At 51.9% G+C, this 115,343-nt stretch carries 95 protein-coding genes and 1 tRNA gene; 48 read left to right on the top strand and 48 right to left on the bottom strand.

Annotated features, from left to right (window positions below; genetic code table 11):
• Positions 1 to 6: 6 nt before the first annotated feature.
• Positions 7 to 1,134 (bottom strand): citrate synthase/methylcitrate synthase, encoded by a 1,128-nt coding sequence (locus tag JOD20_RS13625; protein ID WP_204755792.1) that lies wholly within the window; start codon positions 1,132 to 1,134, stop codon positions 7 to 9.
• A gap of 139 nt (positions 1,135 to 1,273) precedes the next feature.
• Between JOD20_RS13625 and JOD20_RS13620 the strand changes: the two genes are divergently transcribed.
• From JOD20_RS13620 to argF, 8 genes are all read left to right on the top strand, one after another.
• Positions 1,274 to 2,461, top strand: coding sequence for a citrate synthase family protein (locus tag JOD20_RS13620; protein ID WP_204755791.1), 1,188 nt, complete (start codon positions 1,274 to 1,276; stop codon positions 2,459 to 2,461).
• A gap of 393 nt (positions 2,462 to 2,854) precedes the next feature.
• Positions 2,855 to 3,865, top strand: coding sequence for an N-acetyl-gamma-glutamyl-phosphate reductase (argC, locus tag JOD20_RS13615; protein ID WP_204755790.1), 1,011 nt, complete (start codon positions 2,855 to 2,857; stop codon positions 3,863 to 3,865).
• A 9-nt stretch (positions 3,866 to 3,874) separates the two neighbouring features.
• Positions 3,875 to 4,621 carry an acetylglutamate kinase gene (argB, locus tag JOD20_RS13610; RefSeq protein WP_204755789.1) on the top strand — a complete coding sequence of 249 codons (747 nt, stop codon included), beginning with the start codon at positions 3,875 to 3,877 and terminating at the stop codon, positions 4,619 to 4,621.
• Positions 4,622 to 5,115: 494 nt separating this feature from the next.
• Positions 5,116 to 5,619: a GNAT family N-acetyltransferase gene (locus tag JOD20_RS13605; RefSeq protein ID WP_204755788.1), complete on the top strand. Its 504-nt coding sequence runs from the start codon at positions 5,116 to 5,118 to the stop codon at positions 5,617 to 5,619.
• Positions 5,620 to 5,837: 218 nt separating this feature from the next.
• Positions 5,838 to 7,049 (top strand): argininosuccinate synthase, encoded by a 1,212-nt coding sequence (locus tag JOD20_RS13600; RefSeq protein WP_204755787.1) that lies wholly within the window; start codon positions 5,838 to 5,840, stop codon positions 7,047 to 7,049.
• Positions 7,050 to 7,051: 2 nt separating this feature from the next.
• A complete protein-coding gene (gene argJ, locus JOD20_RS13595) occupies positions 7,052 to 8,239 on the top strand; it encodes a bifunctional glutamate N-acetyltransferase/amino-acid acetyltransferase ArgJ (RefSeq protein WP_204755786.1) in 1,188 nt (395 codons plus the stop codon).
• Positions 8,240 to 8,431: 192 nt separating this feature from the next.
• Positions 8,432 to 9,796 carry an argininosuccinate lyase gene (argH, locus tag JOD20_RS13590; RefSeq protein WP_204755785.1) on the top strand — a complete coding sequence of 455 codons (1,365 nt, stop codon included), beginning with the start codon at positions 8,432 to 8,434 and terminating at the stop codon, positions 9,794 to 9,796.
• Between the two features lie 51 nt (positions 9,797 to 9,847).
• On the top strand, positions 9,848 to 10,816 hold the full coding sequence (gene argF / locus JOD20_RS13585) for an ornithine carbamoyltransferase (protein ID WP_204755784.1): 969 nt from the start codon (positions 9,848 to 9,850) through the stop codon (positions 10,814 to 10,816).
• A gap of 69 nt (positions 10,817 to 10,885) precedes the next feature.
• Here the strand turns inward: argF and JOD20_RS13580 are convergent, their stop codons facing one another.
• The 4 genes from JOD20_RS13580 to JOD20_RS13565 form a co-directional block, all read right to left on the bottom strand.
• Positions 10,886 to 11,584 carry a response regulator transcription factor gene (locus tag JOD20_RS13580; protein WP_054534762.1) on the bottom strand — a complete coding sequence of 233 codons (699 nt, stop codon included), beginning with the start codon at positions 11,582 to 11,584 and terminating at the stop codon, positions 10,886 to 10,888.
• The gene (gene cutA / locus JOD20_RS13575; RefSeq protein WP_204755783.1) at positions 11,584 to 11,919 is read right to left on the bottom strand and encodes a divalent-cation tolerance protein CutA; all 336 of its coding nucleotides are present in this window, start codon (positions 11,917 to 11,919) and stop codon (positions 11,584 to 11,586) included. Before cutA ends, JOD20_RS13580 begins: the two co-directional genes overlap by 1 nt.
• 99 nt (positions 11,920 to 12,018) lie before the next feature.
• Entirely contained in the window at positions 12,019 to 12,669 is a 651-nt protein-coding gene (locus JOD20_RS13570; protein ID WP_204755782.1) for an HAD family hydrolase, read from the bottom strand.
• The gene (locus JOD20_RS13565) at positions 12,656 to 13,555 is read right to left on the bottom strand and encodes a DMT family transporter (protein ID WP_204755781.1); all 900 of its coding nucleotides are present in this window, start codon (positions 13,553 to 13,555) and stop codon (positions 12,656 to 12,658) included. Before JOD20_RS13565 ends, JOD20_RS13570 begins: the two co-directional genes overlap by 14 nt.
• 105 nt (positions 13,556 to 13,660) lie before the next feature.
• Here JOD20_RS13565 and JOD20_RS13560 point away from each other — a divergent pair, with 105 nt between their 5' ends.
• Positions 13,661 to 14,452: a GNAT family N-acetyltransferase gene (locus JOD20_RS13560; RefSeq protein WP_204755780.1), complete on the top strand. Its 792-nt coding sequence runs from the start codon at positions 13,661 to 13,663 to the stop codon at positions 14,450 to 14,452.
• 323 nt (positions 14,453 to 14,775) lie between these two features.
• Here JOD20_RS13560 and JOD20_RS13555 read toward each other — a convergent pair whose 3' ends face one another.
• From JOD20_RS13555 to JOD20_RS13535, 5 genes are all read right to left on the bottom strand, one after another.
• Positions 14,776 to 16,278, bottom strand: coding sequence for a SpoVR family protein (locus tag JOD20_RS13555; protein ID WP_204755779.1), 1,503 nt, complete (start codon positions 16,276 to 16,278; stop codon positions 14,776 to 14,778).
• 129 nt (positions 16,279 to 16,407) lie between these two features.
• Positions 16,408 to 16,767, bottom strand: coding sequence for a four helix bundle protein (locus tag JOD20_RS13550; protein WP_204755778.1), 360 nt, complete (start codon positions 16,765 to 16,767; stop codon positions 16,408 to 16,410).
• Between the two features lie 104 nt (positions 16,768 to 16,871).
• Positions 16,872 to 17,975 carry a DUF444 family protein gene (locus JOD20_RS13545; RefSeq protein ID WP_204755777.1) on the bottom strand — a complete coding sequence of 368 codons (1,104 nt, stop codon included), beginning with the start codon at positions 17,973 to 17,975 and terminating at the stop codon, positions 16,872 to 16,874.
• A gap of 80 nt (positions 17,976 to 18,055) precedes the next feature.
• Positions 18,056 to 20,134: a PrkA family serine protein kinase gene (locus tag JOD20_RS13540; protein WP_204755776.1), complete on the bottom strand. Its 2,079-nt coding sequence runs from the start codon at positions 20,132 to 20,134 to the stop codon at positions 18,056 to 18,058.
• 292 nt (positions 20,135 to 20,426) lie between these two features.
• Positions 20,427 to 21,005 (bottom strand): hypothetical protein, encoded by a 579-nt coding sequence (locus JOD20_RS13535; RefSeq protein WP_204755775.1) that lies wholly within the window; start codon positions 21,003 to 21,005, stop codon positions 20,427 to 20,429.
• 227 nt (positions 21,006 to 21,232) lie between these two features.
• On the opposite strand from JOD20_RS13535, the gene JOD20_RS13530 reads away from it, so the two are divergent.
• The 10 genes from JOD20_RS13530 to JOD20_RS13485 all read left to right on the top strand — a co-directional run bounded on the left by JOD20_RS13530 (position 21,233) and on the right by JOD20_RS13485 (position 32,920).
• Positions 21,233 to 22,612 carry a cytochrome P450 gene (locus tag JOD20_RS13530; protein WP_204755774.1) on the top strand — a complete coding sequence of 460 codons (1,380 nt, stop codon included), beginning with the start codon at positions 21,233 to 21,235 and terminating at the stop codon, positions 22,610 to 22,612.
• Positions 22,613 to 22,639: 27 nt separating this feature from the next.
• Positions 22,640 to 22,716: transfer RNA gene (locus JOD20_RS13525), tRNA-Val, on the top strand.
• A 97-nt stretch (positions 22,717 to 22,813) separates the two neighbouring features.
• Positions 22,814 to 24,499: a M3 family oligoendopeptidase gene (locus tag JOD20_RS13520; RefSeq protein WP_204755773.1), complete on the top strand. Its 1,686-nt coding sequence runs from the start codon at positions 22,814 to 22,816 to the stop codon at positions 24,497 to 24,499.
• A gap of 430 nt (positions 24,500 to 24,929) precedes the next feature.
• The gene (locus tag JOD20_RS13515) at positions 24,930 to 25,379 is read left to right on the top strand and encodes a hypothetical protein (protein ID WP_204755772.1); all 450 of its coding nucleotides are present in this window, start codon (positions 24,930 to 24,932) and stop codon (positions 25,377 to 25,379) included.
• 231 nt (positions 25,380 to 25,610) lie between these two features.
• Positions 25,611 to 26,330, top strand: a complete 720-nt coding sequence (locus JOD20_RS13510) for a Rieske (2Fe-2S) protein (RefSeq protein ID WP_204755771.1) — start codon at positions 25,611 to 25,613, stop codon at positions 26,328 to 26,330.
• Positions 26,331 to 26,357: 27 nt separating this feature from the next.
• Positions 26,358 to 28,046, top strand: a complete 1,689-nt coding sequence (locus JOD20_RS13505) for a cytochrome b (RefSeq protein ID WP_204755770.1) — start codon at positions 26,358 to 26,360, stop codon at positions 28,044 to 28,046.
• Positions 28,047 to 28,105: 59 nt separating this feature from the next.
• Entirely contained in the window at positions 28,106 to 28,966 is an 861-nt protein-coding gene (locus JOD20_RS13500; RefSeq protein ID WP_204755769.1) for a cytochrome c, read from the top strand.
• Between the two features lie 60 nt (positions 28,967 to 29,026).
• Positions 29,027 to 29,707, top strand: coding sequence for a hypothetical protein (locus tag JOD20_RS13495; RefSeq protein ID WP_204755768.1), 681 nt, complete (start codon positions 29,027 to 29,029; stop codon positions 29,705 to 29,707).
• A gap of 138 nt (positions 29,708 to 29,845) precedes the next feature.
• Positions 29,846 to 31,519 carry a M14 family metallopeptidase gene (locus JOD20_RS13490; protein WP_204755766.1) on the top strand — a complete coding sequence of 558 codons (1,674 nt, stop codon included), beginning with the start codon at positions 29,846 to 29,848 and terminating at the stop codon, positions 31,517 to 31,519.
• Between the two features lie 153 nt (positions 31,520 to 31,672).
• Positions 31,673 to 32,920, top strand: a complete 1,248-nt coding sequence (locus tag JOD20_RS13485) for an MFS transporter (protein WP_204755765.1) — start codon at positions 31,673 to 31,675, stop codon at positions 32,918 to 32,920.
• Between the two features lie 139 nt (positions 32,921 to 33,059).
• Here the strand turns inward: JOD20_RS13485 and typA are convergent, their stop codons facing one another.
• The 5 genes from typA to lpdA all read right to left on the bottom strand — a co-directional run bounded on the left by typA (position 33,060) and on the right by lpdA (position 39,477).
• Entirely contained in the window at positions 33,060 to 34,883 is a 1,824-nt protein-coding gene (typA, locus tag JOD20_RS13480) for a translational GTPase TypA (RefSeq protein ID WP_204755764.1), read from the bottom strand.
• A gap of 295 nt (positions 34,884 to 35,178) precedes the next feature.
• Positions 35,179 to 35,685, bottom strand: coding sequence for a restriction endonuclease (locus JOD20_RS13475; RefSeq protein WP_204755763.1), 507 nt, complete (start codon positions 35,683 to 35,685; stop codon positions 35,179 to 35,181).
• A gap of 423 nt (positions 35,686 to 36,108) precedes the next feature.
• A complete protein-coding gene (locus tag JOD20_RS13470; protein ID WP_204755761.1) occupies positions 36,109 to 36,615 on the bottom strand; it encodes a GNAT family N-acetyltransferase in 507 nt (168 codons plus the stop codon).
• 270 nt (positions 36,616 to 36,885) lie between these two features.
• Positions 36,886 to 38,013 carry a glycosyltransferase gene (locus tag JOD20_RS13465; RefSeq protein ID WP_204755760.1) on the bottom strand — a complete coding sequence of 376 codons (1,128 nt, stop codon included), beginning with the start codon at positions 38,011 to 38,013 and terminating at the stop codon, positions 36,886 to 36,888.
• Between the two features lie 66 nt (positions 38,014 to 38,079).
• Positions 38,080 to 39,477: a dihydrolipoyl dehydrogenase gene (gene lpdA / locus JOD20_RS13460; RefSeq protein WP_204755758.1), complete on the bottom strand. Its 1,398-nt coding sequence runs from the start codon at positions 39,475 to 39,477 to the stop codon at positions 38,080 to 38,082.
• 577 nt (positions 39,478 to 40,054) lie between these two features.
• Here lpdA and JOD20_RS13455 point away from each other — a divergent pair.
• From JOD20_RS13455 to JOD20_RS13425, 7 genes are all read left to right on the top strand, one after another.
• The gene (locus JOD20_RS13455) at positions 40,055 to 41,758 is read left to right on the top strand and encodes an NAD(P)H-hydrate epimerase (protein WP_204755757.1); all 1,704 of its coding nucleotides are present in this window, start codon (positions 40,055 to 40,057) and stop codon (positions 41,756 to 41,758) included.
• Positions 41,758 to 43,062 carry a pyrimidine-nucleoside phosphorylase gene (locus JOD20_RS13450; RefSeq protein WP_204755756.1) on the top strand — a complete coding sequence of 435 codons (1,305 nt, stop codon included), beginning with the start codon at positions 41,758 to 41,760 and terminating at the stop codon, positions 43,060 to 43,062. Before JOD20_RS13455 ends, JOD20_RS13450 begins: the two co-directional genes overlap by 1 nt.
• A gap of 362 nt (positions 43,063 to 43,424) precedes the next feature.
• The gene (locus JOD20_RS13445; protein ID WP_204755755.1) at positions 43,425 to 44,105 is read left to right on the top strand and encodes an MBL fold metallo-hydrolase; all 681 of its coding nucleotides are present in this window, start codon (positions 43,425 to 43,427) and stop codon (positions 44,103 to 44,105) included.
• A 202-nt stretch (positions 44,106 to 44,307) separates the two neighbouring features.
• Positions 44,308 to 44,790 (top strand): hypothetical protein, encoded by a 483-nt coding sequence (locus JOD20_RS13440; RefSeq protein WP_204755753.1) that lies wholly within the window; start codon positions 44,308 to 44,310, stop codon positions 44,788 to 44,790.
• A gap of 57 nt (positions 44,791 to 44,847) precedes the next feature.
• Complete coding sequence (locus JOD20_RS13435) at positions 44,848 to 45,552, top strand: hypothetical protein (protein WP_204755752.1); 705 nt, start codon at positions 44,848 to 44,850, stop codon at positions 45,550 to 45,552.
• Positions 45,553 to 45,559: 7 nt separating this feature from the next.
• Positions 45,560 to 46,066 (top strand): hypothetical protein, encoded by a 507-nt coding sequence (locus tag JOD20_RS13430; RefSeq protein ID WP_204755751.1) that lies wholly within the window; start codon positions 45,560 to 45,562, stop codon positions 46,064 to 46,066.
• A gap of 178 nt (positions 46,067 to 46,244) precedes the next feature.
• On the top strand, positions 46,245 to 48,839 hold the full coding sequence (locus JOD20_RS13425; RefSeq protein ID WP_204755750.1) for a RecQ family ATP-dependent DNA helicase: 2,595 nt from the start codon (positions 46,245 to 46,247) through the stop codon (positions 48,837 to 48,839).
• On the opposite strand, the gene JOD20_RS13420 is transcribed toward JOD20_RS13425, so the two are convergent.
• Genes JOD20_RS13420 through JOD20_RS13410 form a run of 3 tightly spaced genes read right to left on the bottom strand, consistent with a single transcriptional unit; the run spans position 48,836 to position 51,162 of the window.
• Complete coding sequence (locus JOD20_RS13420; RefSeq protein WP_204755748.1) at positions 48,836 to 49,009, bottom strand: hypothetical protein; 174 nt, start codon at positions 49,007 to 49,009, stop codon at positions 48,836 to 48,838. The two genes, JOD20_RS13425 and JOD20_RS13420, sit on opposite strands and share 4 nt — an antisense overlap.
• Complete coding sequence (locus JOD20_RS13415) at positions 48,996 to 50,561, bottom strand: acyl-CoA mutase large subunit family protein (protein WP_204755746.1); 1,566 nt, start codon at positions 50,559 to 50,561, stop codon at positions 48,996 to 48,998. The genes JOD20_RS13420 and JOD20_RS13415 overlap by 14 nt, the downstream gene beginning before the upstream one ends.
• 43 nt (positions 50,562 to 50,604) lie before the next feature.
• Positions 50,605 to 51,162, bottom strand: coding sequence for a hypothetical protein (locus tag JOD20_RS13410; RefSeq protein WP_204755745.1), 558 nt, complete (start codon positions 51,160 to 51,162; stop codon positions 50,605 to 50,607).
• A gap of 347 nt (positions 51,163 to 51,509) precedes the next feature.
• On the opposite strand from JOD20_RS13410, the gene JOD20_RS13405 reads away from it, so the two are divergent.
• The 5 genes from JOD20_RS13405 (at position 51,510) to meaB (ending at position 56,823) form a co-directional block, all read left to right on the top strand.
• Positions 51,510 to 52,040, top strand: a complete 531-nt coding sequence (locus JOD20_RS13405; RefSeq protein ID WP_204755744.1) for a GNAT family N-acetyltransferase — start codon at positions 51,510 to 51,512, stop codon at positions 52,038 to 52,040.
• A 163-nt stretch (positions 52,041 to 52,203) separates the two neighbouring features.
• Positions 52,204 to 53,658: an Asp-tRNA(Asn)/Glu-tRNA(Gln) amidotransferase subunit GatA gene (gatA, locus tag JOD20_RS13400; protein WP_420828952.1), complete on the top strand. Its 1,455-nt coding sequence runs from the start codon at positions 52,204 to 52,206 to the stop codon at positions 53,656 to 53,658.
• Positions 53,659 to 54,047: 389 nt separating this feature from the next.
• The gene (locus JOD20_RS13395) at positions 54,048 to 55,367 is read left to right on the top strand and encodes an NlpC/P60 family protein (protein ID WP_204755742.1); all 1,320 of its coding nucleotides are present in this window, start codon (positions 54,048 to 54,050) and stop codon (positions 55,365 to 55,367) included.
• 87 nt (positions 55,368 to 55,454) lie between these two features.
• Positions 55,455 to 55,868 (top strand): cobalamin B12-binding domain-containing protein, encoded by a 414-nt coding sequence (locus tag JOD20_RS13390; protein ID WP_204755741.1) that lies wholly within the window; start codon positions 55,455 to 55,457, stop codon positions 55,866 to 55,868.
• A 7-nt stretch (positions 55,869 to 55,875) separates the two neighbouring features.
• The gene (gene meaB / locus JOD20_RS13385) at positions 55,876 to 56,823 is read left to right on the top strand and encodes a methylmalonyl Co-A mutase-associated GTPase MeaB (protein ID WP_204755740.1); all 948 of its coding nucleotides are present in this window, start codon (positions 55,876 to 55,878) and stop codon (positions 56,821 to 56,823) included.
• A 141-nt stretch (positions 56,824 to 56,964) separates the two neighbouring features.
• On the opposite strand, the gene JOD20_RS13380 is transcribed toward meaB, so the two are convergent.
• The 3 genes from JOD20_RS13380 to JOD20_RS13370 all read right to left on the bottom strand — a co-directional run bounded on the left by JOD20_RS13380 (position 56,965) and on the right by JOD20_RS13370 (position 59,154).
• Positions 56,965 to 57,753 (bottom strand): phosphodiester glycosidase family protein, encoded by a 789-nt coding sequence (locus JOD20_RS13380; RefSeq protein ID WP_204755739.1) that lies wholly within the window; start codon positions 57,751 to 57,753, stop codon positions 56,965 to 56,967.
• Between the two features lie 436 nt (positions 57,754 to 58,189).
• Positions 58,190 to 58,567, bottom strand: coding sequence for an Asp23/Gls24 family envelope stress response protein (locus tag JOD20_RS13375; protein ID WP_204755738.1), 378 nt, complete (start codon positions 58,565 to 58,567; stop codon positions 58,190 to 58,192).
• A 14-nt stretch (positions 58,568 to 58,581) separates the two neighbouring features.
• On the bottom strand, positions 58,582 to 59,154 hold the full coding sequence (locus JOD20_RS13370; protein ID WP_204755737.1) for a hypothetical protein: 573 nt from the start codon (positions 59,152 to 59,154) through the stop codon (positions 58,582 to 58,584).
• Between the two features lie 282 nt (positions 59,155 to 59,436).
• Here JOD20_RS13370 and JOD20_RS13365 point away from each other — a divergent pair, with 282 nt between their 5' ends.
• On the top strand, positions 59,437 to 60,903 hold the full coding sequence (locus JOD20_RS13365; protein ID WP_204755736.1) for a HAMP domain-containing sensor histidine kinase: 1,467 nt from the start codon (positions 59,437 to 59,439) through the stop codon (positions 60,901 to 60,903).
• Between the two features lie 415 nt (positions 60,904 to 61,318).
• Here the strand turns inward: JOD20_RS13365 and JOD20_RS13360 are convergent, their stop codons facing one another.
• The 17 genes from JOD20_RS13360 to dprA all read right to left on the bottom strand — a co-directional run bounded on the left by JOD20_RS13360 (position 61,319) and on the right by dprA (position 82,465).
• Positions 61,319 to 63,259 carry a protein kinase domain-containing protein gene (locus JOD20_RS13360; RefSeq protein ID WP_204755735.1) on the bottom strand — a complete coding sequence of 647 codons (1,941 nt, stop codon included), beginning with the start codon at positions 63,257 to 63,259 and terminating at the stop codon, positions 61,319 to 61,321.
• A 226-nt stretch (positions 63,260 to 63,485) separates the two neighbouring features.
• Positions 63,486 to 65,435 carry a protein kinase domain-containing protein gene (locus JOD20_RS13355; RefSeq protein ID WP_204755734.1) on the bottom strand — a complete coding sequence of 650 codons (1,950 nt, stop codon included), beginning with the start codon at positions 65,433 to 65,435 and terminating at the stop codon, positions 63,486 to 63,488.
• A 177-nt stretch (positions 65,436 to 65,612) separates the two neighbouring features.
• Positions 65,613 to 67,745 (bottom strand): serine/threonine protein kinase, encoded by a 2,133-nt coding sequence (locus tag JOD20_RS13350; RefSeq protein ID WP_204755733.1) that lies wholly within the window; start codon positions 67,743 to 67,745, stop codon positions 65,613 to 65,615.
• Positions 67,746 to 67,760: 15 nt separating this feature from the next.
• The gene (locus tag JOD20_RS26730) at positions 67,761 to 68,648 is read right to left on the bottom strand and encodes a double zinc ribbon domain-containing protein (protein WP_204755732.1); all 888 of its coding nucleotides are present in this window, start codon (positions 68,646 to 68,648) and stop codon (positions 67,761 to 67,763) included.
• 72 nt (positions 68,649 to 68,720) lie between these two features.
• Positions 68,721 to 69,815 carry a histidinol-phosphate transaminase gene (gene hisC / locus JOD20_RS13340; protein ID WP_204755731.1) on the bottom strand — a complete coding sequence of 365 codons (1,095 nt, stop codon included), beginning with the start codon at positions 69,813 to 69,815 and terminating at the stop codon, positions 68,721 to 68,723.
• 74 nt (positions 69,816 to 69,889) lie between these two features.
• Positions 69,890 to 70,681 (bottom strand): inositol monophosphatase family protein, encoded by a 792-nt coding sequence (locus JOD20_RS13335; RefSeq protein ID WP_204755730.1) that lies wholly within the window; start codon positions 70,679 to 70,681, stop codon positions 69,890 to 69,892.
• Positions 70,682 to 70,767: 86 nt separating this feature from the next.
• Positions 70,768 to 73,968 carry a hypothetical protein gene (locus JOD20_RS13330; protein ID WP_204755729.1) on the bottom strand — a complete coding sequence of 1,067 codons (3,201 nt, stop codon included), beginning with the start codon at positions 73,966 to 73,968 and terminating at the stop codon, positions 70,768 to 70,770.
• Between the two features lie 332 nt (positions 73,969 to 74,300).
• Positions 74,301 to 74,768: a nucleoside 2-deoxyribosyltransferase domain-containing protein gene (locus tag JOD20_RS13325; protein ID WP_204755728.1), complete on the bottom strand. Its 468-nt coding sequence runs from the start codon at positions 74,766 to 74,768 to the stop codon at positions 74,301 to 74,303.
• A 10-nt stretch (positions 74,769 to 74,778) separates the two neighbouring features.
• On the bottom strand, positions 74,779 to 75,210 hold the full coding sequence (locus JOD20_RS13320) for a PD-(D/E)XK nuclease superfamily protein (RefSeq protein ID WP_204755727.1): 432 nt from the start codon (positions 75,208 to 75,210) through the stop codon (positions 74,779 to 74,781).
• Between the two features lie 2 nt (positions 75,211 to 75,212).
• On the bottom strand, positions 75,213 to 76,010 hold the full coding sequence (locus tag JOD20_RS13315) for a DNA adenine methylase (RefSeq protein ID WP_204755726.1): 798 nt from the start codon (positions 76,008 to 76,010) through the stop codon (positions 75,213 to 75,215).
• Positions 76,011 to 76,075: 65 nt separating this feature from the next.
• A complete protein-coding gene (locus JOD20_RS13310; protein ID WP_204755725.1) occupies positions 76,076 to 76,624 on the bottom strand; it encodes a DUF1349 domain-containing protein in 549 nt (182 codons plus the stop codon).
• Between the two features lie 56 nt (positions 76,625 to 76,680).
• Complete coding sequence (locus JOD20_RS13305; protein ID WP_204755724.1) at positions 76,681 to 77,580, bottom strand: alkaline phosphatase family protein; 900 nt, start codon at positions 77,578 to 77,580, stop codon at positions 76,681 to 76,683.
• Positions 77,577 to 78,416 (bottom strand): PHP domain-containing protein, encoded by an 840-nt coding sequence (locus tag JOD20_RS13300; RefSeq protein ID WP_204755723.1) that lies wholly within the window; start codon positions 78,414 to 78,416, stop codon positions 77,577 to 77,579. The genes JOD20_RS13305 and JOD20_RS13300 overlap by 4 nt, the downstream gene beginning before the upstream one ends.
• Before the next feature lie 76 nt (positions 78,417 to 78,492).
• Positions 78,493 to 79,587 (bottom strand): DUF4349 domain-containing protein, encoded by a 1,095-nt coding sequence (locus JOD20_RS13295; RefSeq protein ID WP_204755722.1) that lies wholly within the window; start codon positions 79,585 to 79,587, stop codon positions 78,493 to 78,495.
• A gap of 128 nt (positions 79,588 to 79,715) precedes the next feature.
• Positions 79,716 to 80,861 carry an AI-2E family transporter gene (locus JOD20_RS13290; protein ID WP_204755721.1) on the bottom strand — a complete coding sequence of 382 codons (1,146 nt, stop codon included), beginning with the start codon at positions 80,859 to 80,861 and terminating at the stop codon, positions 79,716 to 79,718.
• Positions 80,862 to 80,891: 30 nt separating this feature from the next.
• Positions 80,892 to 81,335 carry a Fur family transcriptional regulator gene (locus JOD20_RS13285; RefSeq protein ID WP_054534714.1) on the bottom strand — a complete coding sequence of 148 codons (444 nt, stop codon included), beginning with the start codon at positions 81,333 to 81,335 and terminating at the stop codon, positions 80,892 to 80,894.
• 20 nt (positions 81,336 to 81,355) lie between these two features.
• Positions 81,356 to 82,465: a DNA-processing protein DprA gene (dprA, locus tag JOD20_RS13280; RefSeq protein WP_204755720.1), complete on the bottom strand. Its 1,110-nt coding sequence runs from the start codon at positions 82,463 to 82,465 to the stop codon at positions 81,356 to 81,358.
• Positions 82,466 to 82,612: 147 nt separating this feature from the next.
• On the opposite strand from dprA, the gene JOD20_RS13275 reads away from it, so the two are divergent.
• Both JOD20_RS13275 and JOD20_RS13270 read left to right on the top strand, forming a co-directional pair.
• A complete protein-coding gene (locus JOD20_RS13275) occupies positions 82,613 to 85,498 on the top strand; it encodes a PAS domain S-box protein (RefSeq protein ID WP_204755719.1) in 2,886 nt (961 codons plus the stop codon).
• A 36-nt stretch (positions 85,499 to 85,534) separates the two neighbouring features.
• Positions 85,535 to 85,741, top strand: a complete 207-nt coding sequence (locus tag JOD20_RS13270) for a hypothetical protein (RefSeq protein WP_204755718.1) — start codon at positions 85,535 to 85,537, stop codon at positions 85,739 to 85,741.
• A gap of 324 nt (positions 85,742 to 86,065) precedes the next feature.
• On the opposite strand, the gene ung is transcribed toward JOD20_RS13270, so the two are convergent.
• Entirely contained in the window at positions 86,066 to 86,743 is a 678-nt protein-coding gene (gene ung, locus JOD20_RS13265) for a uracil-DNA glycosylase (protein WP_204755717.1), read from the bottom strand.
• 144 nt (positions 86,744 to 86,887) lie between these two features.
• On the opposite strand from ung, the gene JOD20_RS13260 reads away from it, so the two are divergent.
• A complete protein-coding gene (locus JOD20_RS13260) occupies positions 86,888 to 89,122 on the top strand; it encodes a CHRD domain-containing protein (protein ID WP_204755716.1) in 2,235 nt (744 codons plus the stop codon).
• A 49-nt stretch (positions 89,123 to 89,171) separates the two neighbouring features.
• Here the strand turns inward: JOD20_RS13260 and JOD20_RS13255 are convergent, their stop codons facing one another.
• The gene (locus tag JOD20_RS13255; RefSeq protein ID WP_204755715.1) at positions 89,172 to 89,366 is read right to left on the bottom strand and encodes a hypothetical protein; all 195 of its coding nucleotides are present in this window, start codon (positions 89,364 to 89,366) and stop codon (positions 89,172 to 89,174) included.
• A gap of 401 nt (positions 89,367 to 89,767) precedes the next feature.
• Between JOD20_RS13255 and JOD20_RS13250 the strand changes: the two genes are divergently transcribed.
• From JOD20_RS13250 to JOD20_RS13235, 4 genes are all read left to right on the top strand, one after another.
• Positions 89,768 to 90,358, top strand: coding sequence for a hypothetical protein (locus JOD20_RS13250; RefSeq protein ID WP_204755714.1), 591 nt, complete (start codon positions 89,768 to 89,770; stop codon positions 90,356 to 90,358).
• Complete coding sequence (locus JOD20_RS13245) at positions 90,355 to 91,047, top strand: HAD family hydrolase (protein WP_204755713.1); 693 nt, start codon at positions 90,355 to 90,357, stop codon at positions 91,045 to 91,047. Before JOD20_RS13250 ends, JOD20_RS13245 begins: the two co-directional genes overlap by 4 nt.
• Positions 91,031 to 91,870, top strand: coding sequence for an SDR family NAD(P)-dependent oxidoreductase (locus JOD20_RS13240; protein WP_204755712.1), 840 nt, complete (start codon positions 91,031 to 91,033; stop codon positions 91,868 to 91,870). The genes JOD20_RS13245 and JOD20_RS13240 overlap by 17 nt, the downstream gene beginning before the upstream one ends.
• Before the next feature lie 602 nt (positions 91,871 to 92,472).
• The gene (locus tag JOD20_RS13235; protein WP_204755711.1) at positions 92,473 to 93,180 is read left to right on the top strand and encodes a class I SAM-dependent methyltransferase; all 708 of its coding nucleotides are present in this window, start codon (positions 92,473 to 92,475) and stop codon (positions 93,178 to 93,180) included.
• Between the two features lie 387 nt (positions 93,181 to 93,567).
• Here JOD20_RS13235 and JOD20_RS13230 read toward each other — a convergent pair whose 3' ends face one another.
• The gene (locus tag JOD20_RS13230) at positions 93,568 to 95,133 is read right to left on the bottom strand and encodes a CYTH and CHAD domain-containing protein (RefSeq protein ID WP_204755710.1); all 1,566 of its coding nucleotides are present in this window, start codon (positions 95,131 to 95,133) and stop codon (positions 93,568 to 93,570) included.
• Between the two features lie 191 nt (positions 95,134 to 95,324).
• On the opposite strand from JOD20_RS13230, the gene JOD20_RS13225 reads away from it, so the two are divergent.
• Together JOD20_RS13225 and JOD20_RS13220 are read left to right on the top strand one after the other, a co-directional pair.
• Positions 95,325 to 96,044, top strand: a complete 720-nt coding sequence (locus JOD20_RS13225) for a twin-arginine translocation signal domain-containing protein (RefSeq protein WP_204755709.1) — start codon at positions 95,325 to 95,327, stop codon at positions 96,042 to 96,044.
• A gap of 162 nt (positions 96,045 to 96,206) precedes the next feature.
• Positions 96,207 to 97,223 (top strand): hypothetical protein, encoded by a 1,017-nt coding sequence (locus JOD20_RS13220; RefSeq protein WP_204755708.1) that lies wholly within the window; start codon positions 96,207 to 96,209, stop codon positions 97,221 to 97,223.
• 44 nt (positions 97,224 to 97,267) lie between these two features.
• Here JOD20_RS13220 and JOD20_RS13215 read toward each other — a convergent pair whose 3' ends face one another.
• The 7 genes from JOD20_RS13215 to JOD20_RS13185 all read right to left on the bottom strand — a co-directional run bounded on the left by JOD20_RS13215 (position 97,268) and on the right by JOD20_RS13185 (position 104,728).
• Positions 97,268 to 97,732 (bottom strand): barstar family protein, encoded by a 465-nt coding sequence (locus JOD20_RS13215; RefSeq protein ID WP_204755707.1) that lies wholly within the window; start codon positions 97,730 to 97,732, stop codon positions 97,268 to 97,270.
• Positions 97,729 to 98,319, bottom strand: a complete 591-nt coding sequence (locus tag JOD20_RS13210; protein WP_204755706.1) for a ribonuclease domain-containing protein — start codon at positions 98,317 to 98,319, stop codon at positions 97,729 to 97,731. Before JOD20_RS13210 ends, JOD20_RS13215 begins: the two co-directional genes overlap by 4 nt.
• A 70-nt stretch (positions 98,320 to 98,389) precedes the next feature.
• A complete protein-coding gene (locus JOD20_RS13205) occupies positions 98,390 to 99,466 on the bottom strand; it encodes a sugar ABC transporter substrate-binding protein (RefSeq protein ID WP_204755705.1) in 1,077 nt (358 codons plus the stop codon).
• A gap of 37 nt (positions 99,467 to 99,503) precedes the next feature.
• A complete protein-coding gene (locus JOD20_RS13200) occupies positions 99,504 to 101,327 on the bottom strand; it encodes a M3 family oligoendopeptidase (protein ID WP_204755704.1) in 1,824 nt (607 codons plus the stop codon).
• Positions 101,328 to 101,381: 54 nt separating this feature from the next.
• Positions 101,382 to 103,076 (bottom strand): peptide ABC transporter substrate-binding protein, encoded by a 1,695-nt coding sequence (locus tag JOD20_RS13195; protein ID WP_204755703.1) that lies wholly within the window; start codon positions 103,074 to 103,076, stop codon positions 101,382 to 101,384.
• Positions 103,077 to 103,080: 4 nt separating this feature from the next.
• Positions 103,081 to 103,308 (bottom strand): preprotein translocase subunit SecG, encoded by a 228-nt coding sequence (secG, locus tag JOD20_RS13190; protein ID WP_054534693.1) that lies wholly within the window; start codon positions 103,306 to 103,308, stop codon positions 103,081 to 103,083.
• 352 nt (positions 103,309 to 103,660) lie between these two features.
• Complete coding sequence (locus JOD20_RS13185; RefSeq protein ID WP_204755702.1) at positions 103,661 to 104,728, bottom strand: deoxyguanosinetriphosphate triphosphohydrolase; 1,068 nt, start codon at positions 104,726 to 104,728, stop codon at positions 103,661 to 103,663.
• Between the two features lie 229 nt (positions 104,729 to 104,957).
• On the opposite strand from JOD20_RS13185, the gene JOD20_RS13180 reads away from it, so the two are divergent.
• The 7 genes from JOD20_RS13180 (at position 104,958) to ychF (ending at position 115,133) form a co-directional block, all read left to right on the top strand.
• A complete protein-coding gene (locus tag JOD20_RS13180) occupies positions 104,958 to 105,755 on the top strand; it encodes an NYN domain-containing protein (RefSeq protein WP_204755701.1) in 798 nt (265 codons plus the stop codon).
• 12 nt (positions 105,756 to 105,767) lie between these two features.
• Positions 105,768 to 106,802 (top strand): type 2 isopentenyl-diphosphate Delta-isomerase, encoded by a 1,035-nt coding sequence (fni, locus tag JOD20_RS13175; RefSeq protein ID WP_204755700.1) that lies wholly within the window; start codon positions 105,768 to 105,770, stop codon positions 106,800 to 106,802.
• Between the two features lie 21 nt (positions 106,803 to 106,823).
• Positions 106,824 to 107,333 carry a GNAT family N-acetyltransferase gene (locus tag JOD20_RS13170; RefSeq protein ID WP_204755699.1) on the top strand — a complete coding sequence of 170 codons (510 nt, stop codon included), beginning with the start codon at positions 106,824 to 106,826 and terminating at the stop codon, positions 107,331 to 107,333.
• A 140-nt stretch (positions 107,334 to 107,473) separates the two neighbouring features.
• Entirely contained in the window at positions 107,474 to 110,563 is a 3,090-nt protein-coding gene (locus JOD20_RS13165; protein ID WP_204755698.1) for a transglycosylase domain-containing protein, read from the top strand.
• A gap of 114 nt (positions 110,564 to 110,677) precedes the next feature.
• A complete protein-coding gene (gene surE / locus JOD20_RS13160; protein ID WP_204755697.1) occupies positions 110,678 to 111,445 on the top strand; it encodes a 5'/3'-nucleotidase SurE in 768 nt (255 codons plus the stop codon).
• Positions 111,446 to 114,037 (top strand): hypothetical protein, encoded by a 2,592-nt coding sequence (locus tag JOD20_RS13155; RefSeq protein ID WP_204755696.1) that lies wholly within the window; start codon positions 111,446 to 111,448, stop codon positions 114,035 to 114,037.
• A gap of 13 nt (positions 114,038 to 114,050) precedes the next feature.
• A complete protein-coding gene (gene ychF, locus JOD20_RS13150) occupies positions 114,051 to 115,133 on the top strand; it encodes a redox-regulated ATPase YchF (RefSeq protein ID WP_054534685.1) in 1,083 nt (360 codons plus the stop codon).
• The last annotated feature ends 210 nt before the right edge of the window (positions 115,134 to 115,343 follow it).

The raw sequence follows: 115,343 nt of genomic DNA, 5'->3' as shown, positions 1-115,343 counted from the left end.
AACTAATTAGCGCTCGGCGACATCAACCCACGTGCGGTTGCGTTCGCCAGTGTAGACCGATTGAGGCCGAATAATCCGGCCAACGGCGCGTTGCTCGAAGGCGTGGGCAATCCAGCCAACGGCGCGGCTGATGGTGAAGGTTGGCGTAAACAAATCGGTTTCAAAATCGATGCCATGCAACAGCAACGCGGTATAAAACTCGACGTTGGTTTGCAATTTGCGGCCTGGTTTGTGTTCTTCGAGCAAGCGAATTGCGGTTTGCTCAACGTGGCGCACCAATTCGTACAATTCGCGGTTGCCATCGTTGGCAAACAGTTGATCGGCAGCGCCTGCCAAAACCTCTGCCCGTGGATCGCGCACTTTATAGACGCGATGACCAAAGCCCATCAAGCGCTCGCCGCGAGCCAACTTGGCGCGTAGCACTTCCTCAGCGCGATCGGCAGTGCCAATTTCAAACACCATATCCAAGGCTGGGCCTGGTGCGCCGCCATGCAACGGCCCTTTGAGTGCGCCAATTGCGCCAGTTACCGCCGAAACCAAATCCGATTCGGTCGAGATGATCACGCGGGTGGTGAAGGTCGAGGCGTTCAAGCCGTGGTCAACCACCGTGTTGAGATAGGTTTCGAGGGCACGCACTTGCTCGGCGCTTGGCTCGTTGCCAGTCAACATCCACAAATAATTGGCGGCATGGCTTAAATCGCTGCGCGGCTCGATAAATTCGGCTTGGTTGCGGGCGCGCCAATAGGCCGCCACAATCGTTGGCAAAGCGGCGACAATCCGCTGCGCTGTAGCTTTTTCGTCGGCCAACGGGGTTAATGTGGCTGTGGCAGCGCGCAACGCATCCATCGGGTCGATCTGTTCGCGGCCAAGTTGCTGGGCCACTTGTAACGTTAAGGCTGGCAATTGGCGTTGGCTGGCAAGGCTTTGGCGCAATTCGGCTAGCTCGTTTTGGCTGGGTAAATGATCATTCCACAACAGAAAAATGGTTTCCTCGAAGGTAGCAAAGGGGGCCAAACGCTCCAATGGAAAACCAGCAATAATTAATTCGCCTGCTTGGCCATCGACACTACTGAGCCGCGTTGCTGCGGCAACGATGCCTTCTAAACCTACATGAACTTGGGTTTCAGTCGCCATTGACAATCGATCCTTTCCAGCGTGTTAGGCCTTGAGCGGCAATTTTGCCGCTTGAAATTCCTGCTGCTATCGACTATAAATAGATTTATCAATGTTGTCAATGTTGATTGATGAATCAATATTGGAATGGAGCAACGCAATGACGCGCTATTTGAGTGCTCGCGAAGTGGCCGAGCATTTGGGAATCAGTGTGCCAACCGTGTATGCCTATGTGAGCCGCGGGTTGCTGCACTCGGAGCCAGCCGGAGCGCATGCTCATCGCTATTTGTTCGATGAAGTTGAGCAATTGAAACTGCGTCGTGAAGGGCGACGCAATCCAGCCAGTGTGGCGGCTGGTGCACTGCACTGGGGCACGCCAGTGCTCGATTCAGCAATCACGTTGATCGATAATCAACTGGTGTATTATCGCGGGATTGATGTGCGCGATTTGGCCTTGAATGCGAGCATCGAAGAAGTTGCCAGCCTAATTTGGACTGGTGAGCGCCAACAGAGCAGCCAATTATGGGCCGATTTGCCAGCGATTAGTATCCCACAATTGCCTGATTTGGCGTTGATTGAGCAATGTGTTATTGCCTTGGCGATGGTTGGCAGCAACGATCATGCAGCCTTTGATCAACGGTTGCAAGGCTTGCAACGCACGGCAGTACGGGTTGTACAATTGCTGTTTAGTGTTGCCGCCAAACGCCCATTACAAGGCCCAATCGTCGCCCATTTGGCCGAAGCATGGCAGATCCCATCGCATTTGCAGCCGCTGCTCAACGCTGCGTTAATTGTGAGTGCTGATCATGAATTAAACGTCTCATCGTTTACTGCTCGCTGTGTTGCCTCGGCAGGCACAACCTTGTATGCAGTGGTGAGTGCTGGCTTGGCGGCGCTGGGCGGCGTGCATCATGGCAAGCAAAGCGAATTAAGCGAGTTGCTGTTGGATGAGCTGTTGCGTAGCCCCGATATGGCTGCTGTTTTGGCCCAAAAATTGCGCTTAGGCCAGCCGATACCTGGCTTTGGCCACCCGATGTATCCCAATGGCGATCCACGCGGCAAAGTGCTGCTCGATTTGATTCGTCAATTAGCGCCCCAATTTAGCAGCGATATTGATCGAATTATTCAAGCAGTTTATGAATTGTTGGGCGATCATCCGACGATTGATTTTGGCTTGGCGTGGGTTGGGCGAGTGCTGAATTTGCCGTTGGGCAGCGCGATGAGCCTGTTTGCTTTAGGCCGTAGCGTTGGCTGGATTGGCCATGCGTTGGAGCAATATAGCGATGCACGCTTGATTCGGCCACGAGCGCGCTACACTGGCGAACGGCCAACTATTAGCAAGCTTTAACCTGTGCTGCAATGCGTTATTTAGCCCATTAGAATCAGCTAAATACGCGTTGCAACCCCTACTTGACAAAATATCTAAATCGCACTATTATTCGCGACATTATGAAGAAACAAATGCTCACCAACCTTTTTTCGCCAGCATTGCGGCTGCGTCGTCCCCGTACCAACGAGGTTCGGTGGGCTTGCGCCGTTTGTGCTGGATAACAGGCAACGAGCAAGATCATAAACGCCCAAGCGTTTCCCCCCGAGCCTCAATTGATGGTTCGGGGGGAAACTTTTTTTAGCGCGAAATTATGAAGGATGAGGGATGAAGGATGAAACGGTTGAATGATGGAACACCCATGTGTTCATCCCTCATCCTTCATCTTTCATCCTTAACGATAGGGAGTTCGCAATGATTCGTGTTGGGATTTTTGGCGTAACGGGCTACGCCGGATACGAACTAGCTCGCTGGCTACAACGTCACCCAAAGGCCAGCCTCGTTTGGGCTGTCTCGGAATCGGCGGCGGGCAAGCGTTTGGCCGAGGTTGTGCCCGGCCCACTTGATCTGACCTTATTAGCTGCGAATCAGGTTGATTGGCAGACTGTTGATGTGATTTTCACGGGGTTGCCGCACGGTGTCGCTGCCAAAACGGTGGCAGAGGCCCGCCAGAATGGTGTCAAAGCCATTGACCTCTCCGCCGACCTTCGCTTGGACAGCCCCGCCGCTTACACCCGCTGGTACGACCACACGCATCCCCACCCCGAACTCTTGAACGCACCCTATGGCTTGCCTGAATTGAATCGCGCCGCGCTGGTTGATGTGCCAGCGATTGCCAACCCTGGTTGTTACCCCACCAGTGTGCTGCTTGGTTTAGCGCCATTATTGGAGCAAGGTTGGTGGCAAACTGGCCAAACTATCATCATCAATGCTGCTTCGGGCGTTTCGGGCGCAGGCCGCTCACCTAAGCAACACTTGCATTTCGTCGAGGCTCACGAAAACTATAGCCCCTACAACATTGGCCATACCCACCGCCATGTTGGCGAAATTGAGCAAGAACTGAGCAAGTTGGCAAACGCAGCAGTTAACACGATTTTTGCACCACACCTCTTGCCGACCCAACGCGGTATTTTAAGCACAATCTATGTGCCAATTCAGCCAGAGCTGGATTTGGCCCAGATTCATGCGCTCTATCGTGAGCGCTACGCCAACGAGCCATTTGTCAATGTGCTTGATCAAGGTCAATTGGCCAGTTTGGCGCATGTGGTGCATACCAACGATTGTGCAATTGGCCTGACGCTGGCCCAGCCTGGCATGCTGATCGTCACCTCGGCGATTGATAATTTGCTCAAAGGCGCTTCTGGGCAGGCAATTCAAAATATGAATATTATGTTTGGCTTGCCTGAAACCACGGGCTTGCGTTAGGAGTGGGTGATGCGAATCTTGAAGCTTGGCGGCAACGAAATTGATGACCCAACGTGGTTGGCGCGCTTGGTTGCGGTCATCCAAACCATGGTCAACGCCCACGATGTGCCAATTTTGGTCCATGGTGGCGGCAAAGAAATTGGCCAATTGCAAGTCGCGCTTGGTGGTGAGCCGCAATTTGTGGCGGGCTTGCGCGTAACCGACCAAACCGCGCTCAAAGCTGCCACGATGGTACTTTGTGGCAGTGTTAGCACCCGCTTGGTGGCAGCGCTGAATGCAGTTGGCGTGGAAGCCCTCGGCTTGTCGGGCATTGATCGCAACTTGGTCTATGCGACCCGCGTGGAGCACGAAGCTGGCGATTTGGGTGCAGTTGGCAAACCAGCGCGGATTCGGGCCACGATTTTATATGAGGCCTTGGCTGCTGATGTTGTGCCAGTGCTGGCCCCAATTTGTGCTGATGGCGCTGGCGGCACGTTGAATGTGAATGCTGATGTATTTGCAGGTGCGATTGCTGCCGCGGTTGGAGCCGACGAAGCCGTGTTTATCTCGAATGTGCCTGGAGTTTTGGTTGATGGCGTGGTTGCGCCACGGCTCAACACCAACGAAATTCAGGCATTAATCGCCAATGGCACAATCAGCGGCGGCATGATTCCCAAGGTTGAATCGGCCTTGAGCGGCTTGCAGGCTGGCGTGAAAGTCGTCCGCATCACTAACATCGATCAGCTTGAGGCTGGCACGATTATCGAGGCCGCCTAATGGCACGTGAGGATTCAGGATTCAGGTGCTAGGGGTCAGGAGATACTGAAACCGCGAAGAGCGCGAAGCACGCGAAGGCGGGAGTAACAGAAGCACAGCAACAATCCAACGCGTGAATATTAGGGGGTGCAGGGGGATGAAAACCCCCTGCGTCTCCCTCCGGCGGAGGGACGGAAGGGTGGCGAAACGAGGAATGAGTGGAACCGCGAAGCACGCGAAGGACCCGAAGGTGGGAGTAACAGAAGCACACTAACAATCCAACACGCAAATATGAGGGGGTGCAGGGGGATGAAAACCCCCTGTGTCTCCCTCCGGCGGAGGGACGGAAGGGTGGCGAAACGAGGAATGAGTGGAACCGCGAAGCACGCGAAGCACGCGAAGGCTGGCGCAATGCTAAGCAATGATCAACGAAATCAAGCCCAAAACTGGGCCTAAACATAGATAGCGACATTTAAACATTATCCGGCGCAAGCCGTTTTGGGAGTAACCAATCAATGGTTGCCATTCAACAAAGTACAGTTTTGGCTCCAATCGATCCTGCGGACATTGTGGTTCGGCCCGCCCATGAAGACGATGTGGCTGGCATGGCTGAGTTGGTAGCCGAAAATGTGCGGGCTGGGCATTTATTACCCCGTTCCGCTGACGAAATTCGTGCTTCTTTAGCAAATTGGGTAGTTGCCTGCCATGGCCAACGGGTGATTGGCATTGGCTCGTTGTTGCTGATGAATCCTGATCTGGTTGAGGTTCGCTCATTAGCCGTGGCAACCGAGTATCGCGCTGCTGGCGTTGGTGCCAAAATTGTGCTCGAACTGGTTGCTCAAGCCAAATTGCGCCAAATTCATACAGTTTTTGCCTTGACCCGCGCTGTCTCGTTTTTTGTGCGCTTGGGTTTTACGATCACCGACAAAGAACGCTTCCCCGAAAAGGTTTGGCGCGATTGTGTCAAGTGTCCACTCGTCACCTGCTGTGACGAAACCGCCGTCGTTTGGGAACATTAATCGTAAGGATGAATTATGAGGGATGAAGGATGAAGATCCGATTCCTTAGGTTTATCCTCAAATGTGTATGTTGTGAAATGAAGGATGGTTCAGGGGTTTCCTCCCTCATAATTCATCCTTCATCCTTTCAAATGTGTATGTTGTGAAATGAAGGATGGTTCAGGGGTTTCCTCCCTCATAATTCATCCTTCATCCTTTCAATAAGGAGTTCATTGGTCATGTCGAATGCGACTGCAAAGAAAGTTGTGCTGGCTTACTCTGGTGGCTTGGATACCAGCGTGATTGTGCCGTGGTTGAAGGAACATTATGGCTGTGAAGTCGTCTGCTATTGCGCCAATCTTGGTCAAGATGACGATCTGAGCGGCGTAGAGGCCAAAGCCATTGCTTCAGGCGCTAGTGCCTGCTATGTCGAAGATTTGCGCGAAGAATTTGTGCGCGATTTCTTGTTTCCAATGTTGCAATCGGGCGCAACTTACGAACGCACCTATTTGCTTGGTACCAGCATCGCTCGCCCATTGATCGCGCGCGGCCAAGTGCAAACCGCCTTGAAAGTTGGTGCTGATGCACTTTCCCACGGCTGTACGGGCAAAGGCAACGATCAAGTACGCTTTGAATTGACCTATATGGCTTTGGCTCCGCACATGAAAATTATCGCCCCATGGCGTGAATGGCACATTCGCTCACGCGAAGATGCGCTTGATTATGCTGCATTGCACAATGTGCCAGTTACCAGCACCCGCGCCTCAATCTACAGCCGCGACGGCAATATTTGGCACTTGAGCCACGAAGGCGGCTCGTTGGAAGATCCATGGCTGGAGCCAGAATTAAATATGTTCCAACGCACCGTTACCCCAGAACAAGCGCCTGATGTGCCAGAATATCTGGAAATTGGCTTCGAGCGCGGCATTCCAGTGAGCGTGAATGGCGAACAACTTGGCCCCGTGGCTTTGCTGCAAACCCTCAACGAGATTGGCGCACGCCATGGCGTTGGCCGTGTCGATTTGGTTGAAAATCGCTTAGTTGGCATGAAGAGCCATGGCGTATACGAAACGCCAGGCGGCACGTTGCTCTATCGCGCTCATCAAGGCCTCGAAGAATTGGCGCTCGATCGCGAAACCTTGCACTACAAAGATACCTTGGCAATTCGCTTCTCAGAGTTGATTTACAACGGCCAATGGTGGTCGCCGTTGCGCTATGCCTTGTCGGCGTTCTTCACCGAAACCCAAAAGAACGTCACTGGCTTGACCCGTTTGAAGGTCTTCAAAGGTGGCGTGCATTTGGTTGGACGCAAGGCCGAACGCAGCTTGTATGTGCCCGATTTGGCAACCTTCAGCGAAGATGCCGTTTATAACCAAGCAGATGCTGAAGGCTTTATCAAGCTCTTTGGCTTGCCCCAAAAAGTCGAAGCCTTAACCTCAGGAGCCGAATAAGCATGAGTATCTTTCGTTTTGCTCCTGGTTTCCGCAGTGCTGCGGGGCGATGTGGCTTGAAGGCCAGTGGTAATCCTGATTTAAGTTTACTTGTTGCTGATGATGTTTGTACGGCGGCTGGGGTTTTTACCACCAGCCTCGTCAAAGCCGCGCCAGTGCTCTACGATCAAGCAGTGTTAGCCGAGCATGCCAGCGAAATTCGGGCAATTATTGCCAACGCTGGTTGTGCCAACGCTTGTACTGGCGCACAAGGCGATGCTGCTGCTCGCGAAATGGCTCGTTTGGCGGCTGAGGCGGTTGGCTGCGAGCCGCATCAGGTTTTAGTGCTTTCAACTGGCGTAATTGGCCATCAACTGAATGTTGAAAAAGTGGCCAAGGGCGTTGCTGCAATCGCCCCAGAACTGGGTGTTGAGCATGCTCCAGCGCTTGCCGAAGCAATTATGACCACCGACACCCGCCCCAAAACCGCTAGCGCCAATGCGGTGATCGATGGGAGTTTGGTGACGGTTGCAGGCGTTGCCAAAGGCGCAGGCATGATCCATCCGATGATGGCAACCATGCTGTCGATTGTCACCACCGATGTGGCTATCGATGCTGATTTGGCCCAAAGCTTGTTACGTGAAGTTAGCGACGCATCGTTCAATTGCGTTACGGTCGATGGCGACCCAAGTACTAACGATACGTTGTTGCTGTTGGCCTCGGGCGCAAGTGGCGTGACGATCAACGCCAGCAATATTGCTAGTTTCCGCCAAGCGCTCGAAGCGGTCTGCATCGATTTGGCCAAACAAATTGCCGCCGATGGCGAAGGCGCAACCAAATTGGTCACCGTCACGGTTGCTCATGCGCCAAGTGTTGCCGCAGCGCGTACTGTTGCTCGCAAAATTGCCTGCTCACCGTTGGTCAAAACCGCGATTCACGGCGGTGATCCCAATTGGGGCCGAATTTTGGCAGCTGCTGGCGTAGCTGGTGTCCCATTCGATCCTAGCCAAGTTGAACTTTGGTTGGGCGAGGTGCAATTAGTTGCTGGTGGCACGCCCACCGACTATAGCGAACGCGAAGCTGCCAGCCAAATCAGCGGCCAGCATGTGGCAATTCGGCTTAATCTTGGGGCGGGCGCGGCCACTGGCTATGCTTGGACCTGCGATTTTAGCGCCGAATATGTACGAATCAACGCCGATTATCGGACGTAAACGAGGGTTCAGGGATCAGGGGTCTGGAACTAGATTAAACGTTTAACGCAGCGGCGCAGAGGTAATCTGGCTATGGGCTATGGGCTATAGGCTATCGGAGTTTCGTTGAAAAATCGAATATCAATAGCCAAAAGCCTATAGCCCAAACCTGATCCCTAGCCCCTGAACCCTAAATAACGAGGTAACCAAACCATGTGGGGTGGACGTTTTAGTGGCTCGTTGGCTGAGCATATGCGCTTATTCAACGATTCGTTTCCAGTCGATCGGCGCTTATGGGCCGAGGATATTCGTGGCTCGATTGCTTGGGCCAATGGCTTAGAGCGGGCTGGCATTTTGCAAGCTGATGAATGCCAAGCATTGATCGCAGGCTTGCGCCAAGTGGCACAGGAGTTTGAAGAAGGCCTGTTTTTGTCGTTAACCAGCGATGAAGATATTCACACGGCGGTCGAACGCCGTTTGGGTGATTTCATCGGAGCCTTGGCGGGCAAATTGCATACTGGCCGCTCGCGTAACGATCAAGTGGCAACCGATACCCGTTTGTGGACGTTAGGCGCACTCAAATTGGCCGATGATTTGATTCGCGATGTGCAAGCGGCATTGCTAGAGCAAGCCAAAGCAGTTGGCGAGGCAATGTTGCCTGGCTATACCCACCTACAACGGGCGCAGCCAGTCTTATTATCACACGCCCTGTTGGCTCATTTTTGGCGTTTAGATCGTGATCGCCAGCGTTTGCACGATGCTACCAAGCGAGTCAGCGTCTTGCCGCTTGGCTCTGGCGCGCTTGCAGGCACAGCGTTTGCGGTCGATCGGGCAGCACTGGCAGCCGAATTAGGCTTTGCCAGCATCAGCCAAAATAGCCTCGATGCCACCAGCGATCGCGATTATATTGTCGAAATTTTGGCGGCAACGGCCTTATTGGGTGTGCACATCAGCCAGCTTGCAGAAGATTGGATCATCTGGAGCAGCGCCGAATGGGGCTTTGTGGCGCTTGATGATGCCTATTCAACTGGCTCAAGTTTAATGCCCCAAAAGAAAAATCCCGATTCGCTCGAATTGGCACGCGGCAAATCTGGCCGTTTAATCGGCAATCTGGTTACGGTTTTGACCTTGCTCAAGGGCTTGCCATCGGCCTACGACAAAGATTTACAAGAAGATAAAGCACCCTTATTCGATGCGATCGATACATTAAACCTAACTTTGCCGGTGGTTGCTGGGGCAATTCGCACCGCCCGTTTCAACACCGAACGCATGGCGGCGGCCTTGGATGATGCGATGTTGGCGACTGATGTGGCTGATGAATTGGTACGCCGGGGAGTGCCATTTCGCGAAGCCCATCATATTGCTGGGCGCTTGGTGCGCGAAGCTGAACAACGCGGCGTTGGCATGCGCCAATTGCCTGCTGAAAGCTTCGTTGCAGCCCACCCAAGCTTGACCGATGTTGCTGGTTTATTCGATTTTGCTCGTTCTGTCGCCATGCGCGACGTACCTGGTGGAACAGCGCCCAACGCCGTGCGCGACCAACTGATTGCTGCTCAACACGTTTTAGCAGAAGGCTGAGGTTGCCCATAGCGCCCTCGCCCTGCCGTTACCCTTAACGGAGGCTTCCAAATGACACACTCACTTCTTGGTCGCGATTTACTGGCCTTGGCCGATTGGAACGACACTGAATTGCTCGACGTGCTCGAAACTGCTGCCGAACTCAAACTGCGCCAACAACGCCGCAAAGCGCATCCCCTGCTGGCAAACCGCACCTTGGCGATGATTTTCGAAAAGCCTTCAACCCGCACCCGCGTTGGCTTCGAATCGGCAATGGTGCAACTCGGCGGCCATGGCATTTACCTTAGCCCCCGCGATACGCAAATTGGCCGTGGCGAAACCATCGGCGATACCGCGCGCGTGCTCAGCCGCATGTGCGATGCGATTATGGCGCGGGTCAACGATCACGCTACCTTGGTCGAGTTGGCCGAAGCCGCCGATGTGCCAGTGATCAATGGCCTTTCCGATTGGCTGCATCCGGTGCAAGCCTTGGCCGATGCCTTAACGATTCGCGAGCATTTTGGCAGTTGCAAAGGTGTGAAATTGGTCTACCTTGGCGATCCGAATAATGTTTCCAATTCGTTGTTGGAGATTGCGCCACGCTTGGGCATGGATTTTGCGATCGGCACGCCATTTGTGGCGAATGTTGATCAGCAGTTGTTGGCTCAAGCCCGCTTGCAAGCTGCCGCCAATGGCACCAAAATCATCGTGACCAACGATCCGTTGGAAGCTGTCAAGAATGCTGATGTGTTGTATACCGATGTTTGGGTCAGTATGGGCCAAGTCGTGGCCGAAGGTCATTTGGAAGCGCTACAACCATTTCAAATTAATGCTGAACTGTTGGCCGCAGCTAATGCTGGAGCCAAAGTAATGCACTGTTTGCCAATGCATCGTGGCGAGGAAATTAGCGCCGATGTTGCTGATGGCGAGCGTTCGATTGTGTTTGATCAAGCTGAAAATCGCTTGCATACCCACAAAGCTGTGTTGGTTGCCACCGTTGCTGGCTTGGCTTTACGCCGCACCAAACGCCTCGCCGCCTAAAATTATTTAACCAAGCAACTGGCTTGAATTCAGCCCCGTGCCCATGCTGCGGGGCTGAATAGCCATCTTTTAGCCTTCGATAAACCGATAGCCAATGCCCCATTCGGTCTGAATCAAATTCGATTCGGGGTCGATTTCGCTGAGTTTTGAGCGCAAACGCCGAATATGCACATCAACTGTGCGCGCATCGACATATTCGTCGTAGCCCCAAACTTGGCCGAGCAAGACTTCGCGGGTAAACACTTGGCCTGGATGCGAAGCCAAATAGGCCAAAAGATCAAATTCTTTGGGCCGCAAGGTTAATTGCACATCGCGGAAGGTCGCACGACGGCGGGCATTATCCAGCTGCAAGCCATTTGAGGTTGGCACTGCATCGCCAATTTGTTGGCGCAACCGGCTGGCTTCGGCTGTGCGCCGCAACAAGGCCCGCACCCGCGCCACCAGTTCGCGTGGCGAAAATGGCTTGACTACATAATCATCAGCGCCAAGCTCCAAGCCAACCACCCGATCAACCTCATCGGCCCGCGCTGTGAGCATAATCACTGGTTGCTCAAAGCCCTCGGCCCGCATTTGGCGCAACACCCCAAAACCATCAATCCCGGGCAAGCCAATATCCAAAATCAAAAGATCATAGGTTTCGTTGCGCAAGCGCAGCAAGGCATCTTCGCCAGAGCCAGTTTCGCCAACCGCAAAGCCCTCACGTTCAAAGCGCGAACGCACCACATCGACCACGCTTGGTTCATCATCAACAATTAAAATACGTTGCATTAGGCATCCTCATTGGTCATTACTTCGCCCAAAATCCAATTGATAAAGCGTTGCGAGCCATCGACAATCGGCAAAGCAATAATTTCGGGTAGCGCATATGAGTGCAATTGTTCAACCCGCTCGATCAGGCTGCCCAGCGCATCAGCACGCGTGCGCACAATCAACAAAATCTCGGCCTCTTCTTTGAGTATGCCTTCCCAATGATAAATCGAGCTAATTTGCGGCAAAATATTAACGCTGGCTGCCAGCCGTTCAGTTACCAAGGCTAGGGCCAGCGTGCGAGCCTCATCAGCATTACTTGTGCTAATCAAAACAACCTGCGCTGCATCAGACATAACGCCTCCAGATCGATTAACCGCTTGCTGTGTTTACTCTACCTTAAAGCCGTCGATCTGCAAGGGGTTTGGCTGTTACCACTTATGAATAGCGCAGGTTTAGCTGTTGGCTTGCAGCTCGGCTAGCACCTCGGCCAAACTCGCATATTTGGCCACTGGCGGAAATTCCAAGTATTTGGTGACGCTGTTGGGCACTGCATAAACCGTTGCCTCTGCCGCCAAGCCTGCTTGCACGCCTTGCGGCGAATCTTCGAGCACAAGGCTGGCTTTGGCCGTCACACCCAACAATTTGGCGGCGCGCAGAAAAATATCCGGTGCTGGCTTGCCGTTGGCCACTTCCTCGCCAGTGACGGTTGCGCCAAAACAATCGTTCCAGCCAAATTTTTGCAGCACCATGGTCAAATATGGGCGCGGCGACGAGGTGGCAACCGCAATTGGGATGTGCTGTTGATTGAGCCAACGAATAATTTGATCGGCGTAGGGCATGGCTTCGGCTTCGTGCTCGACCAGTTCAAAAATCAATTGGCGATGCTCGGCAATCGTTTGCTCGATGCTCAAGGGCAAATCGAAGCTCTCAATCATCGTTTTGGCATTATCATGCGCGCGGCGACCAACCATGCGATGGCCCCAATCGGGTTCAGCTTGCTTGCCGTAGCGGGCCAAAAATACATCCAAGGCCCGCATGCTCACCGGCTCGCTATCGACCAACACGCCATCACAATCAAACAAAATTGCTTCAAACTGTTTCATTTGGTTCCTGCTTCTTGAACAATGCTAAGGGCGGCAATTCGGCAATCACAATGCCAATCATCATTAATAAGCCACCCCAAACGAAGGTTGATGAAATGCTTTCGTTGCCAAATGTTGCGGCAAATAGCGCCGCAAAAACTGGCTCTAGTACGAAGATCAAGGCGGTGCGGGTTGGCGAGGCATAGCGCTGCACGATAATCTGAATCGCCAGCAAGACCGCTGTGCAGATAATGCCCAAATATGCGCCCGCCCAAAAAACATCTGCTGGCAAGGCGGGCACTGTTTCAAACAGCAGGCTACCAAGACTGGCAACGACCGCTACAACCGCCACTTGAATCATGTTCATGGCAATTGGCGAGGCCTTTTTGGTCCAATGGCCAATCGCCAAAATATGCCCTGCAAAAGTTACTGCGCAGATAAACACCAAGAAGTCGCCCCAAAGCGAAACTGGCTGCGAGCCTGCATGCGGAGTGCTATCAATCGAGAGCACATACAAGCCAGCAACGGCTAAAATTACGCCAGCCCAGACTTTGGCGCTAATTTTGCTGCGCCACAACACTGCGCCCATTAACGGCACAAAAATGACGTTTAATCCAGTAACGAAGCCTGCTCGCGAGGCAGTGGTCATGCTGATGCCAATCGTTTGGGTAATGTAGCCAACACATAGCAAACTGCCTGTGATCAAGCCTGCCTGCCAATCGGTGCGCGTCCATTGGCGCAGCGATTTGAGCGCCCATGGCAAGAGCGCCAGCGTTGCTAAAACAAAACGCAAGGCCACAAAGGCCAACGGCGGCCAATGATCGGTCGCATCGCGCACGACAAAAAATGTGCTGCCCCAAAGCATCACAATCAACAACAAAACTCCATCGCTTTGCCAGCGCTTCATTGCCGTACCCTTTCTAGAAATCAGACCATAGACATATAGTATACGGAGATTTGGCGAGCATATAATTGGTCGGTTGCATTTTTGATGGAGTACGAGGTTGCTACAATGCGTTTAATTGCCCTGCACGAACGGGAAAAAATTGCAGCATGGCTAAGCCAAAATGCTGACCTGAATATCTATCAAATTGGCGATTTGGATGCGTTTTTTTGGCCTTCGACGCTCTGGTATGGGCTTGAGGAAGCTGGCGAGATTGTGCAAATTGGCTTGGTTTATCTTGGCCATAGTATGCCAATTTGGCTGATGTTTGATGATCAGCGTCAGCAATATTCTGCTCAATTAGCGGCTGCGATGCGGCCATTATTGCCAGCAAAAATTTATTGCCACTTCTCGCCTGGCATCGCTGAGGGTTTGGCCGACCGCTACCAGCTGCACGATCATGGCCTACACCATAAAATGATCTTGCGCGATTTTGGCAAGCTTGATCAGGTGCGGTTTGAGCGCGAGGTCGGGCAACTGAGCAGCGCCGATTTGCCAGCGATTAATCAACTTTATGCTGAGGCCTATCCCGATACCGCCTTCGATCCGCGGATGCTCGAAACTGGCTGTTGCTATGGCATTTGGCAGGATGATCAATTAATCAGCATCGCTGGGATTCATGTCTATTCGCCAAGCTATCGCGTGGCAGCATTGGGCAATATTACGACCCATCCAGCCTACCGCGGTCAAGGCTTGGCCAAGCAAGTAACCGCCAAACTTTGCCAAAGCCTGCGCCACGAGATCAAGCATATTGGCCTGAATGTGCACAGTGCTAATCACATCGCCATCAAAACCTACGAAAACTTGGGCTTTAGCTGGGTTGCCGATTATAGCGAGGTGCTGTTGGCGCAAAAATCTTAATCAAAAGCCATTAATTTAACGCAGAGATGATGAGGCGCAGAGTATCGAGGGATGAAGGATGAGAGATTTTGGCTATTGGCTATTGGCTATCGGAAACTTGTTGGGTAATGCATACATTCCGTGAGCCAAAAGCCCTCAATTTTCTGCGCCTCTGGGTTAAAAATGTGATCCATGAAGATCGCGAAGGTTGGGAGTAACAAAAGCACAGTAACAATCCAGCAGACAAATATTTGGGGGTGCAGGGGGCTGAAAACCCCCTGCGTTTCCCTCTGGCGGAGGGACGGAAGGGTAGCGAAACGTTAATAGCTTGAAGCTTGGCTTGATTAATCAAGTCGCCGTTCGCTATATTCCTTGCCATCAAAAGTTAATAGGCGTTTTTTATCCTCAAGCACCGTTTCGAGGTTGACCGGACGTGTCCAGATTGTATGAATATGTTTGAGCGTGTCGCGCGCATAATCCAAGCGCAAATCGTTGCCTTCATGGCGATGGCGCAGATACAATTCGCCGCGATTGTTGTAATTGGCATCTTCAACATAGATATAGGGCTGGCCAAAGTTGGTCAAGCCGCTAAGCAATTGCGATTTGATCGCGCCAAAATCACGATTAACAATCTCATACAAATCAGTATCGTTGTTGTGCTTGAAGGTAAATAGCTTATTTTCAACGCAAAATTCGGGCGTAAGAAATTCGTCGAGAAAGGTAATATCGTTGTGGAACCGCCGCACCTCAAAGACTTTTTCCAAGCCCTTGCCAAGCTTCAGATCCCATTCGCGCTTTTCACGCATATCGTCGCATTGCTCCCAATCTTTGCCAAAGCGCCCGCGATTCCAGCGATCTTCGATGTCGCGCAGCAACAGCAAACCCAAGCGATAGGGATTTAAGCGCCCAGGATGGGCCGCCACAATCCCCGCGTGATGATCAGCGAAATCGACGATTTCCGAGGTTTCGGCGGCATGTGTGGTCATAATTCGGCTATGCCAAAAGCTGGCCCAACCTTCGTTGATGATTTTGGTCATGCCTTGCGGCGCAAAATAATAGGCTTCGTCGCGCACAATTTCCAGAATATTATGCTGCCAACGCTCAAGCGGCGCGTAATTCATCAAGAACAACAGCACGTCTTTTTGCGGATTCTCGGGGAATTTACGCATTTTCTGCTGTTCTTCTACTAATTTTTCGCGTTGCTGGCGTAGAAATTCTGGTGGATTAATAAAATCCTTCATATACGCACGTTCGAACGGCAAACCTTCGGCTACTTCAATATCATCATCTTCGACGATTGGCTGGCTGGTTTGAGCTTCGGGTCGATTAATATACGGCGAGTGATAATCGATCAAATTTTCAATTGATAAACACGTATCAATAAATGATTCGACAGCTTCGTAGCCATAACGATCGATATAGCGTTGTACTCGCCCAGCATGATTCGCCATCACATCAAGCATTTTACGATTGGTTGGAGCAAACCACATGTTGTTTTTGAAGAAATCAGCATGGCCTGCAACGTGCGCCATGACCGTTTTCTGATCAACAATCATATTGCCTTCGAGCAAATAGGCATACACTGGATTAGTATTAATCACCATTTCATAAATGATGCTTAATCCATATACATGGCCCTTGATTAATTGATCATATTCCATTCCGAAGCGCCAATGTGGGTATCGTCGCGGAAAACCACCCATGGCAGCAACTTCATACAACGTATTATAATCAAGGATTTGATAGACAATTGGGTAGTAATCGAGGCCATAATGCTTGGCATGGCCATCAATTTGCTCCCACGCTTTTTGGAGATTAAGCGGTAAATCGTTGTTGCTGAGTGGCATAGAACCTCTCTTTGGAAGTATGAAATATGAGGGATGAAGGATGAAAATATTCAAGAAATGAGGATTGATAGTACTTCCCTATCAATCTGCTTGATTATCAAAATCATAGGTTATAGATGGTTCTTTAAGTTATAAGCGTTTTTTCTTAACGATGGTTGTAAAAATAGCAAGTAATTGTGATGTTTCATCACGTAAAGGATTAATAACGATCGCTGTTTGAAAGTCGGCCAAAAGTAATAATTCTAGCCAATAGTCAGTTTCCTCTAATTCTTGTAAGCAGATGCCAAGTTTTGCGATAAACTCATTATCTGATCGTGAACGATGGGCTTCACGATAATTAGCCCCAACTGATGTTCCTGAACGCAGGAGTTGTTTACCCAAAATTGTTGCTTCGACTCTGGTTGGCAAAGAACCGTACAGTTGAATAATTTGGAGTGCAAAACGAGTGGTACGTTGGCGTAAATCATCACGACCAACATCCTTTTGCATGTTAAATCCTCCGAAATTAAGCAGAATGCTAGCTAAATTAGAAATTTTGATTGATTTCAGATTTAGCTAGCATTTTCATCCTTCATCCCTCATCCTTCATCCTTCTATTTGCCTTTGCCTAAAAAGGCCTTGATTGCATTGTAAATATCGTCGCGGTCGGCAATTTCTGAAACGACCATGGTTTCGTTGGCCCGAAAATTTTCGTTCAGGTCATGGGCAAAACGCCCTGATCCATACAACGAACGCACTTGGCCGTAACAAAAAAGGTTAACTTTGGGCAAAATCTGGTTGCGCAGCAACTCAACACACTCGCGGGTGTCGCCGCCGCCCCAGTTATCGCCATCGGAAAAATGGAATGGGTAAATATTCCATTCAGCGGGCGAATAATGCTCCTCAATTAGTTTCAAGACCAAGCGATAGGCCGAGGAAATTTTGGTTCCACCGCCTTCGCGAATCCGATAGAAAACGTCTTGGGTCACTTCTTTGGCTGCTGCGTCGTGCACGATGTAGCGCATTTCAAGATGCTTGTATTGGGAGCGCAGCCAGGTTTCGATCCAAAATGCAGTTACCCGCACCAGCTCTTTTTGCTCCTGACCCATCGAGCCAGAAACATCCATGCTGTAGATAATGACGGCGTTGCTTTCTGGCATTTCGGTGGTTTTCCAGGTTCGAAAGCGCATATCATCGCGAATCGGCACCACCACCGGATCATCGGGATCGTACTGGCCAGAGGCGACTTGGCGTTTGAGGGCTTCGCGGAAGGATCGTTTGAAGTGGCGCAGCGAATTTGGCCCAACCTTGGTAATGCCCGAATATTTATCCTTTTGCGAGATAATATTCTTGCTACCTTTGGGCTGAATATTGGGCAGTTGCAGTTCTTCGCCCAACAATTGGGCCAGTTCGTCGATGGTCATTTCGACATCAAGCGAATGCTGGCCTGAATCTTCGCCGGCCTCGCCTGCGCCTGGCTGCGAGCCATCACCACGCCCGATTGGATCGCCGTTTTCGCCCTCGCCTTGGCCAACGCCGCCTTGATTTTTGCCAAAGCGAAAGCGTGGTAAATCGATTGATGGCACAGGAATGGAGACCAAGAGTTTGCCTTGGCGACCAATCATCTCGCCATGAGAAATATATTTGCGCAGATCTTTTTTAATTTTGCCCCGCACAATTTGGCGGAAGCGATTAAGATCACGTTCAACTCGTTGCATAGGCTCACCGTTGATTGTTAGTGGAAGGAACGCACGCAAGCGAGCAGATGCGCCATTGAATCCGCTCGCTTTGTCCGAGCCTACTTGCGCTGAGTCGCATCGCCACGAGCAAAAATGCTCGCAACATAATTCAGCACATCGGTAGCACTTTGATCGTTGTAGCCAAAATCGCGAATTAAGCGCGTTTTGACGACATCGATTTTTTCTTGGGTATCTTTATCGACAACACTCGAAACCAAACTGGTCAGTTTGATGCTGTCTTTTTGATCTTCAAAGAGTTTCAGTTCTAAAGCTCGATGAAGTCGTTCATTCGTGCGATAATCAAACGTCTTGCCTTCGATTGCTAATGCTCCGATGTAATTCATAATTTCACGCCGGAAATCATCCTTACGATTATCGGGAATATCGATCTTTTCTTCGATCGAGCGCATCAGTCGTTCGTCTGGCTCTTCGTAGGCTCCAGTAAATTTATTACGCACTTTTTCGCGTTGCGTGTAGGCTTTGATATTGTCGATATAGTTGGCACATAAGCGCTTAATTGCTTCCTCGTCGGCAGAAATTGCTCGCTGTACCTCATTTTTGACAATATCAGCGTATTCTTCTTTGACGATTGCCAAGAGTTCGCGATAGCGTTTGCGATCTTCTTCATTGGTGATTAATGAGTGAGTTTTGAGGCCACTTTCTAGCTCATTCATCACCATAAATGGATTTATGCCACCATCGCTTTGATAATTAACCAAGGCATTGCTAATTTTGTCTTGAATATAGCGTGGTGAGATGCCTTCCATACCTTCGCGGCGGGATTCCTTGCGCAATTCTTTGATATTATCCTCAGTGAAGCCAGGCAAGGATTTACCATTATAAAGCTTCATCTTTTGTAATAAGGTCAAGTTTGCGCGTTTTGGCTCTTCGAGACGAGTTAAAATTGCCCACATGGCAGCAACTTCGATCGTATGTGGTGCAATATGCACGCGAACATTCTCCGAATTGAAATCCTTTTCGTAAATCCGAATTTCATCACGCAAACGCGTAATGTATGGAATATCAATTCGAACGGTACGGTCTTTTAATGCTTCCATAAACTCATTATTTTCAAGCTTACGGAATTCTGGTTCATTTGTGTGCCCAACGATAACTTCATCGATATGTGTTTGCGCGAACTTCTTGGATTTAATGCGATGTTCTTGCGAAGCACCAAGCAAATCGTATAAAAATGCTGTGTCGAGCTTAAGCATTTCAACAAATTCAATAATTCCACGATTAGCAATATTAAATTCACCGTCGAAGCTAAAAGCACGTGGATCACTATCAGAACCATAGATTGCAATCTTACGATAATTAATATCGCCAGTTAATTCAGTGCTATCTTGATTCTTTTCATCCTTTGGTTGAAATGTGCCGATACCAACCCGATCTTGTTCGGAGAAAACGAAACGGCGGACGCGGACATGGCGCAACACTTTGGCAAAATCGCCATTGTAACGGCGCATCAAATCGCGGAAATTATAGCGGCACGAAGGGTCAAGGTCGCCAGTAATCGTAATCTGTTCGTCTGGTTCGAGGTTGGCGTTGAATTCCTTTAAAAATGCTTCACGCATTTCGAGCGGAATCAAGTGCAACGGATCTTCGTGCATTGGGCAGGGGTCCCAATCAGCATCCTTCACCTCGCCAGCGTCGAGATCTTCAATATCGCCCAAAAACCAATCGAACGTATACAGCGCGCCATTCTCACTGCGCGAATAGCGTTCGAGGCCACGTTTTAGGCGGCGAGCGATGGTTGATTTGGCTGAGCCGACCGGACCATGCAGCAGCAGCACCCGTTTTTCCGTGCCATAGCCATGGGCAGCAGCCTTGAAAAAATTAACCAAGCGCATTAATGGAATTTCCAAGCCAAAAATGGCATCTTGCTCGTCGAATTCGTTGGTGGTAAAGAAGTTATAACGAATTAACTTCTTTTTGGCATCGATGAACTCTTCCAGCCCATACGACATAATCATGTCGTAAATTCGTTGGAAGGCATTGCGGGTGACTTTTGGATTATTGGTCACAATATCCAAATAATCCTGAAAAGAGCCAACCCAATGGAGATTCTGATAGTTTTGCTGGTCTTGTAAGGTACTCAGCAAGGACATCAGTTGCGAGCCGGAGGGAGTCGTCATAGTTGGCCTCCTACATCACCGCCACGCGGCGGGAACAGAGCGACGACGGAGGGGTGGGGTCCGCCGATAGATACCGAGGAACGCAGACAAAGCCGACTGAAAATGAGCCAACACCAAAGGACGGCGATTGTTCTGGCAGGTTGATGAAATTTGAGAATGGTCGCTGCCAGAGGATGGTGAAAGAGGAAGCGCCGTTGCAACTTCGGCTTTTCAATTATAGCAATCGCAAGATTCAGCGTCAAGAAACAAATGTGCCGCAAAAGTCCCATCTGCGTTGATCAGCAGAGGTGATTTAGCCGCTCGTTTGCTTGCTTTGTAAGCGTGCTTGCAGGGCTAAAATCTGCTGATAGAGTGCTTCGGCATTGGGGATGCCTTCAAAGAAAGTGGCAAATCCACTATTTACGCCAAGAAATAAATATGGGGATAATGCGCGTTTATTAGTGAAGATAATACTTTGCTGGCCATTGGGCAGGCGATCAAGTTTAATGAAATCGAGCTGCGCCAAATTGTAACTATGTTGATAATCGCGCTTCAGCCAATGGATGTGAATCATTGCCCGCCGATTGGTTAATGTATAAAAGGTATAGCGGCGCAAGTAGCGCCCAAAAAGCAACCGCCCGATGAAGAGGTAGCTCACATACAAGAGCAATAAGCTCAATATGATCGAGAGCATTGGTGTTGGCCACGGTTCGCCATTCTCGACAAAGAGAACTTTCGTAATGCCGAAATAAAGCCAGAGGCTGCCAAACATAATGGGTGCTAAATCAATTGGATAAAATTTAAAACCTTGGACTGGCTGGCCTTCCCACAGAATTTCTTCGCCAGGCTGGAGGGTTAAGTGCTGATTGTTTGTTGGAACACGATAACTCATTGTATTTACTCCACATATGTGAAATCGACTCCAATAATACGTTCAAACATGGTTCTAGTTCTAGTCGGCTGCACCACATTTCTCTTAACAATTGTTCATCCAATGCTGCTTGCTTTTGGCTATGCCGATGGCGTATTATTTATGAACGGAATTCATAAATGTACATTGCGGCGTATCAACCGAATCAATAAACAAACAATACAGCATATTCAGCTTGGAGGTAGTCGATGACGGTTAAAATGTTACCCGGCCCCAAAGGAACGCGCCTTGGGGGCAGTCGGCGCGATTTACAAAAATACGGCCCGTTGGGCTTTTTCGAATATTTGGCCAGCTACGGCGATTTTACAACCTGTCGTGTGGGGCCGTTTCGCGTCTATCTGGTGAATGATCCCAATGGGATTCAAGAGCTGTTGGTGACCAATCGCGATAAAGTGCGCAAAAATGCTGGCGATCGCGAGTTACTGTCGCGTTTTTTGGGCAATGGCTTGCTCAGCAACGATGGCGCTGATCATCAAAAGCAGCGCAAACTGGTACAGCCCGCATTTCACATGAAGCGGATTCAGGCCTATGCTGAAACCATGGTTGAGCACACCGAAGCCATGCTCAAACGCTGGCACGATGGGGCGATTCTCGATATGGATCAGGCCATGATGGAATTGACGCTGACGATTGTGACCAAAACGCTGTTTAATGCCGACATCAGCGAGCAAGAAGTTCGCCAGGTCAGCCAAGCCTTAGAAGATATTCAGGTCAACTTCACGATTATTTCCGAGCAAGCTGTGCCCTTGCCGCGCTGGGTGCCAACTCGCGCCAATCGGGCCTTGGAGCATGCCAGTAAGCAAATCGACCAAGTGGTACAGCGCGTGATTCGCGAACGCCGAGCAAGCGGCGAAGACACAGGCGATCTGTTGTCGATGTTGTTGCTTTCGATTGACGATGGCAACGGCCAAGGCATGACCGACCAACAAGTGCGCGATGAAGTGGTGACGCTCTTCTTGGCTGGCCACGAGACGACCGCCAATACCTTGACCTGGTGTAGTTATTTGCTTGGCAACCATCCTGAGGTGCGCCAACGCTTGCAAGCAGAGGTCGACGAGGTGCTGCAAGGTCGCTCGGTAACGCTGCAAGATTTGCAAAAATTGCCCTATACCGAAATGGTGATCAAAGAAGTCTTGCGCATGTATCCGCCAGCCTATGCCTTGAGTGCCCGCGTGCCAACCGAAAATATTACGGTGCTTGGGCAAACGATCACGCCGCGCCAAGCAGCCATGGTTTCCCCTTATGCAATGCACCATAATCCACGCTATTGGCCTGAGCCAGAGCGCTTCGACCCTGAACGATTCAGCTCGGAGCAAGAACGGGCACGGCATAAATATGCCTATATTCCGTTTGGCGCAGGCTCGCGAGTGTGTATTGGCAACGTATTTGCCATGATGGAAGCCCAATTGTTGTTGGCAACAATAATGCAGCATTATGATTTCACCCTTGACCCAACCCAGCGCGTCGAGTATGATCCGCAAATTACGCTTGGGGTGAAGCATGGGCTGCGGGTGCGCTTGGCCCAACGTCAGTTAGCCGAGCAAAGCCTTGAATTTGCAAAAAGTTGAGAGCTATGGTAGTATACGCGGGCGCGTGGGCAGTTAGCTCAGTTGGTTAGAGCGCCACGTTGACATCGTGGAGGTCACTGGTTCGAGTCCAGTACCGCCCACCACTCGCAATCGCCCTCAACGAGGGCGATTTTTTTTGTGTATGGTTTTGCGGTGGTTTTGCCCTTTGAGAGTAGCAATAATCTAGCAAGGAGTTCTGGCATGAGTTTGAAAATTGACCCACGCGATTGGGCCACAGTTCAGCCCTACTACGATGCACTTGCCGCTGAGGAGCTTTCGGCTGACAATGCAACCGCGTGGTTAAGCCGTTGGAGCGCGTTAGAAGCCCATCTGCAAGAATTTGGCTTTAGTGCCTATCGCGCGATGACTGAAAATACCCAAGATACAGCTGCTGAAGAGCTGTATCTTTACACCATCGAGGAGTTGACTCCCAAATCCAAGGTGGCTGGCCAAGTGCTGAAAGAAAAATTATTGGCGCTTGATGCAGCAATCTTCCCCGTCGAAATGCAGGAAATGCTGCGCCGTGTTCGGGCTGAAGCCGATTTATTCCGTGAAGAAAACGTGCCTTTGCTGATCGAAGTCGATCGCTTGAGTGCTGAATTTAGCAAGCTGATGGGCGCAATGAGCATCGAATGGCAAGGCGAAACCTTGACCATGCAAGCAGTGGTTAAGCTATTTAGCGACCCTGATCGCAGCGTGCGTGAAGCTGCTTGGCGGGCCTATCACAGCCGCTTCTTGCAAGATCGGGCTGCCTTCAACGAAATTTATCTCAAGCAACTTAAGCTGCGCCGCCAAATTGCCACCAACGCCAACAAAGCCAGCTATTTGGATTATGTCTGGGATTTGTATGGCCGCTTCGATTATACGCCTGCCGATTGCCGCACCTTCCACGATGCGATTGAGCATGAAGTTGTGCCCTTGGTTAAAAAATGGTTGGCCGTACGTCAGCAAGAGTTGGGCGTTGAGAGCTTGCGGCCTTGGGATATGATGGTCGATTCGCAATCGCGCCCGGCCTTGACCCCGTTCCAAAGTGCCGATGAGCTTGAAAGCGTCTGCCAAACCATCTTCGATAAGGTTGATCCAGAGTTGGGTGCGCAATATACCCGCATGCGCGATGGCTGGCTCGATTTGGCATCACGGCCTGGCAAAGCGCCTGGTGGCTATTGTGGCGGCATGTTTGTCTCCAAAGTGCCCTACATCTTTATGAATGCGGTTGGCACCCACGACGATGTGCAAACAATGTTGCACGAGGGTGGCCATGCCTTCCACTTTATGGAATCATCAGCAACCAACGACATCATTTGGAATTACGATGGGCCGACTGAGTTTTGCGAAGTAGCTTCGATGGCGATGGAATTGTTGGCAGCGCCCTATTTGGCCAAGGATAAAGGTGGTTTTTACAGCGAAGCGGATGCCCGCCGCGCTCGCTCAGAGCACCTTTGGAGCATGCTCAACTTCTTACCGTATATGGCAACCATCGATGCCTTCCAACATTGGGTGTATATTGAAGCGCCAGAAGATGTGACTGCCGAGCAGCTTGACGCAGTGTGGCAAGACCTCTACCAACGCTTCATGAGCGTCGTTGATTGGAGTGGCTTAGAAGATGTGCATACCACCGGCTGGCATCGCAAGCAGCACATTTTCGAAGTACCATTGTATTACGTTGAATATGGTTTGGCCCAATTGGGTGCGCTGCAAGTTTGGCGCAATGCCATGAAGGATCAAGCTCAAGCAGTGGCGCAATATCGTTCAGCTTTGGCGTTAGGCAATACCAAGCCGTTGAGCCAATTGTTTGCCGCAGCTGGCGCAAAATTTGCCTTCGATCGCGAAACGGTTGGTGAATTGGCGCGATTAACTGATACGCATCTGACCGCATTACGCGACTAATTGAATAGAGTTTCCCCTCACCCCAACCCCTCTCCCACTGCACGCAGGCGAGGGGCTTTTTGTTTAAGCTATTCCAAAGCCGCTGAAGATTTTTCGCCACGAATTTCACGAATGGCTGTTGGCTATAGAAACCGCGAAGGACGCGAAGGACACGAAGAATTGTTTTTTAGCCACAGATTGGCACAGATGTATTTGATTATTATTCCCCAAAGCCAATAGTCATCCGTTCTCTGCGCCTCTGCGTTAAAACCTGCCCCCTGATTGCTGGCCCCTGACCACTCTTTTGGCTATCGATTTATGTCTTCTGCCTTTTAACTTTTACTTCATCCCTCATCCTTCATAATTCATAATTCGATAACTAGTCGCTCGGCATATCATGGGTATAATTACTGATTAATAGAACGAATTAATTAAATGACGAGGCCGATATATGGAAGATAAACCTCAAGGCTGTTTATGGTGCGACTATCGCGGGCCAGTCGTTGCTGGCGAAATTATTAGCGTGGTCAATCCGCAAGTGACCTTACAACATGAGCTACGGCGTTGCCCAGAGTGCAAGGCGACCATGGTTGATATTCGCTGGCCCGACCGAATTATGCGGCGCAAAGTGCGCGAATCGCCGCGGCGTTTTCGGCGCTCGTTATGGGTGATCGTTTATCCGGTGGAATGTGCTTGGTGTGGCAGCCATAACACTGATGCCTACGAAGTTAATGCGACAGTCTCGAATCCGGTGAGCACGCGTTTTAAGTATGATATTTATCGCTGCCTTGATTGCGAGCGCCCGAATGCAATTTCCTATTTGGGTGAAGTCTATGTGCATCGTGCTGATCAAGACAAAGAATTCTTTTCGTTGTGGCATTTAGACCCCGATGTTGAATAAAGCAGCGCAGGCGAGGAGCTGAAAAAACTGCTAAAGTAGCTAAAAACTGGCATGGTCGGATTGCGAAATAGGCCTTTATAAAGGCAAAAAATCGCTGTGGTATGCGTTTGACGCTCCTTTGTGCAATGTGTTACAATACCGAGTGACCCCGCCTCAGCGTCTGTGCGCGGTATTTTTTTGACATTGCCACGATATCCAAACGACAACCAAGGCGGCTAGGAGAACCGAATAATGGCTGAAAACCCGAAACAATCTGGAGGGCGGCGGATCGTCTCTCAGGCCGAAGCAGAGGCGGTGGCTGCCAAAGCAGGCGTTAGCCCTGTTACGCGTACCAAAGTTGGCAAGCCGGTTGGCGAGCGGCAAGGACTCAATCGGCGCGAATTTATGGCCTATGCTACAGCTGGCTCAATGGCTGTGTTAACGGCACTTGGGCTTGGTAGCATTATTGCGCCCAACAAAGACGACGAGTTAATCAGTGAATTGACTGGTGGTGCCGACTGGGTTACCGGCGGCTTTGCTTACCCACGGATTAAGGCAGGCCAGTTTGGCGGTAAATTTACGCTTGCCCGCGCTGGCGATAGCTACACCGCTGAAGAAGCACCAGAATTAAATGCTGCTGGTAAATTTTACATTGTTAAGGTTGATAAAAGCAAAGGTGCAGCTGAAAACGGGATCGTCTCAACCAACGATAACGAGGTTGGAGCCGAAACTAGTGATGGCGCATATTTGATTGCAATCTATCAAGTATGTACCCACCTGGGCTGTTTGATTCCGTTCCAAGCTTCACAAAATCGCTTTATCTGCCCATGTCATGGCTCGACGTTTGAACGTAACAGCCATTACGTGCTTGGCCCAGCGCCTCGGAACCTTGATCAGTTTCCGATTACTTTAGAAGATGGCGCATTGGTAGTAGACACTGGGAAAAAGAAGACGGGTCTAACTCACGGCTAGTTTACCCAGTCACGAAGGAGTTTCCGTATGGCTGTATCGCCTGAAAGCAAGCGCAAGGGCTTGGGTGGCTGGCTAACCGAGGTAGGCCGCTCGTTCTTCCCTTCGATGGGAGCACGTGAGTGGCGCGAAACCCTGCGTGGGGGGCCAGCACCACGTCCCAACCCACGGATGCGGGTGCACTCGAATAGTTTTTGGTATCACATTCGTCCCCGTTCGTTATCCGAAGAAGCAACCGCATGGTATTACACCATGGGGCTTGGCTGGATGTCGTTTTTCTTCTTTGTGCTTGAGGCGATTACTGGTCTCGTTTTGATGATCTATTATTCGCCATCGCCCAACGAAGCCTACGAAACCATGACCAAGATTATGAACGACGTGCCGTTGGGTGGCCTGATGCGGAATATTCACCGCTTAGGCGCGCACTTTATGGTTGCAGTGGTGATTTTGCACATGCTGCGAACCTATTTTACGGCTTCGTATAAAGCTCCGCGCCAGTTTATCTGGTTTACGGGCATGCTGCTGCTCTTTATGACGCTGTTGTTGTCGTTCTCTGGCTATCTCTTGCCATGGGACCAATTGGCGTTCTGGGCGGTGACGATTGGTTCGTCGATGGCTGACGCAGCACCTGGGGTTGGGCCAGCAATTGGCCGCTTGCTCCGTGGGGGCGCAGAAATTGGCGCTGGCGCACTCTTGCGCTTCTACTTGCTGCACATCTTTATGTTGCCAATGCTGACGATTATTTTCATCAGTATTCACTACTATGCAGTGCGCAAGCAAGAAATCTCGCCAATTCACGAATTGTTTGAAAACAAAAAACCAACCAAGCGCAAAATTCCTTTCTTGCCCGACCAAGTGTTCTTTGAGTTGGCAGTGATTGTGGTTTTGACCTTTACCTTTATCTTTATCAACAACTTCTTCTGGGATGCCAAGCTGGAAAACCATGCCAACGCCTTGGAAACGCCCCAACACACCCAAGCACCATGGTACTTCTTCTGGTTGCAAGGGATGTTGAAGCTTGGTGATAAGATCGTTTGGGGCTTGGGCATCGCTGGGATTATCTTCGGCGCATTGTTCCTCTTGCCATACATCGATCGCAACCCTTCACGCCGTTTCAAAGATCGCAAATTTGCGGTTGCTGGCGGGATTATTTCGTTGATCGTCTTTGTGGTTGTTTCGTATGGGGGCTTGCCTGCCTTCGGGATTCAAAAAGTCGGTTCGAACGAATTGGCCGTTTCGTATGTGCCAGTTGAAGGCGAAGGTCGCGTGATGGAAGTGCCATTCGACCAAGTGCCGCAAGAAAAATTCGTTTATAAAGTCTATTACGATTCAGCAGTCAATGAATTCAAAGAAGGCGAATTTGGGGTAGCCGAAGGCCCAGCGCCAGAAGCGCTCTCGCCAGTCTTCAAAGAAATGCTGCTTGAACTCAAACACGACGTGCAAAAATGGGCCGAATATGACGTGCTGTTTGTTCGCCCAACGGTTACCTTGACGATTGAGCCATGGCTCTATCAACAAAAAACCGATGCTGCCGAATTCTCAACAGCAGTTGATGGGCTTCTGCAAAAACGTGTAACCTTGGATATGGAATGGACGACGGCGGGTTACGACAAAGAAGGTAATTTGGTCGAAACTCCCGAAAAGAGCCGCTATACCCAATATAAATTCCTCAACCGGAATGGGGTTGTTCACGTTGGCGATACGGAACCACGAAACTAAGTTTTTTATCCACGGCCTACGTTGCTGCGTGGGCCGTGTCGAATAAGGAAACACGTCCTATGACGAAAAACATTGCAGTTTCGCTGCTGTTTACCCTCGCAACAGTTGCCTTGCTTGGCTTTATCTGGATTGGCCAAACGAATGATCGTTTGGTTGCCACGAATTTGCGCCAAGATGCTTTGCAATTGGAGTTCGGGCAGCGCAACTACGAACAATATTGTGCCACCTGCCACGGTTTGGCTGGCGAAGGCCAAGGCCCAGGCAACAAAGGTGCTCCTAAGCTTTCCGATTTGCAAGGGCGCTTAGGCCCAGGCACCGAAGCGTTTACCCGCGAAAACGGGATTCAGAAAAAATATGGCTCATTGCGCAACTACGTTGAAGCCATTATTTCATATGGCAAAACTGGCACGGCGATGCCTGCCTGGAAATTGCAAGGCATGCGCGATGACCAAGTTAAAGCCATCGCTGCCTATGTCATGTCGATGCAAGGTGGCGCAATCTCGCCAGTCGCGCTTGATTCAGCCAAATCGTGGGCTGCAACTACCGAAGCAGGCTTGCCACCAACCCCAACGCCAAATGAGCCACCATTGGATGATCCATTGGCTGAAGCTGGCAAGCAAACCTTCAACACCTACTGTATCAGCTGCCACAATAAGACCGATGCTAGCGGCACAGGCCCTGGCTTGGCAGGTTTGTTTGGCGAAACTGGTACCAAAGCATTTGGCACAACCCTGCCCAACGGCAATCCAGTCAACGACGAAAATGTCTTAGATTGGATTACGAATGGTGGTGGTGGCCCAGGTGTTGGCCCAGATCCTCAAGATGGCGCTTCGTATGGGGTGATGCCACCCCAAGGCCAGATCCTTAGCGAAGATAAGATTCTCGAAGTTATCGCCTACTTGAAGACCTTGACTCGGTAAAGCACGCGCTGGCGATGGCATGCTGTCGCCAGCCTAAAAGCCTTCTAAGGAGGCCATTCAATGAAAAAATGGTTGAATAACATAGGCGTGAGCATGCTTGACCTAGTCATCTTTGTGCCATTTGCCTTGGTTTACACCATCTTTGGCGCAATCTGGACCACCAGCAGTGGCCCATACATGGCTGGCGATTTTGCTACAACGCTGCAAGAGAAAAAAGATATTATGTACTACTTGCTATGGGCTTGTGCAATCGGCTATGCCGTATTGGCCAATACCATTGCTTTGTGGGGCAAAGCTGCTCGCGGTGGCTTGATTGCGTTCGTCGTTACCTTGGTGGTGATGGTTGCAGCCTTCTTTGGTTTGACCTTCGGGACCCAAGCCTTATCGAATACGCTGCCAGCTTCGACCAAAGTGTTGAGCATCGCAATTGGCGATATTTTGGTCTTGTTGCCAGTCGTCACGGCCACAATCTTCTTCTTTATCGCTTGGATTGTGACGGGCTTTAGCAATCACTTGCGCGGCCAACCAGTTGCGCAAGGCTTTGTGCGCTTGGGCGTAGCCTTGATGGTTATTCCAGTTATCCAGTTCTTGGTGATTGTGTTCTTGCCACGCTGGGACGACGAAGTGCGCGGGGTTGTGTTTGTGCACGCTATGAGCTTGGGTTTGCTCTGGGGCTTGTTCCTCGGCGGTGGGCTTGGCTCGAACTTGCGCAAGCGCAGCGAAACACCCGCAACCGTCTAATATTAGTTGCTCGTTAGCATAAACCCCCTTGGATGTTTGTTCATCCAAGGGGGTTTTGGGTTAATTTGGACTTGCATCAAGCAGGTAGAATAATGCATAATATGCAATATTCTGCATAGAGTTCGTACTGGAGGAGCCATGCCCACGATCGATTACACGCGTTATTATCGTTTTGACGAGTTGGTGGCAGCCTTAGAAGGTTTTGCTGCCGAATATCCCCAACTGATTAGCTTGCAATCAATTGGCAAAAGCTACGAAGGCCGCGATTTATGGCTGGCAACCCTCACCAACGATGCCACTGGCGCGGCCCGCGAGAAGCCAGCGTTTTGGGTCGATGCTAATATTCACGCCAGCGAAGTGACTGGCGCAATGGCTGGTTTGCACTTGATCGATACCCTGCTCAAGGGCTATGGCAACGATCCTGAATGCACGCGTTTGCTGGATCGAACGACCTTCTACGTTTTGCCGCGCTTCAATCCCGATGGAGCCGAACGAGCCTTGACAACACCCTACGTTGTGCGTTCGAGCGTGCGACCTTATCCGTATGCTGAGCGTGTCGATGGCCTCTATCAAGAGGACATCAACAACGATGGTATTATTCTGCAAATGCGCTTGGTTGATCCCAATGGCGATTGGCGGGTTTCCGAGCACGATCCACGGGTGATGGTCAAACGCAAGCCCTATGAAATTGGCGGCACATACTATCGAATTTTGCCCGAGGGCTTGATTCAAAATTACGATGGAGTCAATATCAAGCTCAGCCGCTCGATTGAAGGCTTGGATATTAATCGTAATTTTCCCATCGATTGGCGACCAGAAGCCGAGCAATATGGCGCTGGGCCGTATCCAACCTCCGAGCCAGAAATTCGCGCTGTGGTGCAATTTATTGTTGATCATCCCGAAATTCATAGCGGCCTGACCTACCACACCTATTCTGGCGTGCTGTTGCGGCCCTACGGCGACCGCGCCGACGATCAGATGAACATCCACGATCTGGATGTGTTCAAGGCCTTGGGCAAGCGTGGCACCGAAATTACGGGCTGGCCGAGTGTTTCTGTCTACCACGATTTTCGCTATCACCCCAAAGATGTGATTACCGGGGTGTTTGATGATTGGGTCTACGATCATTTGGGCATGTTTGCTTGGACAGTTGAATTTTGGGATTTGGTTGGTTCGGCGGGAATCAAGGATCGCAAATTTATCGAATGGTTCAAAGAACACCCCGAAGAAGACGATCTGAAAATTATGCAATGGGTAGATGAGCATGGCGAAGGTTTGTGCTTCTACGATTGGACTCCGTTTGAGCATCCACAGCTTGGCGCGGTTGAAATTGGCGGCTGGCATCCGATGTTTGCCTTCCGCAACCCGCCACCAGCCAAATTGCTCGAAACAATTGCCCCTGTGACCCAATTTGCCTTGGAGCACGCCGCGATTGCGCCATTCACCACGATTAGCAGTTTTGAGCTTGAAAGCTTGGGCGATAATGTCTATCGCTTGCAGGCTGTGGTGCAAAATGAGGGCTATTTGCCAAGCTATGGCTCGCAAAAAGGCCGCGAACGCAAAGCCACCCTGCCACTTGAGGCGCTGTTGAAATTGCCCGAAGGCGCAAGCCTCAAGCTGGGCCAAGCCAAAACCACGATTGGCGATTTGGAAGGCCGTTCGGGGCGGGTTTCGTTCTTTGGATTCAGCAATGGCTCAACCACTGATCGTGCCAAAGTTGAGTGGGTGGTGCATGTGCCCAATCCTGGGGTGATTGAATTGACCGTTCAGGGCGGACGTGGCGGGATTGCCCGCGCCAAGCTCGAACTCTAAAATTTTGCAGGTTTAGCCGCTAGCAGCCTTGGCTGTTAGCGGTTTTTTTAATTCCTTCAGCAATAGAATGCGGTTATTGTTGCGATTGAGATTCATTGGCAGCAAACTAGCTTATAATCATATCTCACTTTAATCATCAATAAAGGGCTTGTCATGGCTTCAGATTCAACGACTCCGCGCCAACCATCGGCGTTGGTTGCTTTACGCCATCGCGATTATCGGCTGCTCTGGAGCGGTCAGCTAATTTCAATTGCTGGCTCGCAGATGCACACATTGGCTTTGCATCTTCAAGTCTATAATTTGGCCAAAGCAATTCCTGGGGCAGATCCGGCGATTTTTCTGGGATTAATTGGCCTGTTTCAATTTATACCGCTGATTTTGTTGGCCTTGCGGGCGGGCTTATTGGCTGATCGGGTTGATCGACGGCGCTTGATGATGATTACCCAAAGCATTCTGATGGGTTTATCGTTGGTGTTGGCGGTTTTATCGTGGCTTGAATTGATTAATTTATGGCTGCTGTATGGGATTATGATTATCTTTTTCAGCGCCAAAACCTTCGATTTACCTGCACGCCAAGCGCTGATTCCACGTTTGGTGCCGCGTGAAGTGCTGCCAACAGCATTAAGCCTAAACATGATTGCTTGGCAAATTGGCAATATTGCAGGCCCTGCCTTGGGTGGTTGGTTTGTGACCCATTCGATTGCCTTGGTCTATTTGATCGATGCTGTAAGCTATGGCGCGGTGGTTTTGAGCTTGTGGCAAATGCGTGGCAATTATGCGCCAACCGAAGTTAAGCCTGTGGTCAAAGGCTCGGTTTGGGAAGGCTTACGCTTTGTTAGCCGCACGCCGATTATTTGGTCGACGATGGTGCTTGATTTTGTCGCGACCTTCTGTGGCGCGGCAACGACGCTCTTGCCCTTATTTGCCGACCAAGTATTGAAAGTTGATGCAAAAGCCTTGGGCTTGATGTATTCAGCGCCAGCCATCGGTGCGTTGGTGGCAGCGCTGGCAATGTCGTGGTTTGGCAACCCGCGTCGCCAAGGCATGGTCGTGGTGGTTTCGGTCGTGTTGTATGGGCTGGCGACCATGGTCTTTGGGCTAGCGCCAAGTTTACCGATTGCGCTCTTGGGCTTGGCAGGCACTGGTGCTGCCGATACAGTTAGCGCTGTGTTGCGCGGCACGATTCGCCAATTGAACACTCCGGATGAATTGCGTGGGCGGTCTACCTCGGCCAATATGTTGTTTTTTCAAGGCGGGCCGCTGCTTGGCGAAGTTGAGGCTGGCTTTGTGGCAAGTAAAATTGGAGCGCCAGCAGCAATTGCGTTTGGCGGTGCAATTTGCGTTACAGCAGCAATTATTATTGCCTTTCGCACTCCCAGCCTGCGAGCGTATGATCGGTGAATTGAAGGATGAAGGATGAAGGATGAAGTCAAAAAGAACATAGAACAGAGAGCAAAGAACATAGGGGTCGGGTGAGGGAATCTATCCAATTTAAACAAAAACTCCCTTGCCCAGTTTGTCGGGCAAGGGAGTTTGCAAGTTAGCGGTTTTTGGCCCATTTACGGTCGCGGCGGCGTTCGTCGGTGTTGAGGATACGCTTGCGCAGCCGGAAATGCAGCGGAGTTACTTCGAGCAATTCATCGTCGGCGAGGTATTCAATACAATCATCGAGCGACATGTTGCGTGGCACGTCGAGGCGCAAGGCATCGTCGGCACCTGATGAACGCATATTGGTCAATTGCTTTTTCTTACAGGCATTGACTTCGAGGTCTTCATCACGAATGTGTTGACCAATGATCATACCTTCGTAGACATCCACCCCTGAGCCAACGAACAACTGGCCGCGTTCTTGGGCGCTCGACAAGCCGTAGCTACTGGTCACGCCTTGTTCCCAAGCAATCAACGAGCCAAATTGGCGGGTTTGCACATCGCCAGCGTAGGGTTGATAGCCAGCAAACAAGCTGTTCATAATGCCTGTGCCCCGGGTAGCGGTGAGCAATTGTTGGCGGAAGCCCAACAAACCACGGGTTGGCACGTGATAGACGAATTTCACTGAACCTGAATCGCTAACACTCATATCGCGCATGGTGCCACGGCGCAAGCCCATCAATTCGACCACCGAGCCTTGATAATCGGAATCAACTTCGATTTCGACCAGTTCATATGGCTCGTGGCGTGCGCCATCAATCTCTTTATAAATCACTTCTGCTTTGGAAACTTGGAACTCGTAGCCTTCGCGGCGCATATTTTCGATCAAAATTGCCAAGTGCAACTCGCCGCGACCGCTGACGCGGAAGGTATCGGCGTTGTCGGTATCTTCGACCTTCAAAGCCACGTCGCGCTCGGTTTCGCCATACAAGCGTTCGCGAATCTTCCGTGAGGTGACCAATTTGCCTTCGCGCCCGCTGAAGGGGCTGGTATTCACACCGAAGGTCATCTGAACCGTTGGTTCTTCAACCTTGATTGGTGGCAAAGCAACTGGATTGTCTTTATCGGCAATCGTATCGCCAATGCCTGCATCGTTAATCCCCGTCATGGCGACAATATCGCCAGCGGTAATTTCTTCGACTTCGACCCGATCCATGCCATAGTGGGTGAAAACTTGGACCACTTTGGCAGCTTTGGGGTCTTTGCCGGCGGGGATGTGGGCAACCGCTTGGCCTTTGCGAATTGTGCCGCTGTTCAAGCGGCCAATGATGATTTTGCCTTTGTAATCATCGTACATTGTTGCGGTGACCAGCAATTGGGGCGGGCCATTGACATCAACATCAGGCGCTGGCACATATTGCAAAATCGTTTCAAATAATGGAATCAACGAATCTTGCATGGCGTGGGGGTCGTGGCCAGCGGTGCCGGCCATCCCGCTTGCATACACAATTGGGAATTCGGCTTGTTCTTCGGTTGCGCCCAAATCGATAAACAAATCGAAGGTTTCATTGACGGCATAATTTGGGCGAGCGCTTGGGCGATCGACCTTATTGACGACGACAATTGCGCGATGGCCTTGTTCGAGAGCTTTGCGCAGCACGAACTTGGTTTGGGGCATAGGGCCTTCAACCGCATCGACCAACAGCAACACGCCATCGACCATGTTCAAAACCCGCTCGACTTCGCCGCCGAAATCGGCGTGACCTGGGGTATCGACGATATTAATCCGTACGCCATTGTATTCAACAGCGGTATTTTTGGCCATAATCGTGATCCCACGTTCGCGTTCGATGGCGTTGGAGTCCATCACCCGTTCAGCGACTTGTTGGTTTTCACGGAAAATCCGACTTTGCTTCAACATGGCATCAACCAAGGTCGTCTTGCCGTGGTCAACGTGGGCAATAATTGCGATATTGCGTAAATCAGTTCGTTGCATAACACACCAAAAACCTCGACCACAGGGGCCGAGGTAGCTCATTCAAACGTCAGCATGGCTATTGTACCACACGTTGTTTCGTTAATTCGTTCGCAAGGTCTGGTTGCGATACTGCAATTACAACAACACAACCCGTGCCAATCGGTGAAACAAACTCGGCGGGCTAACCCAGCCCGCCGCCCGAGCGGCTCTCCGCGACCGCCCAGACCTACCTTCATGTCTCCAACACCAAAGTAGGCAGCACCTGTTTTTCCTGCAATAAGCATACCGCTAACTACTTGCTTTGTGATCAGTTCTAAGTCTGATTTGTCTGGTGTTTGATTTGCAGCATAACTTTCAGTAAGCGTTCACGATCCCACAACACAACTTCGTTGGCTTTGGCTAAAATCTGGGCTTGCTTGGTGTAGTGGCTATTGGTTATGACGATTGCGCCTTGGCAGCTGTACATTTTTTTGGCGGCAACAGCTTCTTGAATCGCCTTAACGCCAACATTTTTGCTGTAGCGTTTGGCTTGGATGATCGTCCGAGTTTGGTCTTTTTTGATTACTAAATCAGCGCCATAATCGCCAGCTTTGCCTGTATGCTCAATGTGGTAGCCATATTGCCGAAAGACCAGGCCAAGAAAATGTTCAAATTGTGTACCAGTCATACGATCGACATCGAGAATTCCAGAACGTAATAAGCGTCTGCGACGAATAAATTTTTCGAGTACGCTGACAATAATTGATAGGATAATGATTCCTGCTGAAATAATGAGCAGCCAGCGGCCAAAGGTATTCCATGATTCTGGAAATAGATTCATCGTGATCATAACTCCTTAGCTGAGATAGAATTTATTCCTGCTGGCCGCTACTGACTGGGGAATCAAGGTATTTTCAGCTCCCTGCATTCAAAGGACTATTGCGGACATTAATGAGTTGATCAATGTGACAATCGGTGGTATAGTACGGAAGCTTCTTGATTGATAGGTTGGTTTCGTCACCTCCTATCAACTAAGGAGCTTTTGTTTGTCTTTTCGTTTAATCCTCGCTTGTATATTCTATGCTCTTTGTTCTTTAAGTGTTGTAGCCACAGATGGGCATAGATTGGATTATTGTTCCAAGCGCCTCATGCCATCAACTCATAGCCATTATTGCTCTGCGTCTCTGCGTTAAAATCCTGACCCCTAGCCCCTTTTGCCTTTTGCTTTGGTCTTCATCCTTCATCCTTCATCCTTTTCTTTGTTCTATGTTCTTCGGGTGTTGTAGCCAAACACGCGCAATTGCTGCTCGCCTTCGTGAATAATCCCCTCGAAATGCATGCCAATTCGTTCAAGGACTTTGATTGATTGTTTATTTTCAAGATGGGTAGTGGCGATGATGCGCGGCAATTTGAGGGTTGTAATTGCATAATTCAAGAGAGCTTGGGCAACTTCGCTTGCATAGCCCTGGCCCCAATATTCGGGCAAAAAGGCGTAGCCAAGGTCAATTTCGGCTTCTGGGGTGCGTTTGATCAAGCCTGCCATACCAATCAACGTGCCGGCTAATTCCACGCCACATAAGCCAACTCCATAGCGTTGATACATAGCCATGGGGCCACTGCTGATGTAGGTTTCTGCATCATTCAAGGTGTGCACGTTGCGATTGCCAATCCATTGGAGCCATGAGGGTTGATTGACCAGCTGCATCACAAACGGGCCATCGGCCAAGGTAAACTGGCGAATGACTAAACGGGCTGTGCGAATTGTTTGCATAAAACGCTCTCTTTTCTTAGTGGTGGTAAGATTTAATAGACTAAATCCAGATTGTGCTTGCTTGCAGTGAATTACTTGGTGATCACCACCCTTCCGTCCCGCCTCAAGGCGGGAAACGCAGGGGGGGTTCATCCTCCTGCACCCCCTAAAGGACATTGAATGGAATGGCATTGATTGAGCGATGAATCAGTTGTTCCTTGGTTCGCTGTCTAGCCCTGTTGCTATGCAGACGAGAAGTGTAGTTATCGAAGCACACTCTTTTTTTAGTGGTTATGAGTGCATCGAGCGGTAAACCGCCAAGTGTTGTTGGGCAATGCTGGCTTGGGTATAGTGGCTCAAGGCACGTTGGCGGCCAGCTTCGGCGATGGTTTGGCGATAGGCTTCATCGCTATAGAGTTTGTGAATTGCCTCAGCCAAGGCAGCTACATCGCCTTCGGGAAATACGATACCTGCGGTATCGATCACATGCGGAATTTCGCCCGAATTCGAGCCAATCACTGGGACGCGACAAGCCATTGCCTCGATCAACACCCGCCCAAATTGTTCTTTCCAATTGGAAGTGGTTCGCGAGGGCAGCACATAGGCATGGACGCTGCGCATCGCGTCGGGCATAGCGCTCGATGGAATTAATGGCTCAAGCGTGACCCGCCCAGCTAGCGGCGCTTTGGCGATCCGTTGCTCGACTTGGGCGCTCAAATCGCCCTTGCCAATCAGGCGACAATGAATCTCGCTGGGCAGTTGTTCGAGCGCATCAAGTAAATCGAGCACACCTTTGGAGCGCATCAAACGCCCAAAAAAGCCGATTACAAAGGGCTGTTTGGGCAATGGCTCTAGCGCTGGGGTAAAAATCTTTTCATCGACTCCAAATTGCGGAATCACGCTGATTGGGCCAGTATAGCCATGATCGCGAATGAGTTGCTTGGCCAAGTGATTGCCAGCAATCGCATGGGCTGCATGGCGATAGCTATAGCGCTCGAAGAAACTAAATGGCGGTGGATAGCGCCGCGCCACATCTGCCCAATTGTAAAAACAGAGCTTGGCCTTGGTTTTGCGGGCATGCCAAAAAGCTTGGAAGGTGGCGAGATTGAAGGCTTCTTCATCAGCATGCAGAATATCTGGTTGCTCAGCGGCAATTAATTTGCCCAAGCCCTGCCACCAAAAGGTATGATGATGGCCGTTGTGGCCAAGCGGCACGATGTGCATGCGATAATTGCTCGCTTTTTGCAGCTCCAGCGGATATTCGCCAACGCCCGGCTCGATCCACACGGGCGGCACAATCGCAGTTAATTCAACATCTGGCTCAGCCGCAATCAATTCGAGCTTGCGGTGGTAGGTGGCGGCGGTCAGAGCTTTGGAGATAATTAAAATTTTCATGGCAACCAAGGCTTCAATAATCACGAAGGACGCAAAGCAGCAAAATTGATGCTTTGTGTCCTTCGTACGCTGATTCAGCGAAGTTTAATTTTAGAGGTGGAGTGTGCCATCAAGCAGCGCATGGCCAGCTTCGTGCATCGCTTCGTACAAGGTTGGGTGAGCGTGAATCGTCGCTAACAACGATTCGACAGTGGCTTCGTGGCTCAAGGCCAATCCGCCCTCTGCAACCAATTCGGTTACTCGTGGCCCAATCAAGTGGAAGCCAAGAATCTCGCCATACTCTGCATCGGCAACGATTTTGACAAAGCCATCGCGATTGCCGATTGCCGTGGCTTTGCCAACCGCAGCAAATGGGAACTTGCCAACTTTGACATTGTAGCCGCGTTCTTTGGCTTGGGCTTCGGTTAAGCCAACGTGGGCAACTTCTGGCGAGCAATAGACACAGCTTGGAATAATGTCGTAGTTGATTGGGTTGGTATGATGGCCAGCGATATGCTCAACCGCAATCACGCCTTCTGCTGAGGCAACGTGCGCCAGCCATGGCGTTGGCACAACATCGCCAATTGCATAAATATTGGCAATGTTGGTTTGCATGGTGGCGTTGACCGGAATATAGCCACGTTCGTCGGTTGTTACGCCAACGTCTTCGAGGCCAAGATTTTTGGTCAACGGTGCGCGGCCAGTGCCAATCAACACATAATCGGCTTCCAACGTTTGCTCTTTGCCATCTGGGCCTTCAAAGACCACGCTTGCACCATCGGCGCGCTTGTTGACGGCCTTGGTTTTCGAGCCCGTGTAGAGCTTGATGCCGCGTTTGGTGAAGGCTTTGGCCAATTCTGCCGAAATTTCTTCATCTTCGGTGGCAACGATCCGTGGCAACATTTCGATAATGCTGACTTGTGCGCCAAAGGTACGATACATCGAGGCAAATTCGCAGCCGATGATCCCGCCGCCGATAACCACCAAATGTTTTGGTACTTCGGGCAAGCTCAACGCGCCAGTGCTCGAAACGATTCGTTGCTCATCGAAGGGCGCAAATGGCAAGGCACGCGGAGTTGAGCCAACCGCCAAAATCACATTCTTGGTTTCGATGACGGTTTCATTGCCATCGTCGCCTTTAACTGCAACTTTGTTGGTGCCAGCTAAGCGACCAAAACCACGATAGAGATCGATTTTTTTCTTTTTGAATAAGCCTTCGAGGCCGGTGCGCATGGTTTTGACCACTTTTTCTTTGTGGCCCATGGCCCCTTTGAGGTCGAACGAAACCTCGCCAGTGATTACGCCAAACTTCTTGCCTTCTTTGGTTTCTTCCAGCACATCGGCGCAGTGCAACAGCGATTTGGTGGGAATACAACCAATATTTAAACAGACACCGCCGACTTGTTCTTTTTCGACGACAGCGACTTTTAAGCCCAATTGGACAGCACGCAAGGCAGCAACTTCGCCGCCTGGCCCTGAACCAATAATCACAACATCATATTGAGCCATTGAAATATCAATCCTCCGTATGGTAGACGTTTTGTCCATTGTCTATGATAGCACAGCCACAGAGCAACCGAAGTATGAAGGATGAAGTAAAGTTAGAAGGCAAAAGTCAGAAGGCAAAAAGAACAGAGAACATAGGGGAGAAAGGATGAAGGATGAAGGAAAGTCAGAAGGCAAAAGGCAAAAGGCAAAAAGAACAGAGAGCATAGAACAGAGAGCATAGAACATAAGAGTAGGGATCAGGGGCTAGGCTTCAGGGGTCAGTTTTAACGCAGAGGCGCAGAGCAACCGAAGGATGAGGGATGAGGGATGAGGGATGAGGGATGAGGGATGAGGGATGAGGGATGAAATGCGCCCGGCGCTGGACCAGCAGAAGAATAATCCCAATAATCTGTGCCAATCTGTGGCGAAAAAACGTCCTTCGCGATCTTCGCGGTTTCCCTCCTTCGTGCCCTTCGTGTCCTTCGTGGATCAAAACCTTATGCTAGTGTTTCGTTAATCCTTGTAAAATCGCCCATAGATTGGCTAAAGCTGTGGTGTATAATTTTCGATAGCATTAAGTACGGGTGGTGAGGCAACGATGCCAAAAATTGTGCCTGGGTATCACATTACAACCTCTGCCCAAATTCGGGCAATCGAGCAACGAGCTGTTGATCAAGGCGCGACATGGCCTGGTTTGATGGCCGAAGTTGCGCAGGCTATGGCTGATGTTGCCTTAGCGATCATCGCCAAGCAGCTACAGCCAGCTGTTTTGGTCTTGGTTGGTGCTGGCAATAATGGCGGCGATGCTTTGGTGATTGCGCGGCATATCAAAGAAGCTGGTTATCCAATTAGCTGCTACTTGTACAAGCGCAAACCTCAAGCAGATGATTGGCCGTTTGCCGCCGCTCAGGGCGAAGCAATTCCGCTGCTCTTTGCTACTAACGACCCTGAAAACCAAGAGCTTCAGCACTTGCTTCGAAGTAGCACATTTGTGATTGATGGCCTGTTTGGAATTGGCCTGAGTCGCCCATTGGCGGCTGATGTGGCGCAGATTATTAGCTTGGTGAATGCCAGCAAAGTGCCTGTTTTGGCCGTCGATGTGCCTTCGGGCCTCGATGCCGACACTGGCAAAATTTGGGGCACAATCATCAATGCAAGCTATACGCTGGCGGCTGGGCTAACCAAACGCGGCCATCATCTCTACCCAGGCGCGGCCTATGTTGGCAAGCTTGGCATCGCCGCATTTACCCTACCAGATTCTATGGAGGAGCCGATGACTACAACTGAACTGAATCTTGCGACAATCCGTTCGCTGGTGCCGGCCCGTCCGGTTGATGGCCATAAAGATACTTTCGGGCGCGTGATGGTTGTGGCTGGCTCGTATCTTTATCCTGGCGCAGCTTGGCTTTCAGCCACTGCCGCCGCTCGTTCGGGCGCTGGAGTGGTGACGTTGGCTTGCCCACGCTCGATTTATGGCAGCACCGCCGCGCATCTCCACGAAGTAACTTATTTGCCCTTACCTGAAGTTGAGCCAGGCGAATTGACCGAGGCCGCCGCCAAACTGGTGCACGAAAAATTAGCCAAATATAAAGCCTTGTTGGTTGGCCCCGGCCTTGGCACCGAAAGTGGCACAGGCGATTTTCTACGGGCCTTAATTGGCTTGGCTTCCAGCAAGCGCCGCTTGGGCGTAGGCTTTCTTGGCTCGAACGAGCTTGAAATTCCAGCAAAACGCAAAGGCGGCGTTGGCTTTGGCTTGGCTGCACGGCCCAAAGAAGAAGCTAAAGCCGAAGAAGATGGCCCAATAGTCTTGCCACCACTAGTAATCGATGCAGATGGCTTGAATATTTTAGCCACAATTGAAAACTGGCAAGAAAAATTGCGCGATCAGCCGGTTGTGCTCACGCCACACATTGGCGAGATGGCGCGCTTGCTTGGCGAAGAAACCTTGGGCGAAGATCATCCGCAAATTGCGCTTGAAGCAGCAGCCCGCTGGGGCGTGACCGTGGTGCTGAAATCGGCGCACACGATTATTGCTAGCCCCGATGGCAGCTTGGCCTTGCATGGTTTGGCTAACCCTGCGTTGGCAACCGCCGGATCTGGTGATATTCTTGCAGGACTCACCGCTGGTTTGTTGGCTCAAGGCTTAGCGCCATTTGAAGCCGCCCAGCTCGCGGTTGGGGTGCATGGCGTTGCTGGCGCATTAGTTCGCGAAGAATTAGGCGAACGCGGCACCATTGCAAGCGATATTCTTAATCGCCTGCCCTTGGCATGGCGCAAACTTACAGAAGGCGGAAAACAATAATGCGTGCGGTTGATCTGATTATTAAAAAACGCAATGGAGCACAGCTCTCAACCGAAGAAATTCAATGGCTGATCAAGGGCTATACTGATGGCAGCGTGCCTGATTATCAGATGGCTGCTTGGGCCATGGCGGTTGTGCTCAAAGGCATGGACGATCGCGAAACCACCGATTTGACCCTTGCCATGGCCGCTTCTGGCGATCAGCTTGATTTGCGTGATTTTGCGCCCGCTGCGGTCGATAAGCACTCGACGGGCGGGGTTGGCGATAAAACGAGCCTTGTTTTGGGGCCAATGTTGGCCGCAGTTGGCTTGCAAGTTGCCAAAATGTCTGGGCGCGGCTTGGGCTTTTCGGGAGGCACGCTCGATAAACTTGAGGCCATCCCCAACATGCGCATCGACTTGAGCGAAGCAGAGTTTCGCCATGCGATGCGTGACATTGGCATGGTGATTATGGGCCAAACTGCCGACCTCGCACCAGCCGATAAAAAGCTCTACGCCTTGCGCGATGTAACGGGTACAGTCGAATGTATTCCGTTGATCGCCGCCAGCATCATGAGCAAAAAATTGGCTGCTGGAGCCAAAAGTATCGTCCTCGATGTTAAGGTTGGGGCCGGGGCGTTTATGAAAACCCTCGATCAAGCTCGTGATTTGGCGCAAACGATGGTGCGGATCGGCCAATTGTCTGGGCGCAATGTCGCTGCGATTCTTTCATCGATGGAGCAACCCTTGGGCTTGACGATTGGCAATGCGTTGGAAGTGCGCGAAGCGATCGAAACCTTGCAAGGCCACGGCCCCAGCGATTTGGTTGAGGTTTGTTTGACCCTTGGCTCGCATTTGTTAGTTTTGGCTGGCAAGGCTCAAAATCTCGACGAAGCGCGCCAACAGCTGCAAGCCAGCTTGGATAACGGTCAAGCCTGGGCCAAATTCCGCGAGTTTGTTGCGCAGCAAGGTGGCGATCTGGCGGCGGTTGATCAACCAGCAAGCTTGCCAGTTGCGCCAATTCAAATCGATTTGCTGGCCGAGAGCAGCGGTTTTGTCCAACGCATCGATGCCGAAACCTGTGGAGTGGTAGCAACCGAGCTTGGGGCTGGCCGCGCGCGCAAAGAAGATGCAATCGATCCAGCGGTGGGTTTGGTGCTCAAGCGCAAAGTTGGCGAGCCAGTTCAAGCAGGCGAAGCCCTGTTGACGGTGCATGCTGCCAACAACGAGCGCGCCGAAATTGCTTTGGCGGCGCTCAAATCGGCGATTAGCATTAGCCCAACCTCGGTAGCAGCCCTGCCGTTGGTCTTTGAAAGCGTTGCCTAACTTCAAGCGATGCTGATTCTGCGTTGCTAGCGTTTTAGGCGCTAGCAACGCATTTTTTGTGGGTTTCGGCCTACGGCGTGGTATAATTATTAACGAAAATATGTGCTAGCGCGAGCAATGCTTGCAATAGCAATCGGGTTTTGGGTTCTTGTTTTTGGCTGGGGATAATTATGATTCACCACCCTTCCGTCCCGCCTCAAGGCGGGAAACGCAGGGGGCTTTAATCCCCCTGCACCCCCTAAAGGGCAATTGGTGGTCGACAGACATCGCAAAAAGTATCAGAAATCGTTGCTCTGACAAGAACCCCTAAACCCTGCACTTGTGAAGCGTCAGTAACGAATGGGCTATCTAGGAAGGAAATCATGGCAGAAATACTATATTTAGGGCATTCCAGCGTGCGGATTCGCGGTCGTGAAGGCATTGTGGTGCTTGATCCCTGCGATCAATCGGTGGGCTTTGATATTGGCAAGCCAACTGCACAAATTGTGACGATCAGCCATCACAAAGCTGATCACAATTATGTTGAGGCCGTTAAGCCCTTGCGCGATACGCTGTTTGTGGCCGATGGGCCTGGCGAATACGAAGTGAGCGATATTTTAATTCGTGGTGTTCGCACGGCGCATATCGATAGCAAGGGCAACAAGCATGGCCATAACACAATATTTGTGATGTATATTGATGATGTTGCCTTTTGCCATTTGGGCGATTTGGGCCATGGCCTGACCGCCAGCCAGCTCGATGAAATTGGCGCTGTTGATGTGTTGTTCGTGCCCGTTGGCAACGGCAATCATGTGATCAAGCCCGATGGCATGGTCGAGATTATTGGCGAAATTGCGCCCAAAGTGGTTGTGCCGTTGTACAACGACAACCAACAACAACGCCTCGAAGCGCTCGATTTGGAGCCATTGAGCGTGTTTGTGCATCAGATGGGCTTGAAGGAATACGAAACCCTTGATAAAGTCACCTTCACGCCATCAACCCTGCCCCGCGAAGACGAAGAAACCAAAGTGGTGATTCTCAATCCAACCGGAATTGCCGTCTAATTTCACTCTATTTGATATATATCGTAGCCTGCTCTAAACCTTTGGAGCAGGCTTTTTTATTGATAAAAGTACTATATTAACCTAGCATTAAATTACCCTTGACATGCTTTGGGTTGGCTTGCTATAGTAGCTCTTGAGATATTGGCTGGCTTTAATCTTCGACAGTAGAGAGACTTCTATGTTCCCAATAAGGTATCGATTAATGATACTTTTACTGCTTAGCGTGGCCTTGCTTGGCTGCCAAGCCCGTTGGCAACCAAACCATGATGCGACGGTTGAATCAGCCTTGCGTGATCTCAGTAGCCTGTTGAGTCGCGCCGAGATTGAGCAGTTTATGGGCTTTGCAATTCCTGCTGAGGCAACGAATGTGCATACGCAAGGCGAAGCGGCCTTAGATACGATGGTGATTGCGCGCTTCGATTTGCCCGCTTCGGCATTGGATGCATGGTTGACGACCGTGCCGATTACCGAGGCGCTGCAACATACGCCTGATCTTTTTGCTAGTTTGCCAGCTCCATATCCAGAGGCAAAGCCATGGTGGCAGCTTGATACATTAAATCTGCAACCTGAACAATATCGCTATGGCTATCAATTTATCAATGGCAAAAGCTATCAAATCTTGGTAGTGCAACTACAGCCGAGCGATCAGCTGCTGACGATTTATCTGCAAGTGTTCAATACCTAATTATTTGGATGATTACCTGGCCATTTGGCGCAGCGATGCTGGTTAAGGGGGAGATGCATGAAATATCAGCGTTGGGGTTTGGGTTTGTGCCTGCTGATGTTGAGTAGTTGCAACCCTCAAACCGTAATCACCCCAATCCCAACCAGTATCCAGCCAATCGCAACGTTTAGGCCAACGCCAACGTTTGGCCTAAACCAAGAAAAAATCATTACGATTCCATTTGGAACTGATGATGGGATTGATCAACTATCGATTGGGGCTATTCCATCTCTCGCTGAGGATCTAGCGCAGACTCCTCATTTAATCAGGCTTGATCTCGGGTTCGATCAAGCTGCCTATCGCTATCGAATTACGACCCAACTGGGAAGCATAATCCCTGTTGCCAATTATCAAGTGCGTGCGATTGCCGTTGATTCGCAAAAGGTGACAGTTGGCGTAACCAAACTTGCCGATCAGCCGCCAGCGTTGCCTAGCGATCAAAAATCGCAAGAAACAATTAAGTTCTTGCCACTCAATGCCTATGCTGGCACAACTGATCTGGATCTACACCCAACCAATTGGCAACTTGATCCAAGCACCAACCAACCACATGTTGATTTACGGGCAACAACACCTGAGACGCTCGGCAACGCTGCCGAACATTTCAACATGCTTGTGATGGTTGGCGATGAAGTGCGCTATCAAGGCTTCATGATTCGGGTGATTGCGTTTCCCGAAACGAGCGCTGGCTTGTTTGTCTTTGGCATTCGTCCAGCAGAATAGAGTTTGTATGCAGCCGATAAATCGCCGATTAATGATACTTTTACTGCTTAGCGTGGCCTTGCTTGGCTGCCAGTCTCGTGCGCAACCAACCCATGATGCGACGGTTGAATCAGCCTTGCGTGATTTGAGTAGCCCGTTGAATTGCGCCGAGATTGAGCAATTTATGGGCTTTGCGATTCCTGCTGAGGCAACGAATGTGCATACGCAAGGCGAAGCGGCCTTAGATACGATGGTGATTGCGCGCTTCGATTTGCCCGCCTCGGCATTGGATGCATGGCTGACAAATGTGCCGATTACCGAGGTGCTTCACACCAAAGAAACCCTCTTTGCAACCCAACATGCACCGTATCCTGAAGCTGAGGCTTGGTGGCAGCTTGATACATTAAATCTGCAACCTGAACAATATCGCTATGTCTATCAATTTGTTAATGGCAAAAGCTACAAAATCTTGGTGGTGCAATTGCAGCCGAGCGATCAGCTGCTTACAATTTATCTGCAAGTGTTCAATACCTAAGCAAAAGTTGGCATTGCTTTGATATTTGGGAATCAATGTTTGAATCTGCTTCGCGATCTTCGTGGTTTCATCAACTCTGAACCCTGAAAACTGATCCATGATCGCTTGTTACTGGCTGTCATCCACGATTCAATCATGTGATATGCTTACAAACAGATTTGCTACTTTTGAGGCTCTTATGACTTTGGTTGATCCTGAAACCCCGCTTTTTACCTTCGATGAAGCTGAAGCCCAGCCGACGGCCTTAGCCAATGAGTTGACCGAAGCCCTCCGCGAGCATTTTGGCTTGCCTGGCTTTCGCAGCGGTCAGCAACAAGTCATCGAACGGGTGATGGCAGGCCGATCAACCCTCGCCTTGATGCCAACTGGCGCTGGTAAATCGCTCTGCTACCAATTACCAGCGTTGCTACTGCCTCACGCCACGATCGTGATCTCGCCCTTGATTGCGTTGATGAAAGATCAGCTTGATGGTTTGCCCGAGGCAGTGCGCGAACAAGCGACCTTTATCAACAGCGCAATTCCGTTTGATGAGGTGCGCACGCGCTTGCGTGGTTTGAGCGAAGGGCGTTATAAATTGGTTTATGTTGCGCCCGAGCGTTTGCGCCAACGTCAATTTCTCTATGCCTTGCAGCAAGTTGGCATCTCGCTATTTGTGGTCGATGAAGCGCATTGTGTGTCGTTGTGGGGTTTTTCGTTTCGCCCCGATTATCTTTTTATTCGCGAAGCATTGCGCGTGCTTGGCAATCCGCTGGTTTTGGGCTTGACGGCAACCGCTAGTCCAGCAACCGAAAAAGCCATCTGCGAGCAGCTTGGCGATTTAGAAACGGTGCGCACCAATGTTTTTCGGCCAAACTTGCACTTCGAGTTGCTCAAAGCCTCCAACAAAGAGAAAAAACAAGCAGCAATTTTGAGCTTGTGTCAGCAAATTAATGGCGCAATTATCGTTTATGCGCGCTCGCGCAATAGCTGCGAAGAAATAGCCGAGCGCCTGCGCCAAGCTGGGGTTGTGGCCGAAGCCTATCATGCTGGCTGCCCCGACCGCGATGCCATCCAAGATCGCTTTATGCGCGGCGAAACTCGGGTGATTGTGGCGACAATTGCCTTTGGCATGGGTGTGGATAAGCGCGATGTGCGGGCGGTGATTCACGCCAATTTGCCCAAATCGCTCGAAGATTATGCTCAAGAGGCGGGGCGGGCTGGCCGCGATGGTCAAATTTCGCGTTGCATTATGCTCTACAACTTTTTCGATAAACGCCAGCTCAAGGAATGGCTCGAAAGCAGCCATTTTGGGGTTGAAGAATTACGCGAACTCTATAAAGCAGTTTTGGGCCAAATTGGCAAAGGCCAAGGTACGATTAATCAGGCCCATTTGATGGAGCTTTCTGGCTTCGATGAAACCCGTTTGCGGGTTGGCCTCGGCATTTTGGAGCATGTTGGGCTGTTGCGTCGCCATTTCGATTTGCCACGGGTTTGTAAATTGCGCCGTGGCGAAGCACCTGCAACGCCCGAAATCAACCAACTTTGCGAGTGGTTTAGCCTTGGCCGCTGGTGGCAAGATGTTGATAGCCACGATTTGGCCGCCGCTCTGCGCATTGCCCCTAGCGAACTTGAGCCAAAACTGCTCGAATGGCAAGAACAAGGCTTGCTTGGCTACGAAGGCGTGGCCCGCGAGGTCTTGCTCGAAGTGCTGCCATCGCCCAAAGATACTCGCGAACGGATGTATCAGGTGTTGAAGCAATGGCGCAGCACCCAAGAGCGTCAACTCGATTCGCTGACGCAATACGTTGAAGCGAGTCATTGTCGGCATCGGATTTTGGCGGCGCAGTTTGGCCAACGCTTGCCTGCTTGTGGCAATGCCTGCGATATTTGCCAATCGGGCCGCATCAGTATTAGTCGTCCACCAAGCAGCTTGCAGCCGCAAACCATGCCCTTGGTGAGCGCCAATTGGGGCAATGGCGGCGCAATCAGCGACCATCAACGAATTATCGTCGAGGCGGTGCGCGAACATCCCCAACAACTCAGTAGCCGCGATCTGGCCCATATTTTGGCTGGCTCACGGGGCTATAGCTCGCATCCATTATTTGGGGCACTCTCCGAGCGCTCGTTCGATTCGATTCGCGCTGAAATTGATGTGTTGGTTGATGCTGGCAGTTTGGCCTATCAAGGCGCAACCTTGGTGGTCGTGACGGCGGCTCCCAAACGCACTGGCAATCAACAGCGTGATATTGCGCTGCAAGTGCTCGCAACCCTGACTCGCTTGCCATATCCCTTGGGGCGTACTGGTTTGGCGCGTTTGCTCAAAGGTTCGAGCGATGCCAAACGCTCGCCTGATCACGGGGTGTTGGCGCACGTAACGATGGAACAAATTGAGGCGGTGATTGAGGCCTTGGTCGAGGCCCATTTGCTGGATCGCCAGCAGCAGGGTTTGTATCCGTTGTTGGCATTAAATAGTGCTGGCCGCGCGGCCTTGAACAACCCGCAAAGCCTGCCAGCCTTGAATATTCAGGGCAAGCGCGATTCGGCCCAAACTGAGCAATTGCAGGCCGATGGTGAACTGTTGCTGGCGCTCAAAAGCTGGCGCTCCGAGCAAGCCCGCAAGCTTAATCTGCCGCACTATATGATTATTCCCGATAGTGTGTTGTTTGATTTAGCTGCCTATCAGCCAACCAGCAGCCACGAATTAAGCACGATCAAAGGCATTGGTAGCCAAAAATTAGCCCAGTGGGGCGCAGATTTGCTGAGTTTGATTACGACTGGCAAAGCTGAAAACTAGGCTTGTTTGCGTCGCCACCACCAAGCAGCAACCGCCGCCAGCGCCACTCCAACCATAATATAGCTGCCAATCCGGCCATCGATTTGCTCAAATAGATTGGGTGCGAGCGTCGTGATGATCAGCACGATCAGCACGACGCTCGCTAAAACAAGACCCTTAGATCGCGACATCAGGTCGATATTCTCCCCACATCGTGCGCAAAACTCCACACACTTCGCCAACGGTTGCCCGCCGACTCAAGGCTTCGCGCATTGGTTCGAGCACGTTGGCGGTGCCTTCAGCAGCGCGTTGCAAATCGGCCAAGGCTGCATCAACTGCCGCTTGATCGCGCTCGGCACGCAGTTTGGCCAATTTAGCGCATTGCTCGGCGGCCACTGCTTCGTTGGGCTTGAAGATTGGCACTGGCGCATCATCGGTAACAAATTTATTGACCCCGATGACCAGTTGCTCGCCACTTTCGACCCGATTTTGATACTCGTAGGCGGTATCCATAATTTGGGCTTGGATAAAACCATCCTCGACAGCGCGCACCGCGCCGCCCAAATCGTCGATATGGCGAATTAATGCCAAGGCGCGTTGCTCAATCTCGTCGGTCATGCTTTCGACCAAATACGAGCCACCCAACGGATCGGCGCTGGCGGTCACGCCGCTTTCATAGGCGATGACTTGTTGGGTGCGCAACGCAAGGGTTGCTGCTTCGGTGGTGGGCAACGAAAGTGCCTCATCAAAGCCGTTGGTATGCAGCGATTGGGTGCCGCCCATCACCGCCGCCAAGGCTTGCAAAGTTACGCGCACCACGTTATTGAGCGGCTGTTGCGAGGTCAAAGTCGAGCCGCCAGTTTGGGTGTGGAAGCGCAAGGTCAAGGCGCGTTCGTCGCTTGCGCCAAAGCGCTCGCGCATAATCGTGGCCCACATACGGCGGGCAGCGCGAAACTTGGCAATCTCTTCAAAGAAATTGTTGTGGGCATTGAAGAAGAACGACAAACGCGGGCCAAATTCATCGACGTGTAAACCTGCATCGATCGCTGCTTGGACGTAGGCGATGCCATTGGCCAAAGTAAAGGCCAATTCTTGCACCGCAGTCGCTCCAGCCTCGCGAATGTGATAGCCGCTGATGCTAATCGTATTCCAGCGTGGAATCCGTTCGGCGCAATAGGCAAAGGTATCGGTAATCAGCCGCATCGAAGGCCGTGGCGGGAAAATATAGGTTCCACGGGCGGCATATTCCTTGAGAATATCATTTTGAATCGTGCCCGTGAGCGTTTTGGATGCAGCGCCCTGTTGCGCCCCAACCAACTCATACAACAGCAAGAGCACGCTGGCAGGAGCGTTAATCGTCATCGAGGTGCTGACCTTATCCAGCGGAATGCCAGCGAACAAGGTTGCCATATCGTCGATTGAATCGATGGCTACGCCGACCTTGCCAACCTCACCCTCAGCCCGTGGATCGTCGGAATCGAGGCCAAGCTGGGTTGGTAGATCGAAGGCGACCGAAAGCCCCATTTGGCCTTGACCAAGCAAATAGCGAAAGCGTTCGTTGGTTTCGTGGGCCGAAGCAAAGCCAGCGTATTGGCGCATCGTCCACAAGCGGCCACGATACATGGTGGGATAAATGCCCCGCGTGTAGGGAAACTGGCCAGCATCAGGCTCCGGCTGGCGGTCGGTATCACGATAAATTGGCTCAACCGGAATGCCAGCGTCAGTTGTAATTTGATTGCCCATCAATCACCTCATTGTGTCTGCGAGCGCTAACTGAGCTACCATTTTAGCTGCCTGCAAGAGATAATAAACCATCGCGAATCGTTTGCAGTAAACGTTCGTCGGCTCCTGGCTCAAGCGCTGTTTGGGCTACGACCCGCGCTTGGGTGACCAATGGCCCAAATGGCGAATTGGTCTGGGGGTCGAGCAATTGCAAGCCTTGAGCAGGAATAATTGCCATCCCAACCGTGACTGGCGGGTGGTTATGGCGATAAATCGCAACGCACGCCTTGGTAAAACGGCTAACAAAGCGCGAAAGCCGATTCAGATCAAGGGTTGAGTTATTCGAGTAGCCCCAATCTGGCCGCAGTTGGCAATTTTGCATTAAACTATTGGTCGTCCACAACACCTCATCGCGGTTGTAGGAATCGATATAGCGTTTATTGCCATTGGGCGTTGCCAAATTGCAGCCAAAACTATTGCCATAAAGCGCAACTTCGATCGGATCGATCCAGCCATCGGGCGGCTCGAAATAATCATCATTCGGGGTGACAAAAGCCGTCAGCAGAATCCGTCGACCGGTGATGATCTGCGGTTTTAGGCGTGTGTACGCAGCATTGGTCATAGCAGCACACCAGCTAGAGAAGAATAGAATAGCGTTGTGGCCTAGTATACTACACAAACTCAGCTTTAGGCGGTGCTGCGTGCTCGCCAGCAGAATTCGGGCTTGCGATGCAAAAATAGCGATCCAGCCTATGCTAGACTTCCCACAGCTGGCTGGATTCTGTGGTTTAATGGTGGGTTCTTGGGTTTCGCCACCCTTCCGTCCCTCCGCCGGAGGGAAACGCAGGGGGTTTTCATCCCCCTGCACCCCCTAAAATTAACGTTGTGGACTGCATAAACAGCTACAATAATCGTTAGGCTGATAACGCACTTAAAGGTTAAGTTGCATGTGTTTTGAAAGGAGTGCCAATGGCTGCTGAATTGAGCTTGCAAATCTGTAAAAGTGCCGATCTTACGCCAGATGTTGGCCAAGCCATTTTAGCAATGTGTAGCTTGGCCTATGATGAAGATTTTGCGCCCTATCTCAATTATGCCAATCCGGTGCATGTGTTGGGTTGGCTTGGTAGCGAGTTGGTGAGCCATGCGATGTGGGTGGAGCGCTGGCTGCAAATTGGCGACGAAGCACCGCGCCGCACGGCCTATATCGAAGCTGTGGCAACCCATCCCGATTATCAAAAACGCGGCTATGCCAGCCATGTTTTGCGCCATTTGGTCACCGCAATTGACGATTTTGCGCTAGCAGCGCTCAGCCCTTCAGATGCGGCGTTTTACCAGCGGCTTGGCTGGGAACTGTGGCGTGGCCCGTTGGCGATGCGTACAGAACAAGGCGTGGAGCCAACGCCCGACGAAGAAGTGATGATTTTGCGCTTGCCCAAAACCGGCCCGCTCGATTTGGCTGCGCCAATTTCAGTCGAATGGCGTGAGGGCGAGGTCTGGTAATTAATTCAGCTATTCGATCAAGGCTTGATTGCTGCTTCGGTCAGCTAAGAACCAATTCAAATTAAACGCTAGGGCAGGTTAAAGCAACGCTTTTGATCGTGAAGCGATGCGCTATGCTACAATGCGCGTTGGTAAACTAAACAAGCCCATGCGTGAGGATGTGATTATGGCCCTCCATGAATTGACGATTGCCGAGGCCCGCGCTCAATTAGATCGCGGCGAGATTACCTCGGTGCAACTGACCGAGGCTCTGCTGGAACGCATCAGCGCGTTAGAGCCAACCCTGCATTCCTATTTAACTCAAACGCCCGAACTCGCCTTGCAACAAGCCCAAGCCGCCGACGAGCGCATCAAAGCTGGCAATGCAAGCAGCCTAACTGGCATTCCGTTGGGCATCAAAGATGTGATTGTCACCAAAGATGTGCGCACCACCTGCGGCTCGAAAGTGCTTGAAAACTGGGTTCCGCCCTACGATGCCACGGTTGTGAGCAAGCTCAATGAGGCTGGCACGGTAACTCTCGGCAAGCTCAATATGGATGAGTTTGCAATGGGTTCGTCGAACGAAAATAGTGCTTTTGGCGGTACACGCAACCCATGGGATACCGAACGCGTGCCTGGTGGCTCGTCGGGCGGTTCGGCGGCGGCGGTTGCTGCTGGTCAAGCCTTCGGCACACTCGGCACCGATACTGGTGGCTCGATTCGTCAGCCTGCCGCGTTGTGTGGCATCGTTGGCTTGAAGCCAACCTACGGGCGGGTTTCGCGCTATGGTTTGGTGGCCTTTGCCTCATCGCTCGATCAATGTGGGCCGTTTGCGCGCACGGTTGAAGATGTGGCGCTGCTGCTCGAAACGATCGCTGGCCATGATCCCAAAGATTCGACCAGCGCCAACTTGCCAGTGCCCGACTATCGCGCCAGCCTAACCGGTGATATTCGCGGCCTCAAAGTTGGCGTGCCCAGCGAATATTTTGTCGAAGGCATGGAGCCTGGGGTCGAGAAAGCAGTGCGCACGGCGATTGAGCAGATTAAGGATTTGGGCGCTGAGATCGTTGAAGTTTCATTGCCCCATACTAAATATGCCTTGCCCGTGTACTACATCATTGCGCCAGCAGAATGTAGCACCAACTTGGCCCGCTTCGATGGTGTGCGCTATGGCGTGCGCTTGGAAGGCAAAGGCCTGTTTGATGAAATTGAATCAACGCGTGGCCAATTGTTTGGCGCTGAAGTGCGCCGCCGGATTATGCTGGGCACCTATGCGCTCTCATCGGGCTATTACGATGCCTACTATCGCCGCGCCCAACAAGTGCGTACCCTGATTCGTCGCGACTTCCAAGAAGTCTGGAGCAAGGTCGATTTGCTGGCAGCGCCAACCTCGCCCACAGTCGCCTTCAAAATTGGCGAAAAAACCGATGATCCAGTGGCGATGTATCTTTCGGATGTTTGTACTTTGCCGATTAACTTGGCAGGTGTGCCTGGTTTGGTTGTTCCCTGTGGCTTCAGCGACAATTTGCCAACTGGCCTACAATTAATTGGCAAGCCGTTTGATGAAGCAACCTTGCTGCGCGTCGGCCACGCCTACGAGCAAAATAATACGTGGTATAAACAACATCCAAGTTTGTAACGAAGGCTATTGACATTAGGCTATTGGCTATCGGTATGCTATCGATCGTCAATAGCCTATTTTTTTAACGCAGAGGCGCAGAGCTTCTGAATTATGAAGGATGAATTATGAAAAAGTACCTCGATTAAGGAATATCGATAGATAAATAGTTAACAGCTCTTCATTCTCTGCGCCTCTGCGTTAAAGTACTTAGTCCGTACTCCTCATTAATTTCATCCCTCATCCTTGTTCTATGCTCTCTGTTCTTTTTGACTTTTGATTTTTGATTTTTGCCTTTTGCTCTTCATCCCTCATAATTAATCCTTCATCCTTTCCCCAATGGCTCTTGCAATCTCTGAGCGCCGCCGCTACCATTGAGCTACGAAAGCATCTAGGAGGGAGCCAAAGCCATGACCAGTTATAGCATCACTGGGCGGGTGATTCGGGCAATTGATCTTGCGCCGCTGGCCAATGTGAGCGTGCGCTTTATCTCGCAGGCGGGCTATTTGAGCAATATTGCCAATCGCAGCCTCTTGCCAGCTGGCCAAGTCGATTGGACGCGCTCGTTGACTGGGTTTAGTGGCACGCGCTGGGAATGCTGGGAACAGCAGATCAACGGCAAAGTGCCAATTGCATGGGGCGATTTTCGCGATGGCGCGTTGATCTACAACCCCCATTTGAATGATGATGGGCGGGTGTTTCATCGCGAAAAAACCTATTTGATGCCCGAAGTTTCGCCTGCCCAAGAGGTCAGTTGGACGCGCAAAATCGCGGGCTTTGCTGGCTCGCGCTGGGATTGCTGGGTGCAATATATCGATAAGCGCGTGCCAATTAGTTGGGAATCGTTTCGCGATAATGCTTTAATTCATAATCCGCAATTGGTTGCTGATGGCCGCTTGTTTCAAACCAGCAAAACTTATCTCATTCCCGAAGTTTCGCCAGTTGCTCGTGCTGCCTGCGAAGTCAAAACCGATGCTCAAGGTAATTATCGTTTCGACAAGATTGGCGCTGGCGCGGTTGGCTTGCTCGAAGTGAATGTAGCTGGCTATACGCCAGTTCGCGTGCCAGTGATTGTCAACAATAACATCAATCAGCCAATTAATGTGCGCGGCGGTGGCAGTGGCGTGCGTTCAGCACACCCCAGTTATAATGCTTTACACCCCAAAGTGCGGGCGATTATTGATCAAGCATTATTGATGCTTGGCGATGAAAAAACCGTCTACGATGCATTGCCCACCAATTTGCAGCAAATGTGCTATGGAGCGCAATTCGCCAGCAATCCTAACCATCAATATTACAAAGATATTGTTTGCGCCGATTTGGTGAGCATTTGTTTTGCAGCAGCAGGCATTAATGTGAATTGGCAAAGCAATGCCAACCCACATATGGCCCAATATTATGCGCCCGGCCCAGCTACGTTGCAAGAAATTAGCGATGCCAACGATTGGCAACCAGGTGATGTTTTGGTGTTTGGCAACAATGGTGCGGCCCAAGCAGGCCATGTTAGCTTATATGTTGGCCCGTTTCAAGGCACCGATCGCTCGGGAACCAATTATCCCTTGAGCGCCAATTTCGATGTGATTGAGGCCAGCATGAATTTTGACCTTGCCAATGGCCAGCGTTGGGGCTTGGGCAATATCGCCACCACTCGCCAGCAATGTTTGCAAGGCAAACGCGGCTATCAATGGGTCAAGCGGGTGCGGCTCAAAGAAGTTGCTGGATTAATCTAAATATGGGCAGATCTGACGATCCGCAACTGCGCTAAACTGCGCTACAATGGGGTGTATCGTCATTTCTCAATGTGGAGGAAAGACCTCATGGAACGACCAATTCGGGTGTTGGTGGCCAAGCCTGGGCTTGATGGCCACGACCGTGGCGCAAAAGTAATCGCGCGCGCCTTGCGTGATGCAGGCATGGAAGTTATTTACACTGGGTTGCAACAAACCCCGCAAATGATTGTCGAAGCCGCGTTGCAAGAAGATGTTGATTGCATCGGCTTGTCGATTCTCTCTGGGGCGCATATGACCTTGCTGCCCAAAATAACCACGATGTTGCGCGAAAACGATGGCGCGGATATTTTGGTGGTTGCTGGAGGCATTATCTCCGATGAGGATGCACTGACCTTGCGTAACGAGCATGGGATTGCGGGCATCTTCGGGCCTGGCTCATCAACTCATGCAATTATTGATTTTATTCGTGAGCATGTTCAGCGTAGCTCGGTAGAAGGGTAGGTTGGGCGTGGAACTTGTTGCAAAGGCTCGTGCTGGCAATCGTCGGGCACTGGCCCGCTTGATAACCCTGGTTGAAGCTGGCGATGCCCAAGCCCAAACTGCCTTGGCTGCGCTGTATCCCTACACTGGCCATGCCCATATCGTCGGGGTAACTGGCGCGCCTGGCACTGGCAAATCGACCTTGGTGACCCAATTGGCCTTGCATTGGCGCAGCCTTGGGCGCACGGTCGCGGTGTTGGCCGTCGATCCAACCTCGCCATTTAGCGGCGGCGCAATCCTCGGCGATCGGATTCGTATGCAATCGTTGGGCGGCGATAGCGGCTGTTATATTCGTTCGATGGCCAGCCGTGGTAGCCTTGGCGGCTTATCGCGGGCCACTGGCGATGCGGTGAAAGTGCTCGATGCAGCCGGTTTCGATATTGTGATTGTCGAAACGGTTGGCGCTGGGCAAGCAGAGGTCGAAATTGCTCGCGAAGCGCATAGCGTGGTGGTCGTCGAAGTGCCAGGCATGGGCGATGATATTCAAGCGATCAAAGCAGGCATTTTGGAAATTGCCGATGTGTTTGTGGTCAATAAAGCTGATCGCGAGGGCGTTGAGCGCACCGTGCGCCAATTGCAGATGATGTTACACCTTGGCAGCGGCGAGCATCGCGATGGCTGGGAGCCGCCGATTGTGCAGACGGTTTCCAACACTGGCAAGAATATCGCCGAAGCAGCGGCGGCGGTTGAACGCCATTTTGAGCATCTGAAAAACAATAATTTGCTTGAATTGCGCGAACGCGAACGTATTGAGCGTGAATGGAAAATGATTATGCGCGAAAGCCTCTTGCGCCAATTGTTGCAACGGCTTGAGCCACAGCAATACGAACAATTACTCAATCAAATGGCCGAGCGCCAGCTTGACCCCTATGCTGCCGCCAAGCAGGCGATTGAAACGGTTTTGGAATTGAGCTAGCTGTTCCCTCACCCCCCGGCCCCCTCTCCCACTGAACGCGGGCGAGGGGGAGCACCCGTTTTTACCACCAATCATGCAAAAACCACGGCATTAAAGCCCCTCGCCCGTGCCACGGGAGAGGGGTTGGGGTGAGGGAACACATTACTTGCGCTCAACCAACAGCACTTGGGGCACGCGCACTAGCGAATCAAGCTTAAACGCGCGGCTTTCGCTACTGACCACCAAGCCTGTCGACGAGCCACCATCGAGATTCAAGGCCGCGTCGATTGCAAGATTTTGCTGCACCAACCACTGGCTTAGCTCGGTCAGGGTAAAGCTCGGCCAGCTACAGACAATAATCAACAAATGCCCTGACTGATCGAGCGCAATCACGCTGCGGCGGGCTTTATCGCCATCGTCGTTGGGCTGCTCAATCGCCGTGCCATGCACCACCAACATCGGTGCCGATTGCAGCGCCTGATTCAGCACTTCGCTGCTATCGTAGGGTTGTTCGCGCAACGAACGCAACGACCATGCATCAGCACTATCAACTGCCAGCATGCCGCCAAAACCATCGTAGGATGTGCCATTGACTACGCCATCGAAAATTGTGAGTGCTGTTGCCCGCCCTTGGGGATCAAAATAGCCGCCGTTGATCACGGCAACCGGATTGAGCGCCGCGGCCCATTCGCTCACTCGACCGGGGCTGGCCACATCGTAGCCAATCCGCAATCGAAAATAGGCAGGATCGATGCGCAAGACTTGAACATTGGTCACATCGTAGCCAATTTCGCGAAACTCAAGGCCTGGTTCTAAGCGTTGCCATTGGTTATCGACCGTGGTTGGTTCGGCGCTGTCGGGCGAAATAATTGGGGTGCTGGTGCCGCTTGGTTTGAGCACCTCTTGCATATCCGATCGCGAACAACTGATTAAACCCCAAGTAAGGAGCATAATGAGGCTCAATCTGAATAAAAAGTGCATACTAATTCCTCACACAAGAGCGTTCATCCTACCATAATCATTGAATCTGAGGGGTAGGCATCGGTTGAAGAATGGAGTATGAGGGATACCAGGTATCGACGGCGTATGCAAGGGGTCAGCTTTAACATTAACATTGAGCTTTGGTGTGCCGACGACTGACCCTTAGCAGCAGCTTATATTGGTTCATAGGGTTAGCAACCAGCATGTTCTCGCAATCCAACCCCATCCAAGAATTGGTTTCGGCTGCGTACCACGCATCCACAGGTTCATCAAGGGATGCCGTTTGGACGCAGATTGTCCTTGAGGGGGTGCAGGGGGATTAAAGCCCCCTGCGTTTCCCGCTGGCGGGACGGAAGGGTGGAAACGTGCAATGGTGATTAACGTCATGAACCAATACAGCAACTGGCTAGCGATACCACAAACCAGCGATATGAATATGCACAGCGTGAACATTCAGCTCGGTATATTGTTGAATGCTTTCGATCACCCGTTTGCGCAGCGCATTGACGATTGGTGGCAATTGCTCGTGGATAAATGGAATTAATTTGAGGTGCAGCACAACACTGGCGCGTTCATCAAAACGGGTTTGCGGCTCCTCGTCTTTTTTTTGATCGTTCTCGGCACGGCCTTCAGCAAGCAATTCGGCGCTTTCGAGTTGGGTTTCGTAAATGCCTTCAATCGTGCCGCTAACCGACTGCACGATTTGGCCAATCACCCCAATATCGATGGTGGTGGTATGGCGATTACTGCGAACTGAACGCACAATTGATTGTTGTTGGGGCATAATTCGCTCCTTGGCTAACGAGTGGGCGTGGCGGTTGGCGGTGGGCTAGCGGTTGGTGCAGCTGCCCCTAAAGCGATTCGGAGGCGCTCCAAGGTACTGCCAATGCTGGCTAAATCTTGTTCGACGCTATCAAGGCGGTTGGTCAAGGCTGCATTGGCGGGAATCGATTCAAGCTCATCAAGCCGCGATTGAATGCTCAACAACGAATTAAGATTCGAATCGATTTGTTTTTGGAGGCTATCGAGGTTGGTTTCACGGGTATTGAGGCTGCTCTCAAGCGTTTGCACTCGTTCGCGCAAGCCATCGACCGAGCCACGCAGATCAGTCAAGCCGCGCAAGGTTGCAGCTTGATCGGTTTGGACGATGATCGCGGTTTGTTGGGCTTGCTCCAGCGCGGCAATCCGCCCAGTGCTATCGGGAAAGCTCACCCCAAAATTGCGTGGCCCATACCACATCACCAAGAGCGCGAGCGCCGCCCCCAGCCCAGCACTGACAATAATCGTCAAAGCAGAACCCACAAGGGTCGCCAAACATCCACGTTTTTGTTTAATCACAATCGGTTTCGGGGCATCGGTTTGTTCGCTCATTTGATGTGGCTCTCCATGCCATCCGCAGATGGTCGCATTTGGCTTAATAATACTCGAATCTAGCTAATACTCAATATGCCATGGGAATTATCGCCGTGCTTGCAATTGGCTTGCTCATGCTGTTGTGTCTTGGTAAATACTCAAGCCTCATTTGCCCAGCTAAGCTTGATCTTGCTGTTCGGTTAAGCTGCGCCAATAGGTAAAATATAGCTTAAACATGACCATAATCAAGGCTTAACTTTGGGCTGCTAGCATAGGCCAATTTGAGTAACGAGAATGGCTATGCAGTTGCAGGCACACAGTAGTTTGGCGCTTAATCAGCTGATTCGGTTGGCGTATCTGATGGCGATTGTCGTTGGCGGCTTCGGGCTGGGCCTGATTGGCTATGGGCTTTGGCTGGCAAACTTCGATTGGTGGCATTGGCTGTTGATTAGCCTTGGCGGTTTGTGGCTGCTGCTGCAAATTGGCCTAATTGTGATTTTGCAACGCAAACGGCGAGTAATTGAGCAATTAACCGCCGTGGTTGAGGTCTTGGCAACCGCCGATTTGAGCGTGCGCGCACCAAATTTGGGCACTGACGAACTGGGCGAATTGGCCCAATCGATCAATCTGGCGGCTGAGCATTTCACCAGCTTGCTAGCCAACCAGCGGCGCGAAACCCAGCGCGAACGGGCAATTTTGGCCGCGATCGACGATGGCGTAATCGTCTGCGATCAGCTTGGTCAGATTGTATTGCTCAACACTGCCGCCTACAACATTATTGCCATGGCCGAAGCCGAACGCCTGCAAACCACCCACGAACAGCCGAATTTGAGCGTGCGCTTTTATGCGGCGCTTGAGGCCGTGCAACCAGCCTTGGATCAAGCCTTGGGGCGGCCCCACATCAAGCCTGCCGAACGGGTCTGTTTTGCTGGGCGCACCTATCGCCTGAGCGCCAACCCAATTTGGGTCGACGACCAACGCATGGGCGCGGTGGCCATTTTACAAGATATGAGTGCGCGGGTTGAGAGCGAACGGCTGCGCAGCGATTTTATGGCTTTGGCAGCCCATGAATTGCGTTCGCCGTTGACCAGCATTCGTGGTTTTGCCGATATGCTGCTGTGGAGCAACCCTGAGCATTTTAGCCCCGAAGAAATTAGCTATATCGAGGGCATTGGCCGCAACATTCAACGCCTAACTGAGCTGATGAACGAAGTTGTTGATTTGGCACGGCTGGAAATTCAGCGCAACGAACATACCCCGCAACCAGTTGATTTGCGCAGCGTGTTGAGCGCTGTATTGAATGAATTTCGGCCACGAGCTGAGCGCAAAAAACTGCAATTAGAATGTGTATTGCCCGCCGAATTGCCGTTATTGAGCCTTGATCCATTGCATTTGCGCCAAATTAGCCACCACCTGATTAGCAATGCAATCAAATACACGCCTGAGCATGGCCAGATTCAAATTGAAGTTCAACAGCGAATCGATGATGTGCTGGTGGTGGTGCGCGACACAGGCATTGGCATTTCGCTACGTGAGCAACCGCGAATTTTCGGGCGCTTCTTTCGCAACGACAACCCATTGTCGCGGGCGGCAGGCGGCACAGGTTTAGGCTTATCAATCGCCAAAGCCTTGGTCGAGATGAATCATGGCTCGATTTATTTCGAGAGCATCGAGGAAGCAGGCACAACTTTTTATGTGGCCTTTCCGCTGGCCTTGGTCTGCGAACCCTTGCCCCAGAATCCCGCCAGCGGCGGTGAAGTTGTTTAGTTCCCTCACCCCCCAGCCCCCTCCTTACAAGGGTAGGTTGCTAAGATCCCCTCACCCCAACCCCTCTCCCGTGGCGCGGGCGAGGGGCTTTTGGTTGGATGGATTTGGCATGAATGGTGGTTGATCGATGATTTGCGGTTCTCCCATCGAGCTCCCCCTCACCCGCGTTTTCGTGGGAGAGGGAGTTCTTACAAGTTAAGATCCCCTCACCCCAACCCCTCTCCCGTGGCGCGGGCGAGGGGCTTTAAACGGGTGGTTCTGACGCAGTTCTTGGTACCACTGGTCGGCTCCCCCTCGCCCGCGTTCAGTGGGAGAGGGGGCTGGGGGGTGAGGGAATGAAACATGCCACATACTTTTACATTTGTTAAAAACCTACCCTTGAAAGGAGAGGGGTTGGGGTGAGGGGATCTTAACCTTAGCGCGGCCCCCAACCAAGCCCAAATTTATTCGCATCAGAAATCGTAAACGGCTGCGCAGGCCCGCCCTCGGTCGAAACAACCCACAAATTGAAGCGCGGACGATTATTTTGCAGGTCATCGGGCATTCCCCATTTGGCCAAAAAGACAATCCATTTGCCATCGGGCGACCAGCGCGGCTGGGTTACGCCGCCAATGCTTTTGGTCAGCGGGTGCGGATTTGAGCCATCGGCGTTCATCACCCAAATTTGGCGGGTAATTGTGCGCTGACTATCGCCAGCAACATAGGCTATTTGCTTGCCATCAGGCGACCATTCAGCATAATGTTCATCGCGATCGCGGGTTGGGTTGATAATTTTTAGCTCGCTGCCGTCGGGCTGAATAATCGCCAAGCCCAATTGCTCGATATTCTCGACAATATCGCGGCTGGTGAACACGATGCCTTGCTCGCCCCAGGTTGGCATTGTGCCCCACATTTTGCTTACTTGCTGGCCTTCAGCTTGGTCAAGCCGTTGGATGTAGATTGTTGAGCTATTTTCCTTCAAATCGTCCAAGCGGCGGTGAGCATAAACCACACTTTGGCCATCTGGCGACCAGCTAGGGTATTCGCAACGTCCAACATCATTGGTAATGCGTTGCTGATTGCTGCCATCAACATTCATCACATACACTTGCTCGCGGCCATCGCGCTCGGAAGTAAAGGCGATTTGTTTGCCATCAGGCGAAACCACGCCACCGTAATTTGCGCCAAGCGTGGTCAATTGCTGCGGCTCGCCGCCCATCGCCGGAATCCGATAGATTTGATATTCGCCGTCTTTGGCCCGCATGCCAACAAAGAAATAGCCAGTTAGGCCAGCAACCAAAGGCTGAACTGTCGAGGTTGGGGCTGGTGTGCTGGTTGGGGCTGGTGTGCTGGTTGGCGCGGGCGTTGGCGTGAGCAACGGGGCCGAAGTGGCACTATTATTCAACAAGGCAGGAAAATAGGTTTGCGAATTGGGCGAAGCTTCAGCAGCATTTTGTTGCCGCACGAGGCTCCAAATTGTGGCGCTAAACCCGCCCAAACTCAGGCTGCCAACCAAGCCAAGCCCCAGCCAATGTCGCCAGGTGCGTGGCTGAATCAAGGGTTGGGTGCGAATGAGTGGCAATTTGGGGCTAGCTGGCTGAATCGAACGCCACGCGGTCATCAATTCTAAGGCCAACTGACCAGCCGACTGCTGCCGATCCTCCGGCTCCAAGGCCAAACCGCGTAATAACGGCTGATCCAAGGCGTTTGGCAGGCTGGGCCGCAGGGCAGAAGGCGCTGGTAAGGCTTCGCCAATTAAGCGGGCTGGAGCTGCCAAAGGAGCGCGCCCAGTCAACAAGGCATAAATTGTTGCTGCCAGCGCATAAATATCCGAGCGCGCATCAGTTTGGCCGCGATATTGCTCTGGCGGCGAATAGCCAGCAGTTACCGCGCGCCGCAAGCCCAAGCTCGAAACCTTGAGATCACGCGCAATCCCAAAATCAATCAGCACTAAACGCCCATCAGGCGTGAGCTTAACGTTCGAAGGCTTAATATCGCGGTGGAGCACTGGTTGCGGCAGGGTGTGAATATATTGGACGGCGGTGCACAATTGTTGCGCCCATTCGACAACCCGTTTGGGGGCGATGCCATCGTGCTCGGTTGCCAACAACACATTCAGATCAACGCCTTCGATGTAATCCATCACGACACAGGCATGGCCTTCGTGCACAAAATGATCGCGAATTCGGGGCAACGATGGATGCGCCAGCCCAGCCAAAATCGTGGCCTCTGCTTCCAACATCTCAGTAACTTCTGCTTCGGCGGCAATACTTTGTTTAACAGCGCAAAGCCCACCGATTTGTTTATCGTAGGCGAGCCAGACGGTAGCAAAACCACCTTTACCAAGTTGTTCTACAAAGCGATAGCGTTCACGCATAGTTTTAGTTGGGGGTCGGTTATTGGGGGCTGGGGGTCAGGCAAGAACATAGAGCATAGAACATAGAACATACCAATTATGATTTAATCTACGTGCTGGATCGATGTTACTTGTTTCCGTTAACCGCGCCTTAACGACCATTCCTCGATAGCCAATAGCCTTACAGCTCTGCGCCTCTGCTTCATCCCTCATCCTTCATCCTTTTCCTAGCCCCATTATACTCGCATTACCATGAAGGCCAGCGATCGTGGCGTGTGCCATCGGAGAGTGCTTCGACTTTGCCAGTTGCCAGATTTTGCAAATAAATGCCCCAATGCTCGTTGCGATAGCTCTCAAAAGCCAAATAACGGCCATCGGGCGACCAGCGCGGCCAGCGGTTTTTGCCGTTGCCAAGCGTGGTCAATTCGCGTGGCTCGCCGCCGCTGGTTGGCACAGTATAAATTTTGGTGCGGCTATCGTTATCGCCAGTCATAAAGGCTATCGTTTGGCCATCAGGCGACCAATCGGCCCAAAAGGCGCTATCATCGACGCTGGCCAACAAATATTGCTTGTTGCTGGCCAAATCAAGCACCACAATTTCGTATAAATCGCTAGTTTGGCTATGAAAAGCGAGTTTGTTGCCATCAGGCGACCATGCTGGGCCGCCTTGCCAGCCACCTTCAGCGGTCACGCGCTGCACATTCGAGCCATCTGCATCCATAATATAAATATCGAAGCTATTGTTATTGCTGCGGTCGCGGTCGCTCTCAAAGGCGATTTTGCGGCCATCAGGCGACCAACGTGGAGCGCGGCTTTCGCCTGGAGCCGATGTCAATTGCTGTTCATCAGTGCCATCGCCATTAATCGTAAAAATCTGTTCAAGCCCATCAACGCCATGCGAATAGGCCACCCGACCATCGCTGCGGCGACGCGAGGCAATTGCATTATCATCGTGATGCGGCACAACCGCGCTCACATTGCCCGACGGAATATCCAAACTCAGCACATTGTATGCGCCACTGTTGCCTTCGCGCGAAGAAATAATCAAATCGCCAGCAGCACTATCGGGTAGGTCACTGAGTTGGGTTGGCACAAGCGGCGTTTGCAGCTGATTCGAGCGATTCAGATACCACCAGCCTGCGCCGCCGCCAACCACCAGCACCAGCAGCAGCACCCATGGCCAAACGAGGGCCTTGCGAGCAGCAGGCACAGTTGGCATTGGCGTTGCTTGGATCGGCTGGGGCGTTGCAACATCCTGGCTATAGCGTGGTTGGGTTTGCAGCTGTGGATTGACTCGTGTTGGCGCTTCGGCTCCACGATAGGGCGCGGCTTGGGGCAAAATTGCAAATGGATCAGCGATTGGCACCATTGGCAAATCGCGAATGCGCTCTAGTTCGGCGCGCACAACCGCTGCCGAAGCAGGCCGTTCATCGATGTGCAGCGAGGTTAATTGGGTAATTAAGCCATCGAGGGCAGGCGAAACCCAATCGACACTTTGACTGACTGGCGGCAAGCGCAAGCCACTGGTTACGCGCTCGTTGGTTAAGAGCACATACATGGTTGAGCCAAGGCTATATAAATCGGAGCGTGGCTCGGTTTGACCACCATATTGCTCAGGCGGGGCATAGCCAGGCGTGCCAATTTGAATCGTATCTTGATGCTGGCCCTCTTTGAAGCGCCGCACAATTCCAAAATCGATCAAAAGAACTTTGCCTTCTGGCGTGCGCATAATATTGGCTGGCTTAAGATCGCGAAAAATCAGCGGCGGACGTTGATTGTGCAAATATTCCAGCACATTACATAACTCAATCGCCCAATCGACCACTTGTTGCTCGCCGAACGGGCCATTGAGCCGTTTTTGCAAGGCCGCCAACGATTCGCCTGGCACATAGCCCATCACCAACATCCAACCATCGTCGACAGCAAAATAATCGAGCACTGGCGCGAGGTTGGGGTGGCTCAAACTGGCCAAGGTATGCGCTTCTTGCTGAAACAAATGAGCCAGCGAATCGCGTTCTTCTGGGCGCATATGAGCCGTAGCAAAATATTTGATCGCCACATTGCGCTGCCCCAAGCGACCATCGGTGGCCAAAAAGACCGCCCCAAAGCCACCACTGCCCAAGGGCCGCACAATCGTATAACGATCTTGAATAATTGTGCCACTTTTCAACATGCCAATTGCCTCACCACAATCCACTTAACCATAACATTGCTATTATAGTCGATTCATTGGGCAAAATATAGCTTATGTGCTGAGGCACAGCCCAAATTCGTTGAGCAGTGAGCGCAGGCTTTTGGTTGCCATGGGTCACATAACTGCTTAAATAAAAAAAGCCTCTCGCTCGGTAACGAGAGGCCGATCAAGCGTGATTGCTTATGGTTCTTCGCGCAAATCAACGCTCAGAATATTCAGCACCGTCCACGGCGCGCCGATGGATGTGCGGCTTGGGTTGCCAAACCACAGCACTTTGGGTTGCGCTCCGATCTTTTCGGTAAATAGCGTATTGCCATCAAGAATGAAGGTTTGCTCGCCATTGCGCTGTTGAATCGTCAAGTTGTGTTCGGTTGTATCAATTTCGCCGTTGGTATAAGGCAAACGAATATCTTTCAGCTCAGCATCTGCTGTTTGGTCACGATGGAATTCAACAATTAGGCCTTGATTTTCATCCTGCCAAATGCCGCTCCAACTGGTGCCAGCCCGATCGGTTTCACCACACGGCGTGGCCATCGCATCGGCCAGCATAAAGCCCGTGCCCAAGGCCGTCACATCGGAATAGCGGAAGGTGATGTTGAGCGTAAAGTTGTTGGCCGGAAAGAGCGTATCGGTAATCGTGCGCACGACTGGATAGCAATTGGCACTGGTCGCAGCCAGTTGCAATTCACCATTATTCAGCTGAATGCTACCATCACGGGTTTCGCCAGCCCACAAGCGTGGGTCAAGCGTGCTGCCATTGAAGGTATCGCCAACAATCTGGCCAACTGGCGTGGCGGTGGGCGTTGGTGGCAGCGCGGTTGCAGTTGGTTGGGCAACGGCGGTCGCAGTTGCCACCGCAACCGTGGTTTGTTGCACATCGGCGGTAACGGTCGCATCAAGAAAAATCTTAATTCGGTCGCGTCGTGATTGGGTATCTTTATAAAATGGGTCTTGGCGCAAAATTTCGTCGTATTCGCTCAAGGCCAAGCCATATTGGCCGGTTTCTTCGTAGGCCGTGCCGCGCAGATAGCGCGCCTCTAAATCGACGTTAAACGCAGCTTCGGTTGCAGCAGTAAAGGTCTGAATTGCATCGGCAGTAGCTCGCGGCACATCAAGCGTTGGAATCTGGGTTGCAGGCGGAATTGCCGCCAAAGCAGTAGCAGTTTTGGCATTATCATCGAGCAAAATCCCTTCATCGCGGGTAACGGTTGGCAAGCCATTGTTGGCAATTTGGGTAGCGTTAACAAATGCATTGCTCTTGGGCTTAAAAATAAACCACGCTCCAGCCAACAAGGCTAAGCCAATAAACACCCCCAGCACAATCAAGCCTGTGCGGTTGTTGCTTTCGACTGGGCGTTGTGGCAAAGCCGAGGGCGCTGGCCCCAGATCGCGGTCGGGCAAGAGCAATTGCTCAAGCATCGCCTGATCATATTGCGAGGTTGTGCCGCGGCCTGGTGGCACCGGAATTGGCGAGCTTTCCGAGGGCACATAGCGTTGGGTTGGGCCATCGGCGGGCGTGCTGGGTAAAATCGAGGGCGTAAAGCCAATCACTGGCAAAGCGCCCGACGATTCTTGGGTGCTGCTGGTTTGGCTCAAGGCCACCACAAATTGCTCAATATTGGCAAAGCGTTGTTGTGGCTGTTGGCTGAGCGCTTTGACAATTGCGTTAGAAACCGCAGGCGAAAGATCAGGCCGCCGCACATCGGGCGGAGCAAAGGCCATCAAGGGTTGGGTGTTAGGGTCAGTTCCGGTCAACAAATGGTGCAGCGTCGCGCCCAAGGCATAAATATCCGAAGCTGGAGTAGCATTTGCGCCGCTCCAAATTTCTGGTGCTGAATAGCGCGAGCCTGCATTTTTGGGGCAGCCTGCTGGAAAACCACCAAGCAGCTTAATGCGGCGGCCATCTTGTAGCACGATATTTTGCGGCTGAATATCGCCATGGACAAAGCCTTGGCTATGCAAATAGCGCAGGCCTTCGGCAATTTGCTTGGCCCAAGCCAGCACCACGCCTTCGCGCAAGCGCGGCCCCAGCGCCACATCGGCCAAGGTCTGGCCACGTGGATACTCAAGCACCAAATAGCGCTGGCCATGCTCCTCAAACAGATCATAGACCGAAGGCAGCGCAGCTTGGTTTAACTGCGCCAAACGCTGCAACGAAGCTGGATCTAAAACACCATCATTGAGTTGGCGTAAGGCAACTTCGCGCCCTGCCATCTTGCCATCGACCGCCAAGTACATCACGCCGCATTCATCGCGAAACAGCTCGTTGCGTACTTGGTAGCGTCCTTGTTGAAACATGGCCTGTCCACTCATAGCTGCTACATCACGCTAGCGTTGCCATTGCAACACACATCGGCCAAAACGAATTTCATCGCCAACATTAAGATTAACAATTTGGCGAGCTTGCAAACGTTGTTTATTGACGGTTGTCCCGTTGGTGCTATCGAGATCTTCAAGCTGTACCACGCCTGCCCGCACAAAAATTCGGGCATGGCGGCGGCCAACGCCATCAGCCAAGCCATTATGCGGATTCAAATCGACATCGGGATAGTTATTCGAAACTGCATCTTCACGGCCAACCACAATATCGGCTTTGGCAGGAAGATTAATCCGTGTGCCAGCCGCTGTTACCAGCACAAACCCCGCCAACGATTGAATGCCAGCCGGAGCGGCAGCAACTGGAGCTGCAACTGGCGGCTTGGCTGGGGCTGCTGGTGGAGACGTATAAACTGGCGCAACTGGCACAACCGGCGCAGCCTGCACTGGCGGCGTATAGCTTGGCTGCGGCGCGGGAGCAACTGGTCGGGCGGCGGGAGCAGCAACAGCGCCAGCCAACAACGAAGCTCCACAATTATCGCAAAAGGCCTCGCCAGGAATAACCGCTGCGCGACAGCTTGGGCAGGTTGGGCTAGCTGCGTTGGCAATCGGCTGTGGTGCAGGATAGGTTGGCTGGGGCGCTGGCTGCACACTTGGTGCAACAGGCGCGGGAGTGACAGGCACGGCAGCAGTTGCCGCAACATTCAGCGGCGTACCACATTCATCGCAAAATGCCTCGCCAGCAGTGGCAATATGTTTACAGGTTGGGCATTGAATGCCGCCAGCAACGGCTTTGGGTGGGGTGACAGCCGCCGCCACGGTTGGCAAACGATGGCCACACATTTCGCAAAATAAGGCCCCTGTTTGGTTGGTCGCATTACAGACAGGACAAGCAATCATACAACGATCACTCCACAATCATGAAACTCTGTGGCAACGATAGCACGCCGCGTTCCTTGATGTCAATGCAATTTAGCGATAACCCAAATCGGCTAACGCTGCAAGCAAGGCATCATGATGTTCTGGCAGGCCAATACTCACGCGAATACAATTGGCTAGCTCTGGGTTGCGATAGTAGCGCAGCAAGATTCCGCGCTTGGCAAGCTCGGCTTTAAGTTGGGCAGCATCGCCACGCTCAACTCGGCACAAGATAAAATTTGCCTGCGAAGGAAACGGCGTGAGGCCATCGATTGCTTGCAGCGCAGCGAATAAACGCTCGCGTTCAGCCACCATCACCTTGGCGCGCGCATTCAGCGCCTCGGTTTCGGCCAACGATTGCAAAACCGCCACTTCTGCCGCCACATTGGTATTGTAGGGTTGCTTGATTTTCCACAAGTGGGTAATCAACCACTCTGGAATCAGGCCATAGCCCAAGCGCAAACCAGCTAAACCAGCCCATTTGGAAAAGGTGCGTAAAACTACCAGATTGGGATAGTGGCCAACCAAATCGGCAACACTCCCCGAACTAAACTCGGCGTAGGCTTCGTCCAACACGAGCATTGTTGGTAATTCCAATAGCCGTAGGACGTGCTCTCGTGGCAAAAGGTTGCCCGTCGGGTTGTTGGGCGAGGGCAAAAAGACCATTTTGGCTTGATGCTCAAGCACTGCGTCGGCAACTGCTTCAATATCAACATCGAAGTTGGCATCGCGCGGTACGGCCACAAAACGCCCGCCAACAACGCCAGTGTTGAAGCTATACATGCCGAAAGTTGGCGGGCAGGCAATTACCACATCGTTGGGCTGCACCAGCACTCGCATCAACAAATCGATAATTTCATCCGAGCCATTGCCACACAAAATTCGTTCAATTGGCTGGCCAATAAATGGGCTAATTGCCCGCCGCAAACGGGTCTGATCTGGGTCGGGATAAATTGCATAAAACGGGAAATCGCGCAGCGCTTCGGCAACGCTGGGCGCAGGCCCGTAGGGATTTTCATTGGCATCAAGTTTAATAATTTGCTCAATCGGAATGCCCAATTGTTCGCTGAGCACATCGAATGGTTGAATTGGCGTGTAGGCTTCCAGCGCTGCAATATCAGGCCGCACAAACTTGGTTACATCAGCCATCAGTTGGTTCCTTCGCTGCGGTGGCTTAATCTGGCCTATGATACCATGCCCCGATCAACGCTGCTGCTTGCTGTTTAAATTGCGCCCTTGGCAAGGTCGATCATGCCGCGCATCGTTGCATAATTATCGTTGCTGGCGGCAAATAATGGCTCGTTGGCCGATGATCCTTCGTAGAAACGCTGCCAATCGAATGGCCCGCCAGAGAATGTTGATAATTTGCCGCCAGCGCGCTCCAAAATTGGCCATGCTCCGGCAATATCCCACAAGCTGGCATTGCCCAAAATTGCGGCGCAAGCACGGCTGCTGGCCACATAGCAGACATTAGCGGCGGTGCTGCCCAACGAACGAGTTTTGCCTGGATAGCTGATTTTATAGCGCCAATGAGCATTCGATGGCACTGCCATCCACGACTGGCTATCCAGAAAATCGGGGTTTTCGGCATGAATTTCTTGACCATTTAAGGTTGCTGGCCCAGTTAAGCCCGCCAAATAACATTCGTCGAGCACCGGCAAATAGACGCAGCCAGCAGCAGGGTAGCCATCGACCAGCAAGCCAATCGAGACACACCACACTGGCAGTCGCTTTACAAACGAGCCAGTGCCATCGATTGGGTCGAGCACCCAAATCCGGCCATTGCTGCTGGCATGGCCGCCGCCCTCTTCGCCCATAACGAGGTCATCAGGAAAAGCTTGGGCAATTTGTTGGCGCAGCATCTGCTCGATATTTTCATCGACCTCGGTGACCCACGAGTTATCTGCTTTGCGGCGGGGCGCGGCGGCAGCATAATCTTGAAAAATCTCAAGCGCATAGGCACCTGCTTGGCGTGCCCATGTTTCCATCAATTGGGCTTCGTCGTGTGATTGCATTGTTCTATCCTTTATTTGCGACCAACAAAGCTACCGCGATCAGCACAATGCTGGTCACGGTAGTGGCTTCGTTGTCACAGCTTTAATTATTCGTCGTCGTCGGCTTGAATCTCAGGGCGCACGATGCGCACAGCATTGACCGCTGGATCAACACGGAGATCACCAAGCTCTGGAAATTGTACCAGCAATAGTTCGCGGCCATCGCGAATGCGCGTTTTTTGCACCACGCCCTCGCCATAGGGCACGCAATGCACCCGATCGCCTTGCTTGAAGCGCGATTCAGTTGGCTCAGCAGCGTAATTCGTGCTATTTGGCCGCGTAATTGGTTGCGCAACCCGCGCCTCTGCTTCGCGCTGCTCCCGCAAACGGCGAGCTTTTTCGAGCATGGCCTGTGGATCGGCGTTGGCTTCTACGGGCTTGGCTGGTTGCTCATTGCGCTGATAAGGCCGTGCTGGCTGCTCGGTCAAGTTTGGCTGAATAGGCCGCTGCTCGCGTTGAGCTGGCCGTTGACTGGGCTGCGTTTCGCGGGGCATTGGCTTGGTTGGCTGATCATTGCGCTGATACGGTCGGGCTGGCTGTTGCTCACGCTGGGCTGGCCGTTGATTGGGCTGCGTTTCACGGGGCATCGGCTTGGTCGGCTGATCGTTGCGCTGATACGGTCGGGCTGGCTGTTGCTCACGCTGCACAGGCCGCTGGTTGGGCTGGGTTTCGCGCTGAACTGGGCGTGAGATTGGGCGTTGGGGCGCAGGTTTTTCCTGAGCATTGCGTTGCTGAAACGGAGGCCGCTCGTAGGCTGGCGGCTGGTTGGGCGCTGGAATCACCACCGAACCACGTTCTGGCGGCAACTGATTGCTTGGCGCAGCAGCTTTGGGCTGCACCAACGGCTGGGTCGAACGCTGGGCTTCATTACGCCCAACGCTGGCCTTGCGGCGCGGCGGACGGGTCACATTTGGCTTGGCCTTTTCGGGCGCTGGCGGTGCTGGTGGCGCTTCCTTGCGCACCGCTGGGCGTTGGTTGGTAATTGGTTTGCTTGCTGGCGGTTGCTGCGCCGCCAAGCGCATTGGTTGCGCTGGCAAGGCTGGTTGGCTCGGCAACGGAGTTGTTTGGCGTTTGACCGCCTCGCCCTGTTTGGGCAACGAACGGGGTAGCGCAAAAACATTGCCGCGCCCACGTCGGCGGGCATTCAACTCGTTTGTGCTAATCACCATCGATTGGCGGCTGGCGCGTTCGACGCGCGGCGGCGCAATTTGAGCTGGTTCTGGTGGCATATCAGCCCGTAATGGCGCAGCTAGCGGCACCAAAATATTTTCCAGCCAGCGTAATTCTGCTTGAGCATAATTGGCATAGATTGGGTCTTTGCTCAAGGTGCGTGCCGCCAAGCCAGCCAAATGCAGCCAGGCCTCAAATTGGCTATACAACTGCTCGACGATACCGCGCCCGCCAGGCTGCGCTTCGACCAAATACAGCTGTTGTTCGCTCAGGCAAGCGACCATCGCATCTGGTTGGCAACGCAGCAACAATGGCAGCACGCCAAGCAGAATTTCGCCCAAGCCAGCCCCTGCTTCGGGAGCGCCAAGCCACAAGGCCGGCGCATTCCACTGCAATTGAATTGGTGGCTCGAACGGCACGCGCCGCATACTCCCATCATCTGCAAGACTGCGCCGCGCCACAATTTCCTCAGTTACCACCACGCGACCAATCGTTAGTTCGATTTCGGCGCGTGCGCCATCCAACGGACGTTGGCCAAATTGTTCGCGCACCGAGACGCTACAGCGATGTTCGGCCAAAGTTGGCGCTGCATCCTGCAAGCGCATACCCAACGAACCATCATCATTCCAGCCAACCACCCGCCCGCCAAGCACGCTCGCGCCGCTAAACAAACGCCGCTCAACCGTCACCGAATCGAGTTCGGCCAAAAATGTGCCTTCGTGGTCGACGATTTGCACTGGCACATCGCTAATCGTGGTCGGATGCAGTGTTGCGTAAATATCGCTGCGCTGCTGCAAATTGGCGACTGGTTGCCAGGTTGGGCTATCGGGCAATTGCGCCAATTGGTTACGCTGAGTCAGGCGCTCAACTAAATCGCTCACTTCCCAGGCGCTAATTTCGCTCTGCTGGAGCGGTCGCTCTTCGGCGGCACAGCGCAAATGGCCGCTGCTAATGTAGTTATTTTGGGTAGCAACTGGCAAGGCTGGCGGCAAATTGGGCGTGAGCAAGGCAGGTTGAGCCAAGGCAGTTTGCGCCGCAATCGATTGATCGGTTACCAACACCACGGCGCGATGGCCACTCGCCAACAAACTTGGCAGGCTGGTTGCATTCACGCCGCCCACCATCACCAACACATGAGCAGGAGCTGCCGCGCGTGGCACAATACTTAATCCTTGGGCTGCGCCGCGTTGGGCCAAAATTGCCCGTTCTAGGCTATCGGGCGCATCAAGCTGAACGCTTAAGCCTGCTTGGCGCAAGGCGAGGGCTAATTTCAGCGCTGCATCAACCGGCTGCGTTCCACCATTCCACAATGCCCAAGTCAAGGGAATGCGAGCGGTATTGGCATAAACCAGCGGCGGCAGATGATCAAACACTCGCGCCAATAACTCGTCGATCTCGGCGACTGGCGCTAAACTGGCGTAGAGCGTCAATGGCCGCGCACGCGGGCGCAAGCGTTCGACCCGTCGCAACAACCAACGACAATGGCCAAAGCTGGTGCTATTGGCTTGATCAAAGGCTGGCAGCACAATCCCACTCAACTGCGGCCACATATTCGACCAACCGCGATGGTGGGTGCGCAACATGCGTTGATGCAATGTGGTGGGTGTGGTCAAAATCAGGCGTGGTGGGCTATGCGGCGGGCGGGTGGTTTGCTCAACCACAAGGTGCGGAAAGCCACCGCCCAGCAGAGCATCGATATTATTGGCAGTTTGCGCCAAATCGTGCAAGCTCGCAGCATCGGGCGCGAGTAACAACAAACTACCTTGATTGGCGCTAATATGCTCGGCTGCCAAGAGCAACAAACAAGCTGGGCCAAGTGGCGCAGGTGCAACCAAGGCCAAGCCCAAACCACGCCGCACAGTTGCCAACGCCTCAGCTTGCCACGGCCAGCCAGTCTCGCCCAGCAAAGCGCGCCATGCCACCGCTAATTCAGGAGCTAAGGGCAACGGCTGGGTGCTTGCATCGGGCAAGGCTAATTCACCGCTGCGCAACAAGGGCGAGCGGCTGCTTTGGGCGAAACGTTGGGCAATTTGCTGCAAGACGTCGCCGATTGGCGTTGAGGCAGACGATATACTCATAGCTCTATTTTAACATGATCCTAGCCGATTGAGCGAGGGGTATTTAGGCTGATTTTAGGAATCATCTTCGATTAACGAAAAGGCTATTTCTGATGAATCATGAATATTTTTAGTTCATTCTGAACGAGGTTTGTAACGAAATCTTTGATTATTGGCATAGAGCGTTGATCACCACCCTTCCGTCCCGCTTCAAGGCGGGAAACGCAGGGTGTTTTCATCCCCCTGCACCCCCTCAAGGACAATTGCTGGTAAGCAGCCGTTGCTTGATGAACCTATCGATTGGAGGGTTGCTCAGCCTTCGCGATCTTCGCGTTCTTCGTGGTTCCGTTGCGCTAATCTTTGGCTAAGCGTTTGCAGGCCGCAATTAGTGCTTCAAGGCTGGCGGCTTGGGGAATCTGGTAGCGTGCACAGACAATATCGACATTGCCTTTGCGCCAAAAGCCTTCAGGGCAGCAAACCAACAGCTTACCACTACTGGCAAATAAGCCCAATTCGAGCAAGCTAATCGGCGATTGGGTTTGTGGCGCAAAGTAGATGATGATCAAATCGGCCAACGCCAAGCCATCTAATTCCCATTCAACTTGGCCGCGAAACAGTGGATTGTTGATTGTTTGCGCCCACGAGCTATCCCAAGCATCGCGCCGTGGGTTGAGCAACAACAAATCATCAGCAGCCAATTCTTGCGCGATTTCTGCTTGCCAATCAATCGCGCTGCCCATCTCGATCGAGCCAGCCAAAAAAATTGCGGGCACAGTTTTGCTGGTGGGCAAGGCACTTGGCGGCTTAAGCACAATCGCCATGATTAGGCTCCTAAATTTGTTTACGATTTGCTAAAGTAATAAATGCATCTAAGCTAATAATTTTTACTAAATGACTATCGACAATATAATTATTCAAACCATTTGTGAGATAAAAATTTTTGATTGAACTCCAACCTTCACCACCAAGTACAATTAATGCATAAGGATATAAATGAGGATTATTGTGCACAAGATGAATCAGTTTGATAACTTCAAAGGGTACTTTTTCCTGAGCACTTCCTGAAACTTCTTGCCATTTTAGCGATAAGGGGATAAACATATCTGGATAGGCGATAGATGTAATCAAAACATCTAATTTATGTTTACCACCGCTAATACTTTGACCTACAATAGGTTGTGCAGAAAAACTATATCCATTCTTTGCAAGCACAGGCTCTACGAGGCTTTCTAGAATTTGACCACTTGCAGTATTCCGACTCATGTTTATATTCCTCTAGTAGCTAATATTTCTTTTGCAGAAGAACGATCACCATTACAAGATATTCGACGAGGTGCATCAACAAGAACTAACTTGAAATCCAGATTTTTATAAAGTTTCTGAATGCGTTCAGTTGCTTGATTTGAGGCAATAACTGGCCCTTGATGCTTTGATAACCATTCAGCCAAATGTTCTTGGTCATCCCAGCTAAATCCACCACTGCTATAGTTAGTAAATTCGACATCGTATGGTGGATCAGCATAAATAAATGCATTCTCTGCTATATCGAGGTTTGAAAAATGACTATTTGATAAATTCCAATTTTCTAAAACTTGTCGATAATCTTGAAAGTCATCTATATAATTTATCTTTTTATATCGACCGAAAGGAACATTATAAAAACCTTTCTTATTAAATCTACATAATCCATTATATCCTGTTTTGTTTAAGTAATAAAATATTGATGCAGCTTCTGCTGTTTTATAATTATCTTCTCTGATTAGTTGATTAAATCGATCACGATGTTGATAATATAAATCTTCAGAATTTTCCAGACGAATATTAATAACTAAACCTTTGCTAATTTGTTGATAAAAGTTCATTAAATGAGGATTTATATCATTAATCAATGCTAGGTCTGGCTGTAATCCAAGGGATACAGCCAGACCACCAGCAAATGGCTCAACCAATTGTCGATTAGCAAATGGTTTCCATAATTCATATAATGTAGAAACCAACCAACGCTTACCACCAGCCCATTTTAAGGGTGGTAATACATAAGGCAAAAGATTTGTTATTGTCATGGCTAATCCCTTGTAAGCATTATGGTTGGGTATTTTTGGTATTTTATTAGAATAACACAAACATGCTACTCTTGGGGCAGTGCTTCGAGCTGAAAATCGCGGAATTCGGCGCTAAAGCCAGTTTGAATTGGCGCGGCAGCCATCATGCCAACTTGCACAGGCAAGGCGGGCGGGAAGTAGCCCAAGCGCACCATGGTTGGCGTGGCTGCGGCCTCGGTGGCATACAGCACTTGCAGCGTGTCGCCGTTGCGCGTGACCGTCAACCACAGTTCTTCTGGCGCTTCAGCCAATTTCACCACCGACCAATCGGAGTGTTCAAGGGTCAACACAGCGCTCACATGATACACGCCATCGACATATTCGATGCCACATTTGAGCCAATTATATTCATCAAGCCGCACCATCAAGCCAGCTTGATCGTACTGGTTCTGGTAGTTGGCGCGCACCCGCACGCTACAGCTAAAGTTATTTTCGGCCACTTGATAGTAAAAATGACCAGAATCAAAAATAAACCCATAGTGGGTCGTGCGCCAAAAATCGCTTTTGGTTTCAGGGGTTATGGTTAGCACGTTGTCGTTGGATGCCCATTGTTGCGGTTCGTTTAACCATTGCATCGCGTTTGCTCCTTCGAAAACTAAGCAAGATCTGAGCATGTTGGCCTATTATAGCGCTATATCTCAATGCTCAGCAGATCGAGAATCAAGGGCGTGATCTGGCTAATATCTTCGACCTTGGCGGCGCGTTGGGCGTTGGCCCCAACCACCAACAATGGCACAGGGTTGCGGCTGTGGCTGGTGTGTTCGATCATCTCTAAGTTGCCATGATCGCTGACCACAATCAAGCTATCGTTAGTTTGCATTTGGCTGATCAACGCGCCAAGCATGCTATCGATCAGTTCCAGCGTGCGTTCTGGCGTTTCGGCAATTCGCCGATGGCCCACAAAATCGGGCAGATAGCACTCGTAATGCACAAAATCGGCCAAACGCAGCGCTCGCCCAAGCCGCAAGCCCGCTTCGTGGGCCGAAATCGTGGGCAAGCCAGCCAACGCGCCCCATTGTTGCAAATAAGCGCCAGTTATATCCCATGTCACTGCTTGGCCGTTGCGCCACTCTGGTGTAGCAGGCAGCGCCAAATCGACAACTTGGGCAGCAAAGGCGGCGGCGGTTGCCCGTTGCTCGCGCTTGGCGACCAAATCCCAATAGTTATCGCGATGTACGGTGGCGATGAGGCTGGTGCGGCCAAGCTGTTGCACTTTGGCAAACAGGCTTTGTTCAGCAATCATCGGGCGCTGCGATGGCGCGGGATAGGCCGGATAATGCCTGCCCAACAGGGCCGAAGCGTTTACGCCCGTCCATAAACTGGTGTGGCCGGTACCACTTTGCGGCAAGCCTTCAACGCCCAACGTCGCATCAATCGCCCGAAAATAAAGATTTGGCTGATCGATCAGTAAATTGCTGTGTGGCACAGCACCCAACAAGCTGGTGAGGCTTGGCAAATGGGCAGTTGTCCAAGGCGGCGCTGGGGTTGGCAACAAGCCAACGCCATCAATAAAACAGACAATCACACTCATCGGACATCAATCCCGAAGCGAGCCAACAACGCACTGCAACGCTCGACAGGCTGTGGGCTGAACGGATCACGCGGGCCATGCGAATCGCCGCCAGCGCTGATCAGAAAGCCATGCAAGGCCGCTTGCTGCTTGAAAAACGCCACTTGCTCAGCGCTATGCATTGGATAATAGACCTCAATCCCATCAAGCCCAACCGCCGCCAGCGCTGCCAAATCGTCGGCAGTGGCTGGGATGGCGTAGACGCTTTTTTCGCGGCCAGGATGAGCCAAAATCGCCACGCCACCAGCAGCCTGCGCTACCTGCACAATTTCGGCCACACTCAACGGATTGTAGGCTTCAGGTTGGTTGGTCAACAAATAGGCCATGCCCGCTGATTCAGGATCAACGCCAGTTTGGCTGGGCCAGATGCCATCGCGTACCAAAGCATGGGTCACATCGGCCAAGTTGGCTGGGCGATCGACGGCAATTTGGCCAAGGCTTGGCAGCTCGTGGCCAGCAGCCTGCGTTTGGGCAAGCAAGCGTTGGGCATCGGCATGGTTGCGGCTCACAACTGCCTCGCACAAGCCCAAAATCCCAGCATCGTTGGGGTTTGCGCCATAGACCAAGGTATGCCAAAGCTTGCCATTGAAGGCGCTATCGAACTCAACGCCGCCGATGAAATGCAGGCCAGCAGCCTGCGCAGCCTCGGCAAATGCGGTTATTTGGCTGGTCGTATTGTGGTCGGCAATCCCAATCACGTTGATGCCAGCAGCTTGGGCCGCCGCGATTAGTGTGCTTGGTGTCCAATGTGAATGATGGGGCGTGGCGATTGTATGACAATGCAAATCGAGCAACATTTAACCCTCCCAACACAAAGGGCCAAGAGCACTAGCTCTTAGCCCTGCGATGGCGTTGCCAAAATGGTACCACAATTTAGGGTTGGTTGACGGTCGGATTTGGCGTATTGATTGAGGTATTTTGGCTTTGGCTATATTTGCGCCATTTGCGCCAGCCAAACCAAGCAACCAACAGCAATGGCAACCAAATTGGAATCCAGACTGCCCAAACAACCAAGGTTTCGGCCAAATCTTTGCCGATTGCCAAAACATCGTCCCAAGCGCCAGTCGCAGCAGCAAGTGGAGTCCAAGCTGGTTTTTCGGCGCGGGCAAGCGCGTTGCGCACATTTTGGCCAATATCAAGCGTGGTAAGAATGCTATATTCGGTGGCTTTTGGCCGAATCATCAAGGTAACCAAGCTCATCGAAGCGCTATCGCTCAAAAATTTCTGACGGCCCTTGATAACTTCGATTTGGCTTTCGTATTGAGCTAAAGTTTCGTTGATTTTAATCGTGTCGGCGATGGTTTCAGCTTTGGCCAGCAATTCGCGAATGCGGGCAGCGGTTGCTTCCAAATTGGCTAAGCGTGATTGATTATCAACAAATTCTTCGGTGACATCTTGGCCCGAGACTTCGCGGCGCACAACTTCGAGCTTATTTTCTTCAAAGGCATTCAGAGCTTTTTCAAATTGATCGGCGGGAACTCGAAAGGCCAGCGAGATATAGGCTTGGGCTTCGTCATTGCTGCTGGCATCATCAGTCGAAACGATAAAGCCACCCAAACGCAGCACCATATTTTCAATTTGGGTGCTGGCCAAGCGCATTTGTTTGTAATCGATCAAGGCTTCAACATTGGCATTTTTAATCACCAAGCGCTCGGTTGCTTGGCTGGGTGCTGCATTAGGCTGTTCTGGCTCTGCAAACTTATCAGTTGGTGCAGCAGCCCCGCCAAGTGCCGTCGAACCAGTGCTTTCACTTTCTTGCGACAATAACAAATCTGAATTGGCAGCATCTTGACGGCTTGCTTGATACGTAGGCATTGGAGCTGAGTCCATCGAATGTGCAACCGTTCCAAGTTTTTGCGATTCAGAATTACTCGAACCGTTAAATAATTGAGTACCAATCAAAAAGACAACCAAAACAGCAGCGCCAATCGCCAATACACGTTTGCGTGAACGAATTTGAGCTAACATAACTATTTCCTTTCGCGGAATGGGTCAAATTTTGGTTTGTCGCGACATTTCTATAGCATCAACGCCAGCAATGATTAATTTGTTCCCTTGATCAATAGCTATTTAGCGATCTCTTTAAAAATTGCTGCCTAGACTCCTTGGCGTTTGCGCAGATTTGGGCGGCGACGTAACTGGCTGCGACGAATGAGGGCTGGGGCAGTCCGCACTGGCAGCGGGGTTGGAACCGCATTAGCTTCGCGAATCCGCTTAATCCAAAATTCTTCGACTAAGGCTTGACCAACCACCGCCAACGGAATCGCAATCACGCCGCCGATAATGCCAAGTAACTCAATGCCACTAAACAAGGCTAAAATCGTCACGACCGGATGGGTTTCGACCGCCCGACCCATCACCTTGGGCGCAATGATGTGAACTTCAACATTACCAACAATCAGGTGCAGAACCAATACCCAAACCGCCAGAATTGGCTGCACCGTAAATGCAACCAGCATGGTAATTAGGGTGGCCACAAAGCCGCCAACATAGGGAATCAGCTCTAGCAAACCGCCGATAACGCCCAGCGCCACCGGATACGGCACGCCCAAAAGCCACAAGCCCATGCCAAAACAAACGGCATAGAAGGTTGCGACCGTCAGTTGTGCCCAAACCCAGCGCCCTAAGCGGCGGCCAATCACATTCGTAACATTAATCAAGCGCTCTTGAAAACGATTAGGAATCATCAATTTGATGAAATTGCTGGCAACATTGGCGCGGCTGACCAAGAAAAACGCCAACACCAAGACCACAATAAAATTGATAATTACGCCCATCAAGGTGCGTCCAAAGGTCAAGGCAGCACCACTAAACCCGCCAACCATCGTGCCAGCATAATGGGCTGCTTGGCCCGCCAAATCGCCGGTTGGCAAGCTCTCGCGCAAAGTCGGAAACTGCTCGGCAATCCAGGCGCTGGCTTGTTGGGTTGGTTGGCGCACCAAATCGGGGAATTGTTGTGCCAGAATGCGCACCTGTTGATTGACCATCGGCACCAGCACAAAGCCCAAGCTCACAAACATCGCAATAATGATCGTGTAAATCACCAAAATTGTGATTGGGCGCGCAATTCGCAATTGTTCAAAGCGCTGCACAACCCCAGAGATTGCCACTGCGAGCAAGATTGCTACGAAAAACAACACCAGCACATGATTCAGCAGAATCGTAATCCAGACCCCTGAAAAAATCAGCAGAGTCCAGCCGACCGTGCGGGCGCTGACGCGCACTGTTAGTTCTTTGGGCATAAGCCGCTTACCTTCCAGCGCTCCAAGAAGCTAGCCCAAACGGGGAGTTAGGCGCAGCTCTGGGCGATTATGTTGACATTGGCCACACAAGCCAAATGCTTCGAGTGCATGGCCATGAATCACAAAGCCTGTCGATTTGCCAAGTTGGCTCAAAATGCCATCGAGGTCGCAGGTGTTGAAGGCAACCGCCGTGCCACAGCGAGTACAAACTAATTGGTGTTGATGCGGATGGGCTGGCAAATAGGCGTGGTCGCCCTCATCGTGGTGAATGCGCGCCAACCAATGGCTGGCCGCCAACATATCCAAGGTGCGATAAATCGTGGCTCGCCCAACATCGGGCAATTCAGCTACCAATTGCTCGGCGGTAAACGGCTCGCGCCGACTGGCAATCGTGCGCACAATCAAACGCCGTGGGCCAGTCATACGGCAGCCTTGCTCATTCAGCGAGCGTAATACGTCATGTTCCCAAGCCATAAATTAAATTCCTTGCTAGGTTAAGAAAGATCATAGGATGCGGGCTTTTCCCGCGCCAGCACATAGTGCATTCCACCAACATGGCGAACCATACCTTTGAGTTCCATCAGGCCCAACGTCGCCGAAAGATCATGGGCGGCCAAACCACAGGCCCGCCCTAAATCGTCGATGTGGGTTGGCTGACCACTCAAATAGGGCAAGAGCAAGGCCTCGGCTGGTGTTTCTGGCACAATGCTGCTGACCGTTTGTTGGGCTTGGGCTTGATGCAGATTGAGTTGCTCAAGCACTTGGTCGATGCTGCGCAAGGGTGTTGCGCCATCAACAATTAATTGATTCGGGCCATCGCTGCTATGGCTCAAAATCGAGCCTGGCACTGCAAACACGTCACGGCCTTGGTCGAGCGCAAATCGGGCAGTAATTAATGCGCCGCTGCGTTCGCCAGCCTCAACCACAATCGTTGCCAAGCTTAGCCCACTAATCAAGCGATTGCGCGCCGGAAAGTTGCCACTCAGCGGCTCAGTCGTGGGCGCATATTCCGAAAGCAAGGCTCCCTGCTGGCTGACATCGTTGGCCAATTGGCGATGTTGGGCGGGGTAAATCTGCTGCAAGCCGCTGCCAAGCACCGCCAATGTGCGGCCATTATTCTCCAAGGCTGTGCGATGTGCCATTGCATCGATGCCAAGCGCCAAACCTGAAACGACGGTTAGGCCAGCACGGGCTAACTCGCCAGCAAACTTATAGGTGACCTCACGCCCATATGGGGTGGGGTTGCGGGTGCCAACAATCGCCACCGCCCAGCGATCAGTTTCAATCAACGAGCCGCGCATATACAGCAAGGGTGGCACCGGATCGATCGTTTGCAACATGGTGGGAAATTCAGGATCGCTCTGCATCACAACCGTGATGCCTTGCTCGGCGATGGTGCGAAGTTCAGTTTCAAGGTCTAAATGCTGCTGTGCATGCTGTAAGGCTTGAATTGTGCGCCGATCCAAGCCGGCGGCACGCCAATCGTCAAGGCTGGCCGACCACGCTGCTGCAGCAGAGCCACAGTGTTTGATCAACGCTTGAAGCCGCTGTGGTCCTATACCAGGAGTGAGATTAAAGGCAATGTAGGCATGACGTTCATCCATTGCAAACTCCCACGCAGGTGTAACGCTTTAATTATACATCAGTCCGATTGGTAGCAAAAGCAAATAGGAATTGCGGGCAGTTTCAAAAGCAAGTTGCTTCACGGTATAATGAACCTATTATGGCTTTTTTCCACACTGGCCGAGTTTATGAATAGTTTTAGTAATACGTCCCGGCAACCAGCCATCGAGCAACCAACGCTCACCCACCTAAACCAAACTATCGCCCGTTTAGAAGCCGAGCTTGCGAGCGCCCAACAAGCCTTGCTTGCCAGCGAAACGCGCAAAATGGAGTTTTTTACCCAAACTCCAGTCATCGAGTTAATTATTGAGCCGCATACGTGGCAGATTTTAGCTGCCAATCCAGCCGCTTGCCGTTTTTATGGCTATAGTCAAGCGGAGTTTTGTACTTTTAGGCTCAGCGATTTAAATGCCCAACCTGCCCAAGAACAACGCTCGGCAATTCGCAACGCCGAGCTTGGTGGCAGCAATCGCTACGATTTTCGCCATCGCTTACGCTCTGGAATGGTCTGCGATGTCGAAGTTTATATCACTGCCTTCGACTATCAGCAACAGCCTGTGCTGTGTTGTTTGATTCACGATGTAACCGCCCACAAGCAAACGATTCGCCAAATGCAACGCCAAAATGGCTACCTTGGCTCGCTGCACGACGTTACTTTAGCGCTCATCGAACAAGTTTCGCTCAACGATTTGCTCGAAATTATTGTTTGGAAGGCTACCGATTTGGTTGGCAGCGAATATGGCGTGCTCTATATTCGCAACGACGATGACCAAGCCATGCAATCGGTGGTTGGGCGCGGCGGCATGGATGTGATTCCCCGCATCGAATTGGGCCAAGGCGCGGTTGGCACGGTTGGCTTAACTGGACAGCCATTAATTATTGATGATTATGCTGCTTGGCCAGAGCGCCTCTTTACCCCGCAAGACGGTTTTGGCAATGGCTTGTTGGTCTTACCATTGCTGCGTGAACAAACTGTCGCTGGCGCATTGGCGATTATCTACGATCCCAGCCAAATTCAAATTAGCATTACCATGCTTGAAATGGTGCAACAATTTGCCCGCTTTGCCTCGCTTGCACTGGAGAAGCATATGCTCAACACCGCAGCCCAAACCGAATTGGCCGAACGTCGGCGGGTCGAACAGCAGTTGCGTTCGCTCAACGAGCGCTTTGAGTTGGCGCAAACGGTGCTCAACGGCGGTATCTACGATTGGGATATGATTCAGCAGACCACGCTGGTCAATCGCAGTTTTACCACGGTGTTTGGCTATAGCAGCGCCGAGGTGGCCAGCAGCCCAACCTGGTGGGACGAGCATATTCACCCTGATGATCGTGAGTTGTTTATGCAACGCACTGCTAATTTATTTGCTGGCAGCAGCGACGTTTTTTCGGCAGAATATCGCTTTCTCGATCACAATCAGCAGTATCGTTTTGTGCGCGACCGTGGCCATGTGCTGCGCGATGCTAGCGGCCAGCCCTTGCGCATGGTCGGCACGCTGATCGATATTTCGGAAGAATATCGGCATATTGTTGAGATGTTGCCCTTGCCGCTCTTTGTGGTGCAGGATGATCGGATCGTCTATGCCAATCAGGCTGGTTTGAATCTGACCCAAACCACCAGCAGCGAGTTATTGGGCCAATCGGTGCAACAGGGCTTGCGCCCGCACGATCTGGCTGATTTTAATGTGCTCATTCGCCATGCCAGCACTGTGCCCACCAATTTTATTGAAACGATCTTTTTGCGCCGCGACGGCACGCTGATGTATGGTGAATGCTCCACCTCGGCCATGGTGTTTGATCATCGCAATTCAGTTCAAGTCATTATTCGCGATATTAGCGAGCGCAAACAGGCCGAACAAAAACGCTTGGAAATTGAACAGCACTTCTCCGAAACCCAAAAAATTGAGAGCTTGGGCGTGTTTGCAGGCGGCATCGCCCACGATTTCAACAATGTGTTTATGTCGATTCTTGGCAATACCCATTTGGCCTTGCTCGAATTGCCAGAACAAGCCAATGTGCGCCAATTATTAACCGAAATTGAGCTATCGGCCAACCGTGCAGCCCAAATTACCAAGCAAATGGTCGCCTATACTGGCCAAAATCTTGATGTGCGACGCAGCCTGCTGATTAACGAAGTGGTGCAAACCTCAATTCGGCTTTTGCCCTCAGCCTTGAGCCAGCAACGCCAAATTCAAAGCGAGCTAGCGCCCGACATTCCGCCAATCGAGGGCGATCAACAGCACTTGCGCCAAGCAATCAGCAATGTTTTAATTAACGCACTCGAAGCCTCAAGCAGCGGCCCAATTAGCGTCAAAACCAGCGTGCGCGAGCTACAAGGTGCGCCCGAAGGCCATACCTATACGACCGGCAGCTTTGTGGCTGCCAACTATATCGTGATTGAAATTAGCGATCAGGGGCTGGGCATGGATCACGCGACCATCTCGCGCATGTTTGACCCGTTTTTCACCACCAAGTTTACTGGGCGCGGGCTTGGTTTAGCGGTTACGCTGGGCGTTGTACGTGGCCATCGGGGCAGCATTGCGGTCAAAAGTCGCCCACAACAAGGCACAACCATAGGAATGTATTTGCCAATTATGCCAGCAAACATCCAAAGCGAAGTCATTGCTCAGCAGCCAAATCTGACAGCTTCAGCCCCAGGCAAAATTCTGGTTATCGACGACGAGCCAGATGTGCGGATGGTGATTGATCGCATTTTACGCCGCTTGGGCTACGAAACCTTGCTTGCCGAAGGTGGCAATCGTGGCATTAGCTTGTTCCGCGAGCATTATCAAGACATTGCTGGGGTGTTTCTCGACCTGACCATGCCCGACCTTGATGGCCAAAGCACCCTTGCCGTGCTCAAGCAAATTCAGCCTGAAGTGCGGGTGGTAATTATGAGCGGCTATAATGAGCACCATGTGAGCCAACAATTTGGGACTACTGGTACAACCCAATTTCTGGCAAAACCATTTATGATTGAGGAGATCCGCGATAAGCTCGCGGCACTACGGCTCTAGCCATGCCGCGTTTGGCAACTTTTGAAAGGGGCAAATATGTCTCGGCGTTCTCCAAAACCATCACCTTGGCCACGGCGCTTTATGTATATCACCGGTATTGTGATGGTCATTTTCTTTGCCATAGCGCTCAACGGTTTATATAGCGGCAATTTTGCGCTGGCGTTTCCCATGTTTGCTGGATTAACTGGGTTAATGTTGTTTATGATTATTTTGCTCTTTTTACACAACCGCATGAATCGTTAGCCCAAGCCAGTGCATTCCCTCACCCCCAACCCCTCTCCCGTGGCGTGGGCGAGGGGCTTTTTTGTGTGGTGGTTCGCCCGCGTGCAGTGGACGAGGAGGCTGCTTACAAGGGTCGGTATTAAGATTCCCTCACCCCAACCCCGCTCCTATCCGATGGGCTTTCATGCCGTGGTTCTTGCGCAATGCGTCGGTAAAAACACTAGCTCCCCCTCGCCCGCGTTTTCGTGGGAGAGGGGGTTGGGGGGTGAGGGAATGTGCTGCAGCAGACCAATCGCTCAAAACCGACCCTTGTAAGCGAGGGAGTTGGGGGTGAGGGAACTAGCGCTATAAATTCGGAATTTGCCAATCGATAGGGCTTTGGCCATGGGCTTCGAGCGCTGCATTAATTTTTGAAAATGGGCGGCTGCCAAAGAAACCATTATCAGCGGAGAGTGGCGAAGGATGCGCCGATTGAATGATCGTATGCCGATTGCTATCGATTAAGCTGGCCTTCTTTTGAGCATACGCACCCCACAGCACAAATACCACATGCTCGGTTTTGGCATTAACTTGGCGAATCACAGCATCGGTAAATTTCTCCCAGCCCCGATTTTTATGCGAGTTGGCAGTGTGTGCCCGAACCGTCATCACCGCGTTAATCATCAACATGCCTTGTTTGGCCCAGGGCAGCAAATAGCCGTTATTTGGCACATCACAACCAAGATCGGTTTTGAGTTCCTTGAACATATTTTTGAGCGACGGCGGCGCTTTGATGCCAGGCAACACCGAGAAACAGAGGCCATGGGCTTGATTGGGGCCGTGATAAGGATCTTGGCCCAACAACAAGACCTTGGTTTGCTCAGGCGACGTTAATTCCAAGGCCGAAAACACCTGATCTTCTGGCGGAAAAACCTGATGTTCAGCGCGTTCGGCAGTAACAAATGCTTCAAGCTGGCTCCAATAGGGCTTGGTCGTTTCCTCGGCAAGCAGTGGTTGCCACAAAGCTGGAATCGTTAATGGCATTGATTCATTCCTCATATTCACACAAGCTTGGCTCTTGCATCTTCATAACATGCTCATATCATATAACTTAAGCATCGCTCAATGCTGTGTCAATGGTTGTCACAGCGATCACGTATGAGATTCCTTTGATTAAGGAGGGTCAGTGTGCTGAATCATGTTCGAACACCTCGCAAGTTCTCGTTGATAACCTTGCTTTCGCTGTTTAGCTTGGTTGTTGGCCTGAATTTAGCCCAAGCTGCGCCACGCACTGCTCAAGGCGGTGGCGGCTTTACTCCAGGCAATATCGTCGTCGTGCGCGTAGGTGCGGGGGCGAGTACGCTTTCAAACGCTGCGGCAGCAGTTTTTCTCGACGAATATACGCCCAGCGGCTTGTTGGTTCAATCGCTTGGTTTGCCAAGTAGCCTGGGGGGCAATCCTCGGCGGCTTACAATGGCTGGTACTGCAACCTCAGAAGGCGCGCTTAGCCTTGCAGGCGATGGGCAATCGCTGGTGCTCGCAGGCTACGATGCTGATGCAGGCACGGCCAGCGTTGCTACTACCGCCAGTACAACCGTCAATCGAGTGGTGGGCCGCGTTACGTTAGGCGGCATTATTGACCTATCAAATACGATTAACGATGCCTATAGTGCCAATAATATTCGCGGTGCAACCAGCAATGGCACGAATATTTGGTCGAGCGGAACTGGTAGCCCAGCCGGGGTGCGCTACCTTAATGGCCTTGGCACAACCACGACATTAATCACCCCAACCAATACCCGAGTGGTGCATACCTTTGGTGGCAATCTCTATTTTTCATCATCAGCAGCAACATCACGCGGCGTTTATCAAATTGGCACAGGCTTGCCAACGACTGGCGGTCAAAGCATTACTCAAATTGCCAGCGCTACCTCGGCTTATGGCTTTGTGTTTTTGGATCGCGAGCCAAGCGTGGCTGGGGTTGACACGCTGTATGTCGCCGACGATGCCACCAATCTGCGCAAATTTTCGTTCGATGGCACAAGTTGGGTATTACAGGGCGTTTGGGCTACTCCGAGCACTGCATTTCACGTTACGGCCCAGGATAATGGCGCTAGTGGAGTTGATTTGTATCTATCGCGCGGTGGCAACACAATCAGCAAATTAACCGATACTGCTGCCTACAATCAGCCAATTAATGCAGCGTCGTTGCAACCAATTGCCACTGCTGCAACCAATACTGCCTTGCGGGGCATTATTGTGCTTCCGGCTGCAAGCCAAGCCACGGCAACCCCAAGCGATACGGCTACGCCAACCATCACCAACACGCCAACCGACACGGCCACGCCAACCGAGACTGCAACCGAGACAGCCACGCCAAGCGAGACGGCCACGCCATCAGCAACGCCAATTCCAAGCTGTTTGCGTTTTAACCTGAGCTTGGATGGGTTGCAAGAAGTGCCACCGTCTGGCAGCGCGGGTACTGGCAGCGGCACAGTTGATGTTGATACCGTCAACAACACGCTGAGCTACAACATGAGCTACCAAGGTTTAAGCAGCGCCGAAGGTGCTGCTCACATTCACGGCTTTGCGCCACGTGGGGGCAATGCAGGCGTATTATTCACGCTGCCGACTGGCTCGCCCAAAGTTGGCACAATCAACTACGCTGAAAATCAAGAAGCTGGCATTTTAGCGGGCCAAACGTACATCAACATTCATACTAGCGATTTCCCTGGGGGCGAAATTCGCGGCCAGCTTGATGGCGCTACGCCTTGTCCGCCGCCAACCGCCACGCCAACCGAAACCGCCACTCCCAGCATTACGCCAACCGCCACCGAAACTGGGACAGCAACGCCTAGCCTAACCCCAATCATCACGCCGCCACCAAGCTGTATCACGATGTCAGTAATGGCTGATGGCTCGCAAGAAGTGCCACCAACGGGCAGCAACGGCATGGCGATGGGCACGATTCAGATTAATACTGCTGCCAACACGCTCAGCTACAACATTACCTATCACGATTTGAGCAGCGCTGAAACTGCGGCCCATATTCACGGCTTTGCGCCACGCGGCACAAACGCAGGCGTTTTGTTTAATCTGCCGCTTGGGGCAAGCAAAGTTGGCACAATCAACTACGCCGAAAATCAAGAAGCCAATATTTTGGCGGGCCAAACCTACATCAACATTCACACTGAAAATTTCCCTGGCGGCGAGGTTCGCGGCCAGCTTGATGGAGCACAATCCTTGTGCGCAACACCCACACCAACCATCAGTGTGACTGCAACCAATACCGCCACCACCAGCCCAACTAATACTGCCACCGCAACGGTGAGCGTCACCCCAACCAACACTGCAACCGCCAGCATTACACCAACGACGGTTGCTCCAAGCTTTACCGTCTATTTGCCATTAGTCACGAAATAAGCCAAAAAGCCGCTGGATCATTGTGATCCAGCGGCTTAATTATTGAAACTTAGTGCCAGAAATTAATTCCCAAGAAGGCCAATAGGCAGCCAACCAGCAGAATGCTCGCTAGCGTAACCCCCAAAATCATAAACAGCACCAAGGCTGCCAAGACATAGCCTGCACTGAAAAAGAGAATTCCTTCCCAACCAACATCATGCGGCGGTAAATCGAAGAGCTTTGCGGGTTCTGGTGCTTGTTGCATACGAATTGGCTACCTCGTGGTGTCTGCTTTCGGCTGGGCGGAGGGCCGGGACTCCCACCGCCGCACGCCAGTCACGGACACACCAGACCACTTCTGGTCTATAACATTGATTATAGGCTGGTTTAAAACCATGAACTATGGTCAGATTGCCATAAGCTGATGGCCAAATTATTGTGGAAAGTATACAAGATTGGGCAATCTGCCAAACAGCGAATGCGCACCCAGAACCGCGAAGCACCCGAAGGGCGAGAGATGCTGAAAATCCCTTGTGTTGCCCATTTTGCGGCAAGGTGCAGTGGTGTTGATCAAAATCTAATTCTAGAATAGCTATGACAAGCAACGATCGGCTGTGGTATACTGCTGCTAAATATTCCCCTTCGAGGCACTGCAAGGAGGTTGACGTGGCCAGTCGCAACCGCAAATCCACCGATTCGACCAATACCAACGCTGTCGAACGAGTCGACATTGATCGCTCCTACAAGTTTATGATCATGACCTCCTTTATCCTCAACATTGTGCTCATTATTGGCTTGATCATTTTAGCGGTCGCGCTGTTTGGCTATAAAACGGGTTTAGCGCCGCTTAAACCAACTATCGCCAAATTGACCGATACGATTGATGGCCTCAACAATGCCACGATTAGAGCTAGCGTGCCCTTGAATGAGCGCTTGCCAATTAGCTTGCAAGTGCCAGTTAGCCAAAATACGAATGTGCGCGTGACTCAAGCGGTGCCTTTATCAGTGCCTGCTGATATTACGCTACCCGGCGTGGGCTACCTCAAAGCGAGCGTGGCCTTGAATTTGCCCGAGGGCTTGGAATTGCCAGTCTATTTGAGCATGACAATTCCACTTGAATCGTCAGTGCCTGTCAGCTTAACTGTGCCAGTCAATATTCCACTGAGCGAAACTGAGCTAGGGCCGCAATTCCGCAGCTTGGGCGAGTTGGTGCAGCCGCTGGCCGACCTTGTAAATGGGAAACCAACCGAAGAATGAAACTGTTGCTCTGGGATATTGATGGAACCCTGATTCGGGGTCATGGGCGCGGTCTTGAAGCTTTCAAGGCCGCGTTTCAGCGTGTTTACGAATTGGATTTGCCGCTCGGTTCGACCGCTGGCAAAACCGATGGCTTGATCGTTCGCGAGTTGCTGCATCTGTGGGAAGAAGCGGCGATTCTTGAGCGGCTTGAACAATTTTATGCAGTCTACGAAGTCGAATTACAAGCGCGCTTTGCGCATTTGCAACGCGAAACCACCATTTTGCCTGGCGTGAAGGCTGCGCTGAGCCAACTCCAAACCCATACGATTCACTCACTTTTGACTGGCAATATGCTGCGCACCGCCAGAATTAAGCTTGATGCGGTGGGCCTTAGCGCTTATTTTCGCTGGGATTGGGGCGCGTTTGGCTCGGATAATCACATCCGCAATGAGTTAGTGCCCGTAGCTTTTCAACGAGCACAAGCAGCTGGTTGGCAAGGCACGCTTGCCGATGTGGTGGTGATTGGCGATACGCCGTTTGATATTGGTTGCGCCAAAATTGCCGGAGCACGCTCAGTTGCTGTGGCCAGCGGTCAATTTAGCCTTGAGCAACTTGCCGAGCACCAGCCCGATTTGCTGCTAGGCGATCTGCGTGAACTTGCACAGTTGCAAGCATTTTTAGGAGTTGGCGATGAAACTCATCGATAAAGTGATTGTGATTACTGGTGGCAGCCGTGGGCTGGGTTTGGCCATGGCCGAGGCAATGCTGCGCCAAGGAGCCAAAGTTGTGATTGCTGGCCGCGATCAGGCTAGCCTTGAACAAGCGCTTGCTGAACTCAAACGCCATGGCAGCAACGTTTTGGCTGTCAGTTGCGATGTTGGCGATTTGGCAGCGGTCGAAGCCCTGCGCGATCAAGCCCTTGCTCATTTTGGCAAGCTCGATGTTTGGATCAACAATGCTGGCGTTGCTGGCCCCTACGGCGCAACCGTGGCAATTCGTCCGCGTGATTATCGACGGGTGATCGATACCAACATTCTTGGTACTTATCATGGCTCAATTAGCGCCTTGAAACATTTTCAAAGCCAAGGCCATGGCAAATTAATCAATTTATTTGGGCGCGGCGATACTGGGCCAGCACCCTTTCAAACCGCCTATGGTGCGAGCAAAAGTTGGGTGCGCAATTTCACGCTTGCCCTCGCCAAAGAACATCAGCAACAAGGGATTGAAATTTTGGGCTTTAACCCAGGTTTGATGACGACCGATATGCTGACCAATGTTGAGGTGATGGCTGGCTACGAGGCCAAACTCAAAGCGCTCAACACGATTCTGCGCATGTGGGGCAACCCGCCCAGCGTGCCCGCCCAAAAAGCAGTTTGGTTGGCATCGAAAGCAACCGATGGCCGCAATGGCCTCAGCATCAATCTGCTTTCGCCGCCACGCTTGCTGCTTGGCGCGCTCAAAGAAGGTTTGCGCCGTTTACGCGGCCAGCCCGCCCCTGAATTGCCAATCAAACTGACAACGATCGAGTGAGTGGGGTTGGGCGACGAAACCACGAAGAGCGCGAAGCGCACGAAGGGTAAATTTTTAGCCACGAATTCCACGAATTGCACGAAAAAGTATTTTCGCCACAGATTCCCAGAGATTGTTGGAATTATGTTCTCTGCTCTCTGTTCTATGCTCTTCATCCCTCATCCTTCATCCTTCGTCCTTCGGTGGCTCTGCGCCTCTGCGTTAAACCGTGACTAACGAAAAGCATGAAGGGAGCTGTGGCTATTGGCTTTTGGCTATTGGCTTTTGACATTACCAATACATGTCCGATAGCCTATCGCCTCAAGCCCATAGCCCTTTCTTCTCTGCACCGCTGCGTTAAAGCTTGAACCACGAAGAGCACGAAGAACGATTTTTAGCCACAGATTGACACAGATTATAGGGATTGTATTCCTCTAGCCCATAATCTGATCCCCAGCCCCTGACCCCTGATCCCCACATGGTCTGTTCTCATTTTGATTTTTGACTTCTGATTTTTGACTTTCGGCATTCCTCTCTCATAATTCATCCTTCATCCTTCATAATTTCTGAAGCCTGCTAAAATAGCCTAATTGAAGCTTCTTTGTCTTTTGAGGATATGTTCCATGGCCAAATCAACAGTTGAGGCTATTCGCGCCCGCTTCGATGCCGATGTTGAGCGCTTCTCGAATTTGGAAACCGGTCAATCGGCAACCGTCGATGCTCCCTTAGGCCTGACCCTCGTTGCCCAAGCCGCCGCTGCCACCACGCCCAATGCGCAACATATTTTGGATATTGGCTGCGGTGCTGGCAACTATAGCTTGCGCTTGCTGCAAGAATTGCCCAATCGCGATGTAACCTTGATCGATTTAAGTTTGCCAATGCTTGAGCGAGCACAGCGACGGGTGAGCGCTGCCACAACTGGCTCGGTTACGGCCTTGCAAGGCGATGTGCGTCAGCTTGAACTAGGTAACGAACAGGTTGATATTATTGTGGCCGCAGCGGTGTTTCACCACTTGCGTGACGATGCCGAATGGCAAGCCGTATTTGCTCAATGCTATGCCGCTTTGCGCCCAGGCGGCTCGTTGTGGATTTTCGATTTGGTTGAGCATTCCAGCGAGGCGGTGCATGCCTTGATGTGGCAGCGCTATGGCCAATATCTGAGCGATTTTCGCAATGAAGCCTATCGTGATGAGGTTTTTAAGTATATTGAGATCGAAGATTCGCCGCGCCCATTGCTATGGCAAATTGATGTTTTACGCAGCGTCGGTTTTCAAAAGCTCGATATTTTGCACAAAAATAGCTGTTTTGCCGCTTTTGGTGGCGTGAAATAGGAATGCAGGCTATAGGCTATAGGCTATCGGAACATCACGTGATCCCCTCACCCCAACCCCTCTCCCACGGAGCGGGCGAGGGGCTTTAACTGCGTGGTTCTTGCGCAATACGTCGGTGAAAAACGGGTGCAGTGGGCGAGGGGGTCGGCTTCCAAGAGTAGGTTTTAAGATCCCCTCACCCAACCCCCTCTCCCGTGGCGCGGGCGAGGGGCTTTAACTGCGTGGTTCTTGCGCAATTCCTTGGTGAACCACGGATGCTCCCCCTCGCCCGCGTTCAGTGGGAGAGGGGGTTGGGGGGTGAGGGCATGCTCGTGCTTGTGGCTCCAACAGCCGATAGCGATTTTTATGTTCTATGCTCTATGTTCTATGTTCTGCCAACCCCAAAATTTACACTTTCGAGAGAATCGAGGCCAAGCGGCGGCGGAATGGCAGATCAAACAACGGGCGCAGCGCTTTTGGCGCATTCAGCTGAAGCTGATCATGCTCCTGCTGCTTTGCTGCTTGGTACGCCAGCAAGGAGCTGTTATCGGGATTATCGGCTAAGGCCTCGCCAACCAATCCCAACGCCACCTCAGCATCTTGCAAATCGCCAAGGTAATCTTGGGCGGTGACTAATTGCTCAAGCAGCGATTCGTGTTCATCAGCCAAGGCATCGCTAAATAGCTCCAGCGTATAGCGTAGATGTTTAATTTCGATGCGCAAGCGGTGCAAGCTCTCAACTGGCGCATCATTCAACATCACATCATAGGCTCGAATGCGCTCGTAGTGGCTCCAAACTGTGCTGCCAACCCAATGCCGCACCAAACTACGCTCAACGTGGCCTTCAGCAGTTTCGGCTTCGCGCACGCCAGCGCCTGCGGTCAGCACAAAATCGGTCAAGCGTTGGGCAAATTTGCTGGCTTTGCGGCTTTCCAAAAAGCCCAATAATTCAACCCGCGCCGCATCACGCTGCTGGCTAATCGATTCGATCAAGGGTTCGTAGCCTGCTTGGTCTGCTTTTTCGAGCGTTGCCCGATGCTCCTCAAGCTTGCCCAAAAACACATCTGCATCGCGCACAGCGCCCAACATCCTGGCCCATTGGCGCAGGCCGCGGCGCAATTTGGCCACGATTTCTGGCTCGTAGAGCGTTTCGCCCAAAATTGCCAAAATTGTGCGCAAGCGGCGAGTTGCCACCCGCATCTGATGCACGCCCTCGGAATCATCGCCAATGACCGCTATCGGCCAAGCTTTATGCAATTTCAGCACATGTTTGGCCAAAATCGAGCGACCTGCTTCGGCCAAATTGCTGCCTGCTTCCATTGGCGTGCGCTCAACTGCTTGTTTGAGCTGATCTTGATCTTCGGCATGGTTGAGCAATAACATGCCGCGCTGGCTCTTGGAGCGGGTTTCTGGCTCCAGTGGTAATGCGGTGGTGTAGATCGAGGCCAGCACTGCGAGATCGGCAGCAGTGCCAACGCCTTTGAGTTCAATTTCGATCTCATGGAACGGCAACGAGCGCTCGCCGCTGATCAACGAGCCGCGATCAAGGGCCAATTCGGCAATTTCTTCGCCATCGCGCTCGATCCGCCAGAGCCGTCGTCGATTGCGCACCGTCAGCATTGGCACCAATGGCTCATCGCCAATTAATGCTTGCAGTGGTTCGCGAATCTCGCTTGGCCACAATTCAGGATGATCACGCACATTCGGCGTAATTTCGTGCTCGAATTCTTGGCGTTGATGAACTGCACCCTCAACTTTGCCCGGCAATTTGAGGGTTAGCCACAATTGCTGATCGATGCGGCGAATGCGCAAGGTATAGCGCTGCTGGTTTAATTGGCGGTTCGCGGTATCCAAAATACTATCGCGGATTTCGGCGGTAACCCGCTCGCTGAGGCTAAAAGGCGCAATATTCACAGCCTCAAGTTGCTTCGGACGGATCGGCTGCGTTGCGCGGTATTTGGCTTCTTGTTCCATTGATCATCTCCGTGACAACATCATCCATTGGTCAGTATAGCATGGCGCTTGGCTTGAGCATAGGTCAAAATATCCCCCCAAGGGGTGAGATAATCGATACATCCATAATGGGATTGGCGGCGAATATCTCCATAAGAACATCACACAACAGAATGGTGTTTGAGCATATTTTTTGTTAGGAAGGGCAACCTATGAGTATCTCACGTCGCGGATTCTTAAAAGGTGTAGGCGGTGGAGTTGCGGTCGCAAGTTTTGCCTCGATGTTCGGTTTGCACGATGTTTCAGCAGCCGATTACAACGCTCAAAACCATGATGCCAAAGATACCCCACTCACAATCGTTTCGTTGGCCGCTACCGCCGAACGCTTGGCCATCACCTCGTATTACAACACGATCAAGGGCAATCCATTTGGGTTGGCCGACGAAGAATTGTTGTATCTGAAGTATGCGCTGAGCGCAGAATTGCATCACCTTGAAGTGGTGGAAAGTTTCGGTGGCAAGGCGCTTGCAGATAAGTTCTATGTTCCAGCCAAGTTCTTGAGCGATTTTGGGGTCAACACCAACACCTTTATGGCAGCAGAAACCGCCTTTACTGGCGCATATTTGGCAGCTACCCGTCGCTTTGCCGAGCTTGGCGAGCCACGGATTGCCGCTACCACTGCCCAACACGCTGCGACCGAAGCCGAACACTTGGCTTTGACCCGCGAAATTGGTGGCTATTTGCCAAATCCAAACACGCTGCCCGCTCCAATCTTCTACAACGTCTCCGACGCGGTTCCGGTGCTTGGGCCATTCTTGCAAGGCGGCACAGGCTTTATCGGCCCAGTCGATTACCCTGGTGCTGATGCCGTTCGCGCCTTATTGGGCAAAGACATGGCACTCAAAGTTCCTCCATTCACGCAAGTCTTCTAAGCTGTAACAGTTGCCCGTGGTCAAGTAGCTAAATGCTTTTGATCTGCCGTAAGTTTGGTTTCCAGTTTGGCTGGCTGCTGTTACGGTGGCCAGCTTAACCTGCTTAATCTATATCACATCAAAATAATAAGCCTATATTTGTACGATAGGAAGGTGATTGATATGCCAAAGCGTGTCTTGTTAATTGTGGGGTTGCTGATGGGGTTAACCCTTTGGCCCAAAGCCACATCAGCTCACGAGGTCTGCTTCCCTGAAGATCAAAGCCCCTATTGTCTGAGCGACCCATTTAGTGATTATTGGGAAGCAAACGGCGGCCTGCCGGTCTTTGGCTATCCAATCACCACGGTCAACCGCGAACAAAACCGCGAGACTGGCAAGGTCTATCGCACCCAATGGATGGAACGCAATCGCTTTGAGTTGCATCCAGAAAATACGGGCACGCCCTACGAAGTGCTGCTTGGCCTCTTGGGCAAAGATCGTTTGAGCCAACTTGGCCGCCAGCCCGACCCCGCTGAAGCTGGGCCAAAAACAGGTTGTTTGTGGTTCAAAGAAACTGGGCATAATGTCTGTGATCAAGGCAGTGGAATTGGCTTCAAGAGTTATTGGCAAGCAAATGGCTTGAAAATTGATGGCTTAGATGCCTATGCCCGTTCGTTGCAATTGTTTGGTTTGCCCTTGACCGAGCCAAAAATGGAGCGCAATAGTAGCGGCGATTTGGTCGAAACTCAATGGTTTGAACGCGCACGCTTCGAGTGGCATCCCAATAATCCGAATAATTTTAAGGTGTTGTTAGGCTTGTTGGGCAAAGAAGTGCGGGCCACTGCCCCACCAACCGCGCCACCAACCACCCAGCCACCAACCACCGCCAATTGCACCATGAATGTACCAGCAGTCGCCGAAGGTGCACAGGTTTGGGTGGTTTATCCTGAGATTGCTAGCAACGAAACCCAAACGGTCTGCGTGCGCTTGACAATCGCTGGTAAGCCCAAGAGCGGCACAACCGCCACGGTCGAAATTGATTTGGCCAGCGGAACTCAATCGCTGATCGCATTAACCGATAGCTCGGGCGTGGCTACGATTCAGTTCAAGGTTGGCAATCAATCCAGTGGGCGACGCAATAATGTGCGCGCTAGCTTCAGCAGCGGCCAAACTGCGACGACCAGCTTTGTGATTAAGTAAGCTGAAGGTTGCGAGCGTTGGGATATTCGCCCAACGCTCGTTGCTTATTCGCTCAGATTTGGCTCATTCAAAACCCCAGCCAAGTCGATTAGCTCAGGCTGGCTATACTCCAAGCCGCTAAACCAGATGCTCCAAACTTGGCCTTGGCTGCGCCATTGCTCAACACAGCTTTGGGCAATCTCGCAGAAAATTTGCCACGCGCCATGGTCGTGACGGCGCAATTGATCGGCCTCATAAAAAATAATAATCATGCCCGGCGCATCGAACCAACTTAAATCATTTAACGCTTCTTCGAGCGCATCCCAATTGTGGCCAACATAGCTCGGAAATTGCAAGGCTTGGGCGCAGGCATTGAGCAAATCGGGCTTGCTGCTAATTTCGCGGCCATCAAGCTCGATAAGTTGCAGATTCAGCTGTTGCACGCCCATCAATAAGCGGGCGATATGCGCTGCTTGCACTCGATACAAACCAGATTGGGCTGGATCGCGGGCCAAATTCAGTAATTTCATTGGCGCACCCTCCGAAAACTTGCATAATGATCATCGGTGTAATACAGCTCGCCATTATCGCCCGCCACAATTCGGCGTGCCCCGCGATCGGCTGAGCCAGGCGTTTCGACGGTGTATTCGCGATAGTAGCCACGCGGCTTGCTGGGCAAAATTTGCTCGCGATTACTGAAAATTGCGCCATCTTTGCTATAGGGAAACGGCCCGTCTTGCTCGATTAATTCAATTGTTTCTTGGGCTTGAATTGGCAAATCGCCAAACGCCACATAGCGCAAGCCCGCCGAATCGCGCTCGGGCATGCGGGTTGCTTGGGCGGTTGGCCGTGGCGTGGGCTTGCTGGGCACAGCGGTTTGACGAGGCCGCGTGGTTGGCTTAATTGTTGGTGTGGCAGTTGGGCGGGGCCGCGCTGTCGCTTGTTGGCGCTGCGGCGTGCTCGATGGCAAGCCGCGCGAACTGCTTTCGAGGGTTGCGGCGTTGGTTGGGCTGGCGGTTGGTTGATTTGAGCTAGGCTGATTATTGAACCAAATCAAGCCAATTAAGATAACTAGCCCAAGGCCAAACTCCAAACTGCGACGTAACTTGGTTGACATAGCTATTTCCTCGCAAAAACACCCGACCGCACAGGCAGATCGGGTGTTGTGGTGTGATGTTGCTTGTTGTTTATGGCTTGATGCCTGCTGCTTCACAAGCGGGCACTAATTTGACTGGGCACAGTTGTTGCGGTGACCAAAAATTATCGCTGATAATCGTATCGTTGATGGTGGCTTTGGTCACAACGACTGGGTTGAGCAAAATTGCCGGAACATCAAGAATGCCATTGGCAACTGTGCGATTGTTGACCAAGTTGGTTGGAATCGGCTGGCCAACCAACAACGCATGGGCAATTTTGGCGGCAGCCTCTGCTTGAGGCCGAATTGCCTTATAAATTGTCATGTGCTGCTCGCCAGTGATGATGCGTTGCACAGCGGTTAATTCTGCATCTTGGCCAGTGATTAATGGCATTGGCTCAAGTTTGGCAGCTTGCACAGCGGCTAAAGCGCCGCCTGCCGTACCATCGTTGGCAGCATAAATCCCATCAATCTGATCGCCAGCGGCCAACATGCGTTCGACATATTGCTGGGCTTCTGCTGGCTGCCAATTGGGCGTATCAAACTCGCCAACAATCGTCAATTTGCCTGCTACCACCAACGGATCAAAGACTTTTTTGGCTCCCAGCTTATATTCGCTGGCATTGTTATCGTTGAGCGCGCCATGCAAAAGCAGAATTTTGGGATTCGTAATGCCACGGCTGGTCAAGCCAGCAACCAAGCTTTCGGCCTGCAATTCGCCGATTTTTTGGTTATCAAACGAAATGTAGGCCGTCACGCCAGGCGAATTCAAAATCAGCCGATCATAGGCCACAACCGGAATCGATTGCTCGGCTGCATGATCGGCAATCGTGCGCGAATCGACCGAATCGACCGGATCGAGCACCAAAACCCGTGCCCCAGCATTAATTGCCTGTTCAGCTTGCTGTTGTTGCAGCATCGGATCATTTTGGGCGTTGTAGTACAACACCTGACAATCATCACACAGCAACTTCATCTCGCGCTCGAACCATGGTCGATCCACGGTTTCGTAGCGCTTGGTGGTGTGCTCCGGCAACAACAGCGCAATAATTTTGGCCTTGGGTGCTTGCGCACCACCACATCCAACCAGCACGACCATGAGCACCAATAGCACAAACCTGCGTCGCATAGCTAAAACTCCTTGTGCATTGGCGGACGTGGCTTCGTTAGTTGGCGGGAGCATCCAATAATTGCTCGCTTAGCTCAACGAAGCGGTCGATGTCGGCCTTGACCGTAGCCAAGCTTGCCCGCCAAAAATCTGGTGTCCGAATGTCAATTCCAAAGCGTTCGGCCAAAGTTGCAGCGTCGGCCTTGCCCGAAGCAGCCAATAAATCATCGTATTTGGCACGAAACTCGTCGGGCGTTGCTACATATTGGGCGTACAAGCCCAAGCCAAACAACAAGCCAAACATATAGGGATAGTTGTAAAACGAGCGTTCAGCGCTGTAATAATGGCCTTTGACCGCCCACATATACTGATGATAATACTGTTCGTCGAGGCCATCGCCATAGGTTTCAGCTTGGGCCTTGAGCATCAGATCGTTAATTTCTTGCACGCTTAGCTCGCGGGCTTGGCGGGCTTCGAACAGGCTTTGCTCAAAGATAAAGCGGCTGCTAATATCGACCACCAACTGACAGCTATTTTGCAGCGACGATTCGATGATTGCCAACTGGGTGGCTGGGTCGGCTTTGGCCAAGGCTGCGTTGCGCACGATCGTTTCGCAAAAAATGCTGGCGGTTTCGGCCAGTGTCATGGGAATTTGGCGTTGCAAGGGTGTGGCTGCGGCTAAGTTAAGATTATGATAGCCGTGACCCAACTCATGTGCAAGGGTGCGCATTCCGGCAAACGATGGCTTATAGTTGCTCAGGATGCGTGATTGATCGCCAACCAAGCGCATACAAAATGCCCCGTCACGTTTGCCAGCCCGTGGCTCAGCATCGATCCAGTTTTCATCAAAGGCGCGGGCGGCGTAATCGCGTAAGCGTTGCGAATAGCTGCCGAAATGCTCCAAAATAAAGGCTTCGGATTCGGCGTATTCCCAGGTGCTCACATCGTTGCCAATTGGCGCAAACAGATCGAACCAGGGCAAGCGTTCGCCGCTACCGAGCAAGCGCGCTTTGGCCTGCAAGTAGCGCCGAAAATCTGGGAAGGTTTCGCGGGCGGCGGTTAGCATCGCATCAAGGGTCTGGCGATCAATATTGTTATCAGCCAGCGCCTCATCCAAGGCTGTGGCCCAACCACGATGGCTCGCCAAGGTGTTGACTTGGCCTTTGATACTGTTGATTGCGGCGGCCAACGGCGTTTCGACCTGCTGCCAGCCAGCTAATTCGGCTTCATAGGCGCTTTTGCGCACTTCGCGCTTGGGATCAAACGCCAAGTTGCGCACCATGCTCATGGGCATGTGCTTGGTTTCGCCATCGATTTCGACTGCCACGTTGAGCTGCGAACTAACGACTGTGTGCAATTTGCTCCAGGCGTTTGCGCCACTTAAATTGAGTTCTGCGGCCAACACTTCTGCTGCTGGCGACATCAAGTGGGTTGCTTCTTGCTTGGCTTTTTGCAAGGCGTAGGCATGGTCGGCGGCCAGCGGCGATTGGGCAATTAATTGCTCAACATCCAAGCCCCCAATCCAAGCCACCCAGCGAATCCCCAATTGTTGGAGTTGCATGCCCAATTGCTGCATTTCGCTAAACCGTGCTTGAGCAACTGTATTGCGGGTGTCGGTGGCCACAAAGCCCATGATGTAGCTAAATGTCGTTGCTACCGCCTCATGCGCTTGGTTGAGCGCATTGGTTACGGTTGCAAAGGTCGCGATGGTCGTTGAATCAAGCACTTGGTTTTCGCTACGCTGAATCGCATTTTGATCAAACAAGCTTTTGAGTTCAGCAACTTGGTGCTTGAGTTTTTCAAAGCCCTCGGCAAATTCAGGCGATTCGAGGCTGGGGTAGACAACTGAAAGATCCCAGTGCGGTAATGTTTGGGTGGTCATGTGATAGATCCTTTCTCATCAACAACCCTAAAAAAAGCCGCAACGCCCAGCTGGTTAGCGTGGGCGTTCGTTTTGTGGTTCATTGCGGAAGTTGGGCAACACTTGACGGGTAGTTACTTGATACCAATTGGCAATCCGGCGGAAGCGGTCGCTGTAGCGATAGAGCACTTCGGCCTGCTGATTGACTGGCGCAAGGCCCAGCACCTCGATCGATGGTGCGACTTGCTGCTCCAACAATGGCTGATAGAGCATCACCGAGGGTGCAAGGGCTAGCCATTTGGCCTGAAACTCGGCGTATAATTCGCGGCGCGTCTCTTGGTTGGTGGTTTGGCGCGCCCGCACCAATAAATCGTCAATTGCTGGGTCTTCAAGCCCAGCAAAGTTGGCGGCATTGACCTGCGACGAATGCCATAATTCATAGACATCGGGGTCGCTGCCCAAATTTGACCAACCATGAATTGCCAAATCGAAGGTATGTTGGCTGAGCGTATCTTGCAGATTGCTGCTTGGCACCAATTGTAGGCTGGTTGAAACCCCAACCGTTGCCAATTGAGCCTGAATTCGCTCGGCAATGGCGCTGCGTTCTGGGCTATTGGCGCTGACCAATTCAAAGCGCAACAATTGACCAGCTTTGCGCCGCCAGCCTTGCTCATCGCGTTGCCAGCCTGCTTGATCCAGCAAACCATTGGCGCGGCTTTGCTCTGCATCGTCGATATAGCCTGTCAGCTCATCGGCCACAGCCCATGAAGAGGGCAAAATTGGCGAGGTCAACGGCAAGGCCCGATTTTGCAACACGTCGGCAATCAAGCTATTGGGGTCAACTGCATAGTCGATGGCTTGGCGCACGCGCAAATCATCAAGCGGCGGACGACGCAAATTAATCGTCAGCACCACATAATCGGCCAACGGTGCGCGAACCCGCCGATAGCCGACAGGGAGCGGCAATTCGCCTTGCTCAGTCACATCGTAGGCGAAGGCATCGACCGCATCGCGGCGCAACGCTTCGTGGGCTGCTTCCATGGTTGGGTACAGCCGAAACTCCAGCCGCTCCAAATTGGGGCGACTATTGGGAATATTGGGGCGATAATCGGCATTTGCCACCAATTCGATTAAATTGCCATCGCGTTGGCCAAAGCGAAAACTGCCAGTGCCAATTGGTTGCTGGTTCCACGCTTGCCATTGTTCGGTCGTGGCGTTGCGCAACAGATGCGACGGCAACATCGGCACAGTGAGTTGATTGAGGAATGGCGCGAAGGCTACGGGCAAATTAAAGCGCACAGTTTGCGGATTGAGCGCCGTAACCGCAATATTTTGCCAGGCCAACTTGAGGCTTGGGTCGCCATTAAATTGCGGGCTTTTGATCCAGTCGATTGTCCAGATCACATCATTGGCCGAAAAAGGCGTGGCATCGTGCCAACGAACATCATTGCGCAAGGTCATGGTATAGACCAAGTTGTTGCTGCTGACCTGCCAATTTTCTGCAAGATCAGGCACAACCACGCCGGTGGCCTCAACGCGGGTCAAGCCCTCGAACAACAAGCCACTCAGGTCGGCCTCGGCGCGGGTTTGAGCGCTGCCGCGCAATGGGTTGAGATCGTTGATCTCGCCAACCAATGCCTCGCGATAGACCCCGCCAACGCCTGCCTCGCCGCCTGCTGTTGTTGCTAGCGCTAAGTGCGCCAACAACAACAAAATCAGACTAGCACAAACCAAGGTGGCTCCAATTTGCCAGCGAATACGTCGAACCATACGCTTAGACTGTTAATAAGAAGGGATGCAACAGCGCCAAGAGAATCAATACGCTGGCGATCACAATCGTTACGCTAAACAGGGTTTTTTCAACGCCGCGACGGGTTCGATATGCGGCTGAGGTGTTGCGGCCACCCAACACACTGGCGCTATTGCCTTTGGCTTGTAAAAGCACCAAAGTAATCAAGGCAATGCCCAAAACAACTTCTGCCGAAAACAAATACGTTTGCACCTGGTAAACCTCCACAGTTGGCTGTGTCTAGTCAAGTATCAATAGATCGCTATTATAAACCAAGAATATAGAACGGGGGATCGGGGATTGGGGATCAGGCTTTATTTAACCACGAAGAACACGAAGCGCACGAAGGACGAGGCGATAGTTAGCCACGAATTGCACGAATTACACGAAGGCCGAGGCTATAGGCTGTTGGCTATCGGGGATTCGTTGGAAACTCCAACCATTCTTCCGAAAGCCAATAGCCAAAAGCCATGAGCCTCATCCTCTCTGCGCCTCTGCGTTGATCGTACCTTCTACCTCATCGCCGAAAGCCTATAGCCTAACTTCTGGCCCCTAGCCCCTCGTTCTACATATCCCACGTTTTGGGAATAAACAGATCGTTGAATTTTTTCAGCGCATAGCGGTCGGTCATGCCAGCAATATAATCGATGACAGCGCGTTCGACTGGCTCGCCGCGTTGTTGGCAAATTGCCAGCAGATCGCTGGGCAGCGATTCTGGATGCTTGCAATAATATTGATACAAGGTGTTGATTACATAATCGACTTTGCCATCTTCGGTTTTGGCCGGGCCGCGCAGATAGACATTGGCATACATATATTCGCGCACACCGTTGGTGGCCTCCAAAATTTGCGGGCTCATGCTGATGGTTAAATCGCTGGGTGCTGGTTGCTCGCCACGTGCCCACCAATTATGGTCGATCATATCGCAGACCATGGTATTGATGCGCTCGGCGTGGGTTGTGCCAAGCACGGCAACATAGGCGCTGGGCAAATCACTCAGTTGCAAAATGCCAGCGCGCATTGCATCATCAATATCATGGTTAATGTAGGCCACACTATCAGCCAATTTAATAATTTGGCCTTCGAGGGTTGATGCCGTGCCCCACGTTGCAGTGGTAATATCTTTGCGCGATTTGGAGTGTGAATAAATGCCCTCGCGCACTTGCTGGGTTAAATTCAGCCCCTCGCCATGTTTCTCCAGCAGCTCAACCACGCGCACGCTTTGCTCGTTATGGCGAAATCGGCGGCCAATTGCTTTGGCCAAGGCGGCCTCACCTGCATGACCAAACGGCGTGTGGCCCAAATCGTGGCCTAAGCCAATCGCCTCAATTAAATCTTCGTTGAGCAACAAAGCGCGGCCAATCGTGCGCGCAATTTGAGTTACTTCGAGCGTGTGGGTCAAACGAGTGCGATAGTGGTCGCCAATTGGCGCAATAAAAACTTGGGTTTTATGCTTGAGCCGCCGAAACGCCTTAGAATGCAAAATTCGGTCGCGATCGCGCTGAAATTCAGTGCGCACTGGCGAGGCTGGCTCAGGCTGATCGCGTTTGGCGTTCGCGCTATAGGCCGCCAATGGCGATAAACTTCCCATTTCGGCTGCTTCAAACAATTGCCGCACAGATTGATGCTGCATATCCTGCTCCTTGACGTACAATTAACCGCAAACAACCAAATTAAGACCGCCCAGCAAGCCAATTATTTGTTATGATGTATATCCTATAGCATTGTGACAAGCGCTGGCACATGGCGTTTCTAGCGTGAAAATGCTTTCTCCGCGTTCTCCGAGCGCAGCAGTGAAAACTAAAAACGCTGATCGCCCGTAGGCTACGGGGATCATACAAACAACCAAACTGAGGCTGTGTATGCCCTATTTAATTGATGGCCATAATTTAATTGGCCAACTGGCGACAATTCGCCTAAATGACCCTGATGACGAAGCAAAATTAGTACAATTGTTGCAACGCTTTGCAATTACGCGCAAAGTCAGCGTTTCGGTGGTCTTTGACCGTGGCCAATACACCCAGCGCACGCTTGGCGGCGGTGGCGTAACCGTGCGCTTTGCCCGCTCGCCAAGCGATGCCGACGAGATGATCAAATCGCAACTTGTGCGTTTATCGCGCGCTAGCGAATGGGTACTGGTTTCATCAGACCGCGCGATTACCTATGTGGCCGATGCAGTTGGCGCACGGGTGATCAACGCCCGCGATTTTGCCGCCCTGCTCGAATCGATGGGCGCGGCTGATCCGAATGCACCGACGCACCAAGAGATGCATGCCCATGTGCGCCAAGATCAGTTGCCAGAATGGCTCGATTTTTTTGGCTTTGATAAAGAGAGTGCTGAGAGCAAGGTTGACCTGACGCGCAAGCCCAAGCCAAACCACCCAAGCCAGCAGCGCACAGGAACCCAAGCCAAACGGCGTTCGCCCCAGGCTGCTAAACCAATTGTTGTGCCACAACCACCTGAGCGTTGGCAACTGCCGCCGCGCCGCAAAGACCAGCCCGACCCAATTCCGCGCGATGCTGATGGGCGGCCACGGCTCTCGCGGGGCGGCAAAAACCCGCAGGCAAGCACCGGCGAACGGCTGCACAAACCACCGCCGCCAGTGCATCCCGATGAGATCGACGAATGGCTTGAATTTTTTGGGGCTGATGACGAATAACGAGGCTGGATCATGACAGAAACTGCAACCGAAGGCCGCAAAATCGATCATGTGAAAATTGTGATTAACGAAGATGTTAATGCCAAAGGCATCACAACTGGCTTTGGCAGCTATCATTTCGAGCATGATGCCCTGCCAGAATTGGATATGCACAGCATTGATTTGAGCACCACATTTTTGGGCAAGCAGCTCAATGCACCATTTCTGATTAGCTCGATGACCGGTGGCGCTGCACCAACTGAGGAAATTAATTTACAATTGGCCGAAGCCGCCCAAGCTTTGGGTGTGGCAATGGGCGTTGGCTCGCAACGCGCGGCCATCTTCGACCCAAACGTGGCTTCCTCGTATCAAGTGCGACGGGTCGCGCCCGATATTGCCTTATTCGCCAATTTGGGTGCGGTGCAACTCAACTATGGCTATGGCATCGAGCAATGTCAGCGCGCAGTTGATATGATTGAGGCCGATGCGCTGATTTTGCATTTTAATGCCTTGCAAGAGGCAGTGCAGCCAGAAGGTGATACCAATTTTGCAGGCTTATTGGCGAAAATCGAGGCGCTTTGTCGGGCTTTGCCAGTGCCAGTAATTGCCAAAGAAGTTGGCAATGGCATTGGAGGCAAAGCAGCCAAGCGCTTGGTCGAGGCTGGCGTGCAGGCGATCGATGTTGCTGGCGCTGGCGGCACCAGTTGGAGCGAAGTCGAACGCTTTCGCCAGCCGAGCAAAACTGGTCAAGATACCGCTGGCACGTTTGCTGGTTGGGGCATTCCGACCACCGAGGCGATTAAACAGGTGCGCGCAGCCTTGCCAACAATTGGTATTATTGGCTCTGGTGGCGTGCGCAGCGGGCTGGATATTGCCAAAGCAATTGCGCTTGGCGCTGATTTGGGGGCATCGGCTGCACCAAATTTATTGGCCCAAAACAAGGGTGGCAGCAATGCAGTCCATGCCGCAATTTCGGCAATTATTGATCAATTGCGCATCAGTATGTTTTGTACTGGGGCAGCAGATTTGGCCGCCTTGCGCCAAACACCCTTATATCGTGTTAGCTAAGTTTTTCGAGAAAGTAGTTTCATGAGTAAAAGCTTGGATATTATCATTCGGGCCTTGGAGCCAGATGATTACCTTGACCTTGCGACCATATTTAGCGGGCCAAACGTGCTTGATGGATCATTGCATGTGCCATTTCCAGCGCAGGATGTTTGGCGGCGGCGGGTTGAAAATCCCGATACCGAAACGCCACGCTTGGTTGCTACCATCGATGCAATGGTTGTGGGCGTGATTAGCCTTGAAATTGGCGAGGGTCGCCGCCGCCATGCAGGCGATTTGGAGCTGGCGGTGCGCGACGATTACCAAGGCCGCGGGATTGGCGCAGCCTTGATGGCTGCAATTATCGATTTGGCCGAAAATTGGCTTGGTTTAAGTCGGCTCGAAATTGTGGTCTTTACCGACAATACGCCAGCAATTACGCTCTATAAGCGCTTTGATTTTGCGGTCGAAGGCACTTTGCGCAACTACGCCTATCGCGGCGGCAAGCTGGTCGATGCCTATACCATGGCTCGTTTAGCCCCGACGCTTGCCTGATGGTCAACTGATGGAAAGCTGAAAAAACCTCAATTTTTGCAACTTCCTAACTTGAGCGTGGTAGAATATCCGAGGCGGCGCGAGCCGCCTTGTTATATATCCGGCGACCACACACCGAATCAAAGGGGTATGTGTCTACTATGCGTCAAACATCTCGCAATGTAATCTCACGGCGACAACGCCGCACAACACGTTTTATTCCCTCGCGGCTTGGCAACAAGGGCCCGCAGCGCTCGATGGGCCGCCGCATCGGCATTGCTTTTATGAGCTTGCTGGCAGTTGGGCTGGTCTTTATGGCTGTTGCTGGGGTGGCGATGGCCGTTACCTACAATGGCATTGCCGCCAACTTGAAGCCACGGCTTGATCAAATTCATACCTATACCGCCTTTCAAGCCTCGAAAATTTATGATCGCAATGGCACATTGCTCTATGAATTTGTCGGCGAAGGTCGACGAACTCCGGTTAATCTCGATGAAGTTTCTAAGCATTTGATTAATGCAACAGTCGCTGCCGAAGATGCTTCGTTCTTTGAAAACTCGGGCGTGAACTATTTCAGTATTGCGCGGGCAACCTTCGCCAACATCACCCAACAAAGCGTGGGTGCTGGTGGTGCTTCAACGATTACCCAACAGGTTGTGCGCTTGATTGTGCTCACGCCTGAGGAACGCCAAGATCCCAACGTCTATAGCCGTAAAGTTAAAGAAATTATCTTGGCCCAAGAGCTGAACACGGTTTATAGCAAAAACGAAATTCTCGAACTCTACCTCAACGAAATTCCCTATGGTAACTTGTCGTATGGTGTGCAGGCTGCGGCCCAAAACTATTTTGGGATTGATGCCAAAGATCTCGATATAGCCCAAGCGTCGTTGCTTGGCGGGATTCCCCAGTTGCCAACGACCTATGATCCAATGCCTTGGCTCGATGATAAGTTGGTGCTCAAGGGTCTCAAATTGCCCAAGGATGTTTGGCTCGACCCAATGTATGATCTTGCCAATGATGTTAAAGGTGAGATTGTGCCACCCAAAGGCCGCCAGATCGAAGTGCTGCGCCAAATGGTGCGCAACAATTATGTGACTGAGCGCGAAGCGCGGGCGGCGGTGGCTACCGATTTACAGTTTGATAAGCCTGAAGTCAGTTTGTTAGCACCGCACTTTGTCTTCTATGTCAAAGATTATTTGCAACAACGCTATGGCGCTGAGGTGGTTTCGAATGGTGGTCTGAGCATCACCACAACCCTCGATTTGCAAACCCAAGATTTGGCTCAAACCATCGCCTACACGCGGATTCAAGAACTCAACGCTGCTGAACGCAACATTCACAATGCGGCAGTGGTGGTCATGCAGCCCAACACGGGCCAAATTCTGGCCATGGTTGGCTCAATTGGCTATGATCTTTCTGAGACGACGACAACGCCTGGCGAAGAGGGTAACGTGCTTGATGGCAAGGTGAACGTCACCACTGCTTTGCGCCAGCCAGGCTCGGCCTTGAAACCATTTACCTATCTTTCGGGTATGGAGCAATATGTTGCAACCAAGGGCCAGCGCGGCATCACGCCTGCCAGCGTCTTGTGGGATGTGCCAACGATTTTCAATCCACGTGGGGTCAAATACGAGCCACAAAACTTTGATAATCAATTCCATGGCCCGTTGCGCGCCCGCACCGCAGTTGCCAACTCGCTCAATATTCCAGCGGTCAAAGGTCTGAAGGCGGCAGGCATTCCCGAAACCTTGAATCTGTTGCATCGTTTAGGGATTTCGCCCAACGTGTTGGCCAACGATCCTGGCTATTATGGTTTGGCGCTGACCCTTGGTGGTGGCGAAGTTACGCCATTGGATTTGGCGACGGCCTATAATACGGTTGCTAGCGGTGGCCGTTATTTTGCGCCAACCCCCATTCTCAAAATTACCGATGCACGCGGCAAAACCTTGGAAGAATTCAAGCCAACCCCGCTGGCTAATCCAGAGAGTGATCCAGTCAGCGATACCAGCAAATGTGTGATTCCTGATAGCGAAGATTATCGTTTGGGTACACGTTTGCCCAATGGAACCCAATGTGTTGATGGGCGCTTGAACCATATCATCACCAACATGATTAGCGACAACGAAGCACGCCGCCCAATTTTCGGTACCAACAGCATCTTGAAACTTTCGTTGCCAGCAGCGGTCAAAACCGGTACGACCAACGACTTCCGCGATGCATGGGCTTCAGGCTTTACGCCATTTGTCACGGTCACGGTCTGGACGGGCAATAACAATAACGAACAAACCGCCCAAGTTGAAAGTACCCAAGGCGGGGGCGTGATTTGGGCGCGCACGATGGAAGCAATTTTTGCCAACGACGCAATTATGAATCGCTTGGCTGGCTTCTATGGCGGCATCGATAGTATGCCCCAAAGCTTTGCAAAATCGTATCCTGGAGTGTATCGCGAGGAAATTTGCGAAATCCCAGGCGCATTCGGCGGACGCACCGACGAGCTGTTTATCGATGGCTTGGATTCAGGTGGGCGCTGCGATCTGTACGAAAAAATCTCGGTGGTCAGGCTCACCACCACTGATGCTGAAGGCAAAGAAACATCAACCTATTGCCGCCCAGTCGCTGGCGCTGAGTATCCAGAAGGTGCGATTTCATCGATTTACGTCTGGAAGTTGCCCGAAAGCAACGACGACGAACGGATCGATCTGAGCAAATGGAAGGGCTATACCAGCGATCGCGGCGACAATGGCGAAGACTCGCCAGTGGCGGTTGATCCCGATAAGCTGCCAAGCTGCGATGCAGTTGCGCCAACGCCAACGCCAGGCACACCAACCCCAGACCCACTGACCCCGACCGCGCCAATTTTGGGGCCGGGCCAAGTGCAAATGCCAAATTTGGTTGGCTATGGCGAAAACCAAGCCCGCCAAATGTTGATGAACTTGGGCTTTGCGCCCGATAAGATTGTGGTCGATTATCAAGGCCGCGATCGGCTTGGCCCAGTCTTTGATCAATATCCAGCCTATGCGGTGGTCAGTAGTTTGCCCGGGGTTGGCTCGGCGGTGGATCTGAATACCGTAATTATTTTGGGGATTCGCTCGCCGGATACCAGCCAGCCAACCGCGCCGCCTGCGCAACCAACTGCGCCGCCAGTTGTAGAGCCAACCGCGCCGCCAGTTGTAGTACCAACCACACCGCCAGTTGTTGAGCCATCGCCGATACCGGAACAACCACAACCAACTCCGGTGGTAACGCCCTAAATGAAGCAACCGAGCGCTTGTTGGCAACGACAAGCGCTTGGCGTTTGGCATGTCGTGGCATAATGCCCTATAATGCCCGCGAATGAGCAGGCTCTGGTGGCCTGAGGAGCGATCATGAACATTTTGCTTTCCAATGATGATGGTGTGCATAGCCCTGGCTTGTTGGCGTTGAAAGGCCAACTTGAGCAGCTTGGTCGTGTCACTGTTGTTGCGCCTGAGCGCAATTGGAGCGCAGGCAGTCATAGTCGCACCTTGTTTGCCCCGCTACGCATCAACGAAGTGCAGCTTGCAGATGGCAGCCCAGCCCTCGCTTGCGATGGTTCGCCAGCAGATTGTGTTGGCCTAGCCTTGCTTGGGGTGCTCGATCATCGGCCTGATTTGGTGGTTTCGGGCATCAACCTTGGGGCCAATCTCGGCCACGATGTGCTCTACTCGGGCACGGTTGCCGCCGCCATGGAAGGCCTTGTGGTTGGCATTCGCTCCATTGCGATTTCGCTGGTTGATGGCTACAAGCCGGACAGCGATTTTAGCGTGGCTGCCACTTGGGCCCGTCGCATCGTCGCGAGCGCCATGGAATTGCAATTGCCCAGCGATATTTTGTTGAATGTGAATGTGCCGCAAGGCTCAGCAGATGTGGTTAACGATGCCAAAGTTACCCGCTTGGGCCATCGGATTTATCGCGACGAGCTGATCAAACGGCTTGATCCGCGCGGTCGGCCCTATTATTGGGTTGGCGGGGCCGCGCCAGAAGGCAAACCCGACGATGGAACCGATTTTGGCGCAGTGGCCAACAACCATGTCTCGATTACGCCGCTGCATTTCGATATGACCAACCTTGATTGGGTGCAACGATTAAGTACTGCGATATGGAATAACGCTTAAATGTCACGTTATAAATTACAAACCTATCAATTTGGTATTGTCAATGGTTTGCGCCAAGATGTGAGCGATCGCATTAATAGTGCAATGCCAAATAATTTGTTCGCACCTGAGGCTCGCAAAGGCCATTTGTTTGTATTAACCGATGCAGTTAATGAAGGTGCGCGCGGTAAAGAAGCTTGCGATCTTGTTACCCAAACCGTGATCAAAACATTTTATGCAGATACTTCATTTAGTATTACCTCTGGTTTGCGCAATGCCCTAAAAGCTGCCAATACTGCGCTCTACGAATTTAATTTTAAGGCTGCGCACCACCAAAAAACTGCGGTTGGTTGTACATGTGCCGTCTTACGCAACAACGATTTATATATTGCCCAAGTACAGCCAACCCAAGCCTATGTTGCTCATCGCGGTCAACTTCGGGCCTTGCCAACCAATCCTTCGTGGCAAGGCAACGTCAGCAGCTCGACGATTATGCCGCCCAACGCGCTTGGCACCAGCTTGTTCAGCGAGCCAGAAATGTTTCGCAACGTGGTTGAAGCTGGCGATATGTTGGTGCTGTGCTCAAGCCGCTTGGCGCGTGTGCTTGGCCGCGCTGATGCAGAGCGCATGTTTTGCCTTTCCGAGGCTGGCGCTTCGTTGGAAGAATTGTATGCAATTGCGCGGCGCAATAGCTTGAATGAAGCCCACGTTGCCTTAATTGACATGCTGCCGTTTGTCGACCCAAATAGCGAATTGCTCTCTGCTGAGGGCTTGGCTGAACGTGGCAAGGCCGCTGCTAGCGTGGTTGGCGAATGGATTAGCGATGTCACGGCCAATGCGGCCTTGATGGTGCGCCGCGAAAAAGATGATGAAAACGGCGATCCTAGCTCGGCCATCGACGAACTGCCCCCAATGCCCGCCGAGCTTGAAGAAGTTGACCCGCGCGATATGGGCTGGCTCAACGAGCGCCCGCGCTATCGCCCGCGCAGCTTGCGCGATGCAGAGCAGTGGTTGCCCAGCGCCTATTTGGGCGAAACCAGCATGGTCGCGGCAATTCAGGCCGCCAGCAGCGCGCCAAGCATCGATTTGACCGACATGGAGCCGTTACCAGTCGATTTTGCCGCCGTGCCCGTGCCGCAGCGCGATCCGGTTGTGCCATTGACTGGTTGGCAAAAATTCACTGCCCCATTTCGCTATTTGCTGGCAGCAATCGTGACCTATATTGCCAATTTTGGCCGCAACAGCCGCCCGATGGCTCCACCATTGCCGCGCTTTGCCCAAGCTCGCGGTGGCGATTTATCGTATCGGCGTTCGCGACGGCGCAATATTCCATGGACATTAATCGCCTTGCTGATTGTGTTGGTTGGCGGTGGTTGGTTCTATGTGCAAGATCGGCGCACCCAAAACACCGAAGCCGCCTATCAAGATAGCTTGAATGTGGCCAATGCCAAATTTGAAACCGCAGTCAAAGCCACCGATGATCGCGCCGCCTTGGAAGAATTGGGCGAATTAGACACCCATCTCGAAACCTTGGCCAGCGATCAGGGCTATATGAGCAATCCAACCCGCAAGGCCGATTATCTGGCGTTGCGCAAAAAATCCGATAATCTACGCGCTAGCATTGATCGCACCTCGTTTTTGACCGACCTCAAGTTGGTCACGACGATGCCAACCAGCGATACGATTGGCAAGCTGATTGTCACGCCAAACACTGGCAAAAACGACTTGTATTTTATTGGCACTGAGAATGGCGCGCTCTATAGCTACACCGAAGGCAGCAGCGGCCAGCCCACTAGCCTGCTCAAAGATGGCGACGAAATTGCTGGCTTGCCAGCAGCGCCAATTCGCAGCGTGATGTTGCGCGAAGGCGAGCTAGCGGCCATCGACGCACCGCCCAATCTCAATGCCCAATCAAATATCTATTTCTATTTGCGTGACACCAAAACCTGGGTTTCGCGCACCATCCAAGGCAGCGAACTTTGGACGCGCCAACCATTCCCTGATATTGAGACCTACGGCGGCGGCTTGTATGTCTACGATTTGGGGCGCACCGATAGCGCAACCGCTGGCGAAATTCTGCGCTATCGCTCAGGCGAGTTTGCCAACTTGCCCGAAAATTGGATCACTGAGTCAACTGGCGATTTCAACACCAAAGCGGTCGTCGATATTGCGATTGACGGGCGGATCTATATGCTTCAGCCTGATGGGACGGTTGGCATTTTCGAGGGCGGCTCGTTGATCGATACTGTGAGCGTGCCAGCGCTTGATCCGCCATTGCGGGCGCGGCGCTTGTTCGTCGAGCAAGAAGTTAGCGCCGAAACCTTCCGCGACAATCAAGGCCATTTTTTCATCGTCGATGCAGTCAATCAACGAGTGATCGAAGTCAATCGCCAAGGCGAGATTATTCAACAGCTGAAAGTGCCGAGCACCAGCACCATCAAACTCGAATTGCTCAACGACGTGGCAGTAGTTGGCAGCGGCTCCAGCAAAATGCTGTATCTTGCCAATAGCAACCGAATTTATTCGATGGTCTTGCCATCGCCACCGCCACCACGCGCAAGCTTGGGCGGGACAACCACAACACCAACGGTTCAAATTACACCAACACCATAAATAAAGGGGTTTCATGAAAATCGGGATTATTGGTTTGCCCAACAGCGGCAAAACCACGGTATTTAATGCGCTAACCCGCAATACCGCTGAGACAAACGCCTATTCATCAGGCCAGATCGAGCCAAATATCGCCATGGTCAAAGTGCCCGACGAGCGGCTTGATGCCTTGGCCAAAATGTACAAGCCCAAAAAGCTCACCCCAGCCGACGTGCAATATATCGACGTGGCTGGGATGAGCGGCAACGCCCATGAAAGCGGCGGCTTGAACCCACAATTTCTCAATTACATCAGCCAAGTCGATGCGTTGTTGCATGTCGTGCGCGCTTTTGAGGATGATGGCGTGCCCCATGCCCAAGATACGGTGAATGCTGCCCGCGACTTAGCCTCAGTCGATATGGAATTGATGTTCTCGGACATGGCGATTATCGAGCGTCGTTTGAGCCGCTTGCGTGGCGAAGTGACCAAAATGGTTGGCAAAGACCGCGAAACGCGGATGGTCGAACTGAGCGCACTTGAGCGCTTGTATACCGGCCTCGAACAAGATGTGCCGATTCGCGCCCAAGAATTGAGCGAAGAAGAAGCCAAAGTGCTGCGCGGCTTCCAATTCCTCAGCGGCAAGCCAATGCTGGTTGTTGTCAATATCGACGAAAAGCAACTTGCAACGCCGCCAGTACTGGAATACGACAAGCCAAAAACCGCAATTGTGACCTTGGCAGGCAAAGTTGAGGCCGAATTGGCTCAGCTCGAAGATGAAGATGCTCAAATGTTTATGGACGATTTAGGCATTACCGAGCCAGCCCGCGACCGCGTGATCAAAGCCTCGTATACAATGATGGGCTTGATTAGCTTCTTGACCGCAGGCGACGACGAAGTGCGTGCTTGGACGATTCGCCAAGGCATTGGTGCTGCCGAAGCCGCTGGCACAATTCACTCCGATTTACAGCGTGGCTTTATTCGCGCCGAAATCGTGGCCTTCGACGATTTGATGAAGGCTGGCGATATGGCGACCGCCAAAAAAGCTGGTACCGTGCGGCTCGAAGGCAAAACCTACGTTGTCAAAGATGGCGATATTGCCCACTTCTTGTTCAACGTGTAGCAATCCCTCGCCCCCAGTCCCCTCACCCCCCAGCCCCCTCTCCCACTAGACGCGGGCGAGGGGGAGGACGTAGCATAGACTATTAATCACTCCAAAACTATAGACCCTAAAGCCTCTCGCCCGCTAGGTGTTTAAGGGCGGACAGGGACGCTTAAACCGAGGATACAGAACGACCTCGGGTGGTATACTGGATGGTGCAAACCCTATCCG

The sequence above is a fragment of the Herpetosiphon giganteus genome (assembly GCF_016907925.1).
GTDB classification, from domain to species: domain Bacteria; phylum Chloroflexota; class Chloroflexia; order Chloroflexales; family Herpetosiphonaceae; genus Herpetosiphon; species Herpetosiphon giganteus.
This window is presented reverse-complemented; position numbering and strand designations above follow the sequence as displayed.

Excerpts from the sequence above, each read along its gene's own strand:
- JOD20_RS13625 (WP_204755792.1), bottom strand. The coding sequence starts at position 1,134 with ATGGCGACTGAAACCCAAGTTCATGTAGGTTTAGAAGGCATCGTTGCC.
- JOD20_RS13620 (WP_204755791.1), top strand. The coding sequence starts at position 1,274 with ATGACGCGCTATTTGAGTGCTCGCGAAGTGGCCGAGCATTTGGGAATC.
- argC (WP_204755790.1), top strand. The coding sequence starts at position 2,855 with ATGATTCGTGTTGGGATTTTTGGCGTAACGGGCTACGCCGGATACGAA.
- argB (WP_204755789.1), top strand. The coding sequence starts at position 3,875 with ATGCGAATCTTGAAGCTTGGCGGCAACGAAATTGATGACCCAACGTGG.
- JOD20_RS13605 (WP_204755788.1), top strand. The coding sequence starts at position 5,116 with ATGGTTGCCATTCAACAAAGTACAGTTTTGGCTCCAATCGATCCTGCG.
- JOD20_RS13600 (WP_204755787.1), top strand. The coding sequence starts at position 5,838 with ATGTCGAATGCGACTGCAAAGAAAGTTGTGCTGGCTTACTCTGGTGGC.
- argJ (WP_204755786.1), top strand. The coding sequence starts at position 7,052 with ATGAGTATCTTTCGTTTTGCTCCTGGTTTCCGCAGTGCTGCGGGGCGA.
- argH (WP_204755785.1), top strand. The coding sequence starts at position 8,432 with ATGTGGGGTGGACGTTTTAGTGGCTCGTTGGCTGAGCATATGCGCTTA.
- argF (WP_204755784.1), top strand. The coding sequence starts at position 9,848 with ATGACACACTCACTTCTTGGTCGCGATTTACTGGCCTTGGCCGATTGG.
- JOD20_RS13580 (WP_054534762.1), bottom strand. The coding sequence starts at position 11,584 with ATGCAACGTATTTTAATTGTTGATGATGAACCAAGCGTGGTCGATGTG.
- cutA (WP_204755783.1), bottom strand. The coding sequence starts at position 11,919 with ATGTCTGATGCAGCGCAGGTTGTTTTGATTAGCACAAGTAATGCTGAT.
- JOD20_RS13570 (WP_204755782.1), bottom strand. The coding sequence starts at position 12,669 with ATGAAACAGTTTGAAGCAATTTTGTTTGATTGTGATGGCGTGTTGGTC.
- JOD20_RS13565 (WP_204755781.1), bottom strand. The coding sequence starts at position 13,555 with ATGAAGCGCTGGCAAAGCGATGGAGTTTTGTTGTTGATTGTGATGCTT.
- JOD20_RS13560 (WP_204755780.1), top strand. The coding sequence starts at position 13,661 with ATGCGTTTAATTGCCCTGCACGAACGGGAAAAAATTGCAGCATGGCTA.
- JOD20_RS13555 (WP_204755779.1), bottom strand. The coding sequence starts at position 16,278 with ATGCCACTCAGCAACAACGATTTACCGCTTAATCTCCAAAAAGCGTGG.
- JOD20_RS13550 (WP_204755778.1), bottom strand. The coding sequence starts at position 16,767 with ATGCAAAAGGATGTTGGTCGTGATGATTTACGCCAACGTACCACTCGT.
- JOD20_RS13545 (WP_204755777.1), bottom strand. The coding sequence starts at position 17,975 with ATGCAACGAGTTGAACGTGATCTTAATCGCTTCCGCCAAATTGTGCGG.
- JOD20_RS13540 (WP_204755776.1), bottom strand. The coding sequence starts at position 20,134 with ATGACGACTCCCTCCGGCTCGCAACTGATGTCCTTGCTGAGTACCTTA.
- JOD20_RS13535 (WP_204755775.1), bottom strand. The coding sequence starts at position 21,005 with ATGAGTTATCGTGTTCCAACAAACAATCAGCACTTAACCCTCCAGCCT.
- JOD20_RS13530 (WP_204755774.1), top strand. The coding sequence starts at position 21,233 with ATGACGGTTAAAATGTTACCCGGCCCCAAAGGAACGCGCCTTGGGGGC.
- JOD20_RS13520 (WP_204755773.1), top strand. The coding sequence starts at position 22,814 with ATGAGTTTGAAAATTGACCCACGCGATTGGGCCACAGTTCAGCCCTAC.
- JOD20_RS13515 (WP_204755772.1), top strand. The coding sequence starts at position 24,930 with ATGGAAGATAAACCTCAAGGCTGTTTATGGTGCGACTATCGCGGGCCA.
- JOD20_RS13510 (WP_204755771.1), top strand. The coding sequence starts at position 25,611 with ATGGCTGAAAACCCGAAACAATCTGGAGGGCGGCGGATCGTCTCTCAG.
- JOD20_RS13505 (WP_204755770.1), top strand. The coding sequence starts at position 26,358 with ATGGCTGTATCGCCTGAAAGCAAGCGCAAGGGCTTGGGTGGCTGGCTA.
- JOD20_RS13500 (WP_204755769.1), top strand. The coding sequence starts at position 28,106 with ATGACGAAAAACATTGCAGTTTCGCTGCTGTTTACCCTCGCAACAGTT.
- JOD20_RS13495 (WP_204755768.1), top strand. The coding sequence starts at position 29,027 with ATGAAAAAATGGTTGAATAACATAGGCGTGAGCATGCTTGACCTAGTC.
- JOD20_RS13490 (WP_204755766.1), top strand. The coding sequence starts at position 29,846 with ATGCCCACGATCGATTACACGCGTTATTATCGTTTTGACGAGTTGGTG.
- JOD20_RS13485 (WP_204755765.1), top strand. The coding sequence starts at position 31,673 with ATGGCTTCAGATTCAACGACTCCGCGCCAACCATCGGCGTTGGTTGCT.
- typA (WP_204755764.1), bottom strand. The coding sequence starts at position 34,883 with ATGCAACGAACTGATTTACGCAATATCGCAATTATTGCCCACGTTGAC.
- JOD20_RS13475 (WP_204755763.1), bottom strand. The coding sequence starts at position 35,685 with ATGAATCTATTTCCAGAATCATGGAATACCTTTGGCCGCTGGCTGCTC.
- JOD20_RS13470 (WP_204755761.1), bottom strand. The coding sequence starts at position 36,615 with ATGCAAACAATTCGCACAGCCCGTTTAGTCATTCGCCAGTTTACCTTG.
- lpdA (WP_204755758.1), bottom strand. The coding sequence starts at position 39,477 with ATGGCTCAATATGATGTTGTGATTATTGGTTCAGGGCCAGGCGGCGAA.
- JOD20_RS13455 (WP_204755757.1), top strand. The coding sequence starts at position 40,055 with ATGCCAAAAATTGTGCCTGGGTATCACATTACAACCTCTGCCCAAATT.
- JOD20_RS13450 (WP_204755756.1), top strand. The coding sequence starts at position 41,758 with ATGCGTGCGGTTGATCTGATTATTAAAAAACGCAATGGAGCACAGCTC.
- JOD20_RS13445 (WP_204755755.1), top strand. The coding sequence starts at position 43,425 with ATGGCAGAAATACTATATTTAGGGCATTCCAGCGTGCGGATTCGCGGT.
- JOD20_RS13440 (WP_204755753.1), top strand. The coding sequence starts at position 44,308 with ATGATACTTTTACTGCTTAGCGTGGCCTTGCTTGGCTGCCAAGCCCGT.
- JOD20_RS13435 (WP_204755752.1), top strand. The coding sequence starts at position 44,848 with ATGAAATATCAGCGTTGGGGTTTGGGTTTGTGCCTGCTGATGTTGAGT.
- JOD20_RS13430 (WP_204755751.1), top strand. The coding sequence starts at position 45,560 with ATGCAGCCGATAAATCGCCGATTAATGATACTTTTACTGCTTAGCGTG.
- JOD20_RS13425 (WP_204755750.1), top strand. The coding sequence starts at position 46,245 with ATGACTTTGGTTGATCCTGAAACCCCGCTTTTTACCTTCGATGAAGCT.
- JOD20_RS13420 (WP_204755748.1), bottom strand. The coding sequence starts at position 49,009 with ATGTCGCGATCTAAGGGTCTTGTTTTAGCGAGCGTCGTGCTGATCGTG.
- JOD20_RS13415 (WP_204755746.1), bottom strand. The coding sequence starts at position 50,561 with ATGGGCAATCAAATTACAACTGACGCTGGCATTCCGGTTGAGCCAATT.
- JOD20_RS13410 (WP_204755745.1), bottom strand. The coding sequence starts at position 51,162 with ATGACCAATGCTGCGTACACACGCCTAAAACCGCAGATCATCACCGGT.
- JOD20_RS13405 (WP_204755744.1), top strand. The coding sequence starts at position 51,510 with ATGGCTGCTGAATTGAGCTTGCAAATCTGTAAAAGTGCCGATCTTACG.
- JOD20_RS13395 (WP_204755742.1), top strand. The coding sequence starts at position 54,048 with ATGACCAGTTATAGCATCACTGGGCGGGTGATTCGGGCAATTGATCTT.
- JOD20_RS13390 (WP_204755741.1), top strand. The coding sequence starts at position 55,455 with ATGGAACGACCAATTCGGGTGTTGGTGGCCAAGCCTGGGCTTGATGGC.
- JOD20_RS13380 (WP_204755739.1), bottom strand. The coding sequence starts at position 57,753 with ATGCTCCTTACTTGGGGTTTAATCAGTTGTTCGCGATCGGATATGCAA.
- JOD20_RS13375 (WP_204755738.1), bottom strand. The coding sequence starts at position 58,567 with ATGCCCCAACAACAATCAATTGTGCGTTCAGTTCGCAGTAATCGCCAT.
- JOD20_RS13370 (WP_204755737.1), bottom strand. The coding sequence starts at position 59,154 with ATGAGCGAACAAACCGATGCCCCGAAACCGATTGTGATTAAACAAAAA.
- JOD20_RS13365 (WP_204755736.1), top strand. The coding sequence starts at position 59,437 with ATGCAGTTGCAGGCACACAGTAGTTTGGCGCTTAATCAGCTGATTCGG.
- JOD20_RS13360 (WP_204755735.1), bottom strand. The coding sequence starts at position 63,259 with ATGCGTGAACGCTATCGCTTTGTAGAACAACTTGGTAAAGGTGGTTTT.
- JOD20_RS13350 (WP_204755733.1), bottom strand. The coding sequence starts at position 67,745 with ATGAGTGGACAGGCCATGTTTCAACAAGGACGCTACCAAGTACGCAAC.
- JOD20_RS26730 (WP_204755732.1), bottom strand. The coding sequence starts at position 68,648 with ATGATTGCTTGTCCTGTCTGTAATGCGACCAACCAAACAGGGGCCTTA.
- hisC (WP_204755731.1), bottom strand. The coding sequence starts at position 69,815 with ATGGCTGATGTAACCAAGTTTGTGCGGCCTGATATTGCAGCGCTGGAA.
- JOD20_RS13335 (WP_204755730.1), bottom strand. The coding sequence starts at position 70,681 with ATGCAATCACACGACGAAGCCCAATTGATGGAAACATGGGCACGCCAA.
- JOD20_RS13330 (WP_204755729.1), bottom strand. The coding sequence starts at position 73,968 with ATGAGTATATCGTCTGCCTCAACGCCAATCGGCGACGTCTTGCAGCAA.
- JOD20_RS13325 (WP_204755728.1), bottom strand. The coding sequence starts at position 74,768 with ATGGCGATTGTGCTTAAGCCGCCAAGTGCCTTGCCCACCAGCAAAACT.
- JOD20_RS13320 (WP_204755727.1), bottom strand. The coding sequence starts at position 75,210 with ATGAGTCGGAATACTGCAAGTGGTCAAATTCTAGAAAGCCTCGTAGAG.
- JOD20_RS13315 (WP_204755726.1), bottom strand. The coding sequence starts at position 76,010 with ATGACAATAACAAATCTTTTGCCTTATGTATTACCACCCTTAAAATGG.
- JOD20_RS13310 (WP_204755725.1), bottom strand. The coding sequence starts at position 76,624 with ATGCAATGGTTAAACGAACCGCAACAATGGGCATCCAACGACAACGTG.
- JOD20_RS13305 (WP_204755724.1), bottom strand. The coding sequence starts at position 77,580 with ATGAGTGTGATTGTCTGTTTTATTGATGGCGTTGGCTTGTTGCCAACC.
- JOD20_RS13300 (WP_204755723.1), bottom strand. The coding sequence starts at position 78,416 with ATGTTGCTCGATTTGCATTGTCATACAATCGCCACGCCCCATCATTCA.
- JOD20_RS13295 (WP_204755722.1), bottom strand. The coding sequence starts at position 79,587 with ATGTTAGCTCAAATTCGTTCACGCAAACGTGTATTGGCGATTGGCGCT.
- JOD20_RS13290 (WP_204755721.1), bottom strand. The coding sequence starts at position 80,861 with ATGCCCAAAGAACTAACAGTGCGCGTCAGCGCCCGCACGGTCGGCTGG.
- JOD20_RS13285 (WP_054534714.1), bottom strand. The coding sequence starts at position 81,335 with ATGGCTTGGGAACATGACGTATTACGCTCGCTGAATGAGCAAGGCTGC.
- dprA (WP_204755720.1), bottom strand. The coding sequence starts at position 82,465 with ATGGATGAACGTCATGCCTACATTGCCTTTAATCTCACTCCTGGTATA.
- JOD20_RS13275 (WP_204755719.1), top strand. The coding sequence starts at position 82,613 with ATGAATAGTTTTAGTAATACGTCCCGGCAACCAGCCATCGAGCAACCA.
- JOD20_RS13270 (WP_204755718.1), top strand. The coding sequence starts at position 85,535 with ATGTCTCGGCGTTCTCCAAAACCATCACCTTGGCCACGGCGCTTTATG.
- ung (WP_204755717.1), bottom strand. The coding sequence starts at position 86,743 with ATGCCATTAACGATTCCAGCTTTGTGGCAACCACTGCTTGCCGAGGAA.
- JOD20_RS13255 (WP_204755715.1), bottom strand. The coding sequence starts at position 89,366 with ATGCAACAAGCACCAGAACCCGCAAAGCTCTTCGATTTACCGCCGCAT.
- JOD20_RS13245 (WP_204755713.1), top strand. The coding sequence starts at position 90,355 with ATGAAACTGTTGCTCTGGGATATTGATGGAACCCTGATTCGGGGTCAT.
- JOD20_RS13240 (WP_204755712.1), top strand. The coding sequence starts at position 91,031 with ATGAAACTCATCGATAAAGTGATTGTGATTACTGGTGGCAGCCGTGGG.
- JOD20_RS13235 (WP_204755711.1), top strand. The coding sequence starts at position 92,473 with ATGGCCAAATCAACAGTTGAGGCTATTCGCGCCCGCTTCGATGCCGAT.
- JOD20_RS13230 (WP_204755710.1), bottom strand. The coding sequence starts at position 95,133 with ATGGAACAAGAAGCCAAATACCGCGCAACGCAGCCGATCCGTCCGAAG.
- JOD20_RS13225 (WP_204755709.1), top strand. The coding sequence starts at position 95,325 with ATGAGTATCTCACGTCGCGGATTCTTAAAAGGTGTAGGCGGTGGAGTT.
- JOD20_RS13220 (WP_204755708.1), top strand. The coding sequence starts at position 96,207 with ATGCCAAAGCGTGTCTTGTTAATTGTGGGGTTGCTGATGGGGTTAACC.
- JOD20_RS13215 (WP_204755707.1), bottom strand. The coding sequence starts at position 97,732 with ATGAAATTACTGAATTTGGCCCGCGATCCAGCCCAATCTGGTTTGTAT.
- JOD20_RS13210 (WP_204755706.1), bottom strand. The coding sequence starts at position 98,319 with ATGTCAACCAAGTTACGTCGCAGTTTGGAGTTTGGCCTTGGGCTAGTT.
- JOD20_RS13205 (WP_204755705.1), bottom strand. The coding sequence starts at position 99,466 with ATGCGACGCAGGTTTGTGCTATTGGTGCTCATGGTCGTGCTGGTTGGA.
- JOD20_RS13200 (WP_204755704.1), bottom strand. The coding sequence starts at position 101,327 with ATGACCACCCAAACATTACCGCACTGGGATCTTTCAGTTGTCTACCCC.
- JOD20_RS13195 (WP_204755703.1), bottom strand. The coding sequence starts at position 103,076 with ATGGTTCGACGTATTCGCTGGCAAATTGGAGCCACCTTGGTTTGTGCT.
- JOD20_RS13185 (WP_204755702.1), bottom strand. The coding sequence starts at position 104,728 with ATGCAGCATCAATCTGTGCGGCAATTGTTTGAAGCAGCCGAAATGGGA.
- JOD20_RS13180 (WP_204755701.1), top strand. The coding sequence starts at position 104,958 with ATGCCCTATTTAATTGATGGCCATAATTTAATTGGCCAACTGGCGACA.
- fni (WP_204755700.1), top strand. The coding sequence starts at position 105,768 with ATGACAGAAACTGCAACCGAAGGCCGCAAAATCGATCATGTGAAAATT.
- JOD20_RS13170 (WP_204755699.1), top strand. The coding sequence starts at position 106,824 with ATGAGTAAAAGCTTGGATATTATCATTCGGGCCTTGGAGCCAGATGAT.
- JOD20_RS13165 (WP_204755698.1), top strand. The coding sequence starts at position 107,474 with ATGCGTCAAACATCTCGCAATGTAATCTCACGGCGACAACGCCGCACA.
- surE (WP_204755697.1), top strand. The coding sequence starts at position 110,678 with ATGAACATTTTGCTTTCCAATGATGATGGTGTGCATAGCCCTGGCTTG.
- JOD20_RS13155 (WP_204755696.1), top strand. The coding sequence starts at position 111,446 with ATGTCACGTTATAAATTACAAACCTATCAATTTGGTATTGTCAATGGT.
- ychF (WP_054534685.1), top strand. The coding sequence starts at position 114,051 with ATGAAAATCGGGATTATTGGTTTGCCCAACAGCGGCAAAACCACGGTA.